Annotated in this window: 111 protein-coding genes, 4 tRNA genes, 2 pseudogenes and 1 riboswitch; of the genes and pseudogenes, 72 read left to right on the top strand and 45 right to left on the bottom strand. The window is 34.5% G+C overall.

From position 1 onward, the window contains the following. Positions 1-451, bottom strand: a pseudogene (locus ACP7AV_RS15200) (IS91 family transposase); the annotation flags it as partial. Positions 452-804: 353 nt separating this feature from the next. On the opposite strand from ACP7AV_RS15200, the gene ACP7AV_RS15195 reads away from it, so the two are divergent. Beyond that, a complete protein-coding gene (locus tag ACP7AV_RS15195) occupies positions 805-1,365 on the top strand; it encodes a DUF4386 domain-containing protein (protein WP_426092668.1) in 561 nt (186 codons plus the stop codon). 641 nt (positions 1,366-2,006) lie between these two features. Further along, on the top strand, positions 2,007-2,618 hold the full coding sequence (locus ACP7AV_RS15190) for a hypothetical protein (RefSeq protein ID WP_426092667.1): 612 nt from the start codon (positions 2,007-2,009) through the stop codon (positions 2,616-2,618). A gap of 92 nt (positions 2,619-2,710) precedes the next feature. On the opposite strand, the gene ACP7AV_RS15185 is transcribed toward ACP7AV_RS15190, so the two are convergent. After that, entirely contained in the window at positions 2,711-3,148 is a 438-nt protein-coding gene (locus ACP7AV_RS15185) for a group II intron maturase-specific domain-containing protein (RefSeq protein ID WP_426092666.1), read from the bottom strand. Positions 3,149-3,849: 701 nt separating this feature from the next. Between ACP7AV_RS15185 and ACP7AV_RS15180 the strand changes: the two genes are divergently transcribed. From ACP7AV_RS15180 to ACP7AV_RS15150, 7 genes are all read left to right on the top strand, one after another. Further along, positions 3,850-4,545, top strand: a complete 696-nt coding sequence (locus ACP7AV_RS15180; RefSeq protein ID WP_426092665.1) for an SMUG2 DNA glycosylase family protein — start codon at positions 3,850-3,852, stop codon at positions 4,543-4,545. An 11-nt stretch (positions 4,546-4,556) separates the two neighbouring features. Beyond that, positions 4,557-5,078, top strand: a complete 522-nt coding sequence (locus tag ACP7AV_RS15175) for a DUF488 family protein (RefSeq protein ID WP_426092669.1) — start codon at positions 4,557-4,559, stop codon at positions 5,076-5,078. Positions 5,079-5,100: 22 nt separating this feature from the next. Continuing rightward, a complete protein-coding gene (locus tag ACP7AV_RS15170; protein WP_426092664.1) occupies positions 5,101-5,310 on the top strand; it encodes a DUF2945 domain-containing protein in 210 nt (69 codons plus the stop codon). Between the two features lie 272 nt (positions 5,311-5,582). Then, positions 5,583-8,270, top strand: coding sequence for a cation-translocating P-type ATPase (locus ACP7AV_RS15165; RefSeq protein WP_426092663.1), 2,688 nt, complete (start codon positions 5,583-5,585; stop codon positions 8,268-8,270). Positions 8,271-8,321: 51 nt separating this feature from the next. Beyond that, entirely contained in the window at positions 8,322-8,453 is a 132-nt protein-coding gene (locus tag ACP7AV_RS15160; protein ID WP_426092662.1) for a hypothetical protein, read from the top strand. A gap of 181 nt (positions 8,454-8,634) precedes the next feature. Further along, positions 8,635-8,790, top strand: a complete 156-nt coding sequence (locus tag ACP7AV_RS15155; RefSeq protein ID WP_426092661.1) for a hypothetical protein — start codon at positions 8,635-8,637, stop codon at positions 8,788-8,790. 238 nt (positions 8,791-9,028) lie between these two features. Then, on the top strand, positions 9,029-9,406 hold the full coding sequence (locus ACP7AV_RS15150) for a DUF2809 domain-containing protein (RefSeq protein WP_426092660.1): 378 nt from the start codon (positions 9,029-9,031) through the stop codon (positions 9,404-9,406). Between the two features lie 581 nt (positions 9,407-9,987). Here ACP7AV_RS15150 and ACP7AV_RS15145 read toward each other — a convergent pair. Both ACP7AV_RS15145 and ACP7AV_RS15140 read right to left on the bottom strand, forming a co-directional pair. Next, complete coding sequence (locus tag ACP7AV_RS15145; protein ID WP_426092659.1) at positions 9,988-10,827, bottom strand: alpha/beta hydrolase; 840 nt, start codon at positions 10,825-10,827, stop codon at positions 9,988-9,990. A 179-nt stretch (positions 10,828-11,006) separates the two neighbouring features. Continuing rightward, positions 11,007-11,384, bottom strand: a complete 378-nt coding sequence (locus ACP7AV_RS15140; protein ID WP_426092658.1) for a hypothetical protein — start codon at positions 11,382-11,384, stop codon at positions 11,007-11,009. 361 nt (positions 11,385-11,745) lie between these two features. On the opposite strand from ACP7AV_RS15140, the gene ACP7AV_RS15135 reads away from it, so the two are divergent. Both ACP7AV_RS15135 and ACP7AV_RS15130 read left to right on the top strand, forming a co-directional pair. Continuing rightward, positions 11,746-12,075: a rhodanese-like domain-containing protein gene (locus ACP7AV_RS15135; RefSeq protein WP_426092657.1), complete on the top strand. Its 330-nt coding sequence runs from the start codon at positions 11,746-11,748 to the stop codon at positions 12,073-12,075. Between the two features lies 1 nt (position 12,076). Then, on the top strand, positions 12,077-12,394 hold the full coding sequence (locus tag ACP7AV_RS15130; protein ID WP_426092656.1) for a rhodanese-like domain-containing protein: 318 nt from the start codon (positions 12,077-12,079) through the stop codon (positions 12,392-12,394). 267 nt (positions 12,395-12,661) lie between these two features. On the opposite strand, the gene ACP7AV_RS15125 is transcribed toward ACP7AV_RS15130, so the two are convergent. From ACP7AV_RS15125 to ACP7AV_RS15115, 3 genes are all read right to left on the bottom strand, one after another. Further along, positions 12,662-13,756: an alkene reductase gene (locus ACP7AV_RS15125; RefSeq protein WP_426092655.1), complete on the bottom strand. Its 1,095-nt coding sequence runs from the start codon at positions 13,754-13,756 to the stop codon at positions 12,662-12,664. A 26-nt stretch (positions 13,757-13,782) separates the two neighbouring features. Continuing rightward, positions 13,783-14,289 (bottom strand): hypothetical protein, encoded by a 507-nt coding sequence (locus ACP7AV_RS15120; RefSeq protein WP_426092654.1) that lies wholly within the window; start codon positions 14,287-14,289, stop codon positions 13,783-13,785. A 92-nt stretch (positions 14,290-14,381) separates the two neighbouring features. Further along, positions 14,382-14,963 carry a Crp/Fnr family transcriptional regulator gene (locus tag ACP7AV_RS15115; RefSeq protein WP_426092653.1) on the bottom strand — a complete coding sequence of 194 codons (582 nt, stop codon included), beginning with the start codon at positions 14,961-14,963 and terminating at the stop codon, positions 14,382-14,384. Between the two features lie 151 nt (positions 14,964-15,114). Here ACP7AV_RS15115 and ACP7AV_RS15110 point away from each other — a divergent pair, with 151 nt between their 5' ends. Then, positions 15,115-15,966 carry a transketolase gene (locus ACP7AV_RS15110; RefSeq protein WP_426092652.1) on the top strand — a complete coding sequence of 284 codons (852 nt, stop codon included), beginning with the start codon at positions 15,115-15,117 and terminating at the stop codon, positions 15,964-15,966. 75 nt (positions 15,967-16,041) lie between these two features. Further along, a complete protein-coding gene (locus ACP7AV_RS15105; RefSeq protein ID WP_426063599.1) occupies positions 16,042-16,995 on the top strand; it encodes a transketolase family protein in 954 nt (317 codons plus the stop codon). Between the two features lie 72 nt (positions 16,996-17,067). On the opposite strand, the gene ACP7AV_RS15100 is transcribed toward ACP7AV_RS15105, so the two are convergent. Beyond that, on the bottom strand, positions 17,068-18,063 hold the full coding sequence (locus tag ACP7AV_RS15100; RefSeq protein WP_426092651.1) for an FKBP-type peptidyl-prolyl cis-trans isomerase: 996 nt from the start codon (positions 18,061-18,063) through the stop codon (positions 17,068-17,070). Between the two features lie 79 nt (positions 18,064-18,142). On the opposite strand from ACP7AV_RS15100, the gene ACP7AV_RS15095 reads away from it, so the two are divergent. Both ACP7AV_RS15095 and ACP7AV_RS15090 read left to right on the top strand, forming a co-directional pair. Next, positions 18,143-18,532 (top strand): RNA-binding S4 domain-containing protein, encoded by a 390-nt coding sequence (locus ACP7AV_RS15095; RefSeq protein ID WP_426063597.1) that lies wholly within the window; start codon positions 18,143-18,145, stop codon positions 18,530-18,532. Positions 18,533-18,591: 59 nt separating this feature from the next. Continuing rightward, complete coding sequence (locus ACP7AV_RS15090; protein ID WP_426092650.1) at positions 18,592-19,092, top strand: phosphoribosyltransferase family protein; 501 nt, start codon at positions 18,592-18,594, stop codon at positions 19,090-19,092. Here ACP7AV_RS15090 and ACP7AV_RS15085 read toward each other — a convergent pair. Then, positions 19,084-19,602 (bottom strand): shikimate kinase, encoded by a 519-nt coding sequence (locus ACP7AV_RS15085; RefSeq protein ID WP_426092649.1) that lies wholly within the window; start codon positions 19,600-19,602, stop codon positions 19,084-19,086. The two genes, ACP7AV_RS15090 and ACP7AV_RS15085, sit on opposite strands and share 9 nt — an antisense overlap. Positions 19,603-19,729: 127 nt before the next feature. Here ACP7AV_RS15085 and ACP7AV_RS15080 point away from each other — a divergent pair. From ACP7AV_RS15080 to ACP7AV_RS15070, 3 genes are all read left to right on the top strand, one after another. Further along, positions 19,730-19,802: transfer RNA gene (locus ACP7AV_RS15080), tRNA-Lys, on the top strand. A gap of 39 nt (positions 19,803-19,841) precedes the next feature. Beyond that, positions 19,842-19,914, top strand: a tRNA-Lys gene (locus ACP7AV_RS15075). A 43-nt stretch (positions 19,915-19,957) separates the two neighbouring features. After that, positions 19,958-20,040: transfer RNA gene (locus tag ACP7AV_RS15070), tRNA-Leu, on the top strand. A 149-nt stretch (positions 20,041-20,189) separates the two neighbouring features. Here the strand turns inward: ACP7AV_RS15070 and ACP7AV_RS15065 are convergent. After that, positions 20,190-20,327 carry a hypothetical protein gene (locus ACP7AV_RS15065; protein ID WP_426092648.1) on the bottom strand — a complete coding sequence of 46 codons (138 nt, stop codon included), beginning with the start codon at positions 20,325-20,327 and terminating at the stop codon, positions 20,190-20,192. 255 nt (positions 20,328-20,582) lie between these two features. On the opposite strand from ACP7AV_RS15065, the gene ACP7AV_RS15060 reads away from it, so the two are divergent. After that, positions 20,583-21,092: a tetratricopeptide repeat protein gene (locus ACP7AV_RS15060; protein ID WP_426092647.1), complete on the top strand. Its 510-nt coding sequence runs from the start codon at positions 20,583-20,585 to the stop codon at positions 21,090-21,092. Positions 21,093-21,178: 86 nt separating this feature from the next. Here the strand turns inward: ACP7AV_RS15060 and ACP7AV_RS15055 are convergent, their stop codons facing one another. The 4 genes from ACP7AV_RS15055 to ACP7AV_RS15040 all read right to left on the bottom strand — a co-directional run bounded on the left by ACP7AV_RS15055 (position 21,179) and on the right by ACP7AV_RS15040 (position 23,384). Next, positions 21,179-21,712, bottom strand: a complete 534-nt coding sequence (locus ACP7AV_RS15055; protein ID WP_426092646.1) for a DUF4252 domain-containing protein — start codon at positions 21,710-21,712, stop codon at positions 21,179-21,181. 1 nt (position 21,713) lies between these two features. Beyond that, positions 21,714-22,316 carry a DUF4252 domain-containing protein gene (locus ACP7AV_RS15050; protein ID WP_426092645.1) on the bottom strand — a complete coding sequence of 201 codons (603 nt, stop codon included), beginning with the start codon at positions 22,314-22,316 and terminating at the stop codon, positions 21,714-21,716. A 74-nt stretch (positions 22,317-22,390) separates the two neighbouring features. Next, a complete protein-coding gene (locus tag ACP7AV_RS15045) occupies positions 22,391-22,888 on the bottom strand; it encodes a hypothetical protein (RefSeq protein WP_426092644.1) in 498 nt (165 codons plus the stop codon). Continuing rightward, on the bottom strand, positions 22,875-23,384 hold the full coding sequence (locus tag ACP7AV_RS15040) for an RNA polymerase sigma factor (RefSeq protein WP_426092643.1): 510 nt from the start codon (positions 23,382-23,384) through the stop codon (positions 22,875-22,877). The genes ACP7AV_RS15045 and ACP7AV_RS15040 overlap by 14 nt, the downstream gene beginning before the upstream one ends. Positions 23,385-23,503: 119 nt before the next feature. On the opposite strand from ACP7AV_RS15040, the gene ACP7AV_RS15035 reads away from it, so the two are divergent. Further along, complete coding sequence (locus tag ACP7AV_RS15035) at positions 23,504-24,955, top strand: S41 family peptidase (protein WP_426092642.1); 1,452 nt, start codon at positions 23,504-23,506, stop codon at positions 24,953-24,955. Between the two features lie 69 nt (positions 24,956-25,024). Then, positions 25,025-25,645 (top strand): N-acetylmuramoyl-L-alanine amidase family protein, encoded by a 621-nt coding sequence (locus ACP7AV_RS15030; RefSeq protein ID WP_426092641.1) that lies wholly within the window; start codon positions 25,025-25,027, stop codon positions 25,643-25,645. Positions 25,646-25,711: 66 nt separating this feature from the next. On the opposite strand, the gene ACP7AV_RS15025 is transcribed toward ACP7AV_RS15030, so the two are convergent. Then, positions 25,712-27,667, bottom strand: coding sequence for a TonB-dependent receptor plug domain-containing protein (locus tag ACP7AV_RS15025; protein WP_426092640.1), 1,956 nt, complete (start codon positions 27,665-27,667; stop codon positions 25,712-25,714). A 99-nt stretch (positions 27,668-27,766) separates the two neighbouring features. Further along, positions 27,767-28,102: riboswitch (cobalamin riboswitch) on the bottom strand. 82 nt (positions 28,103-28,184) lie between these two features. On the opposite strand from ACP7AV_RS15025, the gene ACP7AV_RS15020 reads away from it, so the two are divergent. The 4 genes from ACP7AV_RS15020 to ACP7AV_RS15005 all read left to right on the top strand — a co-directional run bounded on the left by ACP7AV_RS15020 (position 28,185) and on the right by ACP7AV_RS15005 (position 31,669). Further along, positions 28,185-29,327 carry an ABC transporter substrate-binding protein gene (locus ACP7AV_RS15020; protein ID WP_426092639.1) on the top strand — a complete coding sequence of 381 codons (1,143 nt, stop codon included), beginning with the start codon at positions 28,185-28,187 and terminating at the stop codon, positions 29,325-29,327. Position 29,328: 1 nt separating this feature from the next. Further along, positions 29,329-30,357, top strand: a complete 1,029-nt coding sequence (locus ACP7AV_RS15015) for an iron chelate uptake ABC transporter family permease subunit (protein WP_426092637.1) — start codon at positions 29,329-29,331, stop codon at positions 30,355-30,357. Between the two features lie 62 nt (positions 30,358-30,419). Continuing rightward, complete coding sequence (locus ACP7AV_RS15010; protein WP_426092635.1) at positions 30,420-30,827, top strand: GxxExxY protein; 408 nt, start codon at positions 30,420-30,422, stop codon at positions 30,825-30,827. Positions 30,828-30,886: 59 nt separating this feature from the next. Then, entirely contained in the window at positions 30,887-31,669 is a 783-nt protein-coding gene (locus ACP7AV_RS15005; RefSeq protein WP_426092634.1) for an ABC transporter ATP-binding protein, read from the top strand. Here ACP7AV_RS15005 and ACP7AV_RS15000 read toward each other — a convergent pair. Together ACP7AV_RS15000 and ACP7AV_RS14995 are read right to left on the bottom strand one after the other, a co-directional pair. Next, positions 31,666-32,121, bottom strand: a complete 456-nt coding sequence (locus tag ACP7AV_RS15000) for a tRNA (cytidine(34)-2'-O)-methyltransferase (protein WP_426092633.1) — start codon at positions 32,119-32,121, stop codon at positions 31,666-31,668. The two genes, ACP7AV_RS15005 and ACP7AV_RS15000, sit on opposite strands and share 4 nt — an antisense overlap. Positions 32,122-32,179: 58 nt before the next feature. After that, on the bottom strand, positions 32,180-32,755 hold the full coding sequence (locus tag ACP7AV_RS14995; RefSeq protein ID WP_426092632.1) for a pseudouridine synthase: 576 nt from the start codon (positions 32,753-32,755) through the stop codon (positions 32,180-32,182). A gap of 171 nt (positions 32,756-32,926) precedes the next feature. Between ACP7AV_RS14995 and ACP7AV_RS14990 the strand changes: the two genes are divergently transcribed. The 7 genes from ACP7AV_RS14990 (at position 32,927) to ACP7AV_RS14960 (ending at position 40,134) form a co-directional block, all read left to right on the top strand. Next, complete coding sequence (locus ACP7AV_RS14990; RefSeq protein ID WP_091206768.1) at positions 32,927-33,292, top strand: hypothetical protein; 366 nt, start codon at positions 32,927-32,929, stop codon at positions 33,290-33,292. A 210-nt stretch (positions 33,293-33,502) separates the two neighbouring features. Then, complete coding sequence (locus ACP7AV_RS14985; RefSeq protein ID WP_426092631.1) at positions 33,503-35,887, top strand: choice-of-anchor J domain-containing protein; 2,385 nt, start codon at positions 33,503-33,505, stop codon at positions 35,885-35,887. A gap of 39 nt (positions 35,888-35,926) precedes the next feature. After that, the gene (locus tag ACP7AV_RS14980; protein WP_426092630.1) at positions 35,927-36,916 is read left to right on the top strand and encodes a T9SS type A sorting domain-containing protein; all 990 of its coding nucleotides are present in this window, start codon (positions 35,927-35,929) and stop codon (positions 36,914-36,916) included. 201 nt (positions 36,917-37,117) lie between these two features. Next, positions 37,118-38,488, top strand: a complete 1,371-nt coding sequence (gene rmuC, locus ACP7AV_RS14975; protein WP_426092629.1) for a DNA recombination protein RmuC — start codon at positions 37,118-37,120, stop codon at positions 38,486-38,488. Positions 38,489-38,493: 5 nt separating this feature from the next. Then, the gene (locus ACP7AV_RS14970) at positions 38,494-38,859 is read left to right on the top strand and encodes a 6-phosphogluconate dehydrogenase (RefSeq protein ID WP_426092628.1); all 366 of its coding nucleotides are present in this window, start codon (positions 38,494-38,496) and stop codon (positions 38,857-38,859) included. Beyond that, the gene (locus tag ACP7AV_RS14965; protein WP_426092627.1) at positions 38,860-39,405 is read left to right on the top strand and encodes an acyl-CoA thioesterase; all 546 of its coding nucleotides are present in this window, start codon (positions 38,860-38,862) and stop codon (positions 39,403-39,405) included. It abuts the gene before it with no gap. 189 nt (positions 39,406-39,594) lie between these two features. Continuing rightward, a complete protein-coding gene (locus tag ACP7AV_RS14960) occupies positions 39,595-40,134 on the top strand; it encodes a YceI family protein (protein WP_426092626.1) in 540 nt (179 codons plus the stop codon). A gap of 2 nt (positions 40,135-40,136) precedes the next feature. On the opposite strand, the gene ACP7AV_RS14955 is transcribed toward ACP7AV_RS14960, so the two are convergent. Continuing rightward, on the bottom strand, positions 40,137-41,051 hold the full coding sequence (locus ACP7AV_RS14955) for a TIGR01777 family oxidoreductase (protein WP_426092625.1): 915 nt from the start codon (positions 41,049-41,051) through the stop codon (positions 40,137-40,139). Positions 41,052-41,168: 117 nt separating this feature from the next. Here ACP7AV_RS14955 and ACP7AV_RS14950 point away from each other — a divergent pair, with 117 nt between their 5' ends. The 9 genes from ACP7AV_RS14950 (at position 41,169) to ACP7AV_RS14910 (ending at position 49,417) form a co-directional block, all read left to right on the top strand. Next, positions 41,169-41,828 (top strand): TetR family transcriptional regulator C-terminal domain-containing protein, encoded by a 660-nt coding sequence (locus ACP7AV_RS14950; protein WP_426092624.1) that lies wholly within the window; start codon positions 41,169-41,171, stop codon positions 41,826-41,828. Continuing rightward, complete coding sequence (locus ACP7AV_RS14945; protein ID WP_426063563.1) at positions 41,828-43,135, top strand: ABC1 kinase family protein; 1,308 nt, start codon at positions 41,828-41,830, stop codon at positions 43,133-43,135. The genes ACP7AV_RS14950 and ACP7AV_RS14945 overlap by 1 nt, the downstream gene beginning before the upstream one ends. After that, on the top strand, positions 43,135-43,269 hold the full coding sequence (locus tag ACP7AV_RS14940) for a DUF2256 domain-containing protein (RefSeq protein WP_091206734.1): 135 nt from the start codon (positions 43,135-43,137) through the stop codon (positions 43,267-43,269). Before ACP7AV_RS14945 ends, ACP7AV_RS14940 begins: the two co-directional genes overlap by 1 nt. Continuing rightward, on the top strand, positions 43,245-44,549 hold the full coding sequence (locus ACP7AV_RS14935) for a DASH family cryptochrome (RefSeq protein WP_426092623.1): 1,305 nt from the start codon (positions 43,245-43,247) through the stop codon (positions 44,547-44,549). Before ACP7AV_RS14940 ends, ACP7AV_RS14935 begins: the two co-directional genes overlap by 25 nt. Before the next feature lie 7 nt (positions 44,550-44,556). Further along, a complete protein-coding gene (locus tag ACP7AV_RS14930; RefSeq protein ID WP_426092622.1) occupies positions 44,557-46,041 on the top strand; it encodes a deoxyribodipyrimidine photo-lyase/cryptochrome family protein in 1,485 nt (494 codons plus the stop codon). A 40-nt stretch (positions 46,042-46,081) separates the two neighbouring features. After that, positions 46,082-46,366 (top strand): TIGR03643 family protein, encoded by a 285-nt coding sequence (locus ACP7AV_RS14925; RefSeq protein WP_262987286.1) that lies wholly within the window; start codon positions 46,082-46,084, stop codon positions 46,364-46,366. A gap of 50 nt (positions 46,367-46,416) precedes the next feature. Continuing rightward, positions 46,417-47,100 carry an SDR family NAD(P)-dependent oxidoreductase gene (locus tag ACP7AV_RS14920; RefSeq protein WP_426092621.1) on the top strand — a complete coding sequence of 228 codons (684 nt, stop codon included), beginning with the start codon at positions 46,417-46,419 and terminating at the stop codon, positions 47,098-47,100. A gap of 156 nt (positions 47,101-47,256) precedes the next feature. Beyond that, the gene (gene folE, locus ACP7AV_RS14915) at positions 47,257-47,868 is read left to right on the top strand and encodes a GTP cyclohydrolase I FolE (RefSeq protein WP_244281805.1); all 612 of its coding nucleotides are present in this window, start codon (positions 47,257-47,259) and stop codon (positions 47,866-47,868) included. Positions 47,869-47,998: 130 nt separating this feature from the next. Then, positions 47,999-49,417 carry an SDR family oxidoreductase gene (locus tag ACP7AV_RS14910; RefSeq protein WP_426092620.1) on the top strand — a complete coding sequence of 473 codons (1,419 nt, stop codon included), beginning with the start codon at positions 47,999-48,001 and terminating at the stop codon, positions 49,415-49,417. Between the two features lie 79 nt (positions 49,418-49,496). Here the strand turns inward: ACP7AV_RS14910 and ACP7AV_RS14905 are convergent, their stop codons facing one another. From ACP7AV_RS14905 to ACP7AV_RS14875, 7 genes are all read right to left on the bottom strand, one after another. After that, on the bottom strand, positions 49,497-50,792 hold the full coding sequence (locus tag ACP7AV_RS14905; RefSeq protein WP_426092619.1) for a cryptochrome/photolyase family protein: 1,296 nt from the start codon (positions 50,790-50,792) through the stop codon (positions 49,497-49,499). Further along, positions 50,792-51,253: an SRPBCC family protein gene (locus ACP7AV_RS14900; RefSeq protein WP_426063556.1), complete on the bottom strand. Its 462-nt coding sequence runs from the start codon at positions 51,251-51,253 to the stop codon at positions 50,792-50,794. The genes ACP7AV_RS14905 and ACP7AV_RS14900 overlap by 1 nt, the downstream gene beginning before the upstream one ends. Positions 51,254-51,438: 185 nt before the next feature. Then, complete coding sequence (locus ACP7AV_RS14895; RefSeq protein ID WP_426063555.1) at positions 51,439-51,879, bottom strand: sterol desaturase family protein; 441 nt, start codon at positions 51,877-51,879, stop codon at positions 51,439-51,441. Positions 51,880-51,925: 46 nt separating this feature from the next. Next, positions 51,926-52,765, bottom strand: coding sequence for a phytoene/squalene synthase family protein (locus ACP7AV_RS14890; protein ID WP_426063554.1), 840 nt, complete (start codon positions 52,763-52,765; stop codon positions 51,926-51,928). 1 nt (position 52,766) lies between these two features. Then, positions 52,767-54,242, bottom strand: a complete 1,476-nt coding sequence (locus tag ACP7AV_RS14885) for a phytoene desaturase family protein (protein ID WP_426092618.1) — start codon at positions 54,240-54,242, stop codon at positions 52,767-52,769. A 38-nt stretch (positions 54,243-54,280) separates the two neighbouring features. After that, on the bottom strand, positions 54,281-55,177 hold the full coding sequence (locus ACP7AV_RS14880) for a MerR family transcriptional regulator (protein WP_426063552.1): 897 nt from the start codon (positions 55,175-55,177) through the stop codon (positions 54,281-54,283). 79 nt (positions 55,178-55,256) lie between these two features. Further along, the gene (locus tag ACP7AV_RS14875; RefSeq protein ID WP_426092617.1) at positions 55,257-56,207 is read right to left on the bottom strand and encodes an ion channel; all 951 of its coding nucleotides are present in this window, start codon (positions 56,205-56,207) and stop codon (positions 55,257-55,259) included. A gap of 232 nt (positions 56,208-56,439) precedes the next feature. Here ACP7AV_RS14875 and ACP7AV_RS14870 point away from each other — a divergent pair, with 232 nt between their 5' ends. The 9 genes and pseudogenes from ACP7AV_RS14870 to ACP7AV_RS14830 all read left to right on the top strand — a co-directional run bounded on the left by ACP7AV_RS14870 (position 56,440) and on the right by ACP7AV_RS14830 (position 67,259). After that, positions 56,440-57,075, top strand: a complete 636-nt coding sequence (locus tag ACP7AV_RS14870) for a phosphoribosyltransferase (RefSeq protein ID WP_426063550.1) — start codon at positions 56,440-56,442, stop codon at positions 57,073-57,075. A gap of 384 nt (positions 57,076-57,459) precedes the next feature. Continuing rightward, a complete protein-coding gene (locus ACP7AV_RS14865) occupies positions 57,460-57,621 on the top strand; it encodes a hypothetical protein (RefSeq protein ID WP_426092616.1) in 162 nt (53 codons plus the stop codon). A 334-nt stretch (positions 57,622-57,955) separates the two neighbouring features. Beyond that, positions 57,956-58,846, top strand: a complete 891-nt coding sequence (locus ACP7AV_RS14860) for a dienelactone hydrolase family protein (RefSeq protein ID WP_426092615.1) — start codon at positions 57,956-57,958, stop codon at positions 58,844-58,846. A gap of 614 nt (positions 58,847-59,460) precedes the next feature. Further along, complete coding sequence (locus ACP7AV_RS14855) at positions 59,461-60,996, top strand: CHRD domain-containing protein (protein ID WP_426092614.1); 1,536 nt, start codon at positions 59,461-59,463, stop codon at positions 60,994-60,996. A gap of 772 nt (positions 60,997-61,768) precedes the next feature. Beyond that, a pseudogene (gene lgt, locus ACP7AV_RS14850) lies at positions 61,769-62,596 on the top strand (prolipoprotein diacylglyceryl transferase). 902 nt (positions 62,597-63,498) lie between these two features. After that, positions 63,499-64,956, top strand: a complete 1,458-nt coding sequence (locus ACP7AV_RS14845; protein ID WP_426092613.1) for a M28 family metallopeptidase — start codon at positions 63,499-63,501, stop codon at positions 64,954-64,956. Between the two features lie 130 nt (positions 64,957-65,086). Next, positions 65,087-66,139, top strand: coding sequence for an ATP-grasp domain-containing protein (locus ACP7AV_RS14840; RefSeq protein WP_426092612.1), 1,053 nt, complete (start codon positions 65,087-65,089; stop codon positions 66,137-66,139). A gap of 402 nt (positions 66,140-66,541) precedes the next feature. Further along, a complete protein-coding gene (locus ACP7AV_RS14835; protein WP_426092611.1) occupies positions 66,542-67,126 on the top strand; it encodes a zeta toxin family protein in 585 nt (194 codons plus the stop codon). Further along, positions 67,113-67,259 carry a hypothetical protein gene (locus tag ACP7AV_RS14830; RefSeq protein WP_416843104.1) on the top strand — a complete coding sequence of 49 codons (147 nt, stop codon included), beginning with the start codon at positions 67,113-67,115 and terminating at the stop codon, positions 67,257-67,259. Before ACP7AV_RS14835 ends, ACP7AV_RS14830 begins: the two co-directional genes overlap by 14 nt. A gap of 58 nt (positions 67,260-67,317) precedes the next feature. Here ACP7AV_RS14830 and carB read toward each other — a convergent pair whose 3' ends face one another. Then, the gene (gene carB, locus ACP7AV_RS14825) at positions 67,318-70,170 is read right to left on the bottom strand and encodes a carbamoyl-phosphate synthase large subunit (protein WP_426092610.1); all 2,853 of its coding nucleotides are present in this window, start codon (positions 70,168-70,170) and stop codon (positions 67,318-67,320) included. Positions 70,171-70,327: 157 nt separating this feature from the next. Next, positions 70,328-70,489 (bottom strand): 50S ribosomal protein L34, encoded by a 162-nt coding sequence (gene rpmH, locus ACP7AV_RS14820; RefSeq protein ID WP_007136275.1) that lies wholly within the window; start codon positions 70,487-70,489, stop codon positions 70,328-70,330. 163 nt (positions 70,490-70,652) lie between these two features. On the opposite strand from rpmH, the gene ACP7AV_RS14815 reads away from it, so the two are divergent. Then, positions 70,653-71,168 (top strand): DUF2892 domain-containing protein, encoded by a 516-nt coding sequence (locus tag ACP7AV_RS14815; RefSeq protein WP_426063542.1) that lies wholly within the window; start codon positions 70,653-70,655, stop codon positions 71,166-71,168. 131 nt (positions 71,169-71,299) lie between these two features. On the opposite strand, the gene ACP7AV_RS14810 is transcribed toward ACP7AV_RS14815, so the two are convergent. After that, positions 71,300-72,193, bottom strand: coding sequence for a lytic transglycosylase domain-containing protein (locus tag ACP7AV_RS14810; protein WP_426092609.1), 894 nt, complete (start codon positions 72,191-72,193; stop codon positions 71,300-71,302). A 41-nt stretch (positions 72,194-72,234) separates the two neighbouring features. Further along, positions 72,235-72,903: an alpha/beta fold hydrolase gene (locus tag ACP7AV_RS14805; RefSeq protein ID WP_426092608.1), complete on the bottom strand. Its 669-nt coding sequence runs from the start codon at positions 72,901-72,903 to the stop codon at positions 72,235-72,237. Positions 72,904-73,016: 113 nt separating this feature from the next. Between ACP7AV_RS14805 and ACP7AV_RS14800 the strand changes: the two genes are divergently transcribed. Both ACP7AV_RS14800 and ACP7AV_RS14795 read left to right on the top strand, forming a co-directional pair. Then, on the top strand, positions 73,017-73,733 hold the full coding sequence (locus tag ACP7AV_RS14800) for a pirin family protein (RefSeq protein WP_426092607.1): 717 nt from the start codon (positions 73,017-73,019) through the stop codon (positions 73,731-73,733). 29 nt (positions 73,734-73,762) lie between these two features. Further along, on the top strand, positions 73,763-74,047 hold the full coding sequence (locus ACP7AV_RS14795; protein ID WP_091206953.1) for a GNAT family N-acetyltransferase: 285 nt from the start codon (positions 73,763-73,765) through the stop codon (positions 74,045-74,047). Positions 74,048-74,107: 60 nt separating this feature from the next. On the opposite strand, the gene ACP7AV_RS14790 is transcribed toward ACP7AV_RS14795, so the two are convergent. Next, on the bottom strand, positions 74,108-75,742 hold the full coding sequence (locus tag ACP7AV_RS14790) for an ABC-F family ATP-binding cassette domain-containing protein (protein ID WP_426092606.1): 1,635 nt from the start codon (positions 75,740-75,742) through the stop codon (positions 74,108-74,110). A gap of 259 nt (positions 75,743-76,001) precedes the next feature. Here ACP7AV_RS14790 and ACP7AV_RS14785 point away from each other — a divergent pair, with 259 nt between their 5' ends. Next, on the top strand, positions 76,002-76,535 hold the full coding sequence (locus ACP7AV_RS14785) for a murein L,D-transpeptidase catalytic domain-containing protein (RefSeq protein WP_426092605.1): 534 nt from the start codon (positions 76,002-76,004) through the stop codon (positions 76,533-76,535). A 79-nt stretch (positions 76,536-76,614) separates the two neighbouring features. On the opposite strand, the gene ACP7AV_RS14780 is transcribed toward ACP7AV_RS14785, so the two are convergent. After that, a complete protein-coding gene (locus ACP7AV_RS14780; protein ID WP_426092604.1) occupies positions 76,615-77,790 on the bottom strand; it encodes a GlmU family protein in 1,176 nt (391 codons plus the stop codon). Positions 77,791-77,953: 163 nt separating this feature from the next. Then, positions 77,954-78,205: a type B 50S ribosomal protein L31 gene (locus ACP7AV_RS14775; RefSeq protein WP_039109118.1), complete on the bottom strand. Its 252-nt coding sequence runs from the start codon at positions 78,203-78,205 to the stop codon at positions 77,954-77,956. A 240-nt stretch (positions 78,206-78,445) separates the two neighbouring features. Here ACP7AV_RS14775 and ACP7AV_RS14770 point away from each other — a divergent pair, with 240 nt between their 5' ends. From ACP7AV_RS14770 to ACP7AV_RS14750, 5 genes are all read left to right on the top strand, one after another. Continuing rightward, the gene (locus ACP7AV_RS14770) at positions 78,446-78,976 is read left to right on the top strand and encodes a DUF4199 domain-containing protein (protein ID WP_426092603.1); all 531 of its coding nucleotides are present in this window, start codon (positions 78,446-78,448) and stop codon (positions 78,974-78,976) included. A 6-nt stretch (positions 78,977-78,982) separates the two neighbouring features. Then, positions 78,983-79,942, top strand: coding sequence for a glycosyltransferase family 2 protein (locus ACP7AV_RS14765; RefSeq protein ID WP_426092601.1), 960 nt, complete (start codon positions 78,983-78,985; stop codon positions 79,940-79,942). A gap of 186 nt (positions 79,943-80,128) precedes the next feature. Beyond that, positions 80,129-81,856, top strand: a complete 1,728-nt coding sequence (locus ACP7AV_RS14760; RefSeq protein ID WP_426092600.1) for a phospho-sugar mutase — start codon at positions 80,129-80,131, stop codon at positions 81,854-81,856. Beyond that, complete coding sequence (locus tag ACP7AV_RS14755) at positions 81,856-83,685, top strand: ABC transporter ATP-binding protein (protein WP_426092599.1); 1,830 nt, start codon at positions 81,856-81,858, stop codon at positions 83,683-83,685. Before ACP7AV_RS14760 ends, ACP7AV_RS14755 begins: the two co-directional genes overlap by 1 nt. 75 nt (positions 83,686-83,760) lie before the next feature. Then, positions 83,761-84,462: a hypothetical protein gene (locus ACP7AV_RS14750; RefSeq protein ID WP_426092598.1), complete on the top strand. Its 702-nt coding sequence runs from the start codon at positions 83,761-83,763 to the stop codon at positions 84,460-84,462. Positions 84,463-84,473: 11 nt separating this feature from the next. On the opposite strand, the gene ACP7AV_RS14745 is transcribed toward ACP7AV_RS14750, so the two are convergent. From ACP7AV_RS14745 to ACP7AV_RS14735, 3 genes are all read right to left on the bottom strand, one after another. After that, on the bottom strand, positions 84,474-85,196 hold the full coding sequence (locus tag ACP7AV_RS14745; protein ID WP_426092597.1) for a hypothetical protein: 723 nt from the start codon (positions 85,194-85,196) through the stop codon (positions 84,474-84,476). A gap of 109 nt (positions 85,197-85,305) precedes the next feature. Continuing rightward, positions 85,306-87,774, bottom strand: a complete 2,469-nt coding sequence (locus ACP7AV_RS14740; RefSeq protein WP_426092596.1) for a TonB-dependent receptor — start codon at positions 87,772-87,774, stop codon at positions 85,306-85,308. A gap of 12 nt (positions 87,775-87,786) precedes the next feature. Beyond that, positions 87,787-89,484, bottom strand: coding sequence for a M23 family metallopeptidase (locus ACP7AV_RS14735; RefSeq protein WP_426092595.1), 1,698 nt, complete (start codon positions 89,482-89,484; stop codon positions 87,787-87,789). Between the two features lie 174 nt (positions 89,485-89,658). On the opposite strand from ACP7AV_RS14735, the gene ACP7AV_RS14730 reads away from it, so the two are divergent. The 3 genes from ACP7AV_RS14730 to rny all read left to right on the top strand — a co-directional run bounded on the left by ACP7AV_RS14730 (position 89,659) and on the right by rny (position 92,025). Further along, positions 89,659-89,949 carry a hypothetical protein gene (locus ACP7AV_RS14730; RefSeq protein WP_426063526.1) on the top strand — a complete coding sequence of 97 codons (291 nt, stop codon included), beginning with the start codon at positions 89,659-89,661 and terminating at the stop codon, positions 89,947-89,949. Positions 89,950-89,957: 8 nt separating this feature from the next. Further along, positions 89,958-90,251, top strand: coding sequence for a cell division protein ZapA (locus ACP7AV_RS14725; RefSeq protein WP_091203538.1), 294 nt, complete (start codon positions 89,958-89,960; stop codon positions 90,249-90,251). Positions 90,252-90,459: 208 nt separating this feature from the next. Further along, positions 90,460-92,025, top strand: a complete 1,566-nt coding sequence (gene rny, locus ACP7AV_RS14720) for a ribonuclease Y (RefSeq protein WP_426063525.1) — start codon at positions 90,460-90,462, stop codon at positions 92,023-92,025. Positions 92,026-92,104: 79 nt separating this feature from the next. On the opposite strand, the gene xerD is transcribed toward rny, so the two are convergent. Together xerD and ACP7AV_RS14710 are read right to left on the bottom strand one after the other, a co-directional pair. After that, complete coding sequence (gene xerD / locus ACP7AV_RS14715) at positions 92,105-93,016, bottom strand: site-specific tyrosine recombinase XerD (RefSeq protein WP_426092594.1); 912 nt, start codon at positions 93,014-93,016, stop codon at positions 92,105-92,107. A 76-nt stretch (positions 93,017-93,092) separates the two neighbouring features. Then, complete coding sequence (locus tag ACP7AV_RS14710) at positions 93,093-93,683, bottom strand: hypothetical protein (RefSeq protein ID WP_426092593.1); 591 nt, start codon at positions 93,681-93,683, stop codon at positions 93,093-93,095. A 422-nt stretch (positions 93,684-94,105) separates the two neighbouring features. Between ACP7AV_RS14710 and ACP7AV_RS14705 the strand changes: the two genes are divergently transcribed. From ACP7AV_RS14705 to ACP7AV_RS14695, 3 genes are all read left to right on the top strand, one after another. Next, positions 94,106-94,669: a porin family protein gene (locus ACP7AV_RS14705; protein WP_426063523.1), complete on the top strand. Its 564-nt coding sequence runs from the start codon at positions 94,106-94,108 to the stop codon at positions 94,667-94,669. Positions 94,670-94,832: 163 nt separating this feature from the next. Beyond that, positions 94,833-95,246: a type II 3-dehydroquinate dehydratase gene (gene aroQ, locus ACP7AV_RS14700; RefSeq protein ID WP_426092592.1), complete on the top strand. Its 414-nt coding sequence runs from the start codon at positions 94,833-94,835 to the stop codon at positions 95,244-95,246. A 94-nt stretch (positions 95,247-95,340) separates the two neighbouring features. Further along, positions 95,341-97,827, top strand: a complete 2,487-nt coding sequence (locus ACP7AV_RS14695; RefSeq protein ID WP_426092591.1) for a DUF5686 and carboxypeptidase regulatory-like domain-containing protein — start codon at positions 95,341-95,343, stop codon at positions 97,825-97,827. Positions 97,828-97,984: 157 nt separating this feature from the next. On the opposite strand, the gene ACP7AV_RS14690 is transcribed toward ACP7AV_RS14695, so the two are convergent. From ACP7AV_RS14690 to ACP7AV_RS14675, 4 genes are all read right to left on the bottom strand, one after another. Beyond that, a complete protein-coding gene (locus ACP7AV_RS14690; RefSeq protein WP_426063520.1) occupies positions 97,985-98,854 on the bottom strand; it encodes a cation diffusion facilitator family transporter in 870 nt (289 codons plus the stop codon). 114 nt (positions 98,855-98,968) lie between these two features. Then, on the bottom strand, positions 98,969-100,279 hold the full coding sequence (gene murA / locus ACP7AV_RS14685) for a UDP-N-acetylglucosamine 1-carboxyvinyltransferase (protein ID WP_426092590.1): 1,311 nt from the start codon (positions 100,277-100,279) through the stop codon (positions 98,969-98,971). 109 nt (positions 100,280-100,388) lie between these two features. Continuing rightward, on the bottom strand, positions 100,389-101,114 hold the full coding sequence (locus ACP7AV_RS14680; protein WP_091203548.1) for a DUF4290 domain-containing protein: 726 nt from the start codon (positions 101,112-101,114) through the stop codon (positions 100,389-100,391). Positions 101,115-101,201: 87 nt separating this feature from the next. Next, a complete protein-coding gene (locus ACP7AV_RS14675) occupies positions 101,202-101,486 on the bottom strand; it encodes a DUF493 family protein (RefSeq protein ID WP_426092589.1) in 285 nt (94 codons plus the stop codon). Positions 101,487-101,633: 147 nt separating this feature from the next. On the opposite strand from ACP7AV_RS14675, the gene ACP7AV_RS14670 reads away from it, so the two are divergent. From ACP7AV_RS14670 to ACP7AV_RS14650, 5 genes are all read left to right on the top strand, one after another. Further along, entirely contained in the window at positions 101,634-102,173 is a 540-nt protein-coding gene (locus ACP7AV_RS14670; protein ID WP_426063516.1) for an AAA family ATPase, read from the top strand. A 59-nt stretch (positions 102,174-102,232) separates the two neighbouring features. Continuing rightward, positions 102,233-104,128: a RecQ family ATP-dependent DNA helicase gene (locus ACP7AV_RS14665; RefSeq protein WP_426092588.1), complete on the top strand. Its 1,896-nt coding sequence runs from the start codon at positions 102,233-102,235 to the stop codon at positions 104,126-104,128. Then, on the top strand, positions 104,128-105,075 hold the full coding sequence (gene fmt / locus ACP7AV_RS14660; protein WP_426092587.1) for a methionyl-tRNA formyltransferase: 948 nt from the start codon (positions 104,128-104,130) through the stop codon (positions 105,073-105,075). Before ACP7AV_RS14665 ends, fmt begins: the two co-directional genes overlap by 1 nt. 179 nt (positions 105,076-105,254) lie before the next feature. After that, a complete protein-coding gene (locus ACP7AV_RS14655; protein WP_073017033.1) occupies positions 105,255-105,527 on the top strand; it encodes an HU family DNA-binding protein in 273 nt (90 codons plus the stop codon). 118 nt (positions 105,528-105,645) lie between these two features. Then, positions 105,646-106,206: a YqgE/AlgH family protein gene (locus ACP7AV_RS14650; protein WP_426063513.1), complete on the top strand. Its 561-nt coding sequence runs from the start codon at positions 105,646-105,648 to the stop codon at positions 106,204-106,206. Here the strand turns inward: ACP7AV_RS14650 and ACP7AV_RS14645 are convergent. After that, the gene (locus ACP7AV_RS14645) at positions 106,203-107,042 is read right to left on the bottom strand and encodes an aminotransferase class IV (RefSeq protein ID WP_426092586.1); all 840 of its coding nucleotides are present in this window, start codon (positions 107,040-107,042) and stop codon (positions 106,203-106,205) included. The genes ACP7AV_RS14650 and ACP7AV_RS14645 overlap by 4 nt on opposite strands. A gap of 54 nt (positions 107,043-107,096) precedes the next feature. Next, positions 107,097-107,489, bottom strand: coding sequence for an START-like domain-containing protein (locus tag ACP7AV_RS14640; RefSeq protein ID WP_091203555.1), 393 nt, complete (start codon positions 107,487-107,489; stop codon positions 107,097-107,099). A gap of 154 nt (positions 107,490-107,643) precedes the next feature. On the opposite strand from ACP7AV_RS14640, the gene ACP7AV_RS14635 reads away from it, so the two are divergent. Next, positions 107,644-107,720, top strand: a tRNA-Met gene (locus ACP7AV_RS14635). A gap of 200 nt (positions 107,721-107,920) precedes the next feature. Here the strand turns inward: ACP7AV_RS14635 and ACP7AV_RS14630 are convergent. Together ACP7AV_RS14630 and ACP7AV_RS14625 are read right to left on the bottom strand one after the other, a co-directional pair. Beyond that, on the bottom strand, positions 107,921-109,177 hold the full coding sequence (locus tag ACP7AV_RS14630) for a tyrosine-type recombinase/integrase (RefSeq protein WP_426092584.1): 1,257 nt from the start codon (positions 109,175-109,177) through the stop codon (positions 107,921-107,923). Continuing rightward, complete coding sequence (locus tag ACP7AV_RS14625) at positions 109,174-109,557, bottom strand: hypothetical protein (RefSeq protein ID WP_426092583.1); 384 nt, start codon at positions 109,555-109,557, stop codon at positions 109,174-109,176. The genes ACP7AV_RS14630 and ACP7AV_RS14625 overlap by 4 nt, the downstream gene beginning before the upstream one ends. Before the next feature lie 442 nt (positions 109,558-109,999). Between ACP7AV_RS14625 and ACP7AV_RS14620 the strand changes: the two genes are divergently transcribed. After that, positions 110,000-110,509, top strand: coding sequence for a hypothetical protein (locus tag ACP7AV_RS14620; protein ID WP_426092582.1), 510 nt, complete (start codon positions 110,000-110,002; stop codon positions 110,507-110,509). Positions 110,510-110,583: the final 74 nt, after the last annotated feature.

Raw genomic sequence — 110,583 nt, 5'->3', positions numbered from 1 at the left:
CTGCTTTTTCTAAAACTTTTACCTTAAGTTTTTCCTGTAAAAGTTTCAGCTTTTGACGCTTCCAAGTGCTGCTCAAAAAACCATAATGACGGATTTTCACACCCGAGCCCAAAGGGCGACCTGATGAAGTAAACCGTTTGGGCAAAATATGCAACGAAAACCGCCTGATAAATTCCTGATGAGTTAGTGTCATTTGTTTTTTAAAGCGCGCTACTCGGTAATCCTTGTAATCAAAAGTCACGTTCTGCTCGTCGATACTCTTAATTCTATTATTGCTGATGGCGATTTTATGGGTGTATCTTCCCAAATATTCCACCACCGACTTTGGACTTCCAAAAGGTTTCTTAGCAAATACTACCCATGGTTTTTGCCATAATCCCTGCCGGATTTGTTCGTATTGGATAGGCAATTTCGCCTTGAGTTTTTCGCAATATTTAGCCCTAAAAGCCTTTTACAACCCCGCGGCTGATGTTGGTTTGATTTGTTCAGTCTACAACCTGCGACGAATATTTAATTTAATCGACCAAAATCTATTAAAACAATATCTAAAAGTATTGGCTTTGTATTTTGGGGTTCTGACACCCTTTTTTAATGTTTTTTACGGATTGTTTTATTTTAAGAATGAAGAATGCTTTTTTTTAAAAAGAATTTTAATTGTAGTTTAACGCACATATATTTACTTGCTGATTAACTATAATGAGTTCGTATTGAGGTTTTTATACGGACTATTGTTATCGGTCATTGTAAAATCAGACCAATCCTAAAATGGGACAATAATGTAAACAATTATAATTGACAAATAAAATGAAAAACAATAACATTCAAATTGAAATAAAAAATGCAAAAATTATAGGTGCTTTTTTCCTATTGATATTTTTAGCATATGGTTTTGGACAATACTATTTTAAAAGTGATGCACTCTTTATAAAATACATTGGAGCTATACTTATACTACTGAACTCAACAATGGTTCTCTTAATTGGCATACTATTTAGAAAAACTTTACTACAGTACAATGCCACAGTCGGAAATGTTTACCTATTTACAAGAATATTTGAAGCGATAGCCCTTGCAATTGTGGTTTTAAAATTATTTTTTAAAGTTAATATTTCAGATGATTTTGGATATTTCCTAGCGATGTTAGTTTTAGGTGTAGGTAGTATTCCAATGTGTTTAACTCTTTACAAACATCAAATTTCACCAACTTGGCTGGCACTTTGGGGAGTAATTGGATACACAATATTTGCTTTTGGTTTTCTAATGGAACTGTTTAATAAAGAATGGAGTATGTATCTTCTAATATTTGCTGGTTTGTGGGAAATAACTTTTGGTTTGTGGTTATTAATAAGAAAGAGAAAAAATTGAGAGGTAAAACAACGAACCGCTGAAAGCGGGTTTAAGAAAATGGCGGCTCAGTGGTTAATTAAACATTGGTGCTTCGTATTAAGTTTAATGGTGGCAGACAGTTTAGTGCTTAGAAATCGCCAACTTCTCAAAGCGCCAAGACGTCAAACTGCCTAATAACCTTTTTTTTGATTACTTGCATTTTTTGTATTAAAAATCTCTCAAATATTTTTTTTAACTAGTTGATTTTTTGTATATTTAAATATCAAATTTATCAACGGCACCAGCAGAAACCAACTCCCGCTTTTCGCCTCATCGATAGATGATGCCATTGCGCAAGATAACGAAAACCGGCTCATTGACCTTTTTTTGTAGAGGGTATAAAACTTTCTGATTTTGACTTTACGTTCGATTTTGTCGAAAATAGACCAAAATTTATTAAAACGATATTCAAAAGTATTGGCTTTGTATTTTGGGGTTCTAATACCAGTTCTTAACGCTTTTTACGGATTGTTTTATTCTAAGAATGAAGAATGCTTTTTTCCAAAAAGAATATTAATTGTAGTTTAAATCATATATATTTACTCACTGATTAACTAAAATGAGTTCGTTTGAAGGTTTTCAGACGAACTGACGTTACCTGCTATTTTACAAAATCGCATATGAAAGAAAATTGGCTTTTTATTAAAACTCCAGACCATTACGGAAACCCCGAGATTATTCAGATTGATAAAGATATCATTGATTATTTTGACGTTGAAAAAAGTGATGAAATCTGTCTAATGAAAAACGAAAACCGAAATGAAAAGCTAAGCGAAACAGAACATAAATTTATAAATCAAAATCGAATTAGATTTTTCAGAAATGGAAAAATTTACAAAGTTTTAAGCGATGAAAAGTCTATAACTGAAAATTGTATATTAGAAAATGATTATGAAAAACTAAACGCAACAGAAACTGAATTAACAGAAACTGAAATTCAGAATTTAAATTTTAAGTTTAATTGGGGTGGAGAAAAAATGAATGTCAAGTTCAATGAAGTTTTGAACTCGCCAGTCGTACAAGAAATAAACAAACGTTTGAATAAAGAAGGAAGTAGAATTGTACTCGGAAAACTAAATAAAACGCTGTTTGTTTCACTTTATACAGACAATTATCTTGACAAACTAATTCCTATAAAATTTGTAGACAAACAAAAGATGATTTTATATGGTTTCCCAAAAGAACCTTATGAAATTAATTGTACAATATTAGAAGAAAAAAACTACTGCTAATCAAGTAGACGGCTCCGCCGGAAACTGACGGAGTGCGTCTCTAACAACATTGTACAAAGGGTCTCTTATACGGCGGTTCGCAAAATGATGGGTTAAGTTCCATGTAAAATTCCAACATTGATTGATAGCCTTTCTTCGTGAGCAGCAATAGGGTAATTGTAGTGGTAAGAATTGGACTTTGAGCCATTCGCCATCCTCCTTTTACTCACGCTTTGGTATTGTATTTTTGGTATTCGTGAATGCAAAGCATTTCTGATTCTGCTCCAATCATAAGCATGGTATTTGTCAATTCCTAGTCGCATCAGGTTTTTCCTTTTGCGTTCGGGCTTTTTCCAGTCCGTCCAAATGCAGTAGCTTAGTCTGTTGCGCAACCATCCAGCAATATCTCGTAACTTTCCTTGAATACTCGTCCCCCGAAAATAGTTTAACCATCCTCGTTGAATTTGCTTCGTCAGTTCGCCTTTTAGGCTCGGGTCATTGATTTTTCGGATGAATTCCTCGAAACTTTTAGGTGCGATTTTGCGCATCATCTATTTTAGAGTCTGCTTGAGTTTTGCCCAAGCTTTGTCACCTACCGTTAATTGCTAACTGCCTTTTAAGTCTTTTTGATAGGTCGATGCAAACGAAAATCCCAATATCGTGAACTGAATGGGTTTTCTAATCCCGCTCTTTTCCAGATTGATGGTCAGTTTCAGCTTTTCTCTCAGAAATAGAAAGATAGCGTTTCCAATAGAAAATGAATTATATAAAGAATTAAAAAAAATCTACAACATAGGATTATTTAATAAGTTAACAGACGTTAAATTCCCAGTTTTTGACATATTACTATGTGAAAAATGTAAATCTGAATACACAACTTACTCTGGAGTAAGAAAATGTTACAACTCATTATATTATGTATTTCTAAATAGAATTTTGAGAGAAAAATAAAAACGAACGCACAGTAACGGTTTTGGCGGATTTGGGTTTTCGGCTTAATACTAAAATGGTTTTGTACTTGAATTAATAGTGTTTAACCAGAAGAAAATCTTAACTTAGTCAAAAACCTCTTGCAGAAAAAAAATATACTGGTCATTGTAAGGGAACAACCTTGAGTGTACCCAATCGACACCTCTCAAAAGATGAAATCAAATTTTAAAAACCAGCAAGATACAATTGGAATTTTTTACTTTTATTCTTTGATGAAAAATGATGAAAGAGTTTGCAGGATATAAAAATAAAATAAATCATAATGCCAAAAACCTTTGCAGATAAAGTGATTGATTTCAACCGCCATTTAAACTATTCAGGCAAACTACCAGAGGGTTTTCAGGTGCTGAATCCTTACTTGGATAATCTTGAAACAATCGAGGTAATGCAACAGTTTTATCATAAATATTATAACGATTCACAACGCCGAAGATTTATTATTGGTATTAACCCGGGCCGTCACGGAGCTGGGGTAACGGGTGTGCCATTTACGGATACCAAACGACTGGAAAGTGCCTGTGATATCAAAATGCAATCGGCGCATACGCACGAAATTTCTTCTGTTTTTATTTATGAGATGATTGCCGAATATGGTGGAGTAAAAAACTTCTACAAAGATTTTTACATCAACTCCCCTTTTCCTTTAGCAATTATCCGTCAAACAAAAGACGGCAAATGGCTTAATGCCAATTATTATGACGATCCTGTTCTTTTTGAAATGGTGAAAGATTTTATGATTATGTCCTTGAAAAAACATATCAGTCTGGGATTAGATACTTCGGAAGTTTTTGTGCTGGGGAAAAAAAATGCGAAATTTATCCAAAAGCTAAACAAAGAAGTAAAGTTATTTGACAATTTAAAAATTCTTGAACATCCGCGATATATCCAGCAATATAAATCCAAAGAAAAACAACAATATATTGACAAATATATTTTATCATTGAACAATTCCAAATGATTAAATTAGAGATACATACCATCTATACCATAGGGCATTCTACTCATAGTCTGGATGAATTTTTGAATATGCTGCGGTCTTTTGACATTAAAATTCTTGCCGACATACGAAGTTTACCGGGCTCTCGCAGGTTTCCACAATTCGACATGGAAAACATAAAAATATCCTTCGAAGAAACCGGAATACAATATATACATCTGGCCGATTTGGGAGGAAGAAGGAAAATGAAAAAAGAGTCAAAAAACAATCGATGGAATAATGACTCTTTCAGAGGTTATGCCGATTATATGGAAACCAAAGAATTTGAAAATGCAATTGTGAAATTGGCAAATATCGCTTTGGAACAGCCCACGGCTTATATGTGCTCAGAAGCGGTTTGGTGGAGATGCCATCGTTCTATGGTGTCCGATTATTTAAAAGCAAAAGGTTGGGCGGTATTACATATTATGGCAGTAGGGAAAGTTCAGGGACATATATTCACTTCACCAGCAAGAATAGTTGATGGTAATGTATTTTATTATGATGAAAATTAGATTTACATTTAAAAACAAGTTCATGGAAACAAAATTTAAAATAAGCGACAAAGTAAGCTGGAATTCCGAAGCGGGGAGAGTTTCAGGAACTATTATTAGAATACATACCAAAGATTTCGATTATAAAGGTTATGCACACCACGCTACGGAAGAAGAGCCTCAATATGAAATAAAAAGCATTAAGACGGATCATGTGGCAGCTCATAAAGGTTCTGCCCTTACTAAACTCTGAGAAAAATAATCAGAAAAACAAATTAAAAAAACAACGAACCGCCACTAACAAATAAAACGGATTTGCAAAATTGGCTTAATAGAAAGTTGGTTTTGTAATTGGGATGATTTGCTTCGCCGATTCGCTATCTCTCGGGTGAAAGATCCGAAAATAGGGCTTAATTTAGTCCAAAACCCGCTTTGGTACCAGAACATTATGCTGAATTGTTACTTTAACGAGTAACAAACAACAACATAAAGAAAAACGACATTTCAAATCCTGAAACTCCACAAATGAAAATTAAATATCCGCAATCGTATCCTCATTCCTTCTCCGTAGAAGAAGTTGTGATCGCATTCCAAACTAATTCTGAATCAGGGTTAAGCCAACCTGAAGCAGAGAAACGAACAAGAGAGTTTGGTCCGAATATTTATCAAGCTCAAAAGCAAAAAAGTATTTGGCTTATGATGCTTTTGCAATTCAAGAGCCCAATTGTCTATTTGTTATTCTTTGCTGTTGCTGTTACTTTTTATTTTCAAAATATTATTGAAGCAATAGCCATTCTTGTGGTAATAATGGTAAATGCTGCAATAGGATTTTTAATGGAGCTGCAAGCACGCAATTCGATGAATGCGTTGAAGGAAATGGATGTAATACATTCAAAAGTTATCCGTGATGGAAAAGTTCAAGAGATTCCATCTGAAAAAATAGTTCCGGGAGATATAATAGTGTTGGAAGCTGGTGATGTAATTCCAGGTGATGCACATCTGATAGAATCCAATCAATTGCAGTGCGAGGAATCTTCTCTAACAGGAGAGTCACTTCCTATAGAAAAGAATACAGACAAACTTGCGAAAGATATTGCCCTTGGAGACCAATTCAACATGGTATTCAAAGGTACATCTGTTACAAATGGAACCGGGAAAGCCGTTATAACAGGAATTGCCCAACATACTCAATTAGGCACCATCACTTCTTTAGTTGAAAGTTCTAAAGAAAAAGAAACACCGCTTGATAAAAAGATAGGAGCGTTAAGTAAAAAGTTAATATGGATTACGTTGGCAATGACAGGCATTTTTGCAATCACAGGAATTATTCAAGGCAAAGACTGGGTTCTGCTTTTAGAGACTTCCATCGCTTTATCGGTTGCGGCTTTTCCAGAAGGGCTTCCTATTGTTGCCACAGTAGCTTTGGCTTATGGAATGCTTTTGATGGCAAAGCGAAATGCTATCGTTAAAAAATTATCGGCTGTAGAAACATTAGGAAGTACCAATGTGATATTGACCGATAAGACCGGAACTTTAACAGAAAATAAAATATATGTAGATACTTTTTCTTTTCCCAATGAAAAAATAAAAGTTTCAATCAAAGACAATGTGCTGAGTTTTGCAGAAGGGAATATCAAAAACAGTGAAGCTGAATTTCAAAAATTAATATTGATAGGTGCGTTATGTAACAATGCTTCACCAAAGAACGGAGATGACAAAACTGAATTGATAGGTGACCCGATAGAAATTGCTCTGGTACACCTCGCAGACGCATCAGGTTCTGCCACTGAAGAACTGAAACTACAATATGAAAGAACTGGTGAAATACCTTTTAGTTCTGACACAAAAATCATGGGTACTTTGCACAAAAATTCAAACGGATTTTTTATCGCAGCTAAAGGTTCTGTAGAACATTTGTTGATAAAATGCAGCAAGATACAGACAGGAGCTACCATACAAAACCTGAGCGAGGACGACCGAAAAAATATTTTGACGCAATCTGAAGAGATGGCTGCCGATGGTTTGCGGGTACTGGCTTTTGCCTTTAACGAGGAAGGAGAAATTAATAAAGATGATTTTTTAAATTCATTAGTGTATGTAGCGATGATTGGATTCTTAGACCCTCCCCGATTGGATATTAAAGAAGCCATGTTGACTTGTCGTAAAGCAGGAATCAAGATTGTAATGATTACGGGCGATCACCCTTTAACAGCTCTTAATATTGCCAAAAAAGTAGGATTGGTAGATGAAAACGAACAAAATGCAATTACTGGAATAGATATGCCCGATATGGAATCGCTTTCAGATGAATGGAATAAAAAGATACTTTCCACAGCCGTATTTGCTCGTACCACTCCTAAACAAAAACTTGAAATTGTAGCTACTTATCAAAAAGCAGGTAACATTGTAGCAATGACAGGTGATGGAGTAAATGATGCGCCTGCGCTTAAAAAATCAGACATTGGGATTGCTATGGGACTAAGAGGCACGCAAGTGGCTAAAGAGACTGCCAGCATTATTCTCAAAGACGATTCGTTTGAATCCATTACACAGGCAGTATCACATGGAAGAGAGATATTCCAGAACATACAAAAGTTTGTGATATATCTCGTCTCCTGTAATTTAAGTGAAATATTTATTGTGACTAGTTTAGGTTTTATTGTTCCTACCTCTACTTTACTTCCATTGCAAATCCTGTTCTTAAATATGGTAACGGATGTATTTCCGGCACTCGCACTCGGTTTAGGAAAAGGAGATAAAACCGTTATGGAACGACCACCAAGAGATCCTAAACTCCTTATTATATCTAATAGAGACTGGATTACTATTTCTTTATATGCTGCTGCCATGACCTTAGCAGTAATTATTGCTGTGGTTTATTGCAAACAAATTATTTCAACTGATTCCAAAATTATAAATAATGTCGCATTTATTACGCTTGCCTTTGCCCAACTGTTTCATGTATTCAATATGTCTTCCCCACATTCAAATTTTTTTGTGAATGAGATCACCAAAAATAAATTTGTATGGATAGCTCTTTTAATTTGCACCGCTCTAATGGTATTGGTTTTTGCTATACCTCAGATGCGTTCAGTACTCCGCTTGGACGTGCTGCCTGCTCAAGTGTGGCTTGTGTCAATTTTAGCTGGATTGATTCCATTGTTGTCAGTTCAGGTATATAAATTTATTTGGGAGAGAAAAAGTTCAAAATAAACCAACAACTAAAGTGGATTTCTACAACATAGCTCACAATGCCAATTCAAAATGATAAAACAAGTTGAAAACAAAAAAATGCCTGCCTTTCACAGTTGTTTGGCAAAAGTGGCGGTTCATTACTTCGTAAAAACATTTGTGGTTAATCAAACATTAGTTTCTCCGTATCAACATTTGTGGTAAAATCCGTCACCTTCACCAAGCCGCAACATGTTAATGGCAACCGGCACGCAACGAAAAAATGAATATACAGGAACTACGTAGTATAAATGTGCAGATTGAAACTTATCAATCAATTTTTTTGATACTAAAATGTGATCAAAAAATAGATTGTATTGACATTTTCGGCGTATAAGAATTTGGATTGAAAAAAGGCACAATTGGAGAACTTAAATGTTTTGAAACTCACCCGTTATTGATTAATTATGCAGAGAATAAAATTGTAACGTTGCCGGCAGATTATTATTTCAGTTCCACAAGAAATTATGCTGCATTAGAAAATGAATTAGAGGTAACTTGATTAGATTAGCTTTAGTTGGCAATTGGAATGGACACAGTTTGCAAAACTGCGTTAACGATTATAGTAAATTCGGATAGCTATTTCCAAATATTTACGGCGATGGTAAATAGCTTAAATATTGAGAAAACTAACCGAAATATTAATCCGAAATCTATGTGAAAATGCTGTTAAAAAAATTAAATGAAGTTTAAATTAAACAAATTTATACTCTGACTGACCAAATCGTTAAACTAAAAACATGTTTCAATTCAACCGCAACTATTTTGCGCTCACCATTTTGCTTTTTGTGATGGAAATTGCAATTGGTTTGTATGTGCACGACAACTTTATAAGACCTTATTTTGGCGATTTTTTAGTAGTGATTCTACTCTATTGTTTTCTGAAATCCTTTGTAAAAGTATCCGTTTGGGTAGCCGCAGCTCTTGTTTTACTTTTTTCATTTGCTATCGAGAGCGCACAATATTTAAATTTGGTTGAAAAATTAGGATTACAGCATTCAAAAATAGCTAAAGTTGTTCTTGGAAATTCTTTTGCGTGGATGGATTTGCTTGCATATACGTTGGGTATTTTGGCTGTAATTAGCATGGAGAAAATTTTATTTAAAACGAAAGACTAGAAAGCAATAATTACTTCGAGCTCATATTAAAAGAATCAAATTCTTGTAAAAATAAAGTACGTTTTTAAGAACCAATACTAAAAACTTTAAAAATATGATTCAAAAATTATTATCCCCAGCTTCTTAGTCTGCTCATGTAACGGATTGAAATTCGCTTTTTGCAAGACTACCATTTGGTTTATTGATGTTGGTCACGGTATTCCAAAAATGATGAAGCAAATCAATAACACAAAGTAATTTAGTGATCCAATTGGCATCATAGTGCCCGACTCATTGGCTTTAACTGTTTTTGCCGAAGATTTGTGCTACTTAATAATTGTAAGATGATTTTGGACCAGACTGGCTTTAATTCCACTTATTATTACGATGGCAGTTGCCGTGTATAATGTTCAGATCAATGATGGACTAGAAACTATTGAATTAGCACCACTCTATTTTCTTTACTATTGCGCTCTGTTTTTTATGAGAAAATTGTCAATATGCTGTTGATGGAATTCTGAAAAGATAATCATAAACCAACTATTCTTGAAATTTTAATAGTACACCCTTAGTCATGCTGTTTTTAAGGTATATTTAAAGTTTTACTTTTTGTGCAATTTCATAAAAGCAATAATCTCATCAAAGCGTTTGCTCCAAGGCGAGAAATACTGAAGCACCATCGGGACATGCCTTTTGTTCAATTTAATTGGCTCCACATCAGGTTGGAAGGTTTGTAAAGCAACCAAAAAACGGCTATTGGCAATTTTTATGGAATTATAAGTTTTATCTCCTACATAAATTAAAAAGGGAGGCGCGTTTTTGTTTAAAAAATAGATTGGCGAAGCGTCTTTCCATTGCTCAGGATTTGCGGTCCAAGTGGTGAGATAATCGTCTTTTGCCGTTGGCGGATTTTCTTCCAAATAATTTTTCATATCTAATCCTGCCGCATCGTTGAGGATGATTCCAGCAATAGTTCCGGAAGCAATTCCGAACTTTGGATTCATAACCGCTAAAGCACCAAGATGCCCACCTGCAGAATGACCGCTAATATAAATCATATTGGGATTACCATTGTACTGGCTGATGTTCTTTTTTGTCCACTGAATTACAGACACAATCTGCCGCGCCATTTCATCATACGTAGCGTCAGGACTTAACGTATAATCCGGGATAACCGTAATGACTCCCTTGCTGGCAAAATTCCTGCCCAGTAAATCATACGTTCCTTTCCTGCCACTATTCCAATTTCCTCCGTGCACAAAAATTAAAACAGGGACTTGCGCTGCACTTGATTTTCGCGGCACAAAAACATTCAGTCTGGGTACTTTTGAGCTATTTTTATCCACAGATTCTAAATACGAAATATCAGTACTTTTTTTCGCAGCGCAATTGACCAACATAAAAGCACTCAATAAAACGATGATGACGTAGGAGAAACGCATATTTTTTTTTACAAATATAAAATTAAAAAAAGTAGTCTGATACCGCTCATTCTACAAACACAAAACAAAAATCAATCAAAAAATACAAATATTTTTTTTATTTGACTTTTAAAACGCTGTGGTTCTAAACAAAAGAAGCTGCCTTGTGAGACAGCTTCTTCACATTTATCTGTAATTGATTAGTTAAATTGTGAAGCCACATATTCAATTAAGCTTTCATCATTCATTTTATTAGAAGTACTTTGTTTAGTCTCTACATTTTTGTATTGTGGAGTTTCACCCAAATATTTGATGAATTGTTCCTGAGCTGTTCCCGGACCTGTTATGTGTAATTCATCAACATTTTGCATGTGCGCAGTGATGCTTTTGAATAATTTATGAAGTGAATCTCTTTCAGCATTATTAGCTGCATTTTCATTTGAGTTACCACCCTGACCTTCTTCTTTTTCGTGTCCTAAAACTACGAAATCTCCAGAATCTACATTTTCTTTACCTACAATAATTGCATGATGTGAATCCATCCAAACTCCAAATTGTTTTTTACTTTTCTCTGACATTATTTTTTATTTATTTGTTTAATACTTTGTTTTTAAATCGTCAAAAAGTATGCCGTGAAAGTTTAAATACTTTTTCTTTTAAAAACAAGAAATTATTGTCAGTTATTCAGGCTCTGCCTTTAACAAAAAATTTAAGATTGACAGAAATAAATTGTAGGTAAAAATTAATGAAATATAGCTACCTTTATTATAGTCCTGTAATAAAAAATTGCTAACCAAAATATTCTGAAAGTAATGGATTTATAAAATCATTATTTCTTTATTTTTTAATTTATTAATGGCGACTTAAAATAAAAAACTCAACATCTTTTTGTGTGACAAATGACACCAAAAACCAACTCTGTAATTGTAATTTTGTACCATGCAAACAGCTGTAAAAACGCGCAAATATCTTAAAAATAAAACTATGGAAGTATCAAAAATAATCAAAGAAAAACTGGGGACCATTGTCGATGTGCGCTCCTATGATGAATTTATGGGTGGCCATGTTGCAGGTTCATTCAATATTCCGTTGAATGAAATTCCGCACAGAATGCACGAAATACAGGAACTCAAAGCGCCTTTGATACTGTGTTGCGCCTCTGGAAATAGAAGTGGTCAGGCGCAAGTGTTTCTGACCGCACATGGTGTCGAGTGTTATAACGGCGGTTCGTGGCTGGATGTGAATTACCTTCAATCTCAATCTGAATAAAATGATAGAAAGACTCAAAAAATTATTCGGACTTGGTTCCAAAGTGAACTATCCGGAATTAGTGCAAAACGGAGCCATTATCGTTGATGTGCGCAGCAAAGCGGAATATTCCACGGGGCATATAAAAGATTCTATTAATATTCCTGTTGATGCGCTACGCAATAATCTCTACAAACTGAAAGATAAAAACCAACCTATAATTACGTGTTGCGCTTCAGGAATGCGAAGTGCTTCGGCAAAAAGTATTTTGAAATCAAATGGATATACAACAATTTATAATGGTGGTGGATGGAGCAGTCTCAGAAATAAAATAAGCTAAATAAAAAACTAATTTGTTAGCGATGAAGCTTGATGAAAAGAAAAAAAAAAAATGCAACATCGACAGGAATTGTAATGTCGACTATCAACAAACAAGCCTGCACAGCGGATACAATTACAAATATAAAAGCATAATTTCAATACCAGAAAAGCATGACATATTGCGTTCCAATAAATATGAAGCCCACTAAATGTGGGCTTCCTTGTGAATTATAATTTAACTTAAATAAAAATGTGCTGTGTTTTTACAGCTAACGAAAAATTTTTATTATTCAGCCATGGCCGGATAATCAGTGTATCCTTTCACTGTGTCAGTGTAAAACGTACTTTGGTCTGGTGTGTTTAATGGCGCATCAGCTTCAAAACGAGCCACTAAATCCGGATTCGCAATAAAGGGAACTCCATAAGCAACAAGATCAGCGTAACCGTCCTCGATAACTTTGATACCCGTTTCTTTATTAAAACTTTTATTGATGATTAAAGTTCCTTTATAAAACGGTCTGAAATGTTTGGCCACTTCAGTAACTGCAAAAGGTACATCATCCACTGGCGTAAAAGGCTCCGTTAAATGCACATACGCTAAACCATAATCATTTAAACGGTTTACAATATATTCATGCGTTGGAATTGTCTCTTTATCCAGCATCATTCCCTGCGAATTGTGCAATGTAGGATTCAATCGAACGCCAACTTTGGAATAATCAATAACACCTTTTAAAGCATCAAGAATATCAAATAGGATTCGGGATTTATTTTCAATAGAACCGCCGTATTCATCAGTACGATGATTGGAATAACCATTAAAAAACTGTTGCAACAAATACCCGTTGGCAGCGTGCAATTCGATTCCGTCAAAACCTGCAGTCATCGCATTTTTTGCTCCGTTTTTAAAATCTAGAACGGTTTGGTTAATGTCTTCAATCGTCATTTCTTTTGGAGTCACCGTATCTACAAAACCATCTTTGGTATAGGCTTTTGCATGAGGATTCAGCGCTGAAGGTGCGTGGGGTAATTCGCCATTATGTAAATCCGGATGCGACAATCGTCCCGTGTGCCACAATTGCGCAAATATGGTTCCTCCTTTTTCGTGTACTGCTTTTGTAACCAGTTTCCAACCTTCAGTTTGTGCTGCACTGTAAATTCCAGGCACATTGATAAAACCAACTGCTTTTGTGCTTACAAACGTTCCCTCAGAAACAATTAAACCTGCTGTAGTTCTTTGCGCATAATATTCTGCTGTAAGTGCTGTAGCAACATTTCCTTCATTATTAGAACGGCTTCGCGTCATTGGCGCCATCACCATTCTGTTTTTTAAAGTACGGCTTCCTAATGTATAGGGTTGAAATAAAATTGATTTACTCATTTGATTTTTTGTTAAAAATTAGTAGTTTATGTATATGCAATACTGGCTTTCAAACCAATACTTGTAAAAAGAGTCCAAATAGTTTTTAAGGTTTCTTCATCATTTCCTTTTAAAAGAACGGAATTTTCTACTTCATCCATTGATTCGAAACTCTGAATAACTTTAGAAAAAGGAAATAAAAGCTGTAATTTGTCAAGAGTACTTTCAAAATCAATCGTATTCTTTTCGTTCACCAAAACAAGTACGATTTTACCCGTAGCGACTCTTTTGATTTTTTTAGTAAAATTATCATCAGTTGCCGCATCATTTGAAAGTATTATAATATCCGCCTCCCAGCTTGCATTAGTTGGACAAATCATTATCTCCGCATTTGCCTTTGGAAACTCTAAAAGTATTTGGGCATAAACATTATTCAGCACAACAGCATCATAATCAAACAACAAAACGGAATTGGTTTTGGCAATTTGCTTCGCTAAAAAAATACTTTTGGTTTCTGAAACTCCGAGGACTGCAAATGTTCTTCTATTTGACATGAACTTTTATTTACAGGACAAAGTTAAGGCTGTACGGCTAAAAAAACAGTTGATGTAAAACAAGAAATTCTATTGATCTAAATCAATTTTAATTAACTCCGATTGTTAATTTGTTTGCGAACCCGACTCAATGTTTCGGGTTTAAGTCCAAGGTAGGAAGCGATCATGTGTTGGGGAACACGATTTACAATTCCGGGATAAGCAATTCCTAAATTGATATATTTTTCTTCGGCGGTTTCTGTTAAGGCTGAATTTATTCTGGCTTGATTTGCGATATAAGCATTTTGCAATAACAAGCGTTGGTATCTTTCGAACATGGGAATTTTATCCATCAAAGCTTCTCTGGCAGCTGTTGTCAGCAAAAGTAGTTCAGAATCTTCAAGTGCTTCAATGGTATAAATAGAGTTACTGTTGGTCAAAAAACTGGACAAATCAGTAATCCACCAGCCTTCAATTGCAAATTGTACGATGTGTTCATTTCCTTTTTCATCCATGGAAAAAGAGCGAAGAATTCCTTTTTCAATAAAGGCATTGTAGATGCAAATATCTCCTTCCTGCAACAAAGTTTGTTTTTTGCGCAACTTTTTAGGGATAAAAAAAGTTTTACACAACTCCATTTCTACTTGAGACAGTATCACTTTTTCCTGAATGCTTTTGAATAATTTTTCAAACATGGCTGCAAGGTACTAAATACTCAATTATCCATGAAAAATTTTATTGTTGCAAAATTTAAAATCTTTGATAACTATTAACAAATCTAAAAATGGAACCTTTTATTAATCAAATTATCTGATTATATTTGCGCAGTCTAATTTTAACACACAAATGAAACCGAACACACAACAATTAAACGATTTAACAATCCAAGTCAGAAGAGATATTCTTCGAATGGTACACGCAGTCAACTCAGGTCACCCAGGTGGCTCTTTAGGTTGCACTGAATTTCTTGTCGTCTTATACCAAAATATAATGGAACGCAAAGAAGGCTTTGATATGAACGGTATTGGAGAAGATCTTTTCTTCCTTTCAAACGGGCATATTTCACCAGTGTTTTATAGCGTTTTGGCAAGAAGTGGTTATTTTCCGGTTTCAGAACTGGCTACTTTCCGTTTGATCAATTCGAGGTTACAAGGTCATCCAACTACACATGACGGATTACCCGGAATTCGTATTGCGTCTGGTTCTCTTGGACAAGGATTATCAGTAGGGATTGGAGCTGCTCAAGCAAAAAAATTAAATGGTGACAACCATATTATTTACACGCTTCACGGCGATGGTGAATTGCAGGAAGGTCAAAACTGGGAAGCAATCATGTATGCTTCTGCAAAAAAAGTTGACAACCTTATCGCTACAATCGATTTAAACGGAAAACAAATTGATGGTTCTACTGACGAAGTTTTGGCTATGGGAAGTGTCCGTGCTAAATTTGAAGCTTTTGATTGGGATGTTTTAGAAATTGAAAAAGGAAACGATATAGAAGCTATTATTGCTGGTATGAACGACGCCAAATCAAGAACTGGAAAAGGAAAACCAGTTTGTGTATTGTTGCACACGGAAATGGGTAATGGTGTAGATTTTATGATGTACAGTCATGCTTGGCACGGTAAAGCACCTAATGATACGCAACTTGAAATTGCATTAGGTCAAAATTATATTGAAGCAGAAAGCGACTATTAAATAATTATGAATTATAAATTATAAATTGTGAGTTCTCATAATCGTTTGATTTATAAATTATTCAATTAAGAAAAAATGAAAAAATATACGAATACAGGAAGTAAAGATACGCGTTCAGGTTTTGGAGCGGGAATGACTGAATTAGGTCAAAAAAACGAAAATGTTGTGGCACTTTGTGCAGATTTGATAGGCTCCTTAAAATTTGATGATTTCAAGAAAAACCATCCGGAGCGTTTTTTCCAAATTGGAATCGCGGAAGCCAACATGATTGGAATTGCCGCAGGTTTAACCATAGGAGGAAAAATTCCTTTTACCGGAACTTTCGCTAACTTTTCTACAGGAAGAGTGTACGATCAAATTCGTCAGTCGGTTGCGTATTCAGAGAAAAATGTGAAAATTTGTGCTTCACATGCCGGGTTAACTTTAGGAGAAGACGGTGCAACACACCAAATCCTTGAAGATATTGGTTTAATGAAAATGTTGCCGGGAATGACTGTTATTAACACGTGTGATTACAACCAGACAAAAGCAGCTACATTAGCAATTGCGGATCACCATGGTCCTGTTTATTTGCGTTTTGGTCGCCCGGTGGTGCCAAACTTTATGCCCGCTGATGAGCCTTTCGAAATAGGAAAAGCAATTGTTTTAACTGAAGGTTCTGATGTAACTATTGTAGCTACAGGACATTTAGTTTGGGAGGCGTTAATCGCGGCTGAAGCATTAGAAGCACAAGGAATTTCGGCTGAAGTAATAAACATTCATACGATTAAACCACTGGATGAAGAAGCTATTTTGAATTCATTGGCTAAAACAAAATGTATTGTTACCGCTGAGGAACATAATATTCTTGGTGGTCTTGGCGAAAGCATTTCCAGAGTCTTAGCCTTGAACAGTCCGTTACCGCAAGAATTTGTGGCGGTGAACGACAGCTTTGGAGAATCCGGAACACCAGAACAATTAATGGACAAATACAAATTGAACAATCAAGCGATTGTTGAAGCTGTAGAAAGAGTGATGAAAAGAAAATAATCTCTTCATTTTATACCAAAAAAAAACAGTTCAATTTAGATTGAACTGTTTTTTTTTTTAAAATTGTATTTTTTAGTTACATTTTACTAAATGCCTTTTGACTCTGTCCGGATTAGTAGTATTACCGTCACAGCTAGGGATAGACTCAAAAGGGATTAAAACACCATTAGTACCTGTGATTTCTGTTCTGGTACTGATTCCATCACCATCATCATCCGTGTCTAAAAAATTAGGAATTCCATCTTTATCAGTATCATCCGGATTTGCGACACCAGTTGCAAAAACACTCATATAACCATCTCCATCCAAATCCTCTTGAAAATTTTTAATTCCATCACCATCCGAATCAACTCTGCTAATTTCATATAATTTAATACTAAAAACCAATGGCGCATAAGCTGGAATAGAGCCATTTCCTGTATTATAATAACCTAATCCCGAAGGTATAAAAAGAACTCCTGCTCCAAAATCTTTGTAAGAAATGGTACCATCAGTATTAGATGAATATGTTCCTGATTTAAATTCCGGAAAAGATTGCTCCCAACCTTTTATAAGAGGGTCATTAGGATTATATAAGTAAAAAAACTGCTGCGGACTCTTAGCTTCTTCGAAAAAAGTAGCTGTTAACGTTTCAACTTCGGCAACTTTTTGACGGGACAAATAATCTCCCTTATAAGAAGTTAGTATCCCGTCCGTATTTGTAGGTGAGATTCCTGTTCCTTCTCTTAAAACCAAGTAATACAATGTATACGTAATGTCGTGAAGTTTTACAGGTCTACTCAAAAGTTTAGGATATGTAGGACTCTTCAAATAAGAATAGATAGAAGGTTGCGTTCCACCTGTTGCAATCTTAGTAAACGTAACATCTTGATCGTCTTGAAAACCGGCGTGGTTCACAACGGTAATATAATATGTTTTTAAATACTCTTCAATATCCGTTAAATCAGTTGCATATTGCACTGCATAGTCTCTTGGTGGGGTGATTTCTGCTGGGGCATCATCCTTTGAACATGAAAATAAAGAGACGGTTGTAATTAATAGAATAAAATAATACTTAAATTTGTTCATTATAGCTAATTTTTTAAGTGCGCAAGATACAATATTGATTGATTTTTGTAAACTATTTAACTCCGATTTTAGAAAATTTATGAGAATAGATAAATATTTATGGTGCATGCGGTACTACAAAACCAGAAACATGGTTACCGAAGCCTGTAAGAAGAATCACGTAACGGTAAACGGTCTAGTTGCCAAACCTTCAAAGGAAGTTTTCCCTACTGATAAAATTACATTTAGAAAAGACCAAATTACCCAAATCATTACGGTTTTGGACATTCCTGAAAACCGTGTCGGGGCAAAATTAGTTGATATTTACAGGCGAAACGATACGCCGGCAGAAGCGTATCAACATCTTGAACTTTTAAAATTATCGAAAGAACACTATCGAAAAAATGGAACCGGAAGACCAACTAAAAAAGACCGAAGAGACATTGATGAATTTGGTAATGAAATAATTACTGACGACAGCACCGAATAAAAAACAGGACATAATCTAAGATCTCAATTGGCGGTAACTTTAAACAATAAACTAAAATAATGAGCAGAAATATCATCTTAACGAAACAAGAAATAGAGCATAAAATAAAAAGAATTGCGTACCAAATCTATGAAACCTTTGTAGACGAAGAAGAAATTGTAATTGCGGGAATTGCCACTAACGGTTTTATTTTTGCAAAAAAAATCGCATTGGTTCTGGAATCCATATCGCCCATTAAAGTTTCGCTTTGCGAAGTGCAAATCAACAAACAAAATCCGCAGTTGCCCATTCACACTTCCTTACCAAAAGAACAATACGCTAATAAAGGCTTAATTCTGGTTGACGATGTATTGAATTCAGGAACAACACTAATTTACGCAGTAAGGCATTTTATTGACGTTCCGTTGAAAAAATTCAAAACAGCGGTTCTCGTTGACAGAAACCACAAAAAGTATCCGGTAAAAGCAGATTTTAAGGGAATATCGCTTTCTACCTCATTACTGGAACATGTGCATGTTATTTTTGATCAAGACAATGATGATTGTGCGTATTTAAGCTAAAATAGCAACAATATCTAAAACCGTCTGATCAATGGTTTTATTATCAACTACCACTTTGTATTGCGCCTGATTGTAATAAAAGCTTCGATCAAAAAGATGTTTTGCAATAAACTCTTTCATTTCGTCCTCGCTTTTAGCGGCTATAAGAGGACGTTTGCTTTTATTAAGCTTCAATCTATTAAATAAAGTCTGAATTGACGCTTTAAGATAAATAGAAACAACATTATCGCCTTTTAACAAGTCATGGTTATTGGCATAACACGGCGTACCTCCGCCCAATCCTATAATTAATTGCTCTGGCGAATTCAATAATTCGACAAAAACTTCATGTTCTAACTTTCTAAAATATATTTCTCCATGTTTCTCAAAAATGGTATTTATGGATAAATTTGCTCCCTCTTCAATTTTTTTATCCAAATCCACAAAAGGAATTCCGATATTTTTAGACAGATTATTTGCAATTGTGGACTTACCACAACCCATATAACCCAATAATATAATTTTTTTCATCTGAATAAAACCTTACAAATTAAGGTGTTGAGTAATTTTGTTTAAAAAAGACAAATTTATAATAAAATTGCTTTGAAAACTCCAAAATAAGTCCTTATATTTGCACCCGCGTTCAAGGAAAGAATATGACTCGATAGCTCAGTTGGTAGAGCACATCACTTTTAATGATGGGGTCCTGGGTTCGAGCCCCAGTCGGGTCACAATTTTAGTGATCAACACATAATTTTCTTGAAAGCATTGACTCGATAGCTCAGTTGGTAGAGCACATCACTTTTAATGATGGGGTCCTGGGTTCGAGCCCCAGTCGGGTCACAAAAAGGTCGAGTAATTTATTACTGGACCTTTTCTTTTTTAAGGCCACGTGGAGAAACGGTAGACTTGCCAGCTTGAGGGGCTGGTGCTCGAAAGGGCGTGCGGGTTCAAATCCCGCCGTGGTCACAAAGCAGAATGCTTCTAAAACAATCAAGTATACTTGAAGGTTTCAGAAGCATTTTGCTTTTTACAAAAAATCATTTTATGAAAAATAATCAGGCGATATTCATAAGCAATTGTTTTTTTTCAATTTTAAAAAATATTTCCTAACGCATTTAAAAAAAAATAACCATCAAAATTCCCACGGACAGGCTTCCTGCAAAAAAGAAGAAAGTACCAATGTATAAAAATGTTGTATTGTTTTTTACTTTCATAGGTTTACTGCTTTGTCTTTCTGGTGCTGTGTTTCCCATCTTTAGTGCTGTTTTAATTCGATAAATAATGATTCGATTTAAAATCTCTATTTATGCAAAATTACGGGTATGAAAAGGCTTCCACAATACCAACTTTTAGTGATTTTTTAATTGAATCTAAGATTGATAAAGTCTATTCAAAATAAAACACATTTCTATTCGTTAACTAAATAACTAAAAAAAGAATTGTACCTTTATATAATTGTCACCCATTAATAATTAAAGAAATTCCCCCAATTTCAAACCTTAAATTTTATGAGAAAATTAGTCCTACTAGCATTATTATTATTAACTTCCTTATCGGGATGGAGTCAAAATCCAATCGCTTATGACTTATTTGACAAAGCGTTAAAGAAAGCAGAAGTGGGAAACAACAAAGGCGCCATCGATGATTACAGTAAAGCAATTCGAATTGATCCTTTATTCGCCTCGGCATACCTAAACAGAGCTCTTTTGAAACAAAAATTAGGTGATATTAAAGGTGCTTTAAACGATGTAGACACAACAATAAAAGTAGAACCTAAAAGAAGTGATGCTTACACCACAAGAGCCGACATTAACTATAAAGCGAAGGATTACAAAAGTACGATCGAAGATTGCACCATGTCTATTAGTTTAAACGAAAAGGATTATATCGCGTATAATTTAAGAGGCCTTTCTAATTTTCATTCTAAAAATAAGAAAAATGCCTGTGCCGATTTTACCAAAGCAATCCAATTAGGCAGTCAGAGTGCCGTAAAAAACAAAAAAATGTTTTGTAAATAAAAGGTTGACACAAATTATTTAAAATTTACTCCATAAAAAAAGCGTCTTGAAACTATCAAGACGCTTTTCATTAGCTGTAAACCCATTTATTTCATTAATTGCTGTAACGGTTTCAATTGTTCTAAATCGATGTTGGATTGTTGTAACACACTCATCATAGTCATTACGCTGGTAGGGTTCATATCTTTGCCCAAAATTCTCACCACTGCAAAACCATTTTCTTTTTTATTGGCATAAAAAACAAATTCCTCGATATGTTCATCGGCACCAACAAAGCTAACCGAAGCACCTTCTTTGCCTGAACCAAATTTCATCAATTGCTGATACTTATTGTCTTGTAAAATCAAGTCAACTTTGGCACGTTCCGTTTCAAACTCTGCCTTGTTGGTATCATTTAATTTGAAAGCCAGCACATTAATTTTGTCAAAAGATTTCAAAGCATCAATTTGTGCCACCGACAATTTTGTTTTATCCACATTCAAAATATCGGAAGAAACATCAAGTGCAACAAAATTTTTGTTTTCGGTGTTTTCCACAAAATACTTTTGCAAGGTTGGCTCCGAGCTGCAACTAATCAGGAACATACTGAAAATTAGTGCAATTCCATAGGTCATTTTCATCTTATTTTTTACCTTTAGTTGCTTTCTTCAGGTCATCGCCTCCAGGAATTCTCATCTTATCGGTAAGAATCGAAATTTCATTCAAATCGAAAGTACCGGTCAGAGACATCAGAACCGTATCGTCATTTTTAGCCCCTTCAATAAACATCAGTAATTCTTTTATTTGTGAATCAGTTGAACCTGATTTTACCAAAATTTTTATGTTTCTGCCATTCTCATTTACGCGCATCAACTCTTCTAAGCCGGCTGATTTGATGTACTTGTCGGCAACTAATTTCATTTCTCCCTCTACCCGAGTGCTTTTGGTAGTGAAAACTTTTAAATTATCAAGCTTTTTTATTAACGCCAAGTATTGTTGGGTTTCTTTGTCAGAAGCGTCAACTTTTACTTTACTCATCAAGTCAAACATTTTTTTATTGACAATAATTGAGGTTACATCATCTTGTCCGTCAAATTTATCGAAGGCTGTTTGCGCAAAAATTGGACTCGCAATAAAAACGAGTAATACGATGATTAAAAACTTTTTAGATGAACTTAGACGTGAGTTCTTTTGAATCTGTTTTGCTGGTGTGCAAAAACTTGGATTGGGATTGATTGATTTCATTTTTTTTAATTTGTTTACGATTATTTTAATTGATTGTAGCGTTTTACGCCGTGATTAATATTTTTCGGAAGATATTAAATGCCCCCGGATTTATTTTTTTGTTTTCTGAACACTTTATTTTTAGCAATTTGATACTCTTCAATATACTTTACACTTTCTATGCCAACGTTTACGTTATTCGACAATAAATACAACGCTTTTTGAGTCGCTTTGAAAGCTAGTTCAGGATCATCGTAAGTTCCTAAATCTTTACTTTTAGTCACCGTTTCCGAATCATAAAACATATACGTTCCTATTCCCATCAAAACAACAACCGAAGCCGCAATAGAAACCCAAGCTAAATTCCTTTTTTTATACTTGTTTTCACCCTTATGAATTTCGAATGCTGAAATTTCCTGCTTGTACTGCTGCCCTTTTGCAACAGCAAAATGTTTAAATAACGATGCATATTGTTGTAAATGTGGAGCAACCTCAGGTGACGCAAAATAATCCTGCAATTCTTGCTCGTCATTAATCGTGGTTTCCCCTTCAAAATATTTTTTTAGTAACGTTTCTGCTTTATATAATTCCATAATTGTGTGTTTTCGTCATGTATTCTCGTATCGTTTTTCGTGCTCTGGAAAGTGAAACTCTAATAGCACTCTCCGTCATATCAAGCATTTTAGCCATTTCTTCAAATTCATATTGCTCAATATCCCGGAGTTGAATGATCATTCGTTGCTGCTCCGGCAATTGACTTATACTTCTTTCAACCCAATTCAAACTATCATTATCTTCCAGTTTCTTGTCCAAAGCAGGAGCTGAATCTGTGTAGTTACTAGAAACAATTTTCAGATTATCTGCTCGCTTGGATTTCAATTGATCTAAACAATAATTTTTTGTAATGGTCATCGCAAATGCCTCAATACTGCTATAACTGGAAAGCCCGCCATTCTTGCTCCATAATTTCACCAAAACTTCTTGAGTCGCATCTTCGGCTTCCTCGGTACTCACCAGCAATCGCTTAGCCAACCTGAAGACTTTGTCTTTGAAAGGAGCCACAATTAGCACAAACTCATTTTGGTTCATAAAAATTAGGTATTAAACTGATTATAGAATTAAGACGATTCAAATTTATTTTTGCAACATCGAACATAAAATAAAACTAAAGTTAGTATTTTTACGTTTATTAAGATTAAAACAAATATATGAGAACTGCATTCAAATTTACACTTTTATTATTCATCGCTACATTTGCATTCCAAAGTTGTCAGGACAATGATGATATTGCACCTCCCGCCAGTTTAGAAATCCAGGATTTCATATGGAAAGGCATGAATCAATACTATTTATGGCAAGCTGATGTTCCAAATTTAGCAGATAACCGTTTTGCAGATCAAACTGCATTAAACACTTTTCTACGAGGCTATCCGGTTCCTGAGGATTTATTTGCTGCTTTAAGAGTGAGTCCGTCTATTGATAAATTCAGTTGGATTGTAAGTGATTATTTGGAGCTCGAAGGAACTCTTCAAGGAACAACAAAAAACAACGGAATCGATTTTGGTTTAAGCTTTAAACCAGGAAGTACTACCGAAATATTTGGTTATGTGCGTTATATTATTGCAAATTCAGATGCTTCTACTAAAAATATTAAGCGTGGTGATTTTTTTACGGCTGTAAATGGAACGCAACTGACGGTCAGCAATTATAAATCATTACTTTTTGGCGCCAACGAAAGTTACACGCTAAATCTTGCGGAATTCAACGGAACTACAATTGTTGGGAATGAAAAATCAGTCTCATTAACAAAAACAGTGCTTTCTGAAAATCCAATTTTAATCAATAAAGTAATCACTTCTGGTGCTCACAAAATAGGATATTTGATGTACAATGGTTTTTATGCCAATTATGACAAGCAGTTAAACGATGCTTTTGCTGCTCTAAAATCACAAGGAGTTACGGACTTAGTATTAGACTTAAGATATAATGGTGGTGGTTCAGTGCTATCTGCGACACGATTGGCAAGTATGATTACAGGACAATTTACAGGAAAAGTTTTTGCAAAACAACAATGGAATGCGAAAATCAATGCCTATTTCGAAGCCGAAAATCCAAGTGCTTTATTCAATTATTTTACAGATAAAATTGAGTCAACAGCCATAAACAGTTTGAACTTGACAAAAGTTTACATCTTAACTAGTGCAAGTTCAGCATCAGCAAGCGAACTTGTAATTAATGGATTAGAACCTCACATCAACGTAATACAAATTGGTGATGTAACGGTAGGAAAAAATGTTGGATCTGTTACTCTTTATGATTCTCCAAGTTTTGGTTCAGAAAATAGAAATCCAAACCATAGATATGCGATGCAGCCTATTGTATTAAAAATTGTCAACTCTGTTGGGTTTGGAGATTATTTCAAAGGATTGCAACCTGATTTTTTAGTAAAAGAGTCTTTGAGCACATTAGGTGTTCTTGGTGATACAGCTGAACCTTTATTAAACACAGCTATCGGAAAAATAACCGGGACATCACGTATGGCACGACAAAACCCAGGAAAAGAATTTGACTTTTTCACTGATGCAAAATCGATAAAAGGAATGCAAAACCAAATGTATATTGAGAAAGCACCAGAAGGACTTTTGAAAGCTTTGGAATAAAAATACAGTTACACAATAAATCTTACTTTTTGTAAGTTATTATTGAATAACCATTTAAGACAAAACCAAATGAAAAAAGCAATTCCGTTCTTTCTGACTTTTGCGACCATCGTATCTTTTGCATTCGTAACAACACATACTGGAAAATCCAAACATATCAATGTTGTTATTGATGCTGGGCATGGCGGATCCGATTTTGGAGCTACTTCGAGCAGCAGCAATGAAAAACGAATTGTAGCCCAAATCACGGATAAAATCAAATTTTTGAATAAAAACGAAAATGTTACTATTCACCTCACGAGAATTGGAGATCAATTTCTTTCTTTGAGCGACCGTTCTGCACTGATTAACAAGATCAAACCTGATTTAGTTTTGTCATTGCATATCAATCAAAATGCAAATGTAGCAAAATCAGGAATGGAATTTTATGTTGCTACAGAGTCGATTGCGAACGAAAAGTCAAATGAAATTGCGGTTGAACTTCGCAACAAATTTATCCGCAATACTACTATAAAATCATCTGAAGTAAAGAAAGCTCCCTTTTATATTTTAAAAAAATCGGAAGTCCCGGCAGTACTTGTTGAATTGGGTTATATGTCTAATCTTGATGATAGAGAATATTTAACAAATGATTTGGAACAAAACAAAATTGCAGCAACTATCGTAGAATTCATTTCAGAGTTGAAATAACAATAAGTTACAAAAAAGAAAAGGCTTTCAGTGATGAAAGCCTTTTTCTGTTTACGTAGATTCGAATTACAATTTGATATTCATACCTAATTTAAAATTTCTTCCTAAAGTATTATAGCCTACATTTTCAACAAAATCAGCGTTCAACATATTGCTTACCGCACCAAAAACGGACAATCTGTTTTTTACCAATTCATAACGAACAGAGGAGTTTATTAACTGATACGAACCTAAAACAATTTTTGTTGTAGCAAAGCTGTTTCCATCAAAAAAAGCATCATTTCTACTGTCAACATATTGATAATCTACGTTCAAAAACAACCTGTTATTGATTTGAAAATCCAATGCTGAATTCACTTTATGTTTGGAAATCAATCGATCCAGTGCGCTATCCACTTGCGTAAAAGTATAATTTGAATTCCAGTGGATTTTTTCGCTCAAGGCAAAAGAGGCTTCGATTTCTACTCCTTTCGCTTTATTCAATCCGTCAATGTTAATGTAGTTCGAATCAAAAGTTACCGGATTAAAATAAAATCCGATAAAATTAGTTTGCTCACGGTAAAAAGCAACTGCATTCAGTTTTATTTTTTTATTCGATAATAGCGTCTCAAAACCTGCCTCCAAAGTCCTATTTTTCTCTGGTGTCAAATTGGAATTTCCATATTCAGAATACAATTGATACAAACTTGGCGTTACAAAAGCAGTGCTGTAAGATGCTAAAATCTTCAATGGAATGGTTTTAAAATCATACGATGGATTTACATTATAAACCAATTGATTGCCATATTGACTGTGAATATTCAACCGCGCTCCAGCATTCAAATTCAATCCAAAATCCGTGGTAAAAACACCCGTGACATAAGGATCAATCATGTTGAATTTAGTAGCTTCCTTCAAAATTCCACCATAAGGAGTAATGCTGTTCATGTCATGAAACTGATATTGGGCTCCGGCAACTAGGAAAAACGATTCTGAAAATTCATATTTGTTATAACCATCTACGTTGACACTTCTAGATTCATACTCCGAAAATCCTGGCGTATTTGAATAAAAATCGAAGTCGTTATACGTACGTACGATTTTGTTGAAGCTGGAGTTCATAACAAATTCCCCTTTGGAATATTTGTATTTTGGTAAAAAACCAAAACGAAATTGTTCCGATTCTGTGGAATTCAAATCGGTATCATTTGCACCAGTGTTATCAAAAGAAGCATCATAATCAGAGCCTATTTTATCATAATTACCAAAGAAATCTAATGTCAATTTTTCTGTAGCTTTATATCCTAACTTTGCAAGATAATTGATTCTGGAAAAACGATCCGCTTCATAATTGTCAGATGGATTTACGGGAGCAATCTGTGACATTCCACTTATTTCAGTGCTATTTAAAGACACGAAATAATTCACCTTTTTAGCATTTCCGTTGACCGAAAAACCTTGATTGTAATTTTGTAAGCTGGTTTTATCAGTATTTGCAGTATTATTGGTTCCCACATTTACATACGCATTCCCCTCAATAGATTTCTTGCCTGATTTTTTCAAGTTAATATTTATTACTCCAGTTGCAGCACCTGAACCATACAACGTGCTCGCTGCACCTTTCATAATTTCAACGCTTTCCACCTGCTCCACCGGAAGCAAACGCAAATCATATTCAAAACTAATTCCGGACGCATCATTCACCGGAATTCCATCAATAAGAATCAACACTTGATTGTTTTTTCCACCCCGAATGTAGTACCCTAAATTTTTGCCGGCAGCACTTTGGTTCCCGTTAATTTCTAATCCTGCTACAGAGCTTAAAATGTTTGCCAGGCTTTGTCCGGCTTTGTTTTTTAGATCCTCAGCTGTAATTTTAGTAATAACTTTTCCTGATTTTTCTTTTGCCAAAGCAAATTTGGAGTCGGAAACCACCACTTCTTTCAATTCACCTTCAGAAGAGATTGTTTGATTTTGTTGCGCAAAAGCACAGGTTGTTATTAGTACGAATAACGCACTAATACGAACGATTTTTTTGTTCATTTTATAAAACATAAAGTAACAGCTATTTTCTGCTACATGACTAAAAATGGGGAGAAAAGCATAGAATTACCCATACCCAAACCTTTTTTCCCGAAAGTTTGATACTCGATGTAGTAGGCAGGTCTCCTGGCTTGCGTCTTGTTGTTTACCTTCTCATTCTTGATTTAGGGTTATCGATTTTTCCTTTAGGATTTTTCAATCCCAATTCCCAAATCATAACTTCTTAAATTTTCGAACAATGGTTTTGTAGATAACAACAAGCTTGATAGCTTACAGTTGCGGGTACAGCCCAGGATTTTAAATTCTTGATTTAGGATTCTTGTTTTAGGATTTAACTCCTGAAATCTGAATCCTGAAATCTGTAATCTTTCACCTGATTCCCTTTTAATGCTGGTTTGAAAAATCAAAGCAGCAACCTCATAACGGGTGCAAATATAGCTTTATGATTGGAATAAAAAATAAAATTTGATTTTTAAAACGGATTAAATATACCTTTGCAGTTCTTGAAAATTATTTTATGAACTCATATTTATTAAAATTTACGCTCTTTTTATTTGTCGTCACTTTCGGTGGATGCAAACAAAATGACAAGACTTCCACTGTTGCAAATAAAGCCGCAACTAATGAAGTTCAGTATGCAGAGGGTTTGGAAATTTATAAATACCAAGGCTACACAATTGTAAAAGTCACACGACCTTGGCCAGAAGCCAAAGAAAATTTTACTTACGTTTTACAGAAAAAAAACGGCATTATTCCGGATAGTTTAAAACAGTTTTCCATCATTCCAATTCCAATACAATCGATTGTTGTTACCTCGACCACTCACATTCCGGCACTTGAAATGCTAGGCGTCGAAAATACTTTGGTTGGTTTCCCGAACACCAATTATATTTCATCTGAGAAAACCAGAAAACGCATTGATTCGGGAAAAGTAAAAGAAGTAGGAACCAATGAAACTCTAAACACCGAAGTTTTGATAGATATGGCTCCAAATGCCATCGTCAGTTTTGGTTTGAACGACAGTAATCCAACGCTCGATAATCTTCAGAAAAGTGGTTTGAAAGTACTGTTAAATGGCGATTGGGCAGAACAATCACCACTTGGAAAAGCGGAATGGATTAAGTTTTTTGGGGCCTTGTACGGATTAGATTCCAAAGCAAATACTATCTTTTCCGAAATTGAAAAGGAATACACAAACACTTTGGCTTTAGCCAAAAAAACAACTTCAAAACCTACCGTTTTGAGCGGTGCAATGTTTCAGGATCAATGGTATGTGCCTCAAGGCGACAGTTGGGCAGCATTATTTTTAAAAGACGCTTATTCAAATTATTTGTGGGCTGACTCAAAGGGAACTGGTAGTTTGCCCTTGCCATTTGAAAAAATTTTAGAAAAAGCTAAAAATGCCGAATATTGGATTGCTCCCGGAGATTTTTCTTCGTTAAAACAAATGAGCGACAGTAATCCGCATTACAGTGAATTTACCTCTTTTAAAAATAAAAAAGTATATTCGTACGGCATAAACAAAGGCGCAAAAGGTGGAATTTTATATTTCGAATGGTCTCCTACACGACCTGATTGGGTCCTGAAAGATTTGATTAAAATTTTTCATCCCGAGTTGCTACCAAATCACAAGCTTTTTTTCTTTCAGAAATTAGAATAAATTGACCAGAACCAACCGAAATACAGTACTTTTTATCTTCCTGACCATCGGGATGTTTTTTTTATTTGTCATAAACATCAGTTTAGGATCCGTTTCTATTCCTGTGAAAGATGTTTTTAGGAGTCTAACCGGAGAAAATGCGAGCAAAGAAACCTGGGAATATATCATAATCAATTACCGCTTACCAAAAGCCACTGCCGCTACTCTTGTTGGAATGGGATTATCCATCAGCGGCTTATTAATGCAAACACTATTTAGAAATCCATTGGCTGGGCCTTACGTACTTGGATTGAGTTCCGGTGCCAGTTTAGGTGTTGCAATCGTTATTTTAGGAGCAACACTGTTACCGCCATTTTTAGCGACAATTTTACTTTCTTCTTACGGGATTATTTTGGCATCAAGTCTGGGTAGTTTTACAGTTTTACTGGCTGTTTTAGCCGTTTCCCATCGGTTGCGAGATACCATGGCCATTTTAATTGTTGGACTAATGTTTGGAAGTTTGACTAGCGCCATTGTTGGAACGCTGACGTATTTTAGCACTGCAGAACAATTGCAGAAATTTACATTCTGGTCCTTGGGAAATCTTGGTAATTTGTCTTGGACATCTATTTCTCTATTGTCCATCTGTGTAGCCATTGGATTATTGCTAAGTTTATTCAGCATCAAACCTTTAAATTCCTTACTTCTGGGAGAAAATTATGCCAAAAGTTTAGGTTTAAATTATAAAAAATCACGACTGATTATCATTTTTGCCACAAGTATTTTGGCGGGAAGCATTACTGCTTTTGCAGGTCCAATTGCCTTCATAGGATTAGCGGTGCCGCATATTTCAAAATTGGTTTTTCAGACGAGTAATCACACTATTTTATTTTGGAGCACCATACTTTTCGGAGCGATTATCATGCTTATCTGCGACAGTATTTCGCAACTTCCCGGCAGTGATTTTACGTTACCAATCAATGCTGTGACTTCCATATTTGGCGCACCGATTGTAATTTGGCTATTAATTAGAAGAAAAACTTTTATTTAAACCATTTACTGTGATATTTTTTAAACACATAGAAACATAGTAATTCAACTAAAAAAAATCAAATGTATACTAAAAAATATTTAGATGAATTAACTTATGAAATAATTGGTGCCGCTATCGAAGTTCATAAAACTATGGGTAAAGGATTGCTTGAGAGTGTTTATCATCAATGTATGAAAGAAGAATTATCACATAGAAAAATTAATTTTTTAACAGAGATGAAAGTCCCAATCATTTATAAAAACACAGAACTAACAACCGATTTCCGATGTGATCTATTTATTGAAGATTGTTTAGTCGTTGAATTAAAATCTGTTTTAGAAATGAATTCTATATTTGAAGCGCAGCTTCTAACCTATATGAAACTCTTAAAAGCACATAAAGAAATTATAATAAATTTTAACTGCTTCAATATTTTTAAAGAAGGACAAAAAACTTACGTTAACGAGTATTTCAATCTTTTATCGTAAAAAATACAATTCTATGTTTCTATGTGTTTAAAATTTTATGAAGGAACTATCCAAATATAATGGAAAATAAAATCATCTTACAGGCTTCACAAATCAGCATTGGTTATTCTCACAAAAAAGAAAATACCATTGTTGCTTCGAACATTAATTTGTGTTTAGAAAAAGGTAAACTGATTGCATTAATTGGTGCAAACGGAATTGGTAAATCGACGCTTTTACGAACGATAACCGGTATTCAAAAAACGATTTCGGGAACCGTTATGTTCAATGGGACAAACATTTATGAAATAGACGCTTTAACTTTAGCCCAAAATCTGAGTGTGGTTCTAACTGAAAAATTGCCTCCCAGTAATCTTACTGTTTTTGAATTGATTGCTTTGGGAAGACAGCCATACACGAATTGGATTGGAAAATTAACCGCTGAAGATATCGTGAAAGTGAATGAAGCGATGGAATTGACTCAAATCAGTCATTTAGCGGCAAAAAGGCATTACGAAATTAGTGATGGGCAACTGCAAATAGTGTTAATTGCACGAGCTTTGGCGCAAGATACACCATTAATTATTTTAGATGAACCTACAACTCACTTGGATTTACTGCATAAAGTGGTATTGTTTAAACTCTTGAAAAAACTCACTCAGGAAACTCAAAAATGCATCCTTTTTTCTACTCACGATATCGACATGGCGATACAATTAAGTGACGAAATGATCATTATGACTCCGGGAAACATGGTTCAAGATCAACCGTGTAATTTGATTTTGAAAGGTACTTTTAATACTCTTTTCAAAGACGAGCATATTGTTTTTGATCCTGTTAAAGGGAAATTTATAATTTCTTAAAACTTTAAACTAAGTTGTCTTTTCGCTTCGCCAATTACGAACGCCACCGAATTTGCGATGTTGAAACTTCTGATCAATGAAGACATTGGAATCGTAAGATGATTCGGGAATTCGTTCAAAACAGCTTCGCTCAAACCTTTACTTTCTTTTCCAAAAACCAACCAGTCTCCATCCTGAAAATTAGTCTCCAAATACGATTTTTCAGCATGGGAACTCATCAGGAAAACTCGGGACAAATCAGGAATCTGGGCTTTCCATTCCGCTACATTTTGATATTCGGTTACATCCAGATGCACCCAATAATCCAAACCGGAACGTTTTAAGTTTTTATCATTGATAACAAATCCAAAAGGGTGAATTAAGTGTAAACGGCTTTCGGTACCAACGCACAATCGGCCAATATTTCCGGTATTATTTGGTATTTCGGGTTCTACTAAAACGATATTTAACATATTATACTTTATTAAAAGATTGAAAAATTAAAAGATTAAAAAATTCAGAGCAAATCCTTTAAATTTCTATTTGAAAATTTCCTACTTCTTTAACTCCTCCAGCCTGTAAATCATGGAGATGTACATTTCCTATTCGGACTCTAACTAAACGCAACGTAGGAAAACCAACAGCTGCGGTCATTTTTCGGACTTGACGAAACTTTCCTTCATAAACCGTTATTGATGCCCAGGAAGTTGGACCGTGACGTTCATCACGTATTTTTTTTCCTCTGGCTCCAAAAGCGGGGATTTCATTTATTAATGACGCTTTGCAGGGTTTCGTCATATATTTCGTGCCATTAAAGCCTATTTCGACACCTTTTTGCAATTGCTCAATCGCTTCCTGACTGATAATCCCATCGACTTGGACATAGTATTCCTTATCGACTTTCTTGCTCCGAATAATTTCGCTCATCATCCCATCAGTAGTTAGCAACAATAATCCTTCGGAATCTTCGTCAAGACGGCCAATTGCCATCGTTCCTTTGGGAAAATCATACAGTTCTCCCAGCAGTTTCTTTTTCCTTTTTAACTCGTAAATAAACTGACTTAAATATCCGTAAGGCTTGTGAATGATGAAGTGCGAATGGGACATTTTATTAAATTATTTGTGCGTGCAAAGATAGTTTTGTTTTCGCTGGATTAAAAACTGTGACACCATACATTTATTGGTTTAAACAAAACGCTATGTTAAATAATTCGATTATCTCGCAATAATGACGTACTATTATCAAAATTATTAGAATTAATTTTAAAATTACAGATTATGGAAAGCAACGATCTAGGTTCAAAGAAAACAAATAACAAGCAAAATACAAACGAGGGATTTAGTGGTCAGAATCTAGCCCAAAATACGAATCCTGAAGTATCCCATTTAAAATCAGAAGTGGAAACTGATTCACATGGAAATCAAAAAATTGTACAAAGAGCACGAAATATAGAAGGAACTTTAGAACAAAATGAGGATACTACTCCCAAAAATTTAAGTTCTGATACCGCAAATGTTTCTGAAGAACAAGCTAAAAAAATGGTAGAAAATAAAGATCATAATTCGGATATCACTCCTAATCGTTATCCAAATGAACATCCAGATAATAAGGAAGACAGAGGGAATATTAAACTGGATGATTAAAAATTGATTTTTTTTAAAAAGGCCAATATGAAAATCGATTCATATTGGCCTTTTTAATTTTTAAATATTTTAAAAAAGTAAAATAAGTAGATTTTATTAAGCTGTTATTTGTGGATAGCCCCTTTTACTTACGGTTTTAATTGGTTAATTTTATAATATTCTCTTAACTTAAGATATATTATTTTTACTGCTTAATCCAATTGTAAAACTATGAAACACAATTACTATTTTAAGCATTTAGTAGCTTTTTTAAGTTTTTTTTGTTGCTTTTCGGCCTCCGTTTTTGCACAAGCAACATCCCCTGTAACCCAAGATTTACCTTTTTCTCAGAATTTTTTAGCTTTAGATGCGGCCTCTGCTGCCTATCCCGCAGGATTTCAAGGTTGGACAGCCAGTATAATACCGGGAAGCTCGTTTAACACCACAGCTACACAAGTTGCAGACAGAGCATTAGTTGCCAGCAGTACAGCTGGAACAACGAGTGGAAACATCCACAATTATAACGGAAAAATTGGTTTTCTGAATACTGGTTCGTTAGATTTAGCTTTAGGATTTGCTTTCAAAACAGTTGGTAGATCCAGAATTGCCGTAGAATATGATGCCATGGTAATTCGTAATCCCTATAATGGAACTACAAATTCTCGTATCAATGAATTAGTACTGCAATACAGAGTTGGTACTACCGATGCTTTTAATACTTTATTACCAACTGTGTACTCTAGCGGTATAACTTCACAAACCGCAGGTACAACAGGACTAAACAGTCAAAAAATCAAAGTTGTTCTGCCAACGGAATGTGACAATAAAGAAGTAGTTCAAATTCGATGGATATCAAGACAAGTTTCCGGTGGTGGTTCCCGCCCTTCGTTTGCCGTTGACAACATCAGTGTAAATAATGATGTTACGCCTGCTGTAAATGCGGATGGATTTCCAAAAATTAGCAACATCCTGTCTGATGGATTTGATTTTTCAACTCAATTAAACGAAACTGGAAAAACTTATTTTGTTGTATTACCATCAGGAAGTGCGGCCCCAGGCGCAGCACAGATAAAAGCAGGAACAAATGCTACTGATGCAGCGGCTTTACAAGCAGGTGTAATCGAAATTACAGATGCTACTGTTGCGTATGTAAAAAACATCACGGGATTAACTTTGTCCACTGCTTATGTAGTGTATTCTATATCTGAAGATGCCAGTAGTAACATTCAAACTGAAAGCAACAAACTGAATGTAGTAACTTCCAGCGTCGTAGTTCCATCTTTATCAACTACTAAAACTGCTTTAGATTTTAGTTTTATTGAGCAAAATTTCAGTTCAACTGCATTAAATTATCAGATTGAGGCGTTTAATATTACTGGAGCGGTAACCTTGACAGCATCCGGGAACTTTACAATTTCTAAGAATGAAACTACCAATTTTCAATCGGTATTGGTTTTTCCTGTACAAGATTTCAATAACAATAAAACTCCTGCCGTTTATGTGCGATTTACACCCTCTATAACTGGTGTATCTGCAGGACAAATCATTCATGAATCTACTGGCGCTTCCACAAAGACAGTGGCTTTATCAGGAACAGGAATTAATCCGTACATACAAGATTTTAATGATTCAAAGGTCCTAACAAACAGTGGCTGGACAGAATATAGTGTGGCCGGTGATAAGATTAAATGGGTGAGCACAAATACCCGCTTTAACAGTTCACCAGCTGCTGTACAAATGAATGGCTATTCAGAAACTGGAGTTAGTAAAGATTGGTTAATTTCTCCTAATTTACGTTTAGACACTTTTGACAAATTCCCATTATTGTCTTTTTATTCACGTAAATTTTTTGCAGCAACACCACTTAAATTGATGGTTTCTGTTGATTATGATGGAAAAAGCAATCCGGAAACAGCAACTTGGACCGCTCTTGAAGGAGATTTTCCAACTACTACAGGAACATTCAAACAATCTCAATACATCAACCTACAAGCTTATAAAACCAATCATACTTATGTGGCTTGGATATATGAAACTATCGTTTCTAGCGGTTCTGATATTGCTGAATGGACAGTTGATGATGTAAAAATCTCTAATGAAGCCTCATTTTTAGCTTCAAATCCTAATTTTAATTTTGGAGAAGTAGCACCAAATACCGCTTCAACAAGCCAGTCGTTTGTTTTCATGGCTGGTGGTTACGGCGATATTGCTGTTACGGCTCCCGCTGATTACCAGTTGTCTGTTGACAACAGTAATTTTCAATCCAGTGTAGCGGTTTCAGCTGCTGACGGAGTTGCTGGAAAAATAATTTATGCTCGTTTTTTCCCTTCGTCAAAAGCATTGAGTATTTCAGGTACTTTGACAGTTGTTGGAACAGGATTGAACCAAGAAACAGGATCTTTCAAGGGTTCTTCATTCCCTAAAACAGAAACATTTGATATTGTAACTTACAACTTAGAATTTTTTGGAAGCAATGTAATGGGTTCAACGGGAACTGAATTTGGTCCAATTGATGATGCGTTACAAATTGAAAATGTAGCAAAAGTCATGAATACTTTAAATGCTGATGTTTATTCCGTTCAAGAGGTTTCTGATGATGCCGCTTTAGAGACATAAATACAAAAAATAAGCATCAACGGAAAAACTTTTGCCAAAGTGATTTCTCCGGCTTGGTCCTATTCTTTCAATGCTCCTACACCTGACTTCCCTGCTCAAAAATTAGTGGTTCTTTACAATACTCAAACAAGTTCAGTAAAAAAGAGTCGAGTAATGTTCAGCAAACTTTTTGATGATATTCGTGCAGGAAATGCAACTTTACCCAATTACCCAGGCGGAAATAGCGCTAGTTTTTTCTCCTCTGGTCGCTTACCGCAAATGGTTGAAATTGAAACTAATATTGGCGGTGTGAAAAAAGATATAAAAATTATTAACATTCACGCCAGAGAAAATAGTGGCAGCGATATCGCAAGATACAATGTGAGGAAATATGACGCTGAATTATTGAAAGACAGTTTAGACGTTCATTACGCTGACGCCAATTTGATAATTTTAGGTGATTATAATGATGATGTGGATGCATCTGTAATTGCAGGAAACCCTTCTTCATACCAGAAAATGATTGAAGATGCAGCACGTTATAACCCTTTAACTTTAGAAATCAGTAAAGCAGGAGCTTTCAGCTTTTTGTCTTCAGGTGGTTTCTTAGATCACATTACAATTTCAAATGAGTTAACGACGGATTACGTTGCAAATTCAACTTCTGCTTACGACCCTCGGTTGGATGTGGCAAATTATGTCAATACCACTTCTGATCATGGTCCGGTGATCTCACGTTTTCAACTTAAAGCAGCTGCAGCCTTATCAACAAATGACTTTATTGCAACCAACGGATTGTCTGTAGTTACGTATCCAAATCCAGCTTCAGAATCGTTCAGTGTCGTAATTATTTCAGAAAATGCACACGACTTAAAGCTTAACATTTATGATGTTTCAGGCAGATCGATGGGACATACAATTAAATTAAAAGGCGTTAACAGCGAAAATGCAACTCGAATACACATTGCTAAATTGCCAGCTGGAATATATATTTACACCCTTTCCAATGGTAATAAAGTCGTTTTCAAAGACAAAATAGTAAAAAAATAAAATATCAGTTTTAGCATTCAAAAAGAGCCAGATTTCAAAAATGAAATCTGGCTTTTTTATTTAATATGTTTTAAAATTCAGCCGGTTTGAGTCATCACAATTAATACCTTTCTATAAAAAAAACTTACATTAGTATTTTGATTTCCGAAAGGAAACTAGGAAACTTTTGTTTATTTTTACAAGCTTACAAAAAGAAATTCTATGTCAGATATGTTTCCGTTTTTATTAATTTTTATTGTTGCGCTAGCCGTAGGTGTTTTCATTGGCAAACTGATTTTCTCTGCTCGATTCCAATCGGAAAAAATCAGTTTAGAAGAAAAACTGATTGCATTTACTTCCCAATTCAATCAACTGAAAGAACAGATTAAAGCTGATAAAACCACTTTCGAAAAGCGATTAGAAAACACCAATGCTGAGAAAGAAAGCATTCGAAGTGAAAAAGACAGTTTAGCCATTCAACTTTCAAAAAAAGAAGTTGATTTTGAGAATCTTTGGGAACGCAACAAAGAGCAAAAAGAAGAAGTGGAAAAACTACAAGAAAAATTCACCAAGGAATTTGAGAATCTTGCCAATAAAATATTAGAAGAAAAGTCAAATAAATTTACGGAACAGAACAAGGAAAACATGAAGAATATCTTGACACCTTTGCAGGATAAAATTCAATTGTTCGAAAAGAAAGTCGAAGATACCCATAAAGAAAGCATTGATTATCATGCGGCTTTGCGCCAACAAATTCTGGGCTTACGAGAAATGAATATCCAGATGAGTAAGGAAACCATTAACCTGACCAAGGCATTGAAGGGCGACAGCAAGATGCAGGGAAATTGGGGAGAATTAGTTTTGGAACGCGTTCTTGAAAAATCAGGACTGGAAAAAGGCCGTGAATATGAAGTGCAACAGGCCTTCACAACCGAAGATGGCAACCGTGTTTTTCCTGACGTTGTCATTAATCTGCCTGATGGCAAAAAGATGATTGTCGATTCTAAAGTTTCTTTGACAGCTTATGAAAAATACATCAATGAGGAAGATGATATTTTAAAAATCAATTATTTAAAAGAGCACGTTACTTCCATCAAACGCCACGTAGAACAATTGGGCAGTAAAAATTACCACGATTTATACCAAATAGAAAGTCCGGATTTTGTCTTATTATTTATTCCTATTGAACCCGCGTTTGCGATGGCGCTAAATGAAGATACGAATTTGTACAATAAAGCATTTGAAAAAAACATTGTAATTGTTACTCCTGCGACTTTATTGGCGACTTTGCGAACTATTGACAGCATGTGGACCAATCAGAAACAACAGGAAAACGCACTCGAAATTGCACGACAAGCGGGCGCTTTGTACGATAAATTTGAAGGTTTTGTGGCAGATTTAATCAAAATTGGTAAAAAAATAGACGAGAGCAAAATAGAATACAGCGGGGCGATGAATAAACTCGTGGAAGGAAAAGGAAACTTGATTGTGAGTGTCGAAAAATTAAAAAAAATGGGAGCAAAAGCAAAGAAAGCGCTTCCAGAAAGCATATTGAACCGAGCAGAAAAAGACGAAAATCAATTATTAAACTAAACAAAATGAGAAAATTTTTAATGATTACCACCGTAGTAGTAGTACTTTTTATTGTAGGTTACTTTACTTTTTTATATTATGCCACGTACAGCGAAGGAGTTCGTTCTGGCGAATTAATAAAGGTGAGCAATAAAGGAGTGGCTTTCAAAACATGGGAAGGGGAACTAAGCCAGGGAATTTCCGGTGCACAAATATTTTCTTTTTCAGTACTGGACAGCGAGAAAAAAGTAATTGCTGATTTACAGGAATATGAAGGACAGTATGTACAGGTTAATTATGTTGAACGTTACCGAACATTTCCTTGGTGGGGCGATACGCGCTATTTTATTACAGAAGTCAAAAAAGTAAATTCTCCTTTTAAAATAAAATAGATGAATCGAACCTTTAAAACAGTAGCTTCCTCAGACATTACTATTTCAGAATTAATGTTGCCTTCGCATACTAATTTTAGCGGCAAAATTCACGGAGGCTATATCTTATCCTTACTGGATCAGATCGCTTTTGCTTGTGCTTCTAAATTTTCAGGAAATTATTGCGTAACCGCATCGGTAGATACTGTAAATTTCTTAAAACCTATAGAAGTGGGAGAACTTGTAACAATGAAAGCCAGTGTTAATTATGTTGGGAACAGTTCGATGATTATTGGGATTCGGGTAGAAGCAGAAAATATACAGACCGGAAAAATCAAACATTGCAATTCGTCATATTTTACGATGGTTGCCAAAGATAATGATGGTGAAAGTATGCTGGTTCCAGGCTTAATCCTGTTAAATATGAATGATGTTCGTCGCTTTTTTAATTGCATCAAACAAATAGCGCTAAAAAAGGAAAGAGACCTCCACGAGGAAGAATTTGATTATAACTCAAATGAAGCCTTAGAAAGTTTAAAAAAATATAATATTAAGTTGGAATTCTAACAAACCAATCTTTGTTATCAAAGCAGTTTAAAGTTATAATCTTTTAAATTTAAACTTAGAATTTTATTAAAATTTCTGATTAAAAAAAGTTGGTATAATTTAAGTCATTGCACAGATATTTTAGTGGTTGAATGCTTTTATTTCATCTGCTTTTTTTGTAATTTTAAGTAATGTAATTCATAAATCGTTATGAAAAAAATTACACTAATAGTACTTCTCATCATTACAACTGCAACTTCTGCTCAAGAAAAAATGGTCTCATACATGGGAATCACAAACTTTGAGGCCTCCATTCCTTTATTTGAAGAAGTAAAAGCCGTAAATGATAAAACAACCTGTATTTTAATAACAAAAACAGGTGAAATAGCTTGTTGGGTGAATATTAAAGACTTTAAATTTAAAAGAGATTTGATGCGCGAGCATTTCAACAAAAATTACATGGAAAGCAATCGTTTTCCAAGGGCTGTTTTTAAAGGTAAAATTGATAAATTTGATCTAAAAAGCCTTACCTCAGAATCCAATCCCTGTCAAATTTCAGGTAAAATAACCCTTCGCGGGCGAACTAAAAAAATTGTAATTAACGGCACCCTGAAAAAAGTAACTACGGGAATTGAACTTTATTGCGCATTTCCATTGAATACAGATGATTTCAACATTGAAATTCCATTTATAGTGCGCAGCAAAATCTCAAAAAACGTCAACACACAACTTATTTGTGTCTTACAATAAAGCTATTTCGTTAAACAATTCCTCAAAGCTTCTTCTAAATTTTTAAATTTAAATTCGAAACCAGTTTGTTGAATTTTCCCTGAAGAAATTCTTCTTCCAGTTAAGACAATAACAGCCATTTCTCCCATAACTAATTTTAAAACATAAGCCGGAACATTGGGCAACCAAATAGAATAGCCAAAAATGCCTGCTAATGTTGTAGAAAAAAGAGTGTTGGTGGTATTATCCGTTATGGCAGCGTTGTACGGCCCTTCCATACTTGGATCTGAAACTGCTTGCAGGTAGATGTTACATAAATCGTCTACATGAATCCATGGCATGTATTGCTGTCCGGAACCCAATGCAGAACCCAATCGAAACTTAAATAAGGGAATAAGTTTTTTCAAAAAGCCATCATCTTTTCCTAACACTAGTCCAGTGCGAATCTTGACGGTACGGATACTTAGATTTTCGATAAAATCGAGAGAATCTTCCCATTTTTGACACGTATAACCTAAGAAATCATTTGCAGGCGGCATGTCTTCCACACAAATCTCATCTCCGTTTACAGCGCCATAAATTCCAACTGCAGAAGCTGAGATAAAGGCGTCCAGTTTTTTATTGTTCTTTTTCAAAACGGAATACAACAATTGAGTTGATTTTTCTCGACTATCGATAATTGCCGCTTTTCGTTTGGCTGTCCACCTTTTCGCGGCAATATTTTCCCCTGCCAAGTGAATGATGTAATCCGCGTTCAAAACTGCCTTTTCATCTATAGTCTGCTTCGTAACATCCCATTTATAATAAAAAACATCTCCTTTATTTTGTTGTTCACCCCGACTTAATATGGAAACAGAATAACCTTTAGCTACCAATAAAGCAGTCAAATTTCTTCCAATAAATCCCGAACCACCGCTTATTAATACATTTTTTTTCATGATATTGTAAAACTAATGATTTATAATGATATAAAATTATATTAAATTTTGTTTAACTTTATTAATATATCGTTAAACATTTTGTACCTTTATACTTTAATTTGAAAAACACTAAAAATGGCTATTAAAAAAACGACAATAACAAAAGACAAAATAGTTTCAATGTACATGAATTATGTACTTGATCATAGCGAAAAACCCAAGTCAGTCTATCATTTTACAAAAGTGAATAATTTTACCGAAGCGGAATTCTATGCATTTTTTGGAACTATAGAAAGTATTGAGAAAGAAATTTTCAAAATGTTTACTGAAAAAACAGTCGAGTTACTTCATAAGAATAAAGAATACGAGATGTATGACATGAAAAGCAAAATGCTTAGTTTTTACTTTACCTTTTTCGAAATATTGACTGCTAATAGAAGCTATGTCATATTCGTTCTTAAAGAGCACAACAATCAGTTGAAAAAACTAATGCAATTATCTGGACTCAGAAGCAGCTTCAAAAACTTTCTGACTGAAATCATTTCTGATGACTTTAGAACGCAACAAGAAAAGCTCCAAAATTTCCAAGAGAAAACATTTCAGGAAACATCATGGATTCAACTTTTATTGACATTGAAATTTTGGCTGGATGATTCTTCACCTTCGTTCGAAAAAACAGACATTTATATTGAAAAATCGGTGAAAGTGACTTTTGAATTAATGAACATTGCCCCTATTGACAGCTTAATCGATTTTGGAAAATTTATTTTCAAAGAAAAAATTCACAACAAGTAATGAAAACAATAGACTACATCCCTACATCAAAAATTGAAAGAGCGACAAAACTGGTGCAAACCGGTGCAAAAGTTGGTGTAAACTACCTCAAATACTACGGAGAAAAAATGGTTAATTCTGATTTGACCCGTGATAAATTAAATGAAGACAATGCCGAAGATATTTATGATGGATTGAAAAGTTTAAAAGGAAGCGCGCTGAAAGTTGCACAAATGTTGAGCATGGACAAAAGTTTTTTGCCTCAGGCTTACGTGGAGAAATTTTCACTTTCGCAATTTTCAGTTCCACCACTATCGGCGCCATTGGTACTGAAAACATTCAAGACAAATTTTGGTAAAACTCCTTATGAAATCTTTGATGAATTCAACGCCAATTCTAAGAATGCTGCAAGCATTGGGCAAGTTCATGTCGCAGTAAAAGATGGTAAAAAACTCGCGGTAAAAATTCAATATCCCGGAGTTGCCAACAGTATTTCCTCTGATTTAGCGATGGTAAAACCCATCGCAGTGAGAATGTTTAACCTTCAGGGGAAAGATTCTGATAAATATTTTAAGGAAGTCGAGGACAAATTGATTGAGGAAACCAATTATTTATTGGAATTAAAACAAAGCCAAGAAGTAGTTGCTGCCTGTAAAAAAATTCAAAATTTAGTGTTTCCAAATTACTATCCTGAATTCTCCTCAGAGAAAATTATCACAATGGACTGGATGAGCGGCAAGCACCTTTCAGAATTTACAAAAATAAATACCGATCAGGAAGTAGCCAATAGAATTGGTCAAGCATTATGGGATTTTTACATGTACCAAATTCATGTTTTGAAAAAGGTACACGCTGATCCGCATCCGGGAAATTTCTTGGTGAATGAAGAAAATCAATTAGTGGCACTGGATTTTGGTTGCATGAAACAAATTCCAAATGACTTTTACACTCCTTATTTTGAATTGATTGACAAAAAAGTAATAAATAGTCCTAAACTGTTCAATGCAAAGTTGTTTGAATTGGAAATTTTACGTGTGGATGATTCGAAAGAAGAAGTAGCTTATTTCACGGAATTATTTTATGATTTGTTATCACTGTTTACAAAACCTTTTCAAGAAGAAACATTCGATTTTTCGGATGAGACTTTTTTTGAAAGCATAGCGGCTTTAGGTGAACGTTTTTCAAAAGATACCAATCTACGAAAAATGAACGGCAATCGAGGTTCTAAACATTTTATTTACATGAACCGAACGTTTTTTGGGTTGTATAATTTGATGTTTGATTTAAAAGCGAAAATCGTTGTCAATGAATTTGAAAAATATAAATAGTGAAAAAGGAGCATCTTCCGTCAAAAATGTGTTTGGTATGTAACCGACCATTTACTTGGCGGAAAAAATGGGAAAAAGTTTGGGACGAAGTAAAATATTGTAGCGAAAAATGCAAAAGAAACAAAAAGGGTTAGTTTGGTTTAGAAATGATTTAAGAGTTCACGATAACGAATCGTTGACGAATGCTATTAGTGAAAATAATACTGTGCTTGCAGTGTATTGTTTCGATCCAAGGCATTTTGAAAAGACAGGTTTTGGATTCATAAAAACAGAAAAGTTTCGCGCAAAATTCCTGATTGAATCTGTAAAGGAATTGAAACAAAATCTGGAAAAATTGAATATTCCGCTTTTGGTTTATCACCAAAAACCGGAAGATGCAATTAAGGAAATTAGTGCTCTAAATGAAATTAGTGCTGTTTATTTTCAAGAGGAATGGACGAGTGAAGAAATGGAAGTTTTAGAGAATATTAAAGCTAAAGTGCCAGATTCAGTATCTTTCAAGAGCACTTACAATCAATTCTTGTTTCATCCAGATGCGATTCCGTTCGATATTCAAAAGATTCCAAATGTTTTTACACAATTCAGGAACCAATGTGAGAAATCGACGAAAATCCGACCTGAATTTAAAGTGCAAACGCTGTCTAAAGAAAATTGGATTACAAACACAACAGCAATTCCTACAATGGAAATACTGGGATTTACTGATTTTGAAACAGATTCCAGAACCGCATTTCCTTTTGCTGGCGGTGAAGACGAAGCGCAAAAACGCTTGCAGAATTATTTTTGGGAAACCAAAAAATTAAGCGTTTATAAATTGACCCGCAACGGATTAATTGGAACTGATTTTAGTTCGAAGTTTTCTCCTTGGTTGGCAAACGGTTCCATTTCGGCGAAAACTATTTATTGGGAAATTATAAAATATGAACAACAAATTGGGAAAAATGATTCGACTTACTGGCTGATATTCGAACTGATTTGGAGGGATTATTTTAAATACATTTCGTTGAAAAATGGCAATTCTATTTTTAAAATTGGAGGAATTTTAGATAAAAATTACGATTGGAAAAATAATACATCTGCCATAAACAATTGGATCAACGGTACCACACATGAGCCGTTTGTTAATGCCAATATGATTGAACTGCGGGAAACAGGCTGGATGAGCAATCGCGGCAGACAAAATGTAGGTTCCTATTTTGCAAAGAATCTGTTGTTAGATTGGCGTATCGGAGCTGCGTATTTTGAAGCAATGCTCATTGATTACGATGTTCACAGCAATTACGGAAACTGGATGTACGTTTCAGGAGTTGGCAACGACCCGAGAGATCGAAAATTTAATATTAAATTACAAGCCGAGAATTACGATGGACAATCAAAATTCCAAAAATTATGGCTACAACAACAATTATTTTAAAAAGTAAATGAATACAAACAAGAAACATATCAATGTGGTTTGGTTTAAGAGAGACCTTCGTTTAGAGGATAACGAAGCAATCTTTAATGCAACAAGAACAGATATACCCACTTTGTTGCTTTACGTATTCGAAAAATCTTTAGAAAACGATTCACATTACAGTACAAGACATTGGAATTTCATCAAGCAATCACTTGTTGACATCAACAAACAATTGGAACAATCAAACACGCAAGTATTAGCAGTGTCTTCGGAGGTGCTTCAGGTTTTTAATATACTCGAAGAAACATACAAAATTGAAACGGTGTATTCACATCAGGAAACCGGTTTGAAAATTACGTACGAAAGGGACAAAACCTTTAAACGTTTTTGTAAAAACAATCAAATCAATTGGGTTGAAAACACCAATAACGGTATATTCAGGGCGTTAAGAAACAGGACAAACTGGGTTTCAAAATGGGAAAAATACATGAATGAACCGCAATTTATTTTTGATTCCAAAGCAGAAAATTTCCTTGATACAGAAGCGATTAGTGAACTGGAAAAAGTTTTAGAAAAAACAAATTTAGAAACTGTTCCAGATACTATTTTCCAAAAGGGAGGTAGCACCATGGCAGGTAAATATTTACAAAACTTCTTTGAGGAACGCTATCACAATTACAATTCTCATATTTCGAAACCTTTATTGGCTCGAAAAAGTTGTAGCAGATTATCACCGTACATTGCGTGGGGAAATTTATCTTCCAGACAAGTTTTGCAAGAAGCGGCAACCTTCAGACTGACGTCTAACCATAAAAAACAAATCGATTCATTTGTTTCAAGACTGACTTGGCAGGCACATTTCATCCAAAAATTTGAAATGGAAGAGGTCATGGAGTTTGAAAGTGTCAATAAAGGTTTTCATTCGTTAAAAAAGAAAGTTGATGAAAATTATATTGAAGCTTGGAAAACGGGACAAACAGGATTTCCATTAATTGATGCTTGCATGCGCTGTTTGAATGAAACGGGCTATTTAAACTTTAGAATGCGTGCCATGTTAGTCTCTTTTTTCACGCATAATTTATGGCAGCCTTGGCAAGAAGCCACACAACATTTATCACAAATGTTTTTGGATTTTGAGCCTGGAATACATTTTCCGCAGTTGCAAATGCAGGCTGGTGAAACCGGAATCAATATGTTACGTATCTATAACCCAATAAAGAATAGTTACGAACACGATCCTGATGGTGAATTTATAAAAAAATGGGTGCCCGAATTACGCAATTTACCACGTGCATTTGTACATGAACCTTATAAAATGACCTATTTAGACCAAAGGTTTAATGACTTTGAAGTGGGTATCAATTATCCGAAACCAATTGTAAATATGGAACGAACGAGAAAATTTGCAAGTGATTTTTTATGGAAAATGAAAAAAAATCCATTGGTAAAAGAGGAAAGTTTCCGCATCCTAAAGTTACATACCATGGCTGATATAGGGGACAGCGAATAATATTAAAAAATCAATAGCAATATCAAATAAACAAAATACCGTGACTATAAAAAAAGAACTTACTGATTTAGACAAAGACCGAATCATAGAAATGGCTTGGGAAGACCGAACCACTTTTGACGCCATATTACTGCAATTTGGATTAAAAGAACAAGAAGTAATTGACCTGATGCGTACCGAAATGAAAGCATCCAGTTTTAGAATGTGGCGTGAAAGAGTACAAGGTCGCAAAACAAAACATGAAAAATTAAGAGATTTTCGAGAAGGTCGGTTTAAATGTACGATGCAGCGACAAATTAACAATAACAAGATTTCCAAGCGATAGAAATTAGTATTCAATGATCAGTAATCTGTTAAAATAATAACATAAAAAAAATGAAAAATATAGTAATCATTGGCGGTAGTAAAGGAATTGGTAGCGCTATTTTGTTGCAACAATTAGAGACAAACTTGGTTTACAACATCAGCAGAAACGCACCTGCTATAACACATCCCAATCTGAAACATTTTTCCCTGGATGTTTTAAAAGATACACTTCCTGAAATAGAAGCTATAGATACCTTAATTTATTGTCCGGGTTCTATCAATTTAAAACCTATTGGAAGCCTGAGCATAGATGATTTTAGAAACGATTTTGAAATTAATGTCATTGGTGCTGTAAAAACCATTCAGAAATATTTACCTGTTTTGAGGAAAGGGACTAATCCTTCGATTGTTTTGTTCAGTACGGTGGCTGCAAAATTAGGAATGCCGTTTCATGCCAGTATCGCTACTGCAAAAGCGGGAGTGGAAGGATTAGTAAAATCGCTGGGAGCAGAACTGGCATCGGTAGTACGCATCAATGCCATTGCTCCCACGATTACCGAAACAACGCTTGCAGCAGGTATTTTGAGAAATGATCGAATGAAGGAAAATATGGTAGAACGCCACCCGATGAAAGGCTATCTAAAACCGGAAGAAGTAGCGAACATGGCCAACTTCCTAATTTCGGAAAATGCCAGATCTATTTCAGGTCAGGTTTTCGAAATGGATTATGGAATCGTGACCTTTAAAATTTAGATATAAATTAAAAGTTATCAAATAGCGTTTTTTTTATCATAAAGGAATAAAGGAAGAGTACTTCATTTTTAGTAATTCCTTACTGGTTATAAAAAAATGTTTTGAAAACATCCAATAAAATAATTAGCCAAACTTAAAATTGAAATACAGCATACCATGATAAAAGAAATGAAAAGTTACGAAAAAATCGAACAATATGATACTGAAATAACGCAGGCATTAGCAGATAACTATAAAGTAATTATTGAAAATTTAGGAGAAGATGTTACTCGCGAAGGCCTTGAAAAAACACCCGAACGTGTAGCTAAAGCCATGCAATATTTAACTCATGGTTACGGATTAGATCCATTAGAGATATTAAAATCGGCTATGTTTACCGAAGATCATAAACAAATGATTGTGGTAAAAGATATCGAAGTGTACTCCATGTGTGAACACCACATGTTACCATTTTTTGGAAAAGCACACGTAGCGTATATTCCAAACGGGAAAATTGTGGGATTGAGTAAAATTCCGAGAGTCGTGGATGCTTTTGCCAGAAGAATGCAAGTGCAGGAACGATTGACGGATCAAATTAAAAATTGTATTCAGGATGCTTTAAACCCACTTGGAGTAGCAGTAGTGATTGAAGCGCAACACATGTGCATGCAAATGCGCGGTATTCAGAAACAGAACTCAGTTACAACAACATCATCTTTTACAGGAGCTTTCGAGAAAGACAAAACAAGAAAAGAATTCATTAGCTTACTTTCTAACAAATTGAGTTAAATGTAATTATTAACATGTTAGGTTTCTCATTAACTAAAAATAGCTCACAGATTAAACAAATTATAACTGATTTTCTGATTAGTTTAAAATTGGAGTTAATTCGTTTAATACGTAGCAAAAAATACAAACTATGAAAATTCTCTTAACAGGCGCAACAGGTTATATCGGGAAGCGACTTTTACCTCTGCTGATAGCGCAAGGACACGATGTAATTTGTTGTGTGAGAGATAAAAACAGGTTTTATTGTCCTGTTGAATTTCAAAAAAATGTTACGGTAATTGAAGTTGACTTTCTGAAGCAAGAAACATTGACCGCTATTCCTGCAGCTATTGACGCAGCTTATTATCTGATTCATTCTATGTCGGGATCCGCATCCAATTTTGATGAATTAGAAAGTGAATCAGCATTGAATTTTGTCCAACGCCTGAATGAAACCACAGCCAAACAAGTTATTTATTTGAGCGGCATTGTCAATGACAAATCACTTTCGAAACATTTATCTTCCAGAAAAAAAGTGGAAGAAATTTTAAATACAGGAACTTTCGCCACAACCACTTTACGAGCTGGAATTATCGTTGGTTCTGGGAGCGCATCGTTCGAAATTATTCGGGATTTAGTGAATAAACTTCCCATTATGATTACGCCAAAATGGCTCAATACTAAATGCCAACCCATTGCAATTCCTGATGTTCTTGAATTTTTATCCAAATCATTATTAAATCCTGTAACATACAATCAGAGTTTTGATATTGGCGGACCGGATATTTTAACATACAAAGAAATGCTTTTGGGTTTTGCTGAAGCCAAAAAATTAAAGCGGTGGATATTTACAATTCCTGTAATGACGCCAAAATTATCCTCGTATTGGTTGTATTTTGTCACCTCAACATCCTATAGGCTCGCGTCGGCTCTGGTCAGCAGCATGAAAGTGGAAGTCGTTTGTAGTGATAACCGAATAAATGATTTATTGCATGTAACGCCAATGTCGTACAAACAAGCATTATCTCGTGCTTTGATAAAAGTAGACGAAGACAAAGTAGCTTCAAGCTGGAAAGATTCCTTAATAAGCGGACGTTTTAACAGTAACATGTCGGAATATTTGAAAGTTCCAAAAAAGAATTGCTTTATCGACCGACGCAAAATGGAAATCATCGACCGGGATTTTACCATCAGAAGGATTTGGTCTATCGGTGGTGATACGGGTTGGTATTATGGCGATTGGTTGTGGGATTTACGGGGATTTATTGACAAATTATACGGTGGCGTGGGTTCCCGAAGAGGAAGAACGAACCGACATGATATTCATTCCGGAGATGCTTTGGATTTTTGGCGCGTTTTGTATGCCAACAAAGAAGAAGGAAAATTAATTTTGTTTGCCGAAATGAAACTTCCGGGTGAAGCTTGGCTAGAATTCAAGATTATCGGAAATACTTTATATCAATCCGCAACTTTCAGACCTGAAGGTATTTGGGGGAAGTTATACTGGTATTCTGTTTTGCCTTTTCACGGATTTATCTTTAACGGAATGCTGCAGAAATTAATTAAATAATTTTCTTTTTTAAACATATAAGTCATTTACGTTTTTAGATAATGTTTTAAAAATTAAATGACTTATATGTTAAATCCTTTTACTTTAAAATTCCCGCTTTGTAGGTTGCAATTGCTCTGTCTCTCGCCATTGCGTGCTCTACCATTGGTTTTCCATAACCTAAATCGAATTCTTTGATCCATTTGCGGATGTAGATTCCTTTTTCATCGAATTTTTTTTGTTGTATCTCCGGATTAAAAACACGAAAGTAAGGTGCGGCATCACAACCGGTTCCGGCTGCCCATTGCCAGTTGCCAACGTTGGCAGACATATCGTAATCCAATAATTTCTCCGCAAAATAGGCTTCTCCCCATTGCCACTGAATCATTAAATGTTTGCACAAGAAACTCGCTACTACCATGCGGACTCTGTTGTGCATGTAACCGGTTTCATTGAGCTGACGCATTCCGGCATCAACCATTGGATACCCTGTTGTTCCAGTACACCAACGTTTAAAGTCAGCTTCGTCATTGCGCCATTGAATTCCATCATAAGCCGCTTTAAAGTTTTGCGTAACTACTTTTGGAAAACTAAATAATATTTGCATGAAGAATTCTCTCCAAATCAACTCACTCAAAAACACATCGTTTTTATGAAATGCCCAATTGACTAATTTCCGTACGCTTACAGTTCCAAAACGCAAATGCGGGGACAAATAAGAGGTTTTGTCTAAAGCCGGAAAATCTCTTATTTCTTGATAATTTGAGATAAATTTTAGGTTATGAGGCTTTACTTTTGAGGAACTCTCTTCGAAACCTATTTGTTCCAAAGTAGGAAAAGCAAAACTGTTTTTGTGGAAATTAGAAAAATGTGCTTCGGTGTTATATTCCTGAACCGGAGTCATTGATTTGTATTTTTCTAACCATTTGTTTTTAAATGGAGTATAAACCGTGTATGGTAGTCCATCTGCTTTTGTGATTTCTTTTTCTTCAAATATAACTTGGTCTTTATAAGAATAAGTAATGATTTCATTTGTTTCTAAGAATTCTCGAATTGCCGTGTCACGTTGTATTGCGTAAGGTTCGTAATCTTTGTTAAAGAAAACTTCTTTGACATCAAATTCTTGTAAAAGAGACTGCCAAACATCCAAGGTTTTTCCTTTTCTGATTAAAAGTGAACTTCCAATTTCCTGTAATTGAGCATTTATTTTACTAAGTGATTCGTGAATGAATCCTACTCGGGCATCATTTTTTGGTAGACTGTCTAAAATAGAATCATCAAAAATAAATAATGGTACGACCAAATATTTAGACTGTAAGGCTTGAAATAAACCAAAGTTATCTTCCAGACGCAAATCGCGCCTAAACCAAAAAATAGAAACTTGTTGTTTGCTCATTACTTTGAATTAAACATTTTGTCCACTGCAGTAACGCGATACGCAAAAATGGATTTCAATTTATTTTTTACGACCAACGTATTCATGATTCGACCCAGAAAACCAAGCGGCAATCCGTAATGCACCACATCCGTCATTTTGGTTCCGTTTGGTGTTGCTTCAAAGAAATGCTTATGATGCCAAAAACTGTATGGACCAAAACGTTGTTCGTCTATGAAATAACTATTTTCCTTTACTTGAGTAATTAAAGTCATCCAAGACAAAGTGACTCCAAAAAGTGGTGTTACTTTATATTGAATAATTTGCCCTGGATACATGGATTTATGATCGTAATCCGTGATTTGAAAACCCATTCCTTCTGGTGTGATCTTCTGAAGATTTTTTGGATTCGAAAAAAAAGCCCAGCATTCTTCGACAGTTGCATTAACGTGTTGAACGGTTTCTTGTTTGTATATTTTCATGGTTGTGTTTTAAAGATAAATACCTTCATGGAACACTGAGTTCGCGTGAGGGATAAAAGTGGAGCTCTTTTTATGACTACCCTGTCAGGGTTCAAAACCTGACAGGGTGGTTATAAAAAAGCGGGAAAGGATAGCCCGACCCAACTGTAACGCTAGTGAAAGTGAGGTCACGCCCCAATTACTCTTTAAATTTTGTAGTATTTGAATGGTACGAAAAGCATTCCGAAACATTCTCCGTACTCTTTGCCCAAATGTTTGTGATGTATTTTATGGGCTTTTCGCAAACCGATTAAATACTTGTTGTTGGTGTGTTTGAACCATTTAAACCGTTGATGGATTAAGACATCATGGATCATGAAATAACACAGACCGTAAAACATAATTCCCAGTCCAATGAAGAATTTATAGTTCAAACCTCCTTCGACACCATAATAAAACAGAACGATACTTGGAACAGCAAAAATTACAAAAAAGATATCATTCCGTTCAAAAACATTCGCGTATTTAGGTTCATGATGATCCGCATGGAAGTACCACATTGATCCGTGCATTACATATTTATGGGTGCACCAGGTTACGCATTCCATTATTAAAAAAGTACCTAGAAAAATCAAGAAAAATATCATTTTGTTATGTATTTAAGTGTAACAATTTTTTAAAATAAGTTGTCATTTAAACTAACTTTAATTTATAAGACACAAAAGATTTTGCCAGCAAACCGGCTTTGGTGTAGTTAGAAACTCGGATTCTTGCACTTCCTATTTCGTGACAAGGCGTGTTTTCTAACTTTTTTAATAGTTTTTTGTAATACACAAACGCTGTATACACGCCAAACTTAGCTTCAATAGGGAGTTTTATAATTCCTTCGTAAGCCACTCTGAAATCTTCTTCGATTTCATTGATGATAGCCGTTTTCGCATTTTCATCAAAAGAATTCAAGTCAACTCCGGGAAAATAATTGCGGTTCAAAACCAAATTATCATCCTTTAAATCTCGCAGGAAATTTACTTTCTGAAACGCAGAACCTAACCGCATCGCTTCACCTTTCAGTTGCTCATATCGTTTATTATCCCCGGCCACAAAAACCTTTAGACACATTAAACCAACGACATCCGCAGAACCGTAAATGTAGGCGTCATACTCTAATTTACTGTGATAATCTGATTTTATCAAATCTAATTTCATACTTTTTAGAAAAGCCTGAATAAGGTCGTCCGTTATATTATATTGTTTAACCGTGTGCTGGAAAGAGTTTAAGATCGGATTTAGACTTATTCCTCTTTCAAAGGCTTTGTAATACTCATCCTCAAACTCAGTGATTAAACTTTCTTTATCATAACCATGGAAGGTATCCACGATTTCATCCGCAAAACGAACAAAACCATAAATGCTATAAATGGCATCCCTTATACTTGGCGACAGCATATATACCGCCAAAGAAAAAGAGGTACTGTAATTTTTAGTAACTAACTTGCTACATTTAAAAGATACATCATCAAATAATTCCTTCATACTATTGTTCTGAAAATTGCTTATTAATTAATTCCGATACTAATTTTCCAGAAATTAGTGCTGGTGGAACGCCTGGTCCCGGAACGGTCAATTGACCGGTAAAATATAAATTCTTAACTTTTTTGCTCTTTAACTTTGGTCTCAAAAATGCGGTTTGCATCAAAGTGTTCGCCATTCCGTAAGCATTTCCTTTGTACGAATTGTATTCTGACACAAAATCATTTTTACAGAATGATTGTTTAAAAATAATATTATTTTTTACACTTTGTTGTGTTAAGGTTTCAAAACGATCCATTATTTTTTCAAAATATTCTTCTCTTAACGACTCAGTATCATTGATTCCCGGAGCTAAAGGTACTAGAAAAAAGCCAGATTCCATTCCTTCCGGAGCGGCAGTTTTATCGGTCACCGAAGGGAAATTTGCATAAAACAACGGTTCTTTTGGCCACTGCGGTTCATCATAAATATCTTTGGCGTGCTGGTAAAAATCAACATCAAAAAACAATGCATGATGCGAAATGTTTTCAATTTTTTTGTTGAAACCTACATAAAACAATAACGATGAAGGTGCGAAAACCCTGCTGTCCCAATATTTCTCAGAATACGCCCTGTGTTCCTGATTCAACAAGGTTTCGGTGTGATGGTAATCTGCACCGCTCAAAATCAAATCTGAAGCAATGATTTCACCATTGACTTGAATGGCTACTGCTGTTTTATTTTCGACTATAATTTTTTCGATGTTGGAATTGGTTTGAAATTTCACTCCCAATTCTAACGCTAAATTTTCCATTCCTCTCACGACATCAAACATTCCTGTTTTGGGGTGCCAAGTTCCCAAACCGAAGTCGGCGTAATTCATAAAACTGTAAAACGACGGCGTATCCGAAGGTTTGGCTCCCAGAAACAATACGGGAAATTCCAGAATCTGAATCAGCCTTTCATTCTTAAATTTTTTACGAACATCTTTACTAACAGTGCTTAGAAATTGTCCCACTTTCATGGCTGTTTCCACAGTTATTAATTCGAGTGCTGAAACGCCCGGACGGTACACTAAATCTTTGATCGCGATATCATAATTGCTTTTGGCCTCAGCCATAAAGTCATTCAGCAATTTGCCGCTGCCTTTTTCGATAGCCTCAAAAGCAAGTGTAATATCCGCTAAATTGTCTGCTATTGTTATGAAATCATCAATTCCGTAATACACTCGGTAGGCAGGAGACAATTTTATGAGTTCATAATAATCCGTGGTTTTTTTTCCAAAATCAGCAAAGAAACGTTCGAAAACGTCTGGCATCCAATACCAACTTGGCCCCATGTCAAAAGTAAATCCTTCTCTCTTTAGTTGACGTGCTCGTCCGCCTACAGCATCATTTTTTTCATATATTGTGACATCGTGGCCGCTCTGTGCTAAATACGCCGAAGCTGCTAATGCAGAGAACCCAGAACCTATAATCGTAATCTTTTTTATTTTCTTCATTTGTTTAGCAAATATACGAATTGTTTAAACAAGAACAGTTAAATCCAGTCGACTAATTCCGTAATTGAATTAAAAATTGTAATTCGCTCCGAAACTTCTTCTTTTTTAATGAACTCAACCATTCGTCCAATATACCATAATTCAGTGGTATCATCCAACAACTCATCAGACATTTTTTGAATGTAACTGTCGATAATATCTTTTTCGGGTTGCACCGTAAGGTACGATACAAAAACAATGGAATTAAAATGCTTTTTCAAATCTTTCAGATTTTCAATCGGCATACTTTCCCCTAAATATATCGTCTTGTAGCCATTCAACAGAATTTCATAATTAAGATACATTAATCCTAATTCGTGGATTTCATTCATAGGAAGTGACAAAACGAAAACTTTATCGAGTTTGGTTTGTTTTAAAATCTGAAGCTTTTCAGTATTAATTAAAAGTTTTTGTTTAATTAAATAGCTGATAAAATGTTCGTGAGCAGGCGTTATAGTATCAGACTGCCACAACAATCCAAGTTCATTCATTAAAGGAATGAAAACTTGATGAAAAATTTCTTTGAATGATTTTTCCGCAATCAACCAATTATAGGTATTAAAAAATAGCTCTTGGTCAAAGTTCATCATTGCCATTTTGAACTCACTAATAGCGTGGCTTTTGGCTGTTTTACTCGATATTATTTCGCGTACTAAAGACGGTATTTTTTCTTGTGGATAAGTCGCTATTTTTGAAATTTTATAACCATAATCATGTAATAATGTGATGTTTAATAGTTTTTGCAAACTCACCAAATCATATAATCGGATATTTGTATCAGTACGCATCGGCTGAAGGATATCATACCTTTTCTCCCAAATTCGTATCGTATGCGCTTTGATCCCTGAAAGGTTTTCAAGATCTTTTATACTAAACACACTTTTTATATTGTTCATCTTTTGTCTAAATTTATTAAACAAATGTAAAATATTAATTTAACATTCTGCTCAAAATAAATAAAAACTATGCGTAATACTATAAATCAACGTTGTTGTAAACATTTAACTTATCCAAATTAAGAATTGTTCTTGAATTGTCGGCACTTCTGGTGTACATCGGTTCAAATTGGGCACCGTAAATAACCTCGTCAAAAGTATACGAGGTGCGAGCGGCAACAGTATTACTAAACATATCGTCAAAGGTTTTTATAAAGACGAGTATCTCACCATTGGTTGTTTTAAAATCAGCTGCCGTGAATTTATAAAGCGGACTGTCTTCTGTAATTGGATGTACTAAGGTCCAACTTAAAGTCAATGCATTTATCTTGTCCAATTCTAATTCCAGCGCGTAGAATTTATTGGTCCTTCTCCCGTTTTCCTCCACGCTCATCCCAAGAGTTATTTTGGCTTCAGCATCCGTGAAATTTGTATTTTTAAATGGTGTGGTTCTAATCATCAAACCGGTAATTTCTCCATATGGTGCAATTACAGCGTTATGGGAAAACTTCAAAAAAGCGGTAGGCTTACTAAATCGGCCAAAAAATAAACCCGTAGCAATGGCAAAACTCAATAACCCTATCAGCGCTTCGGCAGCAGAAAGCGCACTGGCTAAAAAACCGCTAGGACTTATATGCCCGTAACCCACTGTGGTAAAGGTTTGCGCACTGAAAAAATAAGCCTGTCCAAATTTGACCCATTCATTATCTGTAGTTGAAATCCCATTCAGATGTTCGATTCCAATTCCGTAATAAATAGAAGCAAATACAAAATTGATAGCCACGTAAAACGAGAGAATGATCAGTATAAATTTCCACCCTTGCATATCAATCATAGTGTGATACCAACTGATGCGATGCAAAAAATGCATTCCCTGTTTTTCTACATTAGCCGTCCCATTTTTATTAACGAAACGTCCGCCATAATTATTGGCGTTAGTTCCAAAACCTGTATTCTTATCAGCTTTTGATTTGGCATTTATTGTATTCAAGGGAAGATTTTTTTTTAATAATTATTTGCTAGTAAATTTAGTTAAAATCCCGTTCAAAAAAAGATGCTTTTTCCAGTTAAATTAAAATTCATGTAAAACCCAAACTAATCGAGAAAATTTCCATTCGAGATTCAACTATTAAATACAAAAAAAATGGCATAAAATATAAAACTACTTGAAAATCAGTACCTTTATATTTATTATTTATAATAATTATTAAAAACTAAATAGAATGAATAACGAGCTACTAAAAGATAGAATTGAGGCTGGATTATTGCTTTCTGAAAAATTAAAAAAATACCAAGATACAAATAGCGTAATTCTTGCCGTTCCCAGAGGTGGCGTTCCTGTGGGAATCGTAATTTCAAAAACCTTACATCTTCCTCTGGATATTGTACTCGCAAAAAAAATTGGTCATCCTTCTAATAAAGAATTTGCGATTGGGGCTGTTTCCATGGACTCCATGATTCTTGATGAGCATTCAGACATCCCTAAAAAGTTTATCGACGATGAAATTATTAGACTCCGACAACAATTGGATGAAAAATATGGACGCTATATGGGCAACAGAAAACCGCTTGATCTCGAAAATAAAAACGTGATTTTAGTAGATGATGGCATTGCGACAGGAAATACGCTGCTCTCCTGTATCACTATGTTGCGAAAAAAAAATCCTTCAAAAATAATCGTAGCTGTTCCAGTAATACCCTATGATACAGTACCATTATTTGAAAAAAATGCTGATGAGTTAATTTATTTGACTGCTTCTAAATATTTTAGGGGAGTTGGTAGTTTTTATGAAGAGTTTAACCAGGTGGAAGATGAAGAAGTAATTCAAATGCTACGCTTAGGTACAACAACTGAGTAAGGCGATCTTACAGTTTGTAACATAATTAAAATTAGAAATCATGGAAAAATTAGATTTGGATATTCCTTTAACGAAAGTGACATAAAAAGGAGATTTGATACGAACGGAAATTGCGACCGGAATCGATTTGTTCCCTTACGAAAGAGGCAGCAACGTACCCAACCCCCGAAATAGAATGGTAGCAGAACTTATTTAGCAATAAAACATGGGCAGTGTCCTTTTTGATTCACTCAACGAAGAAGAAAATGAAATGGACAAAAATCACTTTCGTATTGATTTTCTGAATGACTCTTTCATTGAAACGACACAATCGATACTGCAATAAGACAAATCCAGCAAACTTACCATCGTTTTTTTGGGGCACGTACAAAAGCCACATCTGCATTGCGGACAACAACACATTCCAACGAAAAAATTAAAGCTCAGGTTTCCGATGGCGGGCGTCTGGATTTAGTCATAACCGAATTGCCGCTCTTTACTGCTCCCACTACATTTATTGTAGGAAGTCTTGACACTACGGTAATCATGATGAACAAAATGGCTTAAAAAAACTGAAATCAATAAAACAATTAACTGTAGTTTCCAATGCCAACCATCCTTTTGAAGAAGCCGGTTAAGTACAGGAATTGCTGGTTGTTTTTTTGAAAAATAAACTATAAAATTTGCGTAAATCCAAATTATCAGCGTCCTTAAAACATGCATTTATTGTATTACCAAAACGCCAATCTTGCGACCTCTCTTTGTGGTTATAAAAAAATATACCACAAAGCAATTAGAATTCCATTTTGCCTTGTTGTAACTGATTGCTCTAAAAAATGAAATTACTGTCCTGTAAAACAATCACTTTTTTTCCTAATTTAGTTGAATCAAAAAAAATGCTATGAAAGAAATAACCAAAAAAGATATCAGTCAGGAAATATTTGACTTATACGACGACTATGCCCACAATAAAATTGAAAGAAGACAATTTGTCGAGAAACTCTCCCTTTTTGCGGTAGGAACACTCACGCTTCCGTCACTTCTGAGTTTTATGACGCCCAATTACGTGGATTCTATCTTAATCAAGCCAGACGATCCAAGACTACAATCAGAATTTATAACTTACGATTCTCCTAAAGGCGGTGGAACGATCAAAGGACTTTTATCGCAACCTACCGCAACCAAAAAGAAACTACCGGGAATCATTGTCGTACATGAAAACCGCGGACTGAATCCGTATATTGAAGATGTAGGACGAAGAGCCGCTGTGGAAGGCTTCATCACTTTAGCACCGGATGCATTATCGCCTCTGGGCGGTTATCCCGGAAATGATGATGCAGGAAGGGAATTACAAAAAAAACGGACCCGTGAAGAAATGCTCGAAGATTTCATTGCAGCTTACAAATACCTAAAATCGCACAAAGATTGTAATGGACATATAGGTGTGGTAGGATTTTGTTTTGGCGGCTGGATTGCCAATATGATGGCAGTCAAAATACCAAAATTATGTGCCGCAGTTCCGTATTACGGAGGACAGCCCACTGCAGCAGAAGCTGAAAAAATAAAAACGCCAATCATGGTACACTATGCCGGTTTAGACACCCGGGTAAATGAAGGTTGGCCCGCTTACGAAACCATCCTTAAAAAAAACAAAGTAGAACATGTCGCTTATTTCTATGAAGGTGTGAATCATGGTTTTCATAACAATACGACTCCCAGATACGATGAGAAAGCCGCGACTTTATCGTGGACAAGAACGATAGATTTTTTCAAGGAGAAATTGAAAAAATAATTTTATATTTTTTAAAGTCCCTTAACCGGGGCTTTTTTTTGGAATTAATTTTAATTATTTGCGAAGAAAACATTACGTAAATTGAACTATCTTTTAACAAGCGGGCAAAGTCCATGAAGATAAAGATGGGCAAAGGGCCTGAGTTCATTGCTAAAATAACCAGAGGCTAAAGCGAGGTGCATCGGATCGGTTTCTTTTATATCCATTTGGGGAATCCCACCCAAAACGACTGCATAAAACGTTTCTTAGGCCGTTACAGCAGTGGGTCTAAAATGAGTTCCTCTTCAGGTACATAGACCGGTTCAGCGAAACGGCAGAATCATGGAACAGGATTATAACTCCAAAAAGCCCCATGAATCTCTTCGAGGCAAGTCGAAGGTACAACAGGCCGAATTTAATGTTTCTGGGCGCTAGTTCCAGAAGGATTAAAAACGATACCTTTTTTGAAGTTTTGAACAAGCACCAAATTCTAATTTGGAAGCCATTCCAAATTCAGTTAAATAAATCATGACTGATCATTACTATGTTAAATAAATCACAAATTTACAAATATTAAGAAACAATTATAATTATTTTTGTTTAATCTTTACATAAAAAAACTAAACAAAAAGACTATGAAAAATTTTAGCAAATTATTTTCCTTATTGTGTTTTCTAGTAGTTAGCACGACTTTTTTTATTGGATGTAGTGATGACGACACTTCACCACAACTCACTGGGGAATCTAAACAATTCAACTTGTACACTACATCAAACCCTGCTATCAGCGGAACCGTTACGTTTTCGAAAAGAAATGATAATGCTACGCTTATTACTATTCAATTAAGCGGCACAAATGCTGGTGGAAGTCATCCTGCACACATCCATGCTGGCACAGCAGCAGAAGGTGGAGCCATTTTACTCGACCTAACTTCTGTTACTGGAAGTACCGGTAAAAGTGAAACGGTTGTTACAGCTTTGAATAATGGCTCGCCCGTCACTTACGAGCAGTTAATTACTTTAGATGGTTATGTTAATACCCACCTTAGCGGTACCGATCTTGCAACATTGATAGCGCAAGGCGACATTGGTATTAATGAACTCACAAGTACCAGCAAAACGTATACCCTAAGTGCCGTTTCTAATAGTGCCGTAAGTGGTACAGCGAAATTTACCAAAAGAGTAAGCGGTAAAGCTTTGGTAAGTATTTCGCTAACGGGAACAACTCCAGGAGTTAGTTCTATTGCACATATTCACGTTAATACTGTCGCTCAAACGGGCGGTGTAGTAGTAGATCTAACATCAGTAACTGGATCGACCGGAAAAAGTGATACTAGTGTAAACAAACTTAATACTGGAGCTACCATAACTTATGATGAGCTTTTGAATTTTAATGGATATATAAATGTTCATGAAAGTGCTACCGCTTTATCAACATTAATCGCACAAGGTGATATTGGTAAGAACGAACTTACTAATACCAGTAAAACCTACACGCTAAATGCTGTTTCTAACAACGCCATAAGCGGCACAGCAAAATTTACAAAAAGGGTGAGTGGTGAAACTTTAGTAAGTATTTCCTTGACTGGCACAACTGCTGGAGTTAGTTCTCCCGCACACATCCATCTCAATACTGCCGCCCAGGGAGGAGCTATAGCTATCGACCTTACATCGATCATCGGTGCTACTGGAAAGAGTGAGACCAGTGTGAGTAAACTCAATAATGGAACCACCATTACCTATGAGGAGCTTCTAAATTTTAATGGATACATAAATGTTCATCAAAGTGCTAGCAATCTAGCAACCATAATCGCTCAGGGCAACATTGGAGCTAATGCAGTAAATTCGAATATTGTAAATTACAACATAACCAATTCAGGTTCTTCATCTTACGTATTTAATGGTGGGGGGTTGACGAATGGAAGTAATCCAAATTTGACTTTGCAAAGAGGTAAAACGTATAGTTTTACTATGAATACACCAGGACATCCTTTCTTAATAAAGACAGTCCAAACGACCGGCAGTGCAAGCGCTTACAACAACGGTGTTACTAATAATGGTGCTTCGAGTGGTGTCATATCTTTTACTGTACCCAGTGATGCACCAAACACATTATATTACATCTGTGAGTTTCATTCCTCGATGACAGGTATTATAACAATTACCAATTAAGTAAAAAAAAGTATTCAAATAAAGCCAGTGCAGATGTACTGGCTTTATTTATTGAAATTATCCCGTCTTAAAATAAGTAGCCCCATCACTAACCTATTTCCGAAAACTATCGAAAACCTCAGTAATAAATGCACATTTTTATGCTTAAAGACTAGTGACAAATTACTGTTTCATATTTGGTAAATAGATTTTTAAATATTAGCACTTATTGCATGATAACAAATTCACTCTTACAATCAAAAACTACATAATTGATTCTACCCGCTCTCCAAAGTGCTACTTGAACTATGCTGGCCAAATGCCTCCGACTTTGACTCTCGCTCTCCGAAGTGTTACTTGGTTTACGCTGGGCAAATGTCTCCGACTTTAATCTATAATGATAATCTACTAACACTAAATACAATCTTATAAAAAAAGCCCTACACGGGGCTTTTTCAATATATAAACCCAGATACCATGAAAAAGCCGCGACTTTATCTTGGATAAGAACTATTGATTTTTTCAAGGAGAAATTGAAGAAATAATAATTATAAGTTTTCATATTTAAAAGTCCCGGTAATGGGACTTTTTTTAATCTATTTTTTTTAAAAAAAATATTACATAAAAATAAGGGAGTTAGAAATTTGTTTACATTTGAAAATAAATAAAATCTGACGTTTATCCGACAAAGCCACCCAATTTAGGGATAATAAGTCTGATATCGTCATTAATATATACTATTTGGTGGCAAGTTTACCAAAATATCGCAAAAAATAGAAATTAATAAAAAAATATGATTGCATTGTACATAAATTGGGATTTTGACTCTGAAATAATAAACATTTACGGTTTTCCATTAAAATATTACGGACTTTTATTTGCTTGTGGTTTGGTTTTATGTATGTACATTCTAAAAAGAATTTTTAAAAGAGAAAACTTAAAAGATAGTGCACGCGAAGCATTGTTTGTTTATGGAATAATTGGAATTTTTGTCGGAGCGAGATTAGGACATTGTTTATTTTACGACTTTGATTATTATTCAAAAAACTTATTATAAATTATTTTACCTATTAAGAAAACTCTAAACGGAGAATACAAATTTATTGGCTTTGCAGGTTTAGCAAGTCACGGAGGTACAGTTGGATTAATTATTTCACTCTATATATATTCAAAAAAATATGAAATAAGATATCTTAAAACACTGGACTTGATTGCAATTGTTGCGCCACTTGGAGCAACATTTATAAGACTTGCAAATTTAATGAACTCTGAAATGATTGGTAATCCGACTTCAATGCCATGGGCATTTATTTTTAAACGTGTTGACAATATACCAAGGCATCCAGCTCAACTTTATGAAGCAATTTCATATTTAATGATTTTTATTATCGTTTTCACTATTTACAACACTAAAAACATAAAGTTAGGAAATGGTTTTTTGTTTGGTTTAGCAATAACTTTAATATTTGTAATGAGAATTTTAATAGAATTTCTAAAAATAAATCAAGTAGAATTTGAAAAAGGAATGAGTTTAAATATGGGGCAAATATTGAGTATTCCTTTTGTGTTATTGGGATTATACTTTGTAGCTTTTAATTTACTTAAAAACCAACCTAAATAAAAAAACCAGTCACCAACAGCGGTTTTGACCTAGTGTGTGATTTATTGGAATTACCGTTTCGCATCAACTCTTCTGCAAAGCCGAAAATTGAAAGGTTACGAATTTCCCACCATCTCAAAGCAGCGCGACGTCAAACTCTCTAACAACCTTCTTTTTAATTGCTTACATTTTTTGTATTAAAAATCGCTTAAATTATTTGCGCAACCCCGATACCGCTTATATCACACAATCGTTAGCGTAGTTTTGCAAACTGTGCCCAGAACAATAGACAAAGCGTTAAATTCGAGTTTTAAAAATTTTCCAGATGCTGTCCAATATTTTACTGCTTTACAATCTAACTGCTCAATAATTATAACTAGAAACGGAAAAGACTTTAAGCATTCTACAATTCCAATTATGACAGCTGAGGAATATTTATGTAGCATTACATAAACCGACTACTGCCAAAAGCTAGACTTCGTTGCGTCTAAAGCACCAACAATAAAACTCTTGCTGTTTTGCGTAATCGAAACATGAAATCAAACAAATGAATCCTGAATTAAATTTATTACTAACAAGAGAAGGTTTAGATATGAGCGACGACCTTAATGCTCCTAATAAACGGTTAAGAAACTAGGATACAAAATAAAGTTCCAAATAGAATCGCTATGCGACACATTTCTTGGTAAACGAAACGGATTTACGTTATATTCGGGAATTATTAGAGCGCAATAGTAGAAAAACTCATAGTCAATAAAGTACCAAAAGCATTCAGCAAATAAAAAGTCATTTTGATGATTTGTAATAAAAGATTATCTATACATTTGGAAAGACTAGGCTATTCAATAGTGATTACAGACCGGCTGCCAATACTTATAGATCCTTTACGATTTTAAACTTTTCAATTTTTAAAAATAAACCTTATGAAATCCAAACAAATTCTTCTTTTAATATTATTTATTTCCACTTCACTTTTTGCGCAAAGCACAGCACCACAATTAGATAAAATTAAGCAGCAAGATCTAAAAGATGATTTATATGAACTGGCGGGTGACGCCTTTCGGGGACGAAGAGGAGGAGAACTTGGCGAAATGCGAGCTTCTGTTTGGGTGGCTCAAAAGGCCCGTGAAGCTGGCCTTAAACCAGCAGGCGAAGATGGAACATACTTCCAATTCTTTAATCTGAAACGCAGCCGTATGGCCAATAGTAGTACTGTTAATGTAAATGGTAAAGCACTTGATCTTTGGAAAGAGATTTGGCCAACTAATTTGGTTGACACTACCCTAGAAGGCTCCGTAGTTTGGTTAGACAAAATACCGGATAATACTGTCGATCTGAAAGGCAAAATTGTAGCTATGAATATTATGCCTCCAACCCCCGTTATTCAAGACTGGGTGAGCCTCTGGCAATATCGTTATACCGCTTCTGCCATGAATCAGCAGGGAAAAGAACTCCTCAGCCGCGGTGTTACTGCTATCATTTTTGTTGCTGATGATACTGTAGAATCACTTATTTCGTTTACGGGATTTCATTATCAAGAAGGAAGTTATGGAATTGAAGGTGCCGAATCCTCTACTGCAGCTACGGTACCAATTATATTGGCAAGTAAACAGTTAAAAAATATATTTTCTAAACAAGGCGCTTATTTAAAAACTAATTTGAAGGTAGAGAATTTTGACTATCCTTCTATTAATGTTGTTGCAAAGGTTGATGGAACTGATCCTAAACTGAAAGAGGAATATGTTTTATTCAGCGGTCACCAGGACCATGACGGAGTAGGACCTGCTGTTAACGGTGATCCTATCTGGAACGGTGCTGATGATAATGCATCAGTAACGGTAGCGATGCTTGCAATAGGGAATGCGTGGAGTACACAACCCGCTAAGCGATCGGCTTTATTTGTGTGGCACGGATCTGAGGAAAGAGGTTTATTGGGTTCTCGCTATTTTGTTAGCCATCCCACCGTTAAACTGCCCTCCATAGTTGCTGTTTTAAATGGCGATATGATAGGACGCAATGCATCTGATTCTGCGGCGCTATTAGGCGTAACAGAACCTCATCTTAATTCTTCTGACCTTGTAGCTACCACTTTAGCAGCTAATAAAAGTATTGCCAACTTCAAAGTAGATACTTCTTGGGATGCTGCAGATCACCCAGAGAATTGGTACTTCCGAAGCGATCATCTTCCCTATGCTCAAGCTAATGTTCCAGCAATATTTTTCACCACCTTATTACACCCTGACTACCATACCCCCTTCGATAGCCCAGATAAAATTGACTATGTAAAACTTACTAAGATGACAAAGTGGATCTATGAAACCGGATGGAGAATTGCTGAAAGTGCCAAACGTCCTGCTTTAACTATTGAAATAAAAAAGTAAAAAATAACTAACTATTATGTTCTTAATAGACAAGCCATTTGTTTCCGATTTTCTTATCAAAACAATAAAAGATAATAATTATAAAATAATTGCAACCAAAGTAGCCAAAGAATTGATAAAAGATGATTCTTTGGCATGGATAGCCGAAGAGGAAGCAATCGCTTTACTAAAAAATAATCCAGAAATTTCTCTTTATAGCAATTCAGAGAATGCATTAGCTTGGATCGATCAAAATTATGGAGAAAGTGAATTATCAAGTCAATTACAAGTTTTAAAAAATAAAGTAAAGTTTAGAGAACTTATAAAAGAGCTGTTTCCCGACTTTTATTTCAGGCAAATAAGTATTGAAGAAATCCAACGATTGTCCGATGATGAAATTCGATTCCCTTTTGTAATTAAACCTGCTGTTGGTTTCTTTAGCATAGGAGTTCATATAGTAGAAAATGAGAAAGACTGGATAAAAGCTAAAAGTGAGTTACAACCGGATAAACTTAAAAGTATATTTCCTGAAAATGTATTAAACACAAGTACTTTTATTATTGAAGAATTTATTCGTGGAGAAGAATATGCAATCGATTATTATTACGACAATAATGGAGATGCTGTTTTGTTAAACGTTTTACACCACCTCTTTTCATCTGGAACAGACACAAGTGATCGGGTTTATTCAACATCCAAAGCAATCATTGAAAAGTATAAAATTGATCTTGAAGATTTTTTAAGTAAAATTGGCAAAGAGTTACATTTAAAAAATTTCCCGGCTCATGCAGAAGTCCGCATAGATGAAAATGGGAAAATAAACCCTATCGAAGTAAACCCTTTACGCTTTGGTGGATTTTGCACCACGGCCGACCTTCTAGGAGTAACTTTAGGATTTAATGAATACAAATGCTTTCGTGAAAATAAAAAACCAGACTGGGATTCTATATTTAAAGGCAAAGAGAATAAAATATTTAGTGTCATTGTTTTGGATAATAATTCAGGAATAATCCCTTCGGATATTTTAAGATTTAACTATTCAGATCTTGCTAAAGATTTTGAAAAACCAGTATTAATTAGAGAATTAGATATAAATAATTATCCTGTATTTGGATTTGCTTTTATTGAAAGTACAGCTAGTAATCAAAAAGAATTAAATGATATTCTGACCTCTGATTTAAGAAAATATATAGTATCGAAATAAGGAAAATTTTAAAGTGAACATGCTAACTTAGCCATCATAGAAAGTTAAGAAATAATCTTAATTTTAATCTATGAAACAAGTGCGCAAAATTTACGAAAAAGCTTTCAAAAAAAAAGCTGTCCAAAGCTAGACTTGGTTGCGTGGCACAATAAAAGCATCTGCACTATTTTACCTTTCAGCAAATTCCACAAAAAAAGCCCCAAACGGGGCTTTTTACATATAACAAAATTCAAGTTTTTATTTACTCAAATACATTTTTCTTCTAGAGTACAATTCGTAGAATTGATCGTCTTTCAAGTCATCAATAAACAAGTTCTTTATCCATCATCTTAATCTATAGATTAAGATGATGGAATAAAAAACTAATAATTTTAAAACCTAAAATTATTTACCTTTGTATAAATGAATAAAAACCTTTACATTATTGCTGGTTGCAATGGAGCAGGAAAAACAACTGCTTCCTTTACTATTTTACCAGAAATTTTAAATTGCAAAGAATTTGTAAATGCAGATGAAATTGCCAAAGGATTATCGCCTTTTCAGCCTGAAAAGGTATCTTTTGAAGCAGGAAGAATAATGCTCAAACGAATTAACGAACTTCTGGAAACAAATCAAACCTTTGCTTTTGAAACTACTTTGGCAACCAAAAGTTATAAATCTAAAATTGCCGAAGCAAAAAAGCAAAAATATAACGTAACGTTGTTATTTTTTTGGTTAGAAACTGTTGATTTAGCTATAGAAAGAGTTAAAACTCGAGTCATTGAAGGAGGTCATAATATAGAAACCGAAGTCATAAAGCGTAGATACATCAATGGAATTAAAAACCTTTTTGAAATTTATCTTGAAATTGCAGATGAAGTACTTATTTTTGATAATTCATTTGGAGTACCAGAATTAATTGCAGAAAAATCTTTAGAAACTGAAATAAAAATTTTAAGCGAAACTAAATTCTATAACTTAAAAAAATATTGGAATGAAAGAATATAAAAGATCTCAAAACCAACAAAAAATTGTTGATGGGATGAACAAAGTTTACGAGAAATTAATCGAATTCAAAAAGAGAACAAATAGTGAATTGGTTATTCTCAAGGATAATAAAATAGTTAGGGTAAAACCTTAAAACCACAAAAAAAGCCCCGAAATTTCGGGGCTTTTTACATATAACAAAATTCAAGTTTTTATTTACTCAAATACATTTTTCTTCTCGAATACAATTCATAGAACTGATCGTCTTTCAAGTCATCAATAAACAAGATGCTTTCCCCTGTTGATTTCATTTCTGGTCCCAATGCTTTGTTCACATTATGGAATTTGCTGAAAGAGAACACCGGTTGCTTGATGGCATATCCTTTCAACTGTGGGTTGAAAGTAAAGTCGGTTACTTTATTGTGACCTAACATTACTTTAGTCGCATAGTTCACATACGGTTCTCCGTAGGCTTTTGCAATAAATGGAACCGTACGAGACGCTCTAGGATTTGCTTCAATGATGTAAACGATATCATCTTTTATCGCAAACTGAATGTTGATTAAACCAACGGTTCTCAAAGCCAATGCAATATTTTTGGTATGGTCTTTTATTTGTTGCATTACAAATTCACCTAAGTTAAATGGCGGCAAAGTAGCGTTACTATCTCCAGAGTGTACTCCGCAAGGTTCGATGTGCTCCATAATCCCTATGATGTACACATTTTCCCCATCGCAAATCGCATCAGCTTCGGCTTCAATTGCCCCATCCAAATAATGGTCTAAAAGCAATTTATTTCCTGGAATCGTTTTCAATAAATTGATCACGTGTTCCTCTAATTCTTGCTTGTTAATTACAATCTTCATTCCCTGACCACCCAAAACATACGAAGGACGAATCAATAATGGAAAGTCCAAAACATCCGCTAAGGCCGAAGCTTCGTCAGCAGTTTCAGCAATTCCAAATTGCGGAAAAGGAATTTTTAAATCGGTTAACAATTCTGAGAAACGTCCTCTGTCTTCGGCTAAATCCAAAGCGTCAAAGCTCGTTCCAATAATTTTAATACCGTATTTAGATAGTTTTTCGGCCAATTTCAAAGCCGTTTGACCTCCCAATTGTACAATTACCCCTTCTGGTTTTTCATGTTGGATAATATCGTAAATATGTTCCCAGAAAACTGGTTCAAAATACAATTTATCGGCTGTATCAAAATCAGTCGAAACCGTTTCCGGATTACAGTTGATCATGATAGTTTCGTAACCACATTCTTTGGCGGCAAGCACACCGTGAACGCAAGAGTAATCGAACTCGATTCCCTGTCCAATTCTATTTGGGCCTGACCCAAGAACAATTATTTTCTTTTTATCAGTAACAATACTTTCGTTGTCCACGTAACGGGTTCCATCCGCTTTTTCTATTTCGGCTTCAAAAGTCGAGTAATAATAAGGCGTTTTTGCTTTGAACTCCGCCGCACAAGTATCTACTAATTTAAACACACGATTGATGTTCATTGTAGTTCGCAACGTATGCACTTGGCTTTCTAAACAACCTACCATGTGCGCGATTTGTCTGTCAGCAAAACCTTTTTGTTTCGCTTCCAATAACAATTCTCTTGGCAAAGAATCAACTTTATAGTTTGAAATTTCTTTTTCTAACGTATATAGCTCTTCGTATTGTTTTAAGAACCACATATCAATTTTAGTGATTTCATGAATGCGACTCAATGGAATTCCCAGTGCGATAGCATCGTAAATCACAAAAACACGATCCCAACTCGCAAAAGTCAGTTTTTCGATAATCTGTTCGTAGTTCGTGTATCCTTTTCCGTCAGCACCCAAACCATTTCTTTTAATTTCCAAAGATTGAGTCGCTTTGTGTAATGCTTCTTGGAACGAACGTCCAATTCCCATAACCTCACCTACTGATTTCATTTGAAGTCCCAAAGTGCGGTCAGCTCCTTCGAATTTATCAAAGTTCCAACGCGGAATTTTTACAATTACATAATCCAAAGTTGGTTCGAATAAAGCCGAAGTCGATTTGGTAATTTGATTTTGCAGTTCATCTAAGTTGTACCCCAAAGCTAGTTTGGAAGCAATTTTTGCAATTGGATAACCCGTTGCTTTTGATGCCAAAGCAGAAGAACGAGAAACACGAGGATTGATTTCAATCGCTACAATGTCTTCTTTATCATCTGGCGAAACGGCAAACTGCACGTTACAACCTCCGGCAAAGTTTCCGATGCTACGCATCATCAAGATTGCATAGTCACGCATTCTTTGAAAAGTCGTGTCAGACAAAGTCATTGCTGGCGCAACCGTAATGGAATCTCCGGTGTGAATTCCCATTGGATCCATATTTTCGATCGAACAAATAATCACGACATTGTCATTTTTATCTCTCAAAAGCTCCAATTCGTATTCTTTCCAACCCATCAAAGCTTTATCAATCAAGACTTCGTGAATAGGAGATGCTTCTAACCCACGAGTCAAAAGTTCGTTAAAATCTTCTTTTTTATAAACAATAGCAGCTCCGGTTCCACCTAAAGTAAAAGAAGGACGGATTACTAATGGAAAACCAAATTCCTGAGCAATTTCTTTTCCTCTCAGATAAGACGTACATATTTCTGCCGGAGCAGATGGCACACCTATTTTTTTAAGCAATTGTTTGAACTGTTCTCTGTCTTCGGTAATATTGATAGCGTTAACATCAACACCAATTAATTTTACTCCAAAATCAGCCCAAATCCCTTTTTCATCGGCTTCTAAACAAAGATTTAAAGCCGTTTGCCCTCCCATTGTAGGCAAGACTGCATCAATCTGAGGATGTTCTTTTAAAATTTGAATAATTGATTTTGTCGTTAAGGGCAATAAATATATATGATCCGCCATTGATGGATCAGTCATGATTGTTGCCGGATTCGAATTGATCAAAATAACTTCGATTCCTTCTTCACGAATAGAACGTGCAGATTGTGATCCCGCATAATCAAATTCACATGCTTGACCAATAACAATAGGACCTGAACCTATTATTAAAACTGATTTTATGGATGTATCTTTTGGCATTTTATAGTATTATTGTGTTGTGTAGTTGTTGTTTTGAAAAGATTAAAATTACTGAACTCAAATCTTTTAACTGTAAATATTAAACATTTTTTAACGAATAGGTATAAAAAAAGGCGATACTAAAAAAAGTAACGCCTTATTTATGTTTATACAAACATTATTTTTTGTGTCTTGGTTCGCAAGAAACAGTCAATTTATGTCTTCCTTTAGCTCTTCTTCTAGCAAGAACTTTTCTTCCATTCGCAGAAGCCATTCTGTCCATAAATCCGTGCTTATTTCTTCTTTTTCTTTTCGATGGTTGAAACGTTCTTTTGCTCATTGCTTTGTATCTTTAAAATCTTATTTATATGTCTTCTTATTTTGAATAACCGTTATTCTAAAACCGAGTGCAAATATACAAAGACTTTTTTTCCTCACAAGTAGTTTTGTAAAAATATTTTCATTTCATTTTACTATATTTGTGATCTTAAAATAATCACACTATGTTTCACAGAAATATTAAACTTATTATCGCCGGACTTATCATCGCTACTGGCATTTGGCAATTCACAGAAAGCAATATCGGTAATGGAATCTTCCTAATATTATTAAGTGCAATTCCTATATTCCTTTACTTCAAAAACGAATTCATCTTATTGGCTTTCTTAAAACTAAGAAAACAAGATTTTGAAGGTGCCCAAAAATGGTTGGCGTACATCAAAAACCCCGAAACAGCTTTAGTACAAAAACAACAAGGCTATTTCAATTACTTGCACGGAATTATGCTTTCACAAACAAATATCAACAAAGCGGAAAAATATTTCAGAAAAGCAATTGAGTTAGGATTATCAATGGATATGGATTTGGCTGTAGCCAAATTAAACTTAGCCGGAGTTGCCATGACACGCAGAAGAAAATTAGAAGCTACTTCCCTATTGAATGAAGCTAAAAAATTAGACAAACAGAATATGTTGAAAGATCAGATCACAATGATGAAAGATCAGATGAAAAAAATATAATTTATACAACTACAGAAAAAGGGTCAAATGATAACACATTTGACCCTTTTTTTATAGTTTAAGCATTGAAGTCAACGATTTTATAACTCCACTTATATTTTCTTAAATGCCTGATATCGTTTAAAAAATAATTAATACCCTTTTAGAGGAATTTCAATTTGGTATTTTTTACCAGTATCATTTATTAATTTGGTTTCCCTGAGCCAAGGATTGTGTATTTTCAAAATCTTATAATTAATCCCTTGTCCTTTTGCAAATGCCGCCAAATCTGTAATCGAACTGTCAATTTCGATTTTCTTGGTTGGCAAAATTTCATACAAATCACCCGGAAGTATATTAAACTCATATTTTACCGGATTCTTCATGATCTCTTTCAAAGCTAAAATCCTAAAAACATATCGAGACGTTTCTTCCGTAAGCAGCAAATCATAATAGTCAGACACTTTTTGGATTCCAATTTGTTTATTGACACCTGACATTCCCCCATTGTATGAGGCTGCCGCCAAAGTCCAGCTTCCAAATTTTCCTTTGGCACTCAAAAAATAACTGCAAGCTGCTTCCGTCGATTTTTCAAGGTCATAGCGCTGATCTACATTTTCAGTCACTTCCATTCCGCGTTCCTTTGCTGTATCCGGCATGAATTGCCAAACTCCCCGCGCTCCTGCTGGCGAAACTGCATTCACCAATCCGCTTTCAATTACTGCCAAGTATTTGAAATCGTCCGGAATACCATTCTTTTTCAAAATAGGCTCAATTACCGGAAAAGCGCGATTGGCTCTTTTTATCGCTAAAATTGTGGACGCGTGTAAATTCACATTCACCAGCAATTCCCGATCAAAACGTTCCTTTACATCTGATATTTTTAATGGTGTTTCCTCACCGGCAAAGTCTAATTTCACAGGAAAATTAGAAACAATTCCATCTTCAATATTTTTTTGTTTTGCATCATTTGTTGTAGCAAAAACAAATAGGCCACTCGCAAATATTACGGTACTTATTACCGCTACTTTATTAATTAATTTCATCTTTTTCATTTTTATCCTTTCATATCGTTATTAAAGTGTGATTACTTCATTTTTGCCCCCAATATAATCGAAGGTAAATTTTCGTTCAACCATTTGTATTTATTCAAAATCATGATGTGCGTCCCGCCTTTTACAACGATACAATTCTTAATATATTTTATAGGAAACACATCATCCGCATCACCGTGAATGTGAATTACGTTTTCATCAACAACGGTTCTATCCCATAAAATCACTTGCTCCACAGCCCAATTTAAATACCGAATATCCCTAACGGAAAGGAATTTCTCATATAATTTGAGCCGTTGATTTACTTTTTCACCAAAAGAAAACTTAGCCAGACTTTCGATATTTGCAAATAAACTCATCGGAATGAGTTTATAGGCTTTGGTGGTTTTAGCAATTTTTAGTCTTCGAGGAAATTCAGAATTACATCGTACACTCGAAATAATGATAACTTTGCGTGCGTCCACATATTTTGCCATTTCCTGAACTAAGATTCCACCAAAAGAAACACCAATCAAAACGGGATTTTTATGCTTTATTTTCTTTGTAATTCTCTGGGCATAATGCGTTAATGATTCATTGTCCAGCGGAATCTCCCACTCTAACAAATGGATTTCAAATGTGTCTTCGGGAAGTACAATACGCTCAAAAATAGCAGCACTTGACGCCAAACCAGGCATTAGATACACGGGGATTTTAATCATAATTGTTTTAACGATTTTATAACAAAATTTAGTCTTTTTATAGCGAATTTTGTATAAAATTAATTTTTTTATTCAAACCCCATCCGCTTTTTACTTTATATTATCAATAATTTATGACAACGCAACTATTTGAATCAAATACAAGAGGCAAGGCCGATTTTGGATGGCTTAAAGCCAATTTCTCTTTTTCGTTCGGCAATTATTTTAACCCTGAGCGTTTACAATTTGGAATGTTACGCGTTTTAAATGATGACACCATTGCTGGAGGTACAGGTTTTGGTACTCATAGTCACGCCAATATGGAAATCATTACCATTCCACTCGAAGGCGGCTTAGCGCACAAGGACAGTATGGGAAATGAAGGCGTCATTCGTTTTGGAGAAGTCCAAGTAATGAGTGCGGGATCCGGAGTGGAACATTCTGAACTGAATGCGAGTCAGAGCGAAGAGGCAAAAACTTTACAACTATGGATTTTTCCTGACTTAGAAAACGTGCCACCAAGATACGACCAGAAATCATTTGATATTGAGAATCAAATTAATACCTTTGTAAACATTGTTTCGCCAAATGATCAAAATGATGGCAACGCACTTTGGGTTTACCAGAAAACCTTTTTCCATTTAGGAATATTCGAGAGCAATACCAGCGTTACTTACAAAGTACGAATTCCTAAAAACGGTGTTTATTTATTTTTAATTGAAGGCGAAATAGAGGTTAACAACAACGTTTTGAAGGCAAGAGATGCCATGGGAATTACAGATTTTGACGCATTTAAAATCAAGATCAGTACCAAATCAAAAATACTTTTGGTAGAGGTACCAATGAATTAGAGTTAATTATTATGGATGCAGCAAGCACTATGGAAATCAAAGACAATACTTTTTCAAGACAATTTGAAACTTTAGTCGATCAAGGATTAGTTTCTGTTGAATATTCTTTTCAGGAAAAAAAGATATTTTTAACCAAAATAAATGTTCCGGAAACGTTCGAAGATGAAGAATTTATTTCTAATTTCCTGAAAAACATAATGGAAATTGCGATTGAACGAAAATTGAAAGTGGTTCCTATTCTTCCAAAAATAGTAGTGTTTTTCAAAAAAAATCCTGTTTATAAAGAGTTGCTTCCGCCGGGAATTAGACTTTAACAAAAAGCGGCTGTATTCTAAAATACAGCCGCTTTTTGATTTATAAAGATTCCAACAAAATTATTTTTCTATCTCTCGCATGCTTTCCATTTTCTTATTAGCCAAGAAACCTGCAATATCTTCAAAATGTTCTACTACTCTTTTGTTTCCAAATTCAAAAACCTTTGTCGCTAACCCGTCCAGAAAATCCCTGTCGTGCGAAACTAAAATCAAGGTTCCGTCAAAATCGCGCAAAGCATCTTTGATAATGTCTTTGGTTTTCATATCCAAGTGATTCGAAGGCTCATCGAGAATCAATAAATTGACTGGTTCCAACAATAATTTTATCATCGCCAAACGCGTTTTTTCCCCACCGGAAAGCACTTTTACTTTTTTGGTAACATCATCTCCTTGAAACATGAAAGCGCCCAGAATATCTTTGATTTTAGTTCGAACATCACCCACGGCAATATCATCAATGGTTTCAAAAATAGTGGCATTTTCGTCTAGCAACGAAGCTTGGTTTTGGGCAAAATAACCAATTTTCGCATTATGTCCAATTTCTAAACTACCACCATTTATTTCAATTTCTTTCATAATGGCTTTGATCATCGTCGATTTTCCTTCTCCATTTTTCCCTACGAAAGCTACTTTTTCGCCTCTTTCAATCACCATATTTGCATTGGAAAAAACAACATGATCGCCATACGATTTTGACAAATCTTTAACTATCACAGGATATTGTCCGGAACGGGCAGCAGGAGGAAATTTTAGTTTTAAAGCCGAAGTATCCACTTCATCCACCTGAACTATAACAAGCTTTTCTAACATCTTAACACGAGACTGAACGGCATCCGTTTTAGAAAAAGTTCCCTTGAAACGGTCAATAAAAGTCCTGTTATCGGCAATCATGCGCTGTTGCTCGTCATACGCTTTTTGCTGATGCACACGTCTGTCTTTTCTAAGTTCTAAATAATGAGAATATTTGGCTTTATAATCATAAATACGTCCCATTGTAACTTCAATGGTACGATTCGTAATATTATCTACAAAAGCTTTATCGTGAGAAATCACAACAACAGCTTTGGCTGAATTAATCAAAAAATCCTCTAACCATTGAATACTTTCAATATCCATGTGGTTGGTTGGCTCATCTAGTAATATTAAGTCTGGTTTTTGCAAGAGGATTTTGGCCAATTCGATTCGCATTCTCCATCCTCCGGAAAATTCTGAAGTTTGACGATTAAAATCTTCGCGAACAAATCCCAAACCGATCAATATTTTTTCAACTTCGGCTTCATAATTTACTTCTTCTATCGCATAGAATTTCTCACTTAAGTCAGAAACTCTTTCGATTAATTTCATGTAAGCATCACTTTCATAATCGGTACGAATCGTCAATTGCTCATTGATTTCATCGATCTCTGCTTTCATATGGAAAATCTCACCAAATGCTTTTGACGTTTCTTCCATCACCGTTGCTCCGTCCGTAGATAACAAATGCTGAGGCAAATAGGCCACAACAGCATCTTTTGGTGCCGAAATATTCCCTGTCGAAGGTTTGCTTTGACCTGCAATAATTTTAAGAAGCGTCGATTTTCCGGCTCCATTTTTACCCATAAGGGCAATTTTATCATTTTCATTTATAGCAAAAGAAACATCGCTAAAAAGTGCAGTGCCGCCAAATTGCACCGAAATATCGTTAACTGTAATCATTTAAATTATAAGATTTTTAGATAATTGGATTATCAGATTTTAAAAATGCAAATATAGATTAATTCAGGAAGAAGCCAATTGATTAAGTTACAACAATAAAAATTTTAAAACATTGAAATATAAAATTTAATCGACTTACAATAATATTCTTTTTTCATAGTTTTACATTTGATAATCAAACGGTTAAAAAAACTAAACTGGTACTAAAACGACACACTTGAATTATTCAGATTATAGGAAATACGCTAAAAAGAACTCTATGAAAAAGACATTACTATTAATTCTTTTATGCTCTTTTAATTTTATTACGGCACAAGAAAATGACGAAATTGTAAAAAAGGCAAACGAGATACAAACAAAATGGGGCTATAAAGCCAAAAATAAAAACATCATAACCCTAATTGATTTTTCAAAATCAATAGAGGAATCCCGACTTTACGTTATTGATTTAAAAAACAGTAAAATACTCCTGACCACTAATGTTGATCATGGATCCGGCTCTGGAACAGGATTAAAACCTCAATCTTTTAGTAATAATGTAGGAAGCAACGCAACTTCATTAGGATGTTATGTAACTCTACAAACGTATAAAGGAATGTGGGGCTATTCATTAAAATTAAACGGCCTAGAAAGTGAAAAAAATTCGAATGCTTTAAAAAGAAATATTGTAGTCCATTCGTCTAAAAGAATGTATAGCAAATTCAGCTTGGGTTGCTTTTCTGTTCCAGACCAGAATGCTAACATTCTGATTGACTTAATAAAAGATGGTTCGTTAGTGTATGCCTACCAATAATCAGTTCATTTATTTTTATCTGTAAAATAACGTAAGCCTCAATCAAGAGGCTTACGTTATTTTATATATGATGCAGGAATTATTCTTTTCTCCATTTTTTAGTTTCCTCAAAAACATGTTCTAAAATTGCCGATTCTCTTTCATCAAAATCTACGTTTCGGCGGCTCATCACCAACCGAGCAGTTTCAAACGCTTTTTTTGTGATATAAGTCGTGAATCCTGAAGCACCGCCCCAAGAAAAACTTGGCACAAAGTTGCGCGGAAATCCACTGCCAAAAATATTTGCGCTTACTCCCACTACTGTTCCTGTATTGAACATCGTATTAATGCCACATTTGCTGTGGTCACCCATCATCAAACCGCAAAACTGAAGACCTGTTTTCGCGAAACCTTCCGTTTCATAGCTCCACAATTTTACTTCTTCGTAATTGTTTTTTAGATTCGAATTGTTACTATCGGCTCCGATGTTACACCATTCACCGAGAACAGAATTCCCTAAAAATCCATCATGTCCTTTATTAGAATAACCAAATAAAACGGAATTATTGACTTCGCCTCCAATTCTTGAATGCGGACCTACAGTTGTTGCTCCGTAGACTTTGGCACCCATTTTTACAGTTGCATTTTCGCACAAGGCAAAAGGACCTCTGATTACCGAACCTTCCATGATTTCTGAATCTTTACCTATGTATATTGGACCTGTAGAAGCATTTAAAGTGACGAACTCTAATTTTGCACCTTCTTCTATAAATATATTTTCGGGAGCGATGACGTTGACACTTTTGGGAATAGGCTGCGATCTTCTGTCTTCAGTCAAGTATTCAAAATCTTCTCGTATTGCCGCATCATTTTTAGAAAAAATGTCCCAAGTATTATGTACCGTCAAACATTCCTCGTTGTACTCTAAAATTTCATAGGAATCAAAATTTACTTCTTCCTGTTCTTCCAAAGTATAAAAAGCAATCACTTCATCGCCTTTAAAAATTGCCTGATTCGGTTCCAGATTACTAACCATTTCAACCAAAACATCATTAGGAAGAAAGGAAGCATTTATCATTACATTTACCTCTAACTCTACCATTGGAAATTTCTCCGATAAATATTCCTCTGTCAATGTGGTGGTGGTAGAACCCAGACGCATTTCCCATTTTTGACGAATCGTCATGATACCAATAAGAATATCTGCAACAGGACGTGTGAAAGTAAAAGGCAATAAGGCATTTCTGGAAGGTCCGTCAAAAAGTATGTAATTCATAAAATTGTTTATTTGTTGATTCCGTTATTTGTTGATAAGAAACTAGTTCAAACAACTTTCTTTTTTATTATATCGTCTTCAAAGTTACAAAGTTTTAAAATAAATAAAATAAAAAAAGCCTTCCGAAAAGAAAGGCTTTACTATAATTATGAACAAGTTAAAATTATTTAACGTGTTTAGCGTATTTAGTTTTGAATTTATCAATACGTCCTGCAGTATCAATAAGTTTAGATTTACCTGTGTAAAAAGGGTGAGAAGTTCTAGAGATCTCCATTTTTACAACTGGGTATTCAACACCATCAACTGTTAATGTTTCTCTTGTATCTGCAGTAGATTTAGTAATAAAAACTTCGTCATTTGACATGTCTTTAAATGCAACTAATCTGTAATTTTCTGGGTGAATTCCTTTTTTCATCTTGTTAATCTTTTTTATTTGTTAATTATAATTTGTCTTGAAGCTTTTCTTATAACAGAAAAGGTATAAACCCCTTATAACTTTTTGTTTTACAATATTATTTTGAGTCTGCAAATTTACAATTTTTTTCCAATAATCAAATCTTTGTCTCACTTTTTTTATATAATCGTAAAAAGTGATTTTTAGCTCCGAATATATTGGGAATTGTTATATTTGTGGATTAATTCTAAAACAACAACAATGATAAATGAAATTATTAAAAAGAATGGAATAACCTTTGGAGTAACAATTGGAATTGTTTCTGCATTAATCACTTCAACAATTTACGCTATTGATTTAAATTTGTTTACTTCTTGGTGGATTGGAGTCTTAAGTATTTTGGTTTATCTTACATTGGGAATTGTTTTACTTTCGAAAACAAAAAAAGAGCTGAACAATGTTTTCTCTTTTAAGGATGCTTTTACGACTTACTTTATAGCTACACTAATAGGTATTTTAATTTCAACTCTTTTTAATGTTCTTTTATTCAATTTCATTGATCCTTCTGCCAAAGAGACTTTAAGTGAATTAATGATTAAATACACTGTCAATATGATGCAAAAATTTGGCACACCAGCATCAGCCATTAATGAAGCTATTGCAAAATTAAAAGAAAATAATCCTTATTCTACATTAGAATTACTAAAAGGATCTGTTTTTAGTATTGTTTTTAGTTCAATTTTCGGATTAATTTTGGCAGCATTCTTTAAAAGCAAAACTACACAAGAATAAAAATTAATGAATTTATCACTACTTATACCGCTTCTTAATGAAGAGGAATCACTTAATGAACTCTATAATTGGATCATCAAAGTGATGCATTCTCATAATTATACGTATGAAATCATTTTTCTGGATGATGGAAGCACCGATAATTCATGGAATATTATAGAAGGATTTGCCCAAGAAAACCCTCATGTAAAAGGCGTTCGTTTCATGAAAAATTTTGGAAAATCACAAGCGTTGCATGCTGGTTTTGCAAAAGCGCAAGGTGATGTTATAATTACAATGGATGCTGACTTGCAAGACAGCCCAGAGGAAATTCCGGGATTGTATGATATGATTACCAATGGGAAATATGATTTAGTTTCCGGATGGAAAAAGAAACGCTACGACTCCGTAGTGGCGAAAAACCTGCCTTCTAAATTATTCAATTGGGCGGCGAGAAAAACATCGGGAGTGGAATTGAATGATTTTAACTGTGGACTGAAAGCCTACAAAAATATTGTGGTAAAAAACATTGAAGTTTCGGGTGAAATGCACCGATACATTCCGGTTTTGGCAAAAAATGCCGGTTTTGGAAAAATTGGCGAAAAAGTAGTGCAGCATCAAGCCAGAAAATATGGTGAAACTAAATTTGGGATGGAACGTTTCATTAACGGTTTCCTGGATTTAATAACTATTTGGTTTCTTTCAAGATTTGGAAAAAGGCCGATGCATTTATTCGGCGCCATGGGATCATTAATGTTTATTATTGGGGTTATGCTTGCCGGATATATTGGTATTTCAAAACTATACCATATGTATAATGACATGCGCTACAGTCTGGTAACGAACAATCCTTGGTTTTATATTGCGCTTACCACAATGGTATTGGGAACACAATTATTTTTGGCTGGATTTCTTGGCGAAATAATTTTGCGCACAAAAAATAATGAAGAGCGTTATAAAATATCAAGTGAAGTTAATTTTTTATAGGTATAATTAAATGAAACGATAATAGTTCTTGTTTGCACAATGCCTAGCCCTGATAGCAGCGGCATCCTTTTTATTTTTTTTCTTTAAAAAAAGAAAAAGATATAGCGAATAGCAGGAAATAGCTCCTAAAAAAAAACAACTGGATTTAAATTTTAATTACAAATTTAGAAACTAAAAAACTATAGCATGGAGATCAAACAAAATATATTGGACGCAGTAAATGAGTGGCTTACGCCAATATTTGACACCGCTACACAAGAAGAAATTAAAGAATTGATGACTACCTCGGCTACAGAACTGGAAGAGCGTTTTTATAAAAATCTTGAATTTGGAACTGGTGGAATGCGAGGAGTTATGGGTGTAGGAAACAATCGCATCAATAAATATACGCTAGGAAAAACTACGCAAGGACTTTCTGATTACTTGCATATTGCATTTCCTAACCAACCTTTGAAAGCGGTTATTGCTTACGATTGTCGTCATAATAGCGATACTTTGGCCAAATTAGTTGCGGATGTTTTCTCAGCTAACGGAATTGAAGTGTATTTGTTTTCGGAATTGAGACCCACACCGGAATTGTCATTTGCGGTGAAACATTTAGGTTGTCAATGCGGAATAGTTCTAACTGCTTCTCACAATCCCCCGGAATATAACGGATACAAAGTGTACTGGCAAGATGGTGGACAAATTGTGCCACCGGAAGATGAGGGAATCATCTCTGTTATCGAGAATTTAAATTACAATCAAATCAAGTTTACTGCCAATGAAGATTTGATACATTATATTGATACCGAAGTTGATGAAGCTTTTATCAAATCGACTATCGAGAACGCCAGCTTTGGAACTTCGGCTGACGCCAAAAAAAATCTGGATATCGTTTTCACCTCTTTGCATGGGACTTCCATAACGTTAGTGCCTGATACTTTAGCACAAGCGGGTTACACGAATGTGAATATTGTTGAAGAACAAAGAGTGCCGAATGGTGATTTCCCAACTGTAAAATCTCCAAATCCAGAGGAGCCAGAAGCACTGACAATGGCATTGGCTTTGGCTGATAAAACAAATTCGGATATTGTTATTGGGACTGATCCTGACTGTGACCGTTTAGGAGTTGCCGTTAGAAACAACGAAGGCAAAATGATATTGCTAAACGGAAATCAAACCATGATTTTGATGACTGCATTTTTATTGGAACAATGGAAAAAAGCAGGGAAAATCAATGGAAAACAATTTGTAGGTTCTACAATCGTTTCTACTCCTATGATGATGGAACTAGCTACAAACTACGATGTAGAATGCAAAGTGGGTTTGACTGGTTTCAAATGGATTGCCAAGATGATTAAGGATTTTCCTGAATTGGAATTCATAGGCGGTGGTGAAGAAAGTTTTGGTTACATGGTAGGTGATGCCGTACGCGATAAAGATGCTGTTGCGGCTACTTTATTGATTTGTGAACTTGCGGCTCAAGCCAAAGCTAAAGGAAGCACGGTTTACAAAGAATTACTACAACTGTATGTTGATAACGGTTTTTATAAAGAATACTTAGTTTCATTGACTAAAAAAGGAATGGATGGTTTGCAGGAAATCAATCAGATGATGATTGACATGAGAGAAAATCCATTGAAAGAAATCAACGGACAACGTGTGATTATGCTGGAAGATTACCAATCATCGATAGCGAAAAATTTGCTTACGGATGAGGAAACCAAAATGAATATTCCAAAATCAAACGTATTGATTTACTACACGGAAGATGGTTCTAAAATTTGCGCCAGACCAAGCGGAACGGAACCTAAAATAAAATTTTACATCAGTGTAAATACAGAATTGGAATCAGTTGAAGATTTCAAAGATGTAGAAAGCATTTTAAACGAAAAGATTAAAAATATTATTATTGCAATGCAATTGAACTAATGGACAGAAATTTAATAAAATTAATTCCTTTTACTAAACCGTACAAAACTCATATTATTTGGAATGTGATATACAACGTTCTTTATGCCTTGTTCAGCACTATTTCTATGTTGACTCTGCTTCCAGTACTCCAAGTACTTTTTGGAAAAATCAAAACAATTGAAAAAGAGCCAATATATACCGGAATCGGAAATATAAAAGATTACGGAACTGATCTTTTGTATTTTAAAATAACCGAATTAACAAAAGATAACAGTCCTCAGTTTGCCCTTTTACTTGTCGTTTCTTTGGTAATCGTCACTTTTTTATTCAAAAATTTGTTTAATTACCTTGCTTCTCACCACATCATGCACCTCAAAAATGGCGTGTTACGCGATTTACGAAAATCAATGTATGACAAAATAATTGAATTACCAATATCCTACTATTCAGAAAAAAGAAAAGGAGATATTATGGCGCGAATGCTGGGTGATGTCAACGAGGTTCAAAATTCTTTTTTTTCGATACTGGAACTGATTGTTAAAGAACCATTAACGATTGTGTTTGCAATAGTCACCATGTTTTTTATAAGCGTAGAACTTACGTTTTTTGTTTTAGTTTTTATTCCGATTTCGGGATTTATAATTTCAAAAATCGCTAAAAATTTGAGAGCACAATCCTTACAGGCACAAAAAGAAAGTGGATTTCTGATTTCAATAGTAGATGAAAGTTTGGGCGGTTTGAAAGTGATTAAAAGCTATAATGCAGAACCTAATTTTAAAAACAGATTCAACGGTTCGGTAACCCGATTATTGCATTTATCAAATAGCATAGGAGACAAAAATAATTTGGCAACGCCATTGAGTGAATTTTTAGGAATTACAACAATAGCTGCATTGTTATGGTATGGTGGAAACTTAGTGTTAATTGACAAAACTCTTGAAGGTGCCGCTTTTATTGTTTTTCTTACGTTGGCCTTCAATATTCTAACTCCTGCCAAAGCCATTTCTAAAGCATCTTATGCTGTGAAAAATGGTCTAGCCGCTGCAGAACGGGTTTTTGAGGTTTTGGAAGTCGAAAATGAAATTACTTCAAAAGAAAATGCCATAGAAAAAAATACTTTCGATTCGAACATAACCCTCCATAACATCAATTTTAAATACGAAAAAGAAAATGTTTTAAAGGACTTTACGCTTGAAGTCAAAAAAGGACAAACGGTGGCTCTTGTCGGGCAATCCGGAAGCGGAAAAAGTACCATTGCTAATTTGCTCACCCGTTTTTATGACACAAGTGAAGGCGAAATCACCATTGACGGAACAAACATAAAAGATTTTAGTTTAAAATCACTTCGAGGTTTGATGGGCCTGGTTACACAGGACAGCATTTTATTTAATGACACGATCAAAGCCAATGTCGCATTGGGAAAAATAGACGCTACAGATGAGGAGATTATTGAAGCGCTGAAAATTGCCAATGCCTATGAATTTGTCAAAGATTTACCGTTAGGTATTCACACGAACATAGGAGACAGCGGAAACAAACTTTCTGGTGGACAAAAACAACGCTTATCCATTGCCAGAGCCGTTTTGAAAAACCCTCCGATAATGATTCTGGATGAAGCGACATCAGCATTGGATACTGAAAGCGAAAAGTTCGTGCAAGTAGCATTAGAAAACATGATGCAAAACAGAACTTCCATTGTTATTGCGCACCGCCTTTCTACAATTCAAAAAGCAGATTTGATTGTTGTGATGCAAAAAGGAAAAATAGTGGAGCAAGGAAAGCACGACGAACTAATTGCATTGAATGGCATGTATAATAAATTAGTGTCTATGCAATCTTTCGAATAACGATGAAGAACACCGTTTTTCGTGACCATTAAAATCTTTAAAGTATATTATTTTTTAAATCTTTAAGTCTGAAAAATGTACATCACCAATCCAAACATAAAACTTCCTGAAGATCCAGATACTGTTGTTTGGAAATACCTGGACTTATCTAAGTTTTTAGATTTATTGATGTCCGACAAATTATTCATGTCACGGTCGGATAAATTCGAAGATCAATATGAAGGTACTTTCAGCGAACCCACTTTCGAGGAAATAAAAAAGCTTTCGACTGACAATCCTGACTTTTTAAACTATTACAAAACACATCGGGAAAAAGTAGCGATTAGCAGCTGGCACATCAATGAATATGAATCGTTCGCCATGTGGCAAATTTTCACACAAAACAGTGAAGGTTTGGCAATTCAGTCTACAATTGGGCGTTTGCAAAAATCGCTTATTCCTGAAATAAATTTCAAGCAATATATTGGGGAAGTAAATTATATTGATTACAAAAAAGAACACATTCCGTTTGACGATATGTTTTTCCCTTTTTTATTCAAACGAAAAAGTTTTCAATATGAAGGCGAAGTACGCATTATCACTGACATTGGCGAAAGCGATATAAAAATAAATGATGGATTAAAAATTAATGTAGACATCAATCAGTTAATCGAAAAAATTTACATTCATCCCAAATCCGAAAACTGGTATAAAAACCTAGTCATTCGACTAGTTAAGCAACTTGGTTTTGATTTCACGATTGAGAAATCAGACTTGGAAAGTGATATTTTGATTTAAAATCAGTGTTTCTAAACCGGCTCATATCCAATTATTTTCCATTCCTTTTTTGACAAATCGATATAGTAATAATTCACCACATCTTTCTTATCAAATTCGCCGTTTTTATTGGTATCCTCAACCGTTCTATAGTACAGACGATTATTAGAACCAATCAATTTCCAATCAATTAATTCCTGAAAATCAGAAGATATTTTAGTGAATTTCTCGCCGCTTATTTCGCTTAAATACAATGCTTTAATATCACTTGTATCTAATTTTCCATCTTTATTTGTATCCATATCAACCATCGTGTATACCATAATTTGATTATTGGTATTATCAGCAACCGACTTCAGATACGTAGCTGTTTGAATCAAAACAGGTTTGTCTGTTAATTTCCTGATGGAATCCGAATCAACTTTTTGAAATTTTAAATTCTGCAGAAAACCAGTAATTTCAAATTCGCCATAATTTGATATGGTAAAACTCAAATCATTAACACTGGAAGAACCATACCTCGATTTTATCCCTTTTTCACGAATGCTTAAATCCGCCACAGGATGAATCAAATAATCCGTTCCTTCCATTTGAAGTGGTAAATCGGCAATTTGTATCTGGGTTGAATCAGCTTTAGCAAGTTCTTTTGCTCTATTTGTTCCATCGTAGGTAACTTTTGGTTTTTCAACCTCCTCTTTACAACTAGCTAAAAGCAAAAATGCAACTCCTAATATTGTGATAGATAATTTTTTCATGTTGTTGTACTATTATAATTCAAATGTAGTCATTTTTAAAAATGGTAATGGCATTCAATACTTGATTTAACGAATTAAAATTGGGTTAAACTTTAGTAATTCTTTACGGTTATAACTTCGCAGTCAATTTCACATTAAAAACTCTGGTGGTCATATAATTGGGAATTGCATATTGATTTTTAGAATATACATCGCGAACCCAAGTATTCGTAATGGCATTTTGGTTGTCAAAAAGATTAAAAATCTCTAAACCTATCGCCAACTCTTTAAAATCTTTAAACCAACCCGTATTCTTTTTTACGGTTGTATTATCGATAAAAACTTTGGAGAAACCTAAATCCACACGACGGTAATCATTCAACCTGTTTTGATACAGATAAGGATCGGCATACGACGGCGAACCTCCCGGCAATCCAGTATTGTAAATTAAATTTAGGTACAATTTTATACTTGGAATATTAGGCATATAATCTTGAAATAAGAGCCCAAATTTTAATCTTTGATCTGTAGGTCTGGCAATATATCCTTTATCATTGCTGTTTTCTTCTGTTTTCAAATAACCAAAACTAAACCAAGATTCTGTTCCTGGCACAAATTCCCCATTCAAGCGAACGTCTAATCCTTGCGCGTACGCTGTTGCATTATTGTTGGCAGCGTAACGAATGCGAACATTGTCAATGGTGTACGTATTTACATCTGTCAGCGATTTATAATACAACTCCGAAACCAATTTAAAAGGACGTTCCCACATTTTGAAACTATAATCATTCCCAAAAACAAAATGAACAGATTGTTGCGCCTTCGTATTGGGTTGCACGATTCCATCGGCATCTCTCAATTCCCTGTAAAATGGCGGCTGATGGTATAAACCTCCCGAAAGTCTGAAAACCAAATCTTTCTCCCAATCTGGTTTTATCGCAAATTGTGCTCTTGGACTAAAAGTAACCTGTGATTTTCCTGTTACAGTAGCGCCTATAACTTCCCAATTGTGCATGCGAACTCCGGCATTATACCAAACTTTACTCGAACCAATATTCGATTTCAAACTCCATTGACCATAGCCTGAAAATCTGTTGATAGAATTAAAATTAGTTGCCCGGATATTTTGATACGGAACAAGCGATCCAGTGTAAGGCGAATACGGTTGATCATTTTTAGGCAAATCAATAATTGGTGGATTCAATGAAAAACCAGCCGAATCAATTACCTCCCACTCTATTATTCTGTCACGAATGGATTCACGTGTATATTTTATACCCCATTCAAATTGGTTTTCTTTCCAATCGTGGAATCCTTTTATCTCAGTATTTACAATTAAGGCATCCAAATCATTTCTTGCATGACTCAACTGAGAACCAATTCCTCTTGTAAAAGCAACTTCTCCAAACGTTTCTGATCCAATACTGGAATCCACTTCGCCTAAACGGTATTGGGCGAAAATATCAAAATATTCTTGTTCTAAAGTCTGAAAAACAGAACCGATAAATTTCAAAGTAAAGTTATCCGAAAGATTGAAAGTTGTCTTTAAAGCTCCAAAATAAGTATCGTATTTATCTTTTTCCTGACCTTCATAAAAAACAGTCAGTGCCATAGGATTATCGATTGTTCCAAAATTAGTCTGTCTCGTCAATGGCTGATATTGGTATTTATTTTGAGAAATATTCCCCAGAAAACTCCATTGCCATTTAGCCGAAGACTGATAGCTTATATTGGTTTGAATATCCGCAAAGGATGGCGTAAAATTTGTTTGCGTTTCTTGGCTTTTTACCAAAAGGCTGTTGTTACGGTATCTGACTCCCGTTACTGCAGACCACTTTTTATCGTTGGAAACCGCATCAATAGAGAGACTTCCTCCAAGAAAACTCGCTTCAAGGCTTGCGCCAAATCTAACCGGCTTCCTGTAAGTAATATCTAAAACAGAGGATAATTTATCTCCAAACTTCGCCTGAAAACCACCCGCCGAGAAATCAATATTTTGTACCAAATCCGTATTGGTAAAACTCAATCCTTCTTGTTGTCCAGACCGAATCAAAAACGGGCGATAGACTTCAATTTCATTTACATAGACCAAATTCTCGTCGTAATTCCCACCGCGCACCGCGTACTGCGTACTCAATTCGTTGTTAGAATTTACTCCGGGCAAGGTTTTCAAAATGTTTTCGATACCAGCATTAGCGCCCGGAATTTTTCGGATCATTTCAGGCTCAATTGTAGTAACACCCTGAATTAATTTTCTGTTATTCGATGTCACAATTACTTCACCGATTTGTTCTTCCTGATCGCTCATCACTGGGTTGAACTCTTTTTGTTCATTGGAATCCAAAGAAAAAGCAATCGTAATTTTTTTCAAAGAGACGTGCGTAAAAACTAACGTTACTTTTTGGTTCGCAGGGACTTTTAGATCATAAAATCCATTTTTATTGGAGTGAGTGCCAACATTGGAATACGAAACATTTACGTTTTCTACCGGTTGATTGTTTTTGTCCAAAATAACTCCTTTTATTCTAGCCGTTTGGGCCAATAAAGTTAGGCTTGCGAAGCAAAAAAAGAAAACAAAAATTAATTTATTAGTCCTCAAGTGATTTGGTTTTTATTTTTTTAAGCTTATGAAAAAGCGAGTTTCAAAGACTGTCGAATTTCCTACATTATCCACCACCACAAGTTTTAAATCATTGGCACCATCAGCAACAATTCCATCACTGAAATAATGAGTTAATTTTCTGGTTTTATTATCGTATTCGAATAATACCCATTTTCCGTTTAAATAGCCATTGTATGATTTTATGCCTGACAATTCATCGTAAATGGAAAGCTGAATTGTTTTTTGCTCGCTAATCCATTTTCCTTCTATGGGAATAGCAATGCTTATTTTTGGCGCGACCATATCCGAAACCAATGCATATTTACCTAAAATTTTAACCTTCGTATTGAAAACGTTGTCCTTTCTGTAGGTGGGATTGTAATTTATTTTTTTTCCTTCGATTCTGCCGATAAACATTTTTTGTCTTTGCTCTTCAGTCGATTTTGCGTCTTCAATTGAAACCGTAAAATTAGTGTGAGCAGGAACCGTATCCTCATGTAAAAATAATGTGTCATTTTTTACATCAAAATTTAGATCAAAATCTTCATAAAAAGTTCCCGCAGGAAAGAAAACCGACATGTTTGCCAGCGCAAAATTACTGTCTTTGTTTGCTTTTACAAAATAATTAGATTGAATTGACTCCTTAAGGATTACAGTAGGTAGAACATCATATTTGATTGGAATGGCTATAGTTTTTTTATTTCCAAAGAAATCCGAAACTTCAATACGATATTGCGATGCTAAATTAGGAGTTACTTGTAAAATCCCCTTATTTTCATCGGCTTGAATAAAACTTAAATTATATGGGCTTTTCATGAATAATTTCTGAACGCGTTGTTGCATTTTCTTGTACCGAGAATAATCAATCAGCGCATTGATGTAACGCATATCATCAAATGAATACGTATTAAATTCGTATCCGAAGTTTGGTTTACCATTATAAAAAGACTGCACTTTATACACTCCGTTATTATTAAACGAAACGTCATCATTGTCATAAGCCGAAATGCCAAAACCTATTGCGCCATTGGCCACCACTTTATCCGATAAATAGGTCCCATCTTTTTGCAACGAGACATTCAGTAATAAAGCTCGCTTTGAATTATTGACTGTGGTTTTTGAATCTAAAGGGTACACATAAACTCCTGATATGATGGGCTTCTTCGTGTCTTTTAAAAATTTATTAAAACCAAAAAGCATCGGATTGATAATAAACTCAGTTTTAGAATCCCGAAATTCAAAATGCAAATGTGGTCCTTCTGAAGCTCCTGTATTTCCAGAAAAAGCAATGATTTCGCCTTTTTTCACCACCATTTCACCGCGCTTAAAAAACATTTCGATTTCAAACGATTGTTCTGCATATTGTGTTTTCTTGATGTAGTTCTCTATTTCACCGTTGGCAATTTTCAAATGCCCATAAACGGAGGTAAAACCATTCGGATGATTTACGTAAATTGTTTTTCCGTTACCAAATGTAGATATCTTTATTCTTGACACGTAACCATCGGCCACAGCGTATACTTTTAATCCTTCTTTTTGTTGCGTTCTCAAATCAAAACCTGCATGAAAATGATTGGGCCTTAACTCTCCAAAATTCCCGGATAATTGCATCGGAATATCCAAAGGTGATCTGAAATACTCTTTTGGATAATCAACTTGCGCAAAAACAGCCGTACAAAACAGTAAAAAAATCAAAGGAAATCTCATGGTTTACATTTTTGCTAAGATAAAAAAAGTATTCAAATCATCACTAAAAAAAACAGTTCGTAACCATTTGTAAAACTGATATTTAATTAATTTAATGCAAAAAAAATAATAAAATATTGCAAAATTAAAAAGGAATACTAACTTTGTATGATTATGTAATGAATAAGATATATAATGAGTGCGATTGCAGAAATTATTGATACTCTTGAAAATAAAGTCGAAAAACTTTTCAATAAAATGAAAAGTTTAGAGAAAAATAATCAAGATTTGAAAAACGAATTAATAAAAACTGCATCCATAATACAAAGTCAATCACAAGAGATTGAAGCGCTAAAAACGCAGTATGAAACTCTAAAAGTCGCAAATTCATTACTAGGCAGTGACGATAATAAAAGAGATACAAAGCTTAAAATAAATTCATTAATTCGAGAAATTGATTACTGTATAGCGCAGCTATCCGATTAATAAAAGATATGGACGAAAAGCTTAAAATTAAAATATCAATCGCAGATAGAGTTTACCCGTTAACGGTTGATTTCTCTCAGGAAGAAGGTCTTAGAAGCGCTTCGAAAAAGATTGATAAAATGATTAAGCAATTTGAAGAAAATTACGCTGTTCGTGACAAACAAGATGTTTTGGCAATGTGTGCCTTACAATTTGCGTCACAAACAGAACAAAAACAAATTGATAATGCCATTGACGGAGAAGCTACAATTGAAAGAATAAAAAAAATCAATGCGGTTTTAGATCAATATCTCGACAAATAAACGTTCTTTACAAAAACTAAGATACTGCCTACATTAGTTCATATTTGGTAAACTCAACACTAACAATTTAGAATGAGCAAATCATCACTACTAAAGCATGCCACGCTCCGGCGAGGAAACTTGAACAGTGAGTTAGCTCAAAACTTGTCTTTTCGAGTTTATTCAATCACTCTAATGTAGGCTTTTTTATACATAAATTTTAACAAACATGGACAACATATTAACGATTATTATTTCAGGAATTATAGGTATTGCGGGAGGTTTTGCTATCGCCAAATTGATAGAAAAAAGCAATATTTCAAACTTAATTAAAAATTCAAAAAAAGAGGCTGCATCCATTTTAAAAGATGCTAACCTGGAAGCTGAAAACATTAAAAAAGATAAAATTCTACAAGCAAAAGAGAAATTTATTGAATTGAAATCAGAGCATGAACAAGTTATTTTATCACGTGATAAAAAAGTTGCTGAGATAGAAAAAAGAGTTCGTGATAAAGAATCTCAAATATCTAACGAATTATCAAAAGCTAAAAAAGTAAATGATGATTTTGAATCTAAAACTTTAGAATACGCCACTAAAATTGAAAATCTAGATAAAAAACAAGTTGAAGTTGATAAATTACACAAAAGTCAATTGCAACAGTTAGAAGTTATATCTGGTTTATCTGCCGAAGAAGCTAAAGATCAATTGGTAGAAGGATTAAAAGCAGAAGCTAAAAGCAAAGCAATGTCGCACATTCAAGATACTATTGAAGAGGCAAAATTGACAGCACAACAAGAAGCTAAAAAAATCATCATCAATACCATTCAACGAGTAGGAACTGAAGAAGCAGTAGAAAACTGTGTTTCGGTATTCAACATTGAATCAGATGATGTAAAAGGTAGAATTATTGGTCGTGAAGGAAGAAATATTCGCGCACTGGAAGCTGCAACCGGCGTAGAGATTATTGTAGATGACACACCGGAAGCGATTATCCTTTCTTGTTTTGATCCTGTACGCAGAGAAATTGCACGATTGGCATTACATAAACTAGTTACTGACGGTAGAATTCACCCGGCTCGTATTGAAGAAGTAGTAGCAAAAACTGCTAAACAAATTGACGATGAAATCATAGAAGTTGGTAAACGTACCGTTATCGATTTAGGAATTCACGGATTACATCCTGAATTGATTAAAGTCGTAGGACGTATGAAATACCGTTCTTCTTACGGACAGAATTTACTGCAACACTCCCGTGAAGTTTCTAAACTTTGTGGAATTATGGCTGCTGAACTTGGACTTAACGTAAAATTGGCTAAAAGAGCGGGTTTATTACACGATATTGGTAAAGTTCCAGACGCCGAAAGTGATTTACCACACGCTTTATTAGGAATGCAGTGGGCTGAGAAATACGGTGAAAAAGAAGAGGTTTGTAACGCTATTGGAGCGCATCACGATGAAATTGAAATGAAATCATTATTATCACCAATCATTCAGGTTTGTGATGCTATTTCTGGAGCGAGACCGGGAGCGAGAAGACAAGTATTAGATTCTTACATTCAACGTTTGAAAGACCTTGAAGAAGTGGCTTATGGATTCAGCGGTGTGAAAAATGCTTATGCTATTCAAGCTGGTCGAGAACTCCGAGTAATTGTAGAAAGCGAAAAAGTTTCGGATGAAAATGCTGCAAGCTTATCTTTTGATATCTCACAAAAAATACAAACAGAAATGACTTATCCTGGACAGGTCAAAGTAACTGTTATACGTGAAACAAGAGCGGTAAATATTGCTAAATAAAATAAAGGCAATCTTCAAAATAGAAAGACGTATTGATGTAAAATCGATACGTCTTTTTTTATTTTATAATGCAGCAATGTTATTTGTCGTCCAACAATTTTCTTGGATGAAATGAATTCAGAACATTTGCTAGAAACCTTCTGTCAAGGTGCACATATATCTCTGTGGTAGTTATGGATTCATGACCCAGCATCAACTGTATCGAACGCAAATCAGCACCGTTTTCAAGAAGATGAGTCGCAAAAGAATGACGTAAAGTATGTGGACTGATTGTTTTATAAAGATCAATTTTTACAGCCAAATTCTTGATAATCGTAAAAATCATAGCTCGTGTCAATTGTTTTCCTCTTCTATTTAAAAACAATGTGTCTTCAAAACCCTTTTGAATCGTAAGATGTTTTCGAGTAGTATTCCTATAAATCTGAATGTATTTTTGCGTAAAATCACTGATTGGAACGAAACGTTGTTTATTCCCTTTCCCAGTTATTTTGATAAAACCTTCATCAAAAAATAAATCCGATATTTTTAATGCAACTAGTTCCGAAACCCGAAGTCCGCAACCATATAGGGTTTCAAGTATGGCGCGATTGCGCTCTCCTTCATTAGAGCTTAAATCAATAGCTGCGATAAGTCGATCAATTTCTTCTACAGATAAAGTATCCGGAAGTTTTCGCCCTGTTTTAGGTGTTTCGATTAATTCTAACGGATTGTCAATTCTATAATCTTCAAAAATCAAATAGCTGAAAAAACTTTTCAGACCAGAAATAATTCTGGCTTGCGAACGCGGATTGACTTCTTTTGCAACGTTATAAATAAACTGTTGCACGGTTTCATCACTAATATTAATTGGGGAAACATCGATTTCATTTGTCTCTAAAAAAAGGCACAAACGTTCAATATCAAAAGAATAGTTTTCTATTGTATTCTTCGATAAACCGCGTTCAATTTTTAAATACGATTGATAATTTTTTATGTAGCTATCCCAATTCATGGCTACAAAGAAACACTTTTTGAGCATTAAAAAACCACTCCGAAGAGTGGTTTTTACGTATTTTGATGCGAAAAAATTATTTTCCCCATTTGCCACCACCCACATAAAATCCTAAATGGATTCCTACATAGGAATTAGCTACAGTGCCTTTGTTATTGCCATTTATGTCTTGTAAAGTAGATTTAGGCACTAAATTATACTCTAGTCCCATTCTGAATTTTCCCCACTCAAAACCACCTCGTACCAATGCTCCCACTTTACCTGTTGCATCTACATTTACATCAGTAGAATTATTTGTATCATCAAACTGTACATTTGCGATACTATAATATCCCGCGCCAGTTCCTATGTAAGGAACAAAAGACTTCCCTGACGCATTAAAATAATAATCATAAGTGGCCACATATGAGCCGTTAGCTGAGGCTTTTGCACTAGTAGTGGCACCAGAATCATTTACATCGCGAACAATCGCAGCTACTCCTATTCTTAAACCAACATTCATATTATCTTTGATGTTGTATTTTGGTTCCAAAGATAAAAGTATACCGCCACCACCATTGGTAGGTACAATTCCTAAATCCAGACCAACTCTAAAACCGCCTTCTTTTTGTGCATAGCCACTGAGACTCAATAAAGCAATAAATACCGATAAAATAATTTTTTTCATTTTTTTTTAATTTGTTATTAATAAGGATATAAAAGTATATTAATTTTAAAGTAATACACTTCCTACCATTACAAGTTATTAACATTTTTATTGAAAATTTATTGTCAACGTCAAGGTACTTTTGACACAATTATTTTTATTTAATTACAGCTATCAGTAAAATAATAATAAAAAAATATTTAAAATAATCAAAAATAGATATTGCGATAAACGACTGTATTGCATTAATTTAAAACAAAAAAAGCTTAGTTTATATTTAAATTTTCTGCAATAGGAACTTTAAATAATAATTTGTCAATATTTTTGGACTAATATTTGCGTTAAGAGTTGGTAGATAAATAAGACAATAATTATTCAACAAAATAGTTTTAATCAAAAGTCCCATTTCAATAAATACTAATTAATATTAAAAAAAACAAATTATGAAAAAAATAATTCTAGCAGCAGTAGTTTTACTCGCAGCATCAGTAGACATGCAAGCACAATTGGTTAAATTTGGATTAAAAGGTGGTATAAACTACGCCAATCAATCAGGAAGTAACATCACCGTAAATAGTGACAATTATAATACTGACGCTATTACCAGTTACCATGCAGGTTTGGTAGCTGAACTTAAACTAACCGATGGCTTTTCTATACAACCCGAGTTACTGTACTCTACGCAGGGAGCAACTTATAAAAATGCATTTGAAGAATTCAAAAACGAATTAGGTTATTTATCCATTCCTGTTTTAGCCAAAATACATTTTAACAAGACCGTCAGTTTAGATCTTGGACCACAGGCTTCCTTTTTGTTGAGTGAAAGAAATGAATTTGATGTAAAAAATGCTGAAACATTTGAATTTGGCGTAGCCGGAGGTTTAACTTTAAATGTAACAAAAAACATTTTTCTTCAAGGTCGCTACGTTTTAGGACTAACAGAAGCTTCAAAAGAGGCAGAAGTAAAAAACTCAGTGCTTCAGATTTCAGCGGGATTTACATTCTAGAAATAATAAAATTAAATTTATTAAAACCGTTCTATAAATTGGAACGGTTTTTTTATTTTTACCAAAACAGGAATTATGAAATGAGCATATCGGAGATGTAATGAAAACCAGATAAGTCATATGCGAATTCCATATTCAAATAAAAAACAAATATTAACTACGTATGAAAATCAGCATCATCAACGGACCAAACCTTAATCTTCTTGGCAAACGTGAACCAGAAGTTTACGGAAGTCAAACTTTTGAAGAATATTTCACCACCTTACAAATAAAATTTCCTTCAGTAGAATTCACTTATTTTCAAAGTAATATTGAAGGCGAGTTAATTGATAAAATTCAGGAATTTGGTTTTTCATTCGATGGCATTATCTTGAATGCCGGAGCATACACGCACACTTCTATCGGAATCGGCGACGCTGTCAAGGCCATTATTACGCCTGTTATTGAAGTCCATATTTCGAACACATTTTCCCGTGAAAGTTTTAGACATCAATCCTACATTTCAGGAAATGCCAAAGGTGTTATTTTGGGTTTTGGTTTAAAAAGTTACGAGTTAGCAGTACAGTCTTTTTTATAGTTTTAAATTATAATTACCTCCTAAATAAATCTTTAACAAATAATTAATACGCTATTTTTAAACTTCTATTATTTTTGTGAAAGAAAAAACTTTCATGAAAAAACATTACTTACTACTGCTTTTCTTAGTTTCATTTGTTAGCAATGCACAAATAAAAGGAACTGTCACGGACGAAAAAGGAAACCCATTACCTTTTGTCACTATTTTTCAGGAAGACACTTACAATGGGACCACTTCAAATGAACGAGGAAACTATGAATTTAATTTAAAGAAAAAAGAAAAACAAACGGTTGTCTTTCAATTTTTAGGTTTTAAAACCCAAAAAATAATAATACAAACTGATAAATTGCCTTATTCATTAAATATAAAAATGGAGGAAGAAAATTTTTCACTGAATGAAGTGATTATCAATAAGAAAAACAATCCCGCTTTGGCGATTATAAAAAATGCTATTGCCAGCAGAAAAGTAAACACTTTAAAAACCAACCGATTCAACGCTGACTTTTATTCCAGAGGTATTTTTAAATTAAAAAATGCCCCGAAAAAAATATTAGGCCAAAAAATTGGTGACTTTGATGGCGCTTTAGATTCTACCGGAACCGGCATTATTTCCTTATCGGAAACCTTTTCGAAAATAGCTTTTGAAAAACCCAACAACTTAAAAGAAGTTGTTACTGCCTCAAAAGTAAGTGGCAGAGATAATGGTTACAGCTACAATACTGCCAGATCTTCATTCTACGACTTTTATGACAATACCATAGATTTTGGTGTCCAAATGATTTCTCCGATAGCAAACAACGCTTTCAATTACTATAATTACAAGTTAGAAAGCACGTTTTTTGATGAGAATAAAAATATGATCAACAAAATAAAAGTGATAGCAAAGCGTGACAGCGAGCCCGTTTTTGAAGGATACATTTATATAGTGGAAGATTCCTGGGCGGTTTACGCAGTTGATCTGGATATAAAAGGCTACAGAATGAAAGAGGAATTTGTCGATGTGATGACCTTAAAACAAAATTTCAGTTACAATAACAGCAATAAAATTTGGGCAAAAAACACACAAAGTCTCGAAATCACAGCAGGCGCTTTTGGGATAAAATTTACCGGAAAATACAATTACGTATATAGCAATTATGAATTTATAGATGCATTTGCTTCCAAAACATTTACAAATGAAATTACGCGCATCGAAATAAATGCCAATAAAAAAGACAGCTTGTTCTGGAATTCTAACAGACCCATTCCGTTAACAATTGAAGAAAGCACCGATTATGTTAGAAAAGATAGCATTTACACGGTTCGAAATTCAGAAAAATACTTGGATTCAATAGATGCAAAAGAAAATAAATTTAAATTATTAAAGGTATTGACCGGTTATACGTATAAGAATAGTACTGAAAAACACAGCTTTAGTTACGAAGGATTATTGAACCTTGGTTCACTTAGTTTTAATACCGTACAAGGATATAATTTTGATTCTGGGTTTCGATACACTAATTGGAAAAATCAGGAAAACAAAGGAATATACACTTCCATCAGTACAAAACTCAATTATGGTTTCGCTGAAGATCGTTTGCGTGTCACCGGACAATTTATCCACCGGTTCAACAATCAAAATTTTGCCACTTTATATATGACTGGAGGTAGTTCCGTAAAGCAATTTAATCCGAATGAGCCTATCAGTAAAACTATAAACACGATTAGTTCATTAATTTTTAAGAACAATTTTATGAAGTTGTATAATCTGGAATCGGTGGCAATTGGCTACAGCCAGGATATTGCAAATGGAGTGAACCTAAATGGAAAGTTAGAGTATCAGCAACGCAAACCATTATTCAATAATACTGATTTTTCGTTGTTCAACAAGAAAGATTTATACACTTCGAATAATCCTTTGGCACCTAATGATTTCACAACTCCAGCTTTTGAAAAACACCATTTGACAAAAGTAAATTTGATTGCAAAAATCAATTTTGGAAACAAGTATTCTTCCCGTCCCGATGGGAAATTTAACATCCGAAATGAAAAATTTCCAACTCTATATTTAGGCTATGAAAAAGCAATTGCAGCCAACGAAAAGAAATATGAGTTCGACCATTTCAACACCAGACTAACGTATGATTTGACATTAGGAAATAAAGGAGTTGTAGGGTTGAATCTAAAAGCGGGAAAGTTTTTGAATGCGGACAATATTGCTTTTATAGACTTCAAGCATTTCAATGGAAACCAAACCCATATCGGACAATCAGCGCGTTATTTGAATGTATTTAACTTGCTCCCATATTATTCTAACAGTACGAATGACAGCTATTTTGAAGCGCATATTGAATACAATGACAAAGGCTATATCATGAATAAAATACCATTGTTGAACAAACTAAAATCAACTTTGATACTGGGTGCTCATGCACTTTCTACACCCAATAACAAACCTTATACTGAAATGACAGTTGGGCTGGACAATTTAGGTTTTGGTAAATTTAAAATGCTTCGTGTAGATTATGTTCGTTCGTACCAAAATGGTTTTCAAGGTGACGGAGTTGTTTTTGGGCTTAAGTTTTTGAACATATTGGAGTAAAAAAATAATTTTAATGATTGAGTCCTATTGTCAGTTCGAGCGAAATCGAGAACCATTATTGCATCTTGACTGCGTTTGATGTAACAAAATCCCAACAAATTAAGAAAGGCACCAGAAAATAGTTTCGGTGCCTTTTTTTATTTTATTTGATTAATAACTAATCATTTGGTTCCACATGAATCAACACATGTCCCAGTTCCGGAATTTCTTCCTGCAAAGTGTCTTTTAGTTTATGTGCCAGATCGTGTCCTTCTTTCACAGTAATATTTGAATCAACTGTCGCATGTAAATCCACATGATATTGCATACCAGCTTTTCGAATAAAACATTTCTCGGTATCAATAATTCCGTCCACTTGAATTGAAACCATTCGGATTTGTTCTATCAAATCATCGTATAAATGTTCATCCATTATTTCGCCCAAAGCGGGTCTAAAAATAAGGTAACTGTTATAAAGTATGAATCCTGAAGCAAAAAGTGCCGCCCAATCATCAGCAGATTCATAACCATTTCCTAAAATCAAAGCAATAGAAATCCCAAGAAACGCCGCCACAGAAGTTATTGCATCACTGCGATGGTGCCAAGCATCAGCTCTTAGTGACGAACTATTGGTTTCAATACTGCGTTTCATCACTATTCGAAAAGAATATTCTTTCCAAACAATGATTGCCCCAAGAACTAATAATGTCCACGGTTTTGGCAATTGATGTGGCGTTCCAATATTGATAATACTTTCATAAGCAATAATAGTTGCCGAAGTAATCAAAAAACCTACAACCAAAAAAGTAATCAATGGTTCTGCCCTGCCGTGTCCGTAAGGATGGTTTTTATCCGCTGGTCTGTTGGAATATTTGATTCCGAACAGGACTAAAAATGAAGAAAAAATATCAGTAGTTGATTCAATTGCGTCTGCAATTAATGCATACGAATTTCCAAAAAAACCTGCCAGACCTTTTATAATGGCCAAAGATGTATTTCCAATTATACTAAAATAAGTCGCTTTTATCGCTGTTTGTTCGCTTGACATGTATTTTATTTATAGATGAATGGAAACTAAAATCGTTTAAGTAAACTGAATTGAATTTTAGATTTAAATCCTTTCTAGCTTACTTAAACGATATTTTTTTATGATTTATGTTATTTATGCTCTAACAATATTAGCACCAATGGCTCTCAATCGTTCATCAATACGCTCGTACCCTCTATCGATTTGTTCAATGTTTTGAATAGTACTGGTTCCTTTTGCGGAAAGCGCTGCAATCAATAATGAGATTCCCGCACGAATATCTGGTGATGACATTGTGGTTGCTTTAAGTTGAGATTTAAAATCGTGCCCCATAACAACAGCACGGTGCGGATCACACAACATAATTTTTGCTCCCATATCAATCAGTTTATCAACAAAAAACAATCTGCTTTCAAACATTTTTTGGTGAATTAAAACATCACCTCTTGCTTGAGTGGCAACTACTAAGACGATGCTTAACAAATCTGGGGTAAATCCGGGCCAGGGCGCATCAGCAATTGTCAAAATAGAACCGTCAATATCTGTTTTCACTTCATACCCATCTACGTGAGCAGGAATGTAAATATCATCTCCACGACGTTCCAATGTAATCCCAAGTTTTCGAAACGTATTAGGGATTACTCCAAGATTATCCCAACTTACATCCTTTATCGTAATTTCCGATTTTGTCATTGCAGCCAGACCAATCCAGCTCCCAATTTCAATCATATCCGGAAGAATTCTGTGCTCGCAACCGCCTAAACTTTCAACCCCTGTAATGGTCAATAAGTTAGATCCAACACCGGAAATTTTAGCTCCCATGCAATTTAGCATCTTGCACAATTGTTGCAAGTAAGGCTCGCAAGCAGCATTATAAACGGTTGTTTTTCCTTTGGCCAAAACTGCAGCCATAACAATATTAGCGGTTCCGGTTACAGATGCTTCGTCTAATAACATATCGGCACCTTTTAATCCTTTTGGTGCTTCAACTCCATAAAAATGATCTTCTCTATTGTAACGGAATTTGGCACCAAGATTCATGAATCCTTCAAAGTGAGTATCCAATCTTCTGCGACCTATTTTATCACCGCCTGGTTTCGGGATATATCCTTTTCCAAATCGTGCCAAAAGTGGTCCAACAATCATAATAGAACCTCTTAGAGACCCACCTTCTTTCTTGAATGCCTCGGTTTCCAGATAGTTTATGTTCACTTCATCCGCTTGAAAAGTATACGATCCTGATCCTGTTTTTTGGATTTTAACACCTAAATTTCCTAAAAGTGTAATTAGTTTGTTGATATCTATAATATCGGGAATATTATTGATAATCACTTTTTCCGGTGTTAAAAGAACGGCACATAAAATTTGTAGCGCTTCATTTTTAGCTCCTTGTGGCGTGATTTCTCCTTTAAGACTAATGCCTCCTTCTATTTTGAAAATTCCCATTTTTTACAATTATGAGTTATAAATTATTTAGATATGAGTTAAAAAGTTACGAGTAAAAAGTTATTTCTTAAAAAATTAATAACCTAAATACTCTTAATTTATAACTGATTTACAAAGGTTTTCTGTTTTGATTTTTGTGAACTGGATTTGGTTTTCCAGTTTTCGTATTCTTGTTACTAAGAATTTTTGGCTGGCCAACCGGTAAGATTTTATTCGAAACCCGTTTGTTGGTTCGCAATAAATCGGTGGTATTTAATAATTCCTCTGTACTTTGAATCAAATTCAATTTGCCATCGGAAAGTTCATATAAATGTTCGAAAATTACATCATCTTTCACAGTGTCTTTATTCCAACTTAAATATGATTTTTTCATGTGATTGGCAATCACTTTCACTAGAGCACTTTTCATCTCGCCATCTTCCCATTTATTGGCCACATCAATCATATATTTGATATTGTTGCCGTAAAATCTGTATTTTGGAAAATTCTGTGGGTATTTTAAAACATCGGGTTTCAATTGCAACACTTCACGCGATGGAATTGGATAAGGTGAATCAGCCACTAATTTAAAATCAGACATAATAAAAATCTGATCCCACAATTTATGCTGAAAATCAGGAACATCACGCAAATGTGGATTCAAACTTCCCATCACCTGAATAATGTATTTTGCCGCTTTGTTGCGTTCTACATCATCTTCAATTTTAGTCGCTTGATCAATCAATTTCTGCAAATGACGGCCGTACTCCGGAATAATCAAATGCGATCTCTCGGCATTGTATTCCAAATGATGCACGACATCGTTCGAGTTTTCTTTAATATATTTTGAATTCATATTCGAATGTATCTATTTTGATTCCTATGCTTTTTTTCGAAAATTAAATCCATTCGAAGGCAGCAAATCAAAAATTTTATGTTGTAATTAAAGGGAAATAATACCGTCTATTGTAGAAACTTCTAGGTATTTATCTACTATTTCTTGCGAATTTTTCATAGTAACATCAACCGATATGCTAGTGAATTTTCCTGTTTTGGATTTTGTAGTTTTAATAACTGCGCCCATACAATCAAATGCCAATTCCACTCGTTCAATGTTATCATTTTCTGTTGGTACAATAAATTTAAATAAGTACTCTGCTGGCCATGTATTGCTCATATCCAACTCCACTTTTAATCTATCATAAAATTCTTCAGTCTTCTTATCCATTTTTTATTTAAAAATAAAGGCAAATATACGGTTTCAAACGTAAATTATGAATTTTGAATTATGATTTTTTGTCTAATCGCATTTTAACCGCAATGATTTTTTCAAATCCCAATTAGTTTAAGTAAATTTGCGCCTTATTTTTTAAAAGTGCAAAAAGAAATTATAGTTATCATTGGCGGTCCAGGAACAGGTAAAACCACTATTATCGACGGATTGGTCGCTAAAGGACATTGTTGTTATCCCGAAATTTCCCGCGAGGTAACTTTGGAAGCAAAAAAGCAAGGAATCGAGCAATTGTTCCTTGAAAAACCATTGTTATTCAGCGAATTACTTCTTGAAGGAAGAAAAAAACAGTTTCAAAATGCTGTAAAAGAGTCTCATGAAGTGGTATTTATCGACAGAGGAATTCCGGATGTTTTGGCCTATATGCATTATATTGGCGATAGTTATCCTGCTACTTTTGATGCCGCTTGCCGCGAACATACCTATTCAAAAATCTTCATTCTTCCGCCTTGGGAGGAAATTTACATCAGCGATGACGAACGTTACGAAAACTTCGAACAAGCGAAACTTATTTATAATCACCTTACTGAAACTTACCAGAATTACGGTTACGAACTCATAGAAGTTCCAAAAGACACGATGGATAAAAGAATTCTTTTTATCTTAGATGAAATTTCTAAATAGTCTGCAGGTTTAGGATTTATGCTTTGGACTGTTTTTCAATGAAATGAAATCTATACTCTATGCAAGAAGCAGTAGCTATTCTTCAAAAATATTGGAAACACGACAAATTCAGGTCGCTACAATACGAAATCATCGACTCTGTTTTAAGCGGTCATGATACTTTTGCATTGATGCCAACCGGCGGTGGAAAATCAGTTTGTTTTCAGATTCCGGCTATAATGAATGAAGGCATTTGCTTAGTCATTTCGCCTTTGGTAGCACTGATGAAAGATCAAGTAGCCAATTTGCAAAAGCGAAACATCAAAGCCATAGCATTGACAGGCGGGATACGATCCGAGGAAATGATTGATTTACTGGACAATTGCCAATTCGGAAATTATAAATTCCTTTATTTATCACCGGAACGTCTACAATCCGACTGGATTTTGGAACGAATAATAAATCTTCCCATCAATTTAATCACCATAGATGAAGCGCATTGCGTCTCACAATGGGGACATGATTTCCGGCCAGCTTATTTAAAAATTTCGGAACTAAAAAAGCATTTTCCAAAAGTGCCCTTTTTAGCATTGACTGCCACTGCTACGCCAAGGGTCAAAGAAGATATTATCATTGAGTTGGGATTACATAAACCACAGATTTTCGAGAAATCATTTGCCAGGGAAAATATTGCTTACATGATTTTTGAGGTCGAGGATAAACTGTTCCGAATAGAGCAAATTTTGAAAAAAAATCCACAACCGTCTATAATATATGTGCGAAACAGAAAATCGTGTCTGGATATTTCCTCGCAATTGAATTCATTAGGATTTAAAGCTACGTATTATCACGGCGGACTTTCGTCCAAAGAGAAAGACAGAAACATGCAATCCTGGATGAACGAAGAAGTGCAGGTAATTGTGGCTACCAATGCCTTTGGAATGGGAATTGACAAAGCCAATGTAAAAACGGTAATCCACATTCAGCTTCCGGAAAATATGGAAAATTATTATCAGGAAGCGGGACGTGCGGGACGAAATGGAGAAAGAGCCTTTGCTGTTTTATTGACCAGTCCTTCCGATAGTATTCAGGCTCAAAGCCAATTTATCAACATTCTTCCCGATAAAAAGTTCTTGAAGTTAATGTATGTCAAGCTCTGCAACTATTTTCAAATTGCTTACGGAGAGGGGATCAACGAACAGTTTACCTTTAATTTGCATCATTTTTGTTTAAAATACGAATTCCCAACACTTAAAACATACAATGCAATGCAATTTCTGGACCGACAAGGAATTATTAGCCTGTCCCAAGAATTTTCAGAAAAAATCACGTTGCAGTTTCTGATTCCTTCCAAGGAGGTAATTCGGTACATGAGTTTAAATCCGAACGACGAGGAAATTATTTTGGCAATATTGAGAACATATCCCGGAATTTACGAAATGCAAACCACTTTCAATTTACAATTGATTGCTAAAAAATCAAATCATAAGGAAACTGAAATTCAGGCTGTTTTACATAAATTGAAAGAAAAAGAAATTATAGAATATCATTCGAAAAACAATGATGCCACATTAATTTTTAATGAAGTCCGCGAAGATGACAAAACTATCAATCGGGTCTCAAAATATTTAGAGCATCAAAATCAGTTAAAAAAAGAGCAGCTTCAATCTGTTATTCAGTACATCAGTGAGAAAAAAGTATGCAAGAACAAGTTGATTCTAAATTATTTTGGCGAAAAAACAACTGTTGATTGTGGCATTTGCTCGTTTTGCATTACAAAGAATATAAAGAAAAAAGATGTCACGCTGCTTTCACGAGAAATAATTGCTTTACTGCAAGCCGAAGATTTAAATTCGAGAGACATTCAAAACAAAACTAAAAATAGTCCGGACGAAGTTATCGGTGTACTTAAGGATTTATTAGAAAACAACACGATTTTGGTCAAACCAAATAACAAATATACTTTAAGATCATAATGGAAAAATTACGAATTGTTTTTATGGGAACTCCCGAATTTGCAGTGGGGATTTTAGATACCATAATCAAGAATAACTATGATGTTGTAGGCGTTATTACCGCTGCAGACAAACCAGCAGGCCGTGGACAAAAATTAAAATATTCAGCAGTAAAAGAATACGCGCTGCATCACAACCTACCTTTATTGCAGCCTTTAAACCTAAAAGACGAGGCCTTTTTAGCTGAATTGAAAACATTGAATGCTAATTTACAAATTGTAGTTGCCTTTAGAATGTTGCCAAAAGTTGTTTGGGAAATGCCCTCTGAAGGAACTTTTAATCTTCACGCTTCACTCCTACCGAATTATCGCGGCGCCGCACCCATAAATTGGGCAATTATAAATGGGGAAACTAAAACGGGTGTCACCACTTTTTTTATCGATGATAAAATTGATACTGGGGCGATGATCTTAAGTTCGGAAATCCCAATAGATGAAAATGAAAATGCGGGAAACTTGCACGACCGATTAATAGAATTAGGCAGCAAGACTGTTATTGACACTTTAAAAATGATTGAAAAAGGAAATGTATCTACAGTTATTCAAAAAGATACTGCCGATATAAAAACAGCTTACAAACTCAACAAAGAGAATTGCAAAATAGATTGGACAAAATCAGCTCAGGAGATAAACAATCTGATTCGAGGCTTGAGTCCGTATCCCGCGGCTTGGTGCTTCTTTGGAGACAAGAATGAGGAATGGAATGTAAAAATATACGATGCTACTATAATTTCTGAGGAGCATAATTATGCTGTTGGGAGTTTGATTTGTAGCAAAAAAGAAATGAAAATTGCGGTAAAAAACGGATTTATCCAAATACGTAATTTACAGTTTCCGGGCAAAAAGAAAATGAATACAACAGAATTATTGAATGGAATTGCTTTTTCAGCCGATGCAAAAGCCTATTAACACCAATAAAAACGGGTGTTTATACACTTTAATCAGAAATTATCATTGATTTATCAACAAAAAAAATAAGTTATCAACAAAATAAACTAAATTAACATAAAACGCTTGCAAGGAACGTATTTCCTACTAAATTTGTGTATTAACAATTTTTTTTAACCAACAATTAATAACTATTCATTATGAACAAATCAGAATTAATCGATGCTATCGCTGCTGATGCAGGAATCACAAAAGCTGCTGCAAAATTAGCTTTAGAGTCATTTTTAGGAAACGTAGGAGGTACTTTGAAAAAAGGTGGAAGAGTATCTTTAGTAGGTTTCGGATCATGGTCTGTTTCTGCTAGAGCTGCTAGAGACGGTAGAAATCCTCAAACAGGAAAAACTATCCAAATCGCTGCGAAAAATGTAGTGAAATTTAAGGCAGGTGCAGAATTAGAAGGTGCGGTAAACTAATTTTTGTCTCCCTTATATAATCAAAACCTTCCATCTGGAAGGTTTTTTTATACGTTTCAACGATTTTATTTGGCACTCTTATAATAAAAAACCTAAATTTAATAAAAAATCCAATCCAATGATTACAGACAAATTAAAAAAAGGATATTTGCTTATCGCAGAGCCTACGATAATTGGGGATTTATCATTCAATAGATCAGTAATTTTATTAGCTGACTATAACGAAGAAGGATCCGTTGGTTTTATTATTAATAAACCATTGAAGTACACCATCCACGATTTGATTCCGGATGTTGACGCACGATTTAAGATTTATAACGGTGGCCCGGTGGAACAAGACAACCTATATTTTATACATAACATTCCAGAACTAATTCCTAACAGTATTGAAATATCGAATGGAATTTATTGGGGTGGCGATTTTGAATCGACAAAAGAACTCATAAATAAAGGAGAAATAAGCAAAGACAATATCCGATTCTTTTTAGGATATACTGGTTGGGATGAAAAACAATTAGAATCAGAGATGGAAAACAATTCCTGGATTATCACTTCCAATAGCTATGAGAACAAGATAATTGGAAAATCAGCGACTCATTTCTGGAAAGAACAAATCATGGAATTAGGTGGGGAATACCTCATCTGGTCAAACGCTCCAGAAAATCCATACTTAAATTAGGTACTACTTATCATTTCGTTAAGTTTCTCTAACAGTTGAAGAGATATTTTCGTGGTGAAAGTTTTTTTACGATATTGTGTTATTGGTTGTATTCCTTTTATAACATTAGTTAAAAATAATTCATCTGCTTTTTGAAGATCAAATGGAGAGATTACCTCTTCTACAACGTCTAAATTTTCTATCTTCTTTGCTAAACTTAGGATCTGCTTTCTCATAATCCCATTTAAGCAGCCTTCAGAAACCGGTGGCGTAATCAATTTATTACCCCTCAACATAAAGATATTTCCTTGAAGTGCTTCAATTATATTCTTACTGTCATTAAGCAATAAACAATTATCTAACCCATTTTCATTTGCAAAGATACTTCCCGTTATATTGATAATTTTATTAGTCGTTTTGATAGACGACAGCAATTGTTTTGTGATGTAAAAATCTTTGTATAAATCTACTTCATATTCCTTTTTTTCGATTGAATATAGCTTGTTTTCAAGTGCTACAGCGTAAATTAAAAAAGAAATCGTATTATTTTGTGGTAAATAATATCCTCCATCGTTTCTATACACTGTAATTCTGGCACGAGAAGAGGACGTCAGTCCATTTTTATTAACTAAAATAAGGATTTGTTCTTCCAGAAACTCCATTGTAAAATTCATGGGGATTTCCATTCGAACAACTCGCATGGAAGACATGAGTCTAAAATAATGATCCTCCAGAAAAAGAATTTTATTGTTTATTATTTTAACTGTTTCAAAAACTCCGTCGCCATATAGAAAAGCACGGTTGTGTGTCAAAATATTGGCATCCTCAGACACAATGGTTCCATTAAAATTAATCATAAAAAAAGCCCTAAATTTTATTCAGGGCAAATATAAGTTATAAAAAATGATTTTTTACACAGAACCTATTAGATGTTTCAAATCAGAAATTTGATTTTCCCACAACAATGTTGCTTCATCGACTTCATCTTTAAGAGCAAAATCAACTACCATTAAAGAAACGTCTTTCGTGAGTTCATCTACTAGGATATGCAGTTCAAAAAAGTACTCGGTATCTTTACTATTTTCATCTACCCACTTAAATTTCACTTTTTCACCTGTTTTTTTTGAGGCTAGTCTTGCTTTTTCTTCGGAGTCATTCCAAATAAAAGTAAAAAATTCACCACGAGAATTCACATTATCGGCAAACCACTCAGACAAACCGGATGGAGTCGATATGTATTGATACAACAACTGAGGCGAGGAATTTATGGGGAACTCGATTTCATAACGTACTTTTTGATCCATGAGCTACATTTAATTTTTCGGAAATATATAGAATATAACTACATAAAAAAAGTGTTTTGAAAAATATTTTTTTTTATTAAAAATATGCTTGCAAGCTCTAATATTATTTTTATATTTGCACCCGCATTCAGGGCTGGCTTACCACCCTAATAATGGCGAGATAGCTCAGTTGGTTAGAGCGCAGGATTCATAACCCTGAGGTCCCGAGTTCAAATCTCGGTCTCGCTACCAAAACAAAAGCCCTAACATCAATATGTTAGGGCTTTTTTATTGTAATTATTTTTCTAAATCAACGACTTTAAACTTCTCAAGTGAGGAACTAAAGTGAGGACTCAAGTGAGGAATTTATAAATCGAGATACAAATTTTAATAAACATCAAACAGAAAAGGTATAAATGAATTGTAGTTTTTCATTTATACCTTTTTGCATTTTAGCCAAAAATTTTAATTTTCAAAGCCCCTTTTTCAATTGCTGTTAAGACTGTCGGATCTAAATAATATTCCTTTAGGACACCATCTGTTGAATGAGAAGATAGAATTTTTGTATCCTTGTTCATAACTTGATTTACCCACGTAAGATAAGTCTTTCTTAAACTCTTCAAACTAATATCTTTCTCCATCCCTGAACCCTTTCGATAATGAGTAAAAGCTTTTGAAAGACAATCCATTATCGTAATCGATTTAACTACTCTGTCAGGACACAATATATAATTATCAGAATCCTTATTTTTATCATATCCCATTTCTAGCAGCAAATTATATAGATCATCATTAATCGGGATGTGCTTGTAAATGTACATTTTGTTTGTTATGAGTTCCACTTTCATATTTCTTACCCTAAAAAACTTGACTCCGGTTGGAGCTATAAAAATATTACTCCATCTCAAATCAACAACTTCCTCTCTCCTGCCCCCTGTTAGTAAAAATAGTCGGAACCCATCTTTCAGATACGGTTTAAACATGTTTTTACGCTCTCCTTTCCCTCCTAAAGTAATTAAAGGATCATATATATCAATGGCTTCAAGAATTTTCAAAAACTCATCTTTATTTACAGTTTCGATATTAGGTTTTAAAACTTGTTTTGTTATATAATTCCGGAAAGGATTTCTCATATCAATTTCTTCTATATCGATTAAAAATGCAAAAAAACATTTTACACTAGACATACACTTGTTTAATGTTTTGTCCTCAAACTTTTTGTCGGCCCACAGATAAAAATTAGAAACATCCTCCCTTTTTATATCCTTAATTCTAGATGTTCTAATATCTTTAGTTTTTTTCAAATTTTCGAAAAAATAACGGCAATAACGAATTAACTCGGCCTTATAACCTTCACTAATACTCTTCTTTAAATGGGCGTAATTGCTTTCTCCGTTAAGATATTGGTTATATCGAATAGCAGCATCAATTATCGAGTAATCATTTCCTTCTTCGGATAAATTTTTAATAATCGAAAAATTATTTGCGATTAATTCTTTTTCAAATTCGATGGCTTCAATTACAGCATTATAATAATCAGTAGCTTCCATTTTTTTAGTTTTAACTGAATTTTTAGAACCTGGCACATGAATTCTGACCCTATAAATCTGATTTTCATAATGTTTACATGTAGAATTATCTATATTACATTTTTTACAAAATACCTTTAATCCCTTATGAGGATTTTTTGGAAGCTTTAACTTACTCATGATAATAATTTTTGATACAACCGTTGATCACTATGACTTCTCCTTTTTACTTTAGTAGTTGGTTGATAATTAATCTCAATATTTAATTTCAACATTATCATATTAAATAGCGCATCCTCTTTTATTGTTTTTCGATAATAACTTTCCCACTGCATCAGATACTCTTTTCTAAAATTTCTAACCTGTGGCAAGGTAATCGCACATTCAAAATCAACTTTATAAACATAGTTTAACTTAGCTAATTTGTAAATTATAATGTTATTACTACGCAACCATCGTTTAATGCTCTCCATATCTTTTAAATGAATTAATTTACCAACCTCTTTTAATGATAGAATTGTTGGGCAATTCATTTGTTTCTCTAAATTTATATTTATCATATTTTATTATTATATCGACTTATATCATTATCGAAACAAAAAGTTTTAAACCAAATGAAAAAAAATTAAAATTTCTCAAAAAACAGTAATTAACTTTCCCAATAAAATGCATTTTTAACTGGTTAGTTCATCGCAAGCCGTCTTTACTATGCAAAACTAAAAGCAGCGACGCTGAACCTCTTGTCCCGTACTTTTCTTATATTTTGTCGAATCTTGAGCTAAGATATACCGCAAAACTCATTGACACCAGCGTAATCTTCACCTTTCCAACTTACTTTTGAAATATCACAATTGCGTAAAGCGACAACAAGGTCAAGTGTTTTCGAAATTTCTTTGGCCACTAGACGAATTTTCAAAACCATTTCGTAAAATATGAGTCTATATTTTAAACTTTATTTTAAAAAAATAATATAATATTAGAAATAGAAAATTGAAATATTAAATGGAAAAAGAGGAAATAATTAAAATTTGCGAACAATTTGAAATTGCGGATTATACAATAAATGATGATGGAACGATTGATGTAGTAGGCGATGTAAATCTTAAATGCTTAGGGTTGGAGAAAATACCATTAAAATTTAATAAGGTTAACGGAAATTTTAATTGCAGATCGAACTATTTAACTTCTTTGGAAAATTGCCCAATGTATGTTGGTGGAGATTTTAACTCTGAAGAAAACATTTTAATAACTTTAAAAGGCTGTCCGACAATTGTTATGAATAATTTTATTTGTGAAAATAACAAATTAAAATCGCTAAAATATAGCCCAATTTATGTGGGAGATTCCTTTTATTGTAGTCAAAACTCACTCACAACTTTACTACATAGTCCAAAAATTTTATTTGGTGAATTTAGTGCCAACGTGAACAAATTAGTATTATTATCAGGATGTCCAGAAATAATTATTTATGCTGACCCCAAAAATTCGGACAATATATCCCGACTAATTTAGATAGGAATAAAAACCTTAAATTAGCACTAATATGTCAAGAACAAGAAGAACCTTCGGAAAAGACTTCAAAGCCA

It is taken from the genome of Flavobacterium sp. DSR3-2, from assembly GCF_049896525.1.
Taxonomy (GTDB): domain Bacteria; phylum Bacteroidota; class Bacteroidia; order Flavobacteriales; family Flavobacteriaceae; genus Flavobacterium.
This window is presented reverse-complemented; position numbering and strand designations above follow the sequence as displayed.

Coding starts and splice junctions, on each gene's coding strand:
- ACP7AV_RS14860 (WP_426092615.1), top strand. CDS start 57,956: ATGAAAGAAATAACCAAAAAAGATATCAGTCAGGAAATATTTGACTTA.
- ACP7AV_RS14800 (WP_426092607.1), top strand. CDS start 73,017: ATGACAACGCAACTATTTGAATCAAATACAAGAGGCAAGGCCGATTTT.
- ACP7AV_RS15055 (WP_426092646.1), bottom strand. CDS start 21,712: ATGAAAATGACCTATGGAATTGCACTAATTTTCAGTATGTTCCTGATT.
- ACP7AV_RS15045 (WP_426092644.1), bottom strand. CDS start 22,888: ATGGAATTATATAAAGCAGAAACGTTACTAAAAAAATATTTTGAAGGG.
- ACP7AV_RS14775 (WP_039109118.1), bottom strand. CDS start 78,205: ATGAAAAAAGGAATTCACCCAGAAAATTACAGATTAGTTGCATTTAAA.
- ACP7AV_RS15090 (WP_426092650.1), top strand. CDS start 18,592: ATGAGCAGAAATATCATCTTAACGAAACAAGAAATAGAGCATAAAATA.
- ACP7AV_RS14970 (WP_426092628.1), top strand. CDS start 38,494: ATGAGAAAATTTTTAATGATTACCACCGTAGTAGTAGTACTTTTTATT.
- ACP7AV_RS15185 (WP_426092666.1), bottom strand. CDS start 3,148: ATGATGCGCAAAATCGCACCTAAAAGTTTCGAGGAATTCATCCGAAAA.
- ACP7AV_RS15020 (WP_426092639.1), top strand. CDS start 28,185: ATGAACTCATATTTATTAAAATTTACGCTCTTTTTATTTGTCGTCACT.
- ACP7AV_RS14730 (WP_426063526.1), top strand. CDS start 89,659: ATGAGTGCGATTGCAGAAATTATTGATACTCTTGAAAATAAAGTCGAA.
- ACP7AV_RS15130 (WP_426092656.1), top strand. CDS start 12,077: ATGATAGAAAGACTCAAAAAATTATTCGGACTTGGTTCCAAAGTGAAC.
- ACP7AV_RS14810 (WP_426092609.1), bottom strand. CDS start 72,193: ATGAAATTAATTAATAAAGTAGCGGTAATAAGTACCGTAATATTTGCG.
- rny (WP_426063525.1), top strand. CDS start 90,460: ATGGACAACATATTAACGATTATTATTTCAGGAATTATAGGTATTGCG.
- ACP7AV_RS14745 (WP_426092597.1), bottom strand. CDS start 85,196: ATGAAAAAATTATCTATCACAATATTAGGAGTTGCATTTTTGCTTTTA.
- ACP7AV_RS15140 (WP_426092658.1), bottom strand. CDS start 11,384: ATGTCAGAGAAAAGTAAAAAACAATTTGGAGTTTGGATGGATTCACAT.
- ACP7AV_RS14710 (WP_426092593.1), bottom strand. CDS start 93,683: ATGAAAAAAATTATTTTATCGGTATTTATTGCTTTATTGAGTCTCAGT.
- rmuC (WP_426092629.1), top strand. CDS start 37,118: ATGTCAGATATGTTTCCGTTTTTATTAATTTTTATTGTTGCGCTAGCC.
- ACP7AV_RS14880 (WP_426063552.1), bottom strand. CDS start 55,177: ATGAACAATATAAAAAGTGTGTTTAGTATAAAAGATCTTGAAAACCTT.
- ACP7AV_RS14735 (WP_426092595.1), bottom strand. CDS start 89,484: ATGAGATTTCCTTTGATTTTTTTACTGTTTTGTACGGCTGTTTTTGCG.
- ACP7AV_RS15035 (WP_426092642.1), top strand. CDS start 23,504: ATGAGAACTGCATTCAAATTTACACTTTTATTATTCATCGCTACATTT.
- ACP7AV_RS14780 (WP_426092604.1), bottom strand. CDS start 77,790: ATGAATTACATACTTTTTGACGGACCTTCCAGAAATGCCTTATTGCCT.
- ACP7AV_RS15170 (WP_426092664.1), top strand. CDS start 5,101: ATGGAAACAAAATTTAAAATAAGCGACAAAGTAAGCTGGAATTCCGAA.
- ACP7AV_RS14630 (WP_426092584.1), bottom strand. CDS start 109,177: ATGAGTAAGTTAAAGCTTCCAAAAAATCCTCATAAGGGATTAAAGGTA.
- ACP7AV_RS15040 (WP_426092643.1), bottom strand. CDS start 23,384: ATGAACCAAAATGAGTTTGTGCTAATTGTGGCTCCTTTCAAAGACAAA.
- ACP7AV_RS14690 (WP_426063520.1), bottom strand. CDS start 98,854: ATGTCAAGCGAACAAACAGCGATAAAAGCGACTTATTTTAGTATAATT.
- ACP7AV_RS15105 (WP_426063599.1), top strand. CDS start 16,042: ATGAAAAAATATACGAATACAGGAAGTAAAGATACGCGTTCAGGTTTT.
- ACP7AV_RS15010 (WP_426092635.1), top strand. CDS start 30,420: ATGTATACTAAAAAATATTTAGATGAATTAACTTATGAAATAATTGGT.
- ACP7AV_RS15005 (WP_426092634.1), top strand. CDS start 30,887: ATGGAAAATAAAATCATCTTACAGGCTTCACAAATCAGCATTGGTTAT.
- xerD (WP_426092594.1), bottom strand. CDS start 93,016: ATGAATTGGGATAGCTACATAAAAAATTATCAATCGTATTTAAAAATT.
- ACP7AV_RS14640 (WP_091203555.1), bottom strand. CDS start 107,489: ATGGATCAAAAAGTACGTTATGAAATCGAGTTCCCCATAAATTCCTCG.
- ACP7AV_RS14665 (WP_426092588.1), top strand. CDS start 102,233: ATGCAAGAAGCAGTAGCTATTCTTCAAAAATATTGGAAACACGACAAA.
- ACP7AV_RS14890 (WP_426063554.1), bottom strand. CDS start 52,765: ATGAAGGAATTATTTGATGATGTATCTTTTAAATGTAGCAAGTTAGTT.
- ACP7AV_RS15115 (WP_426092653.1), bottom strand. CDS start 14,963: ATGTTTGAAAAATTATTCAAAAGCATTCAGGAAAAAGTGATACTGTCT.
- ACP7AV_RS14930 (WP_426092622.1), top strand. CDS start 44,557: ATGAATACAAACAAGAAACATATCAATGTGGTTTGGTTTAAGAGAGAC.
- ACP7AV_RS14885 (WP_426092618.1), bottom strand. CDS start 54,242: ATGAAGAAAATAAAAAAGATTACGATTATAGGTTCTGGGTTCTCTGCA.
- ACP7AV_RS15165 (WP_426092663.1), top strand. CDS start 5,583: ATGAAAATTAAATATCCGCAATCGTATCCTCATTCCTTCTCCGTAGAA.
- ACP7AV_RS14935 (WP_426092623.1), top strand. CDS start 43,245: ATGCAAAAGAAACAAAAAGGGTTAGTTTGGTTTAGAAATGATTTAAGA.
- ACP7AV_RS14955 (WP_426092625.1), bottom strand. CDS start 41,051: ATGAAAAAAAATGTATTAATAAGCGGTGGTTCGGGATTTATTGGAAGA.
- ACP7AV_RS15060 (WP_426092647.1), top strand. CDS start 20,583: ATGAGAAAATTAGTCCTACTAGCATTATTATTATTAACTTCCTTATCG.
- ACP7AV_RS14815 (WP_426063542.1), top strand. CDS start 70,653: ATGTTTCACAGAAATATTAAACTTATTATCGCCGGACTTATCATCGCT.
- rpmH (WP_007136275.1), bottom strand. CDS start 70,489: ATGAGCAAAAGAACGTTTCAACCATCGAAAAGAAAAAGAAGAAATAAG.
- ACP7AV_RS15150 (WP_426092660.1), top strand. CDS start 9,029: ATGTTTCAATTCAACCGCAACTATTTTGCGCTCACCATTTTGCTTTTT.
- ACP7AV_RS14770 (WP_426092603.1), top strand. CDS start 78,446: ATGATAAATGAAATTATTAAAAAGAATGGAATAACCTTTGGAGTAACA.
- carB (WP_426092610.1), bottom strand. CDS start 70,170: ATGCCAAAAGATACATCCATAAAATCAGTTTTAATAATAGGTTCAGGT.
- ACP7AV_RS15125 (WP_426092655.1), bottom strand. CDS start 13,756: ATGAGTAAATCAATTTTATTTCAACCCTATACATTAGGAAGCCGTACT.
- ACP7AV_RS14625 (WP_426092583.1), bottom strand. CDS start 109,557: ATGATAAATATAAATTTAGAGAAACAAATGAATTGCCCAACAATTCTA.
- ACP7AV_RS15085 (WP_426092649.1), bottom strand. CDS start 19,602: ATGAAAAAAATTATATTATTGGGTTATATGGGTTGTGGTAAGTCCACA.
- ACP7AV_RS15120 (WP_426092654.1), bottom strand. CDS start 14,289: ATGTCAAATAGAAGAACATTTGCAGTCCTCGGAGTTTCAGAAACCAAA.
- ACP7AV_RS14910 (WP_426092620.1), top strand. CDS start 47,999: ATGAAAATTCTCTTAACAGGCGCAACAGGTTATATCGGGAAGCGACTT.
- ACP7AV_RS15030 (WP_426092641.1), top strand. CDS start 25,025: ATGAAAAAAGCAATTCCGTTCTTTCTGACTTTTGCGACCATCGTATCT.
- ACP7AV_RS14680 (WP_091203548.1), bottom strand. CDS start 101,114: ATGAATTCAAAATATATTAAAGAAAACTCGAACGATGTCGTGCATCAT.
- ACP7AV_RS15110 (WP_426092652.1), top strand. CDS start 15,115: ATGAAACCGAACACACAACAATTAAACGATTTAACAATCCAAGTCAGA.
- ACP7AV_RS15025 (WP_426092640.1), bottom strand. CDS start 27,667: ATGAACAAAAAAATCGTTCGTATTAGTGCGTTATTCGTACTAATAACA.
- ACP7AV_RS14650 (WP_426063513.1), top strand. CDS start 105,646: ATGATTACAGACAAATTAAAAAAAGGATATTTGCTTATCGCAGAGCCT.
- ACP7AV_RS14655 (WP_073017033.1), top strand. CDS start 105,255: ATGAACAAATCAGAATTAATCGATGCTATCGCTGCTGATGCAGGAATC.
- ACP7AV_RS14760 (WP_426092600.1), top strand. CDS start 80,129: ATGGAGATCAAACAAAATATATTGGACGCAGTAAATGAGTGGCTTACG.
- ACP7AV_RS14645 (WP_426092586.1), bottom strand. CDS start 107,042: ATGATTAATTTTAATGGAACCATTGTGTCTGAGGATGCCAATATTTTG.
- ACP7AV_RS15065 (WP_426092648.1), bottom strand. CDS start 20,327: ATGGGAAACACAGCACCAGAAAGACAAAGCAGTAAACCTATGAAAGTA.
- ACP7AV_RS14620 (WP_426092582.1), top strand. CDS start 110,000: ATGGAAAAAGAGGAAATAATTAAAATTTGCGAACAATTTGAAATTGCG.
- ACP7AV_RS14905 (WP_426092619.1), bottom strand. CDS start 50,792: ATGAGCAAACAACAAGTTTCTATTTTTTGGTTTAGGCGCGATTTGCGT.
- ACP7AV_RS14945 (WP_426063563.1), top strand. CDS start 41,828: ATGAAAACAATAGACTACATCCCTACATCAAAAATTGAAAGAGCGACA.
- ACP7AV_RS14985 (WP_426092631.1), top strand. CDS start 33,503: ATGAAACACAATTACTATTTTAAGCATTTAGTAGCTTTTTTAAGTTTT.
- ACP7AV_RS15100 (WP_426092651.1), bottom strand. CDS start 18,063: ATGAACAAATTTAAGTATTATTTTATTCTATTAATTACAACCGTCTCT.
- ACP7AV_RS15190 (WP_426092667.1), top strand. CDS start 2,007: ATGAAAGAAAATTGGCTTTTTATTAAAACTCCAGACCATTACGGAAAC.
- ACP7AV_RS14695 (WP_426092591.1), top strand. CDS start 95,341: ATGAAAAAACATTACTTACTACTGCTTTTCTTAGTTTCATTTGTTAGC.
- ACP7AV_RS15180 (WP_426092665.1), top strand. CDS start 3,850: ATGCCAAAAACCTTTGCAGATAAAGTGATTGATTTCAACCGCCATTTA.
- ACP7AV_RS14895 (WP_426063555.1), bottom strand. CDS start 51,879: ATGATATTTTTCTTGATTTTTCTAGGTACTTTTTTAATAATGGAATGC.
- ACP7AV_RS14920 (WP_426092621.1), top strand. CDS start 46,417: ATGAAAAATATAGTAATCATTGGCGGTAGTAAAGGAATTGGTAGCGCT.
- ACP7AV_RS14805 (WP_426092608.1), bottom strand. CDS start 72,903: ATGATTAAAATCCCCGTGTATCTAATGCCTGGTTTGGCGTCAAGTGCT.
- ACP7AV_RS15145 (WP_426092659.1), bottom strand. CDS start 10,827: ATGCGTTTCTCCTACGTCATCATCGTTTTATTGAGTGCTTTTATGTTG.
- ACP7AV_RS15050 (WP_426092645.1), bottom strand. CDS start 22,316: ATGAAATCAATCAATCCCAATCCAAGTTTTTGCACACCAGCAAAACAG.
- ACP7AV_RS14785 (WP_426092605.1), top strand. CDS start 76,002: ATGAAAAAGACATTACTATTAATTCTTTTATGCTCTTTTAATTTTATT.
- ACP7AV_RS14750 (WP_426092598.1), top strand. CDS start 83,761: ATGTACATCACCAATCCAAACATAAAACTTCCTGAAGATCCAGATACT.
- murA (WP_426092590.1), bottom strand. CDS start 100,279: ATGGGAATTTTCAAAATAGAAGGAGGCATTAGTCTTAAAGGAGAAATC.
- ACP7AV_RS15095 (WP_426063597.1), top strand. CDS start 18,143: ATGAGAATAGATAAATATTTATGGTGCATGCGGTACTACAAAACCAGA.
- fmt (WP_426092587.1), top strand. CDS start 104,128: ATGGAAAAATTACGAATTGTTTTTATGGGAACTCCCGAATTTGCAGTG.
- ACP7AV_RS14705 (WP_426063523.1), top strand. CDS start 94,106: ATGAAAAAAATAATTCTAGCAGCAGTAGTTTTACTCGCAGCATCAGTA.
- ACP7AV_RS14845 (WP_426092613.1), top strand. CDS start 63,499: ATGAAATCCAAACAAATTCTTCTTTTAATATTATTTATTTCCACTTCA.
- ACP7AV_RS14965 (WP_426092627.1), top strand. CDS start 38,860: ATGAATCGAACCTTTAAAACAGTAGCTTCCTCAGACATTACTATTTCA.
- ACP7AV_RS14795 (WP_091206953.1), top strand. CDS start 73,763: ATGGAAATCAAAGACAATACTTTTTCAAGACAATTTGAAACTTTAGTC.
- ACP7AV_RS14755 (WP_426092599.1), top strand. CDS start 81,856: ATGGACAGAAATTTAATAAAATTAATTCCTTTTACTAAACCGTACAAA.
- ACP7AV_RS15160 (WP_426092662.1), top strand. CDS start 8,322: ATGATAAAACAAGTTGAAAACAAAAAAATGCCTGCCTTTCACAGTTGT.
- ACP7AV_RS14950 (WP_426092624.1), top strand. CDS start 41,169: ATGGCTATTAAAAAAACGACAATAACAAAAGACAAAATAGTTTCAATG.
- ACP7AV_RS14960 (WP_426092626.1), top strand. CDS start 39,595: ATGAAAAAAATTACACTAATAGTACTTCTCATCATTACAACTGCAACT.
- ACP7AV_RS14725 (WP_091203538.1), top strand. CDS start 89,958: ATGGACGAAAAGCTTAAAATTAAAATATCAATCGCAGATAGAGTTTAC.
- ACP7AV_RS14835 (WP_426092611.1), top strand. CDS start 66,542: ATGAATAAAAACCTTTACATTATTGCTGGTTGCAATGGAGCAGGAAAA.
- ACP7AV_RS14765 (WP_426092601.1), top strand. CDS start 78,983: ATGAATTTATCACTACTTATACCGCTTCTTAATGAAGAGGAATCACTT.
- ACP7AV_RS14675 (WP_426092589.1), bottom strand. CDS start 101,486: ATGGATAAGAAGACTGAAGAATTTTATGATAGATTAAAAGTGGAGTTG.
- ACP7AV_RS14995 (WP_426092632.1), bottom strand. CDS start 32,755: ATGTCCCATTCGCACTTCATCATTCACAAGCCTTACGGATATTTAAGT.
- ACP7AV_RS15135 (WP_426092657.1), top strand. CDS start 11,746: ATGCAAACAGCTGTAAAAACGCGCAAATATCTTAAAAATAAAACTATG.
- ACP7AV_RS14870 (WP_426063550.1), top strand. CDS start 56,440: ATGAATAACGAGCTACTAAAAGATAGAATTGAGGCTGGATTATTGCTT.
- ACP7AV_RS15000 (WP_426092633.1), bottom strand. CDS start 32,121: ATGTTAAATATCGTTTTAGTAGAACCCGAAATACCAAATAATACCGGA.
- ACP7AV_RS14855 (WP_426092614.1), top strand. CDS start 59,461: ATGAAAAATTTTAGCAAATTATTTTCCTTATTGTGTTTTCTAGTAGTT.
- ACP7AV_RS14830 (WP_416843104.1), top strand. CDS start 67,113: ATGAAAGAATATAAAAGATCTCAAAACCAACAAAAAATTGTTGATGGG.
- folE (WP_244281805.1), top strand. CDS start 47,257: ATGATAAAAGAAATGAAAAGTTACGAAAAAATCGAACAATATGATACT.
- ACP7AV_RS14790 (WP_426092606.1), bottom strand. CDS start 75,742: ATGATTACAGTTAACGATATTTCGGTGCAATTTGGCGGCACTGCACTT.
- ACP7AV_RS15195 (WP_426092668.1), top strand. CDS start 805: ATGAAAAACAATAACATTCAAATTGAAATAAAAAATGCAAAAATTATA.
- ACP7AV_RS14900 (WP_426063556.1), bottom strand. CDS start 51,253: ATGAAAATATACAAACAAGAAACCGTTCAACACGTTAATGCAACTGTC.
- aroQ (WP_426092592.1), top strand. CDS start 94,833: ATGAAAATCAGCATCATCAACGGACCAAACCTTAATCTTCTTGGCAAA.
- ACP7AV_RS14990 (WP_091206768.1), top strand. CDS start 32,927: ATGGAAAGCAACGATCTAGGTTCAAAGAAAACAAATAACAAGCAAAAT.